Source organism: Actinacidiphila oryziradicis (assembly GCF_005047355.1).
Taxonomy (GTDB): domain Bacteria; phylum Actinomycetota; class Actinomycetes; order Streptomycetales; family Streptomycetaceae; genus Actinacidiphila; species Actinacidiphila oryziradicis.
This window is the reverse complement of sequence record NZ_SUMC01000007.1, coordinates 1-115343: the sequence shown is the minus strand read 5'-3', so window position 1 is coordinate 115343 and position 115343 is coordinate 1. Positions and strand designations below refer to the sequence as shown.

Annotated in this window: 87 protein-coding genes, 2 pseudogenes and 2 riboswitches (1 of these 91 running past the window's edge); of the genes and pseudogenes, 25 read left to right on the top strand and 64 right to left on the bottom strand. The window is 69.9% G+C overall.

What is annotated here, in order from left to right; genetic code table 11:
* The 4 genes from cimA to FCI23_RS09975 all read right to left on the bottom strand — a co-directional run.
* A protein-coding gene (gene cimA / locus FCI23_RS09990; protein WP_136723127.1) for a citramalate synthase crosses the window boundary here: on the bottom strand, nucleotides 1–1235 show its 5' portion. 364 nt of this gene lie to the left of the window's left edge; only the first 1235 of its 1599 coding nucleotides appear in the window; the start codon lies at nucleotides 1233–1235; its stop codon lies off the left edge, out of view.
* A 225-nt stretch (nucleotides 1236–1460) separates the two neighbouring features.
* On the bottom strand, nucleotides 1461–1742 hold the full coding sequence (locus tag FCI23_RS09985; protein WP_136723126.1) for a phospholipase D-like domain-containing protein: 282 nt from the start codon (nucleotides 1740–1742) through the stop codon (nucleotides 1461–1463).
* A 535-nt stretch (nucleotides 1743–2277) separates the two neighbouring features.
* On the bottom strand, nucleotides 2278–3378 hold the full coding sequence (locus tag FCI23_RS09980; protein ID WP_136723125.1) for a branched-chain amino acid aminotransferase: 1101 nt from the start codon (nucleotides 3376–3378) through the stop codon (nucleotides 2278–2280).
* A 290-nt stretch (nucleotides 3379–3668) separates the two neighbouring features.
* Nucleotides 3669–4718 carry a 3-isopropylmalate dehydrogenase gene (locus FCI23_RS09975; RefSeq protein ID WP_136723124.1) on the bottom strand — a complete coding sequence of 350 codons (1050 nt, stop codon included), beginning with the start codon at nucleotides 4716–4718 and terminating at the stop codon, nucleotides 3669–3671.
* A gap of 129 nt (nucleotides 4719–4847) precedes the next feature.
* Between FCI23_RS09975 and FCI23_RS09970 the strand changes: the two genes are divergently transcribed.
* Nucleotides 4848–6452, top strand: coding sequence for a purple acid phosphatase family protein (locus FCI23_RS09970; RefSeq protein ID WP_136723123.1), 1605 nt, complete (start codon nucleotides 4848–4850; stop codon nucleotides 6450–6452).
* A 479-nt stretch (nucleotides 6453–6931) separates the two neighbouring features.
* Here FCI23_RS09970 and pruA read toward each other — a convergent pair whose 3' ends face one another.
* On the bottom strand, nucleotides 6932–8560 hold the full coding sequence (gene pruA, locus FCI23_RS09965) for an L-glutamate gamma-semialdehyde dehydrogenase (RefSeq protein ID WP_136723122.1): 1629 nt from the start codon (nucleotides 8558–8560) through the stop codon (nucleotides 6932–6934).
* Nucleotides 8561–8615: 55 nt separating this feature from the next.
* Nucleotides 8616–9545 carry a proline dehydrogenase family protein gene (locus tag FCI23_RS09960; protein ID WP_136723121.1) on the bottom strand — a complete coding sequence of 310 codons (930 nt, stop codon included), beginning with the start codon at nucleotides 9543–9545 and terminating at the stop codon, nucleotides 8616–8618.
* A gap of 139 nt (nucleotides 9546–9684) precedes the next feature.
* Between FCI23_RS09960 and FCI23_RS09955 the strand changes: the two genes are divergently transcribed.
* Entirely contained in the window at nucleotides 9685–10815 is a 1131-nt protein-coding gene (locus FCI23_RS09955; protein ID WP_136723120.1) for a PucR family transcriptional regulator, read from the top strand.
* Nucleotides 10816–10889: 74 nt separating this feature from the next.
* Here the strand turns inward: FCI23_RS09955 and serA are convergent, their stop codons facing one another.
* The 6 genes from serA to FCI23_RS09925 all read right to left on the bottom strand — a co-directional run bounded on the left by serA (nucleotide 10890) and on the right by FCI23_RS09925 (nucleotide 20710).
* Entirely contained in the window at nucleotides 10890–12479 is a 1590-nt protein-coding gene (gene serA / locus FCI23_RS09950; protein ID WP_136723119.1) for a phosphoglycerate dehydrogenase, read from the bottom strand.
* Nucleotides 12480–12758: 279 nt separating this feature from the next.
* Nucleotides 12759–13757 carry a ketol-acid reductoisomerase gene (ilvC, locus tag FCI23_RS09945; RefSeq protein ID WP_136723118.1) on the bottom strand — a complete coding sequence of 333 codons (999 nt, stop codon included), beginning with the start codon at nucleotides 13755–13757 and terminating at the stop codon, nucleotides 12759–12761.
* Between the two features lie 75 nt (nucleotides 13758–13832).
* On the bottom strand, nucleotides 13833–14360 hold the full coding sequence (gene ilvN, locus FCI23_RS09940) for an acetolactate synthase small subunit (protein WP_136723117.1): 528 nt from the start codon (nucleotides 14358–14360) through the stop codon (nucleotides 13833–13835).
* Between the two features lie 32 nt (nucleotides 14361–14392).
* On the bottom strand, nucleotides 14393–16273 hold the full coding sequence (locus tag FCI23_RS09935; RefSeq protein WP_136723116.1) for an acetolactate synthase large subunit: 1881 nt from the start codon (nucleotides 16271–16273) through the stop codon (nucleotides 14393–14395).
* Between the two features lie 224 nt (nucleotides 16274–16497).
* Nucleotides 16498–19437 (bottom strand): putative bifunctional diguanylate cyclase/phosphodiesterase, encoded by a 2940-nt coding sequence (locus FCI23_RS09930; RefSeq protein ID WP_136723115.1) that lies wholly within the window; start codon nucleotides 19435–19437, stop codon nucleotides 16498–16500.
* Between the two features lie 319 nt (nucleotides 19438–19756).
* A complete protein-coding gene (locus tag FCI23_RS09925; protein WP_136723114.1) occupies nucleotides 19757–20710 on the bottom strand; it encodes a 2-hydroxyacid dehydrogenase in 954 nt (317 codons plus the stop codon).
* 86 nt (nucleotides 20711–20796) lie between these two features.
* Here FCI23_RS09925 and FCI23_RS09920 point away from each other — a divergent pair, with 86 nt between their 5' ends.
* Together FCI23_RS09920 and FCI23_RS09915 are read left to right on the top strand one after the other, a co-directional pair.
* Nucleotides 20797–21789 carry an aldo/keto reductase gene (locus FCI23_RS09920; RefSeq protein ID WP_136723113.1) on the top strand — a complete coding sequence of 331 codons (993 nt, stop codon included), beginning with the start codon at nucleotides 20797–20799 and terminating at the stop codon, nucleotides 21787–21789.
* 106 nt (nucleotides 21790–21895) lie between these two features.
* The gene (locus FCI23_RS09915) at nucleotides 21896–23074 is read left to right on the top strand and encodes a PQQ-dependent sugar dehydrogenase (protein ID WP_136723112.1); all 1179 of its coding nucleotides are present in this window, start codon (nucleotides 21896–21898) and stop codon (nucleotides 23072–23074) included.
* Nucleotides 23075–23199: 125 nt separating this feature from the next.
* Here FCI23_RS09915 and FCI23_RS63650 read toward each other — a convergent pair.
* From FCI23_RS63650 to FCI23_RS09845, 14 genes and pseudogenes are all read right to left on the bottom strand, one after another.
* A pseudogene (locus FCI23_RS63650) lies at nucleotides 23200–23325 on the bottom strand (hypothetical protein); the annotation flags it as partial.
* 806 nt (nucleotides 23326–24131) lie between these two features.
* The gene (locus FCI23_RS09905) at nucleotides 24132–24683 is read right to left on the bottom strand and encodes a hypothetical protein (RefSeq protein ID WP_136723111.1); all 552 of its coding nucleotides are present in this window, start codon (nucleotides 24681–24683) and stop codon (nucleotides 24132–24134) included.
* A gap of 150 nt (nucleotides 24684–24833) precedes the next feature.
* Nucleotides 24834–27071, bottom strand: coding sequence for an MMPL family transporter (locus FCI23_RS09900; protein WP_136723110.1), 2238 nt, complete (start codon nucleotides 27069–27071; stop codon nucleotides 24834–24836).
* A 210-nt stretch (nucleotides 27072–27281) separates the two neighbouring features.
* Nucleotides 27282–28790: an Asp-tRNA(Asn)/Glu-tRNA(Gln) amidotransferase subunit GatB gene (gatB, locus tag FCI23_RS09895; RefSeq protein ID WP_136723109.1), complete on the bottom strand. Its 1509-nt coding sequence runs from the start codon at nucleotides 28788–28790 to the stop codon at nucleotides 27282–27284.
* Between the two features lie 21 nt (nucleotides 28791–28811).
* Nucleotides 28812–29054 (bottom strand): hypothetical protein, encoded by a 243-nt coding sequence (locus FCI23_RS09890; RefSeq protein WP_136723108.1) that lies wholly within the window; start codon nucleotides 29052–29054, stop codon nucleotides 28812–28814.
* Complete coding sequence (gene gatA / locus FCI23_RS09885) at nucleotides 29051–30544, bottom strand: Asp-tRNA(Asn)/Glu-tRNA(Gln) amidotransferase subunit GatA (RefSeq protein ID WP_136723107.1); 1494 nt, start codon at nucleotides 30542–30544, stop codon at nucleotides 29051–29053. The genes FCI23_RS09890 and gatA overlap by 4 nt, the downstream gene beginning before the upstream one ends.
* Before the next feature lie 5 nt (nucleotides 30545–30549).
* Nucleotides 30550–30846, bottom strand: a complete 297-nt coding sequence (gatC, locus tag FCI23_RS09880; protein ID WP_136723106.1) for an Asp-tRNA(Asn)/Glu-tRNA(Gln) amidotransferase subunit GatC — start codon at nucleotides 30844–30846, stop codon at nucleotides 30550–30552.
* A gap of 220 nt (nucleotides 30847–31066) precedes the next feature.
* Complete coding sequence (locus tag FCI23_RS09875) at nucleotides 31067–33205, bottom strand: putative bifunctional diguanylate cyclase/phosphodiesterase (RefSeq protein ID WP_136723105.1); 2139 nt, start codon at nucleotides 33203–33205, stop codon at nucleotides 31067–31069.
* Between the two features lie 196 nt (nucleotides 33206–33401).
* Entirely contained in the window at nucleotides 33402–35606 is a 2205-nt protein-coding gene (gene ligA / locus FCI23_RS09870) for an NAD-dependent DNA ligase LigA (protein ID WP_407645942.1), read from the bottom strand.
* A gap of 17 nt (nucleotides 35607–35623) precedes the next feature.
* Nucleotides 35624–36634 carry a methionine synthase gene (locus FCI23_RS09865; RefSeq protein ID WP_136723104.1) on the bottom strand — a complete coding sequence of 337 codons (1011 nt, stop codon included), beginning with the start codon at nucleotides 36632–36634 and terminating at the stop codon, nucleotides 35624–35626.
* Entirely contained in the window at nucleotides 36631–37332 is a 702-nt protein-coding gene (locus FCI23_RS09860; RefSeq protein WP_136723103.1) for an SDR family oxidoreductase, read from the bottom strand. Before FCI23_RS09860 ends, FCI23_RS09865 begins: the two co-directional genes overlap by 4 nt.
* A 15-nt stretch (nucleotides 37333–37347) precedes the next feature.
* Complete coding sequence (locus tag FCI23_RS09855; RefSeq protein ID WP_136723102.1) at nucleotides 37348–37887, bottom strand: LOG family protein; 540 nt, start codon at nucleotides 37885–37887, stop codon at nucleotides 37348–37350.
* 74 nt (nucleotides 37888–37961) lie between these two features.
* Nucleotides 37962–39104 (bottom strand): tRNA 2-thiouridine(34) synthase MnmA, encoded by a 1143-nt coding sequence (gene mnmA, locus FCI23_RS09850; protein ID WP_136723101.1) that lies wholly within the window; start codon nucleotides 39102–39104, stop codon nucleotides 37962–37964.
* 190 nt (nucleotides 39105–39294) lie between these two features.
* Nucleotides 39295–40464, bottom strand: coding sequence for a cysteine desulfurase family protein (locus tag FCI23_RS09845; protein ID WP_136723100.1), 1170 nt, complete (start codon nucleotides 40462–40464; stop codon nucleotides 39295–39297).
* Nucleotides 40465–40651: 187 nt separating this feature from the next.
* Between FCI23_RS09845 and FCI23_RS09840 the strand changes: the two genes are divergently transcribed.
* On the top strand, nucleotides 40652–41875 hold the full coding sequence (locus FCI23_RS09840; protein ID WP_169316747.1) for an alpha/beta hydrolase: 1224 nt from the start codon (nucleotides 40652–40654) through the stop codon (nucleotides 41873–41875).
* Between the two features lie 145 nt (nucleotides 41876–42020).
* Here the strand turns inward: FCI23_RS09840 and FCI23_RS09835 are convergent, their stop codons facing one another.
* The 5 genes from FCI23_RS09835 to FCI23_RS09815 all read right to left on the bottom strand — a co-directional run bounded on the left by FCI23_RS09835 (nucleotide 42021) and on the right by FCI23_RS09815 (nucleotide 48227).
* Entirely contained in the window at nucleotides 42021–43088 is a 1068-nt protein-coding gene (locus tag FCI23_RS09835; RefSeq protein WP_136723271.1) for an ABC transporter ATP-binding protein, read from the bottom strand.
* Between the two features lie 64 nt (nucleotides 43089–43152).
* Nucleotides 43153–44220, bottom strand: coding sequence for an ABC transporter ATP-binding protein (locus FCI23_RS09830; RefSeq protein WP_136723270.1), 1068 nt, complete (start codon nucleotides 44218–44220; stop codon nucleotides 43153–43155).
* A gap of 32 nt (nucleotides 44221–44252) precedes the next feature.
* The gene (locus FCI23_RS09825) at nucleotides 44253–45263 is read right to left on the bottom strand and encodes an ABC transporter permease (RefSeq protein WP_136723098.1); all 1011 of its coding nucleotides are present in this window, start codon (nucleotides 45261–45263) and stop codon (nucleotides 44253–44255) included.
* A gap of 99 nt (nucleotides 45264–45362) precedes the next feature.
* The gene (locus FCI23_RS09820; protein ID WP_246143611.1) at nucleotides 45363–47120 is read right to left on the bottom strand and encodes an ABC transporter substrate-binding protein; all 1758 of its coding nucleotides are present in this window, start codon (nucleotides 47118–47120) and stop codon (nucleotides 45363–45365) included.
* 108 nt (nucleotides 47121–47228) lie between these two features.
* Nucleotides 47229–48227 carry an ABC transporter permease gene (locus tag FCI23_RS09815; RefSeq protein WP_136723096.1) on the bottom strand — a complete coding sequence of 333 codons (999 nt, stop codon included), beginning with the start codon at nucleotides 48225–48227 and terminating at the stop codon, nucleotides 47229–47231.
* A gap of 568 nt (nucleotides 48228–48795) precedes the next feature.
* Between FCI23_RS09815 and FCI23_RS09810 the strand changes: the two genes are divergently transcribed.
* Nucleotides 48796–50310, top strand: a complete 1515-nt coding sequence (locus FCI23_RS09810; RefSeq protein WP_136723095.1) for a DUF885 family protein — start codon at nucleotides 48796–48798, stop codon at nucleotides 50308–50310.
* A gap of 111 nt (nucleotides 50311–50421) precedes the next feature.
* Here FCI23_RS09810 and FCI23_RS09805 read toward each other — a convergent pair whose 3' ends face one another.
* Both FCI23_RS09805 and FCI23_RS09800 read right to left on the bottom strand, forming a co-directional pair.
* Complete coding sequence (locus tag FCI23_RS09805) at nucleotides 50422–51228, bottom strand: enhanced serine sensitivity protein SseB C-terminal domain-containing protein (protein WP_246143610.1); 807 nt, start codon at nucleotides 51226–51228, stop codon at nucleotides 50422–50424.
* 78 nt (nucleotides 51229–51306) lie between these two features.
* Nucleotides 51307–52074, bottom strand: a complete 768-nt coding sequence (locus FCI23_RS09800; protein WP_136723094.1) for an enhanced serine sensitivity protein SseB — start codon at nucleotides 52072–52074, stop codon at nucleotides 51307–51309.
* 185 nt (nucleotides 52075–52259) lie between these two features.
* On the opposite strand from FCI23_RS09800, the gene FCI23_RS09795 reads away from it, so the two are divergent.
* On the top strand, nucleotides 52260–53099 hold the full coding sequence (locus tag FCI23_RS09795) for a hypothetical protein (protein ID WP_136723093.1): 840 nt from the start codon (nucleotides 52260–52262) through the stop codon (nucleotides 53097–53099).
* A gap of 11 nt (nucleotides 53100–53110) precedes the next feature.
* Here the strand turns inward: FCI23_RS09795 and FCI23_RS09790 are convergent, their stop codons facing one another.
* On the bottom strand, nucleotides 53111–53386 hold the full coding sequence (locus tag FCI23_RS09790; protein WP_211265265.1) for a hypothetical protein: 276 nt from the start codon (nucleotides 53384–53386) through the stop codon (nucleotides 53111–53113).
* 318 nt (nucleotides 53387–53704) lie between these two features.
* Nucleotides 53705–53798, top strand: a riboswitch (glycine riboswitch).
* A riboswitch (glycine riboswitch) is annotated at nucleotides 53799–53912 on the top strand.
* Between the two features lie 34 nt (nucleotides 53913–53946).
* Between FCI23_RS09790 and gcvT the strand changes: the two genes are divergently transcribed.
* The 4 genes from gcvT to FCI23_RS09770 all read left to right on the top strand — a co-directional run bounded on the left by gcvT (nucleotide 53947) and on the right by FCI23_RS09770 (nucleotide 58498).
* On the top strand, nucleotides 53947–55080 hold the full coding sequence (gcvT, locus tag FCI23_RS09785) for a glycine cleavage system aminomethyltransferase GcvT (RefSeq protein ID WP_265737735.1): 1134 nt from the start codon (nucleotides 53947–53949) through the stop codon (nucleotides 55078–55080).
* Nucleotides 55081–55128: 48 nt separating this feature from the next.
* The gene (gene gcvH / locus FCI23_RS09780) at nucleotides 55129–55506 is read left to right on the top strand and encodes a glycine cleavage system protein GcvH (protein WP_136723091.1); all 378 of its coding nucleotides are present in this window, start codon (nucleotides 55129–55131) and stop codon (nucleotides 55504–55506) included.
* Between the two features lie 46 nt (nucleotides 55507–55552).
* Nucleotides 55553–56827 (top strand): serine hydroxymethyltransferase, encoded by a 1275-nt coding sequence (locus tag FCI23_RS09775; protein ID WP_136723090.1) that lies wholly within the window; start codon nucleotides 55553–55555, stop codon nucleotides 56825–56827.
* Between the two features lie 303 nt (nucleotides 56828–57130).
* Nucleotides 57131–58498, top strand: coding sequence for an L-serine ammonia-lyase (locus tag FCI23_RS09770; RefSeq protein ID WP_136723089.1), 1368 nt, complete (start codon nucleotides 57131–57133; stop codon nucleotides 58496–58498).
* Between the two features lie 16 nt (nucleotides 58499–58514).
* On the opposite strand, the gene FCI23_RS09765 is transcribed toward FCI23_RS09770, so the two are convergent.
* The gene (locus FCI23_RS09765; protein ID WP_136723088.1) at nucleotides 58515–59468 is read right to left on the bottom strand and encodes a GDP-L-fucose synthase family protein; all 954 of its coding nucleotides are present in this window, start codon (nucleotides 59466–59468) and stop codon (nucleotides 58515–58517) included.
* Between the two features lie 352 nt (nucleotides 59469–59820).
* A complete protein-coding gene (locus tag FCI23_RS09760) occupies nucleotides 59821–61371 on the bottom strand; it encodes a polysaccharide biosynthesis tyrosine autokinase (RefSeq protein ID WP_246143609.1) in 1551 nt (516 codons plus the stop codon).
* A 112-nt stretch (nucleotides 61372–61483) separates the two neighbouring features.
* Between FCI23_RS09760 and gmd the strand changes: the two genes are divergently transcribed.
* From gmd to FCI23_RS09745, 3 genes are all read left to right on the top strand, one after another.
* Complete coding sequence (gmd, locus tag FCI23_RS09755) at nucleotides 61484–62515, top strand: GDP-mannose 4,6-dehydratase (RefSeq protein ID WP_136723086.1); 1032 nt, start codon at nucleotides 61484–61486, stop codon at nucleotides 62513–62515.
* Nucleotides 62516–62538: 23 nt separating this feature from the next.
* Complete coding sequence (locus FCI23_RS09750) at nucleotides 62539–63438, top strand: glycosyltransferase family 2 protein (protein ID WP_246143603.1); 900 nt, start codon at nucleotides 62539–62541, stop codon at nucleotides 63436–63438.
* Between the two features lie 100 nt (nucleotides 63439–63538).
* Nucleotides 63539–64900, top strand: a complete 1362-nt coding sequence (locus FCI23_RS09745; protein WP_136723085.1) for an O-antigen ligase family protein — start codon at nucleotides 63539–63541, stop codon at nucleotides 64898–64900.
* 54 nt (nucleotides 64901–64954) lie between these two features.
* Here FCI23_RS09745 and FCI23_RS09740 read toward each other — a convergent pair whose 3' ends face one another.
* From FCI23_RS09740 to FCI23_RS09695, 10 genes are all read right to left on the bottom strand, one after another.
* Nucleotides 64955–66409 carry an oligosaccharide flippase family protein gene (locus tag FCI23_RS09740; protein ID WP_169316745.1) on the bottom strand — a complete coding sequence of 485 codons (1455 nt, stop codon included), beginning with the start codon at nucleotides 66407–66409 and terminating at the stop codon, nucleotides 64955–64957.
* A gap of 2 nt (nucleotides 66410–66411) precedes the next feature.
* A complete protein-coding gene (locus FCI23_RS09735) occupies nucleotides 66412–67452 on the bottom strand; it encodes a glycosyltransferase family protein (RefSeq protein ID WP_136723083.1) in 1041 nt (346 codons plus the stop codon).
* A 122-nt stretch (nucleotides 67453–67574) separates the two neighbouring features.
* The gene (locus tag FCI23_RS09730) at nucleotides 67575–68771 is read right to left on the bottom strand and encodes a glycosyltransferase (RefSeq protein ID WP_136723082.1); all 1197 of its coding nucleotides are present in this window, start codon (nucleotides 68769–68771) and stop codon (nucleotides 67575–67577) included.
* Nucleotides 68772–68924: 153 nt separating this feature from the next.
* Nucleotides 68925–70070 carry a glycosyltransferase family 4 protein gene (locus FCI23_RS09725; protein WP_246143602.1) on the bottom strand — a complete coding sequence of 382 codons (1146 nt, stop codon included), beginning with the start codon at nucleotides 70068–70070 and terminating at the stop codon, nucleotides 68925–68927.
* Nucleotides 70067–71296, bottom strand: a complete 1230-nt coding sequence (locus FCI23_RS09720; protein WP_246143599.1) for a glycosyltransferase family 4 protein — start codon at nucleotides 71294–71296, stop codon at nucleotides 70067–70069. The genes FCI23_RS09725 and FCI23_RS09720 overlap by 4 nt, the downstream gene beginning before the upstream one ends.
* A 683-nt stretch (nucleotides 71297–71979) precedes the next feature.
* The gene (locus FCI23_RS09715; RefSeq protein WP_136723080.1) at nucleotides 71980–72645 is read right to left on the bottom strand and encodes an SAM-dependent methyltransferase; all 666 of its coding nucleotides are present in this window, start codon (nucleotides 72643–72645) and stop codon (nucleotides 71980–71982) included.
* 583 nt (nucleotides 72646–73228) lie between these two features.
* A complete protein-coding gene (locus FCI23_RS09710) occupies nucleotides 73229–73903 on the bottom strand; it encodes an FkbM family methyltransferase (protein ID WP_136723079.1) in 675 nt (224 codons plus the stop codon).
* Nucleotides 73904–73981: 78 nt separating this feature from the next.
* Nucleotides 73982–75292 carry a nucleotide sugar dehydrogenase gene (locus tag FCI23_RS09705; protein ID WP_136723078.1) on the bottom strand — a complete coding sequence of 437 codons (1311 nt, stop codon included), beginning with the start codon at nucleotides 75290–75292 and terminating at the stop codon, nucleotides 73982–73984.
* Nucleotides 75289–76173 (bottom strand): WecB/TagA/CpsF family glycosyltransferase, encoded by an 885-nt coding sequence (locus tag FCI23_RS09700; protein ID WP_246143597.1) that lies wholly within the window; start codon nucleotides 76171–76173, stop codon nucleotides 75289–75291. The genes FCI23_RS09705 and FCI23_RS09700 overlap by 4 nt, the downstream gene beginning before the upstream one ends.
* Nucleotides 76170–77180, bottom strand: a complete 1011-nt coding sequence (locus tag FCI23_RS09695) for a UDP-glucuronic acid decarboxylase family protein (RefSeq protein WP_169316744.1) — start codon at nucleotides 77178–77180, stop codon at nucleotides 76170–76172. The genes FCI23_RS09700 and FCI23_RS09695 overlap by 4 nt, the downstream gene beginning before the upstream one ends.
* A gap of 210 nt (nucleotides 77181–77390) precedes the next feature.
* Here FCI23_RS09695 and FCI23_RS09690 point away from each other — a divergent pair.
* The 3 genes and pseudogenes from FCI23_RS09690 to FCI23_RS09680 form a co-directional block, all read left to right on the top strand.
* Nucleotides 77391–77987, top strand: a pseudogene (locus FCI23_RS09690) (sugar transferase); the annotation flags it as partial.
* A 156-nt stretch (nucleotides 77988–78143) separates the two neighbouring features.
* Nucleotides 78144–78803: a hypothetical protein gene (locus FCI23_RS58190; protein ID WP_211265264.1), complete on the top strand. Its 660-nt coding sequence runs from the start codon at nucleotides 78144–78146 to the stop codon at nucleotides 78801–78803.
* A 19-nt stretch (nucleotides 78804–78822) separates the two neighbouring features.
* A complete protein-coding gene (locus tag FCI23_RS09680; RefSeq protein WP_136723076.1) occupies nucleotides 78823–80652 on the top strand; it encodes a DUF4012 domain-containing protein in 1830 nt (609 codons plus the stop codon).
* A 16-nt stretch (nucleotides 80653–80668) separates the two neighbouring features.
* Here the strand turns inward: FCI23_RS09680 and FCI23_RS09675 are convergent, their stop codons facing one another.
* The gene (locus FCI23_RS09675) at nucleotides 80669–81265 is read right to left on the bottom strand and encodes an arsenate reductase/protein-tyrosine-phosphatase family protein (RefSeq protein ID WP_136723075.1); all 597 of its coding nucleotides are present in this window, start codon (nucleotides 81263–81265) and stop codon (nucleotides 80669–80671) included.
* Nucleotides 81266–81758: 493 nt separating this feature from the next.
* Between FCI23_RS09675 and FCI23_RS09670 the strand changes: the two genes are divergently transcribed.
* Nucleotides 81759–82130 carry a hypothetical protein gene (locus FCI23_RS09670; protein WP_136723074.1) on the top strand — a complete coding sequence of 124 codons (372 nt, stop codon included), beginning with the start codon at nucleotides 81759–81761 and terminating at the stop codon, nucleotides 82128–82130.
* An 11-nt stretch (nucleotides 82131–82141) separates the two neighbouring features.
* Here FCI23_RS09670 and FCI23_RS09665 read toward each other — a convergent pair whose 3' ends face one another.
* A complete protein-coding gene (locus tag FCI23_RS09665) occupies nucleotides 82142–82615 on the bottom strand; it encodes a peptidase inhibitor family I36 protein (protein WP_169316743.1) in 474 nt (157 codons plus the stop codon).
* Nucleotides 82616–82787: 172 nt separating this feature from the next.
* Between FCI23_RS09665 and FCI23_RS09660 the strand changes: the two genes are divergently transcribed.
* On the top strand, nucleotides 82788–83705 hold the full coding sequence (locus FCI23_RS09660; RefSeq protein ID WP_136723072.1) for a helix-turn-helix domain-containing protein: 918 nt from the start codon (nucleotides 82788–82790) through the stop codon (nucleotides 83703–83705).
* A gap of 106 nt (nucleotides 83706–83811) precedes the next feature.
* Here FCI23_RS09660 and FCI23_RS09655 read toward each other — a convergent pair whose 3' ends face one another.
* Nucleotides 83812–84492: a TetR/AcrR family transcriptional regulator gene (locus FCI23_RS09655; protein ID WP_136723071.1), complete on the bottom strand. Its 681-nt coding sequence runs from the start codon at nucleotides 84490–84492 to the stop codon at nucleotides 83812–83814.
* Nucleotides 84493–84795: 303 nt separating this feature from the next.
* Between FCI23_RS09655 and FCI23_RS09650 the strand changes: the two genes are divergently transcribed.
* Nucleotides 84796–85191 carry a DUF2267 domain-containing protein gene (locus tag FCI23_RS09650; RefSeq protein WP_136723070.1) on the top strand — a complete coding sequence of 132 codons (396 nt, stop codon included), beginning with the start codon at nucleotides 84796–84798 and terminating at the stop codon, nucleotides 85189–85191.
* A 10-nt stretch (nucleotides 85192–85201) separates the two neighbouring features.
* Here the strand turns inward: FCI23_RS09650 and FCI23_RS09645 are convergent, their stop codons facing one another.
* The 11 genes from FCI23_RS09645 to FCI23_RS58185 all read right to left on the bottom strand — a co-directional run bounded on the left by FCI23_RS09645 (nucleotide 85202) and on the right by FCI23_RS58185 (nucleotide 96326).
* Nucleotides 85202–85483 (bottom strand): MerR family transcriptional regulator, encoded by a 282-nt coding sequence (locus FCI23_RS09645; RefSeq protein ID WP_136723264.1) that lies wholly within the window; start codon nucleotides 85481–85483, stop codon nucleotides 85202–85204.
* Between the two features lie 482 nt (nucleotides 85484–85965).
* Nucleotides 85966–87348 (bottom strand): serine/threonine-protein kinase, encoded by a 1383-nt coding sequence (locus tag FCI23_RS09640; protein WP_136723069.1) that lies wholly within the window; start codon nucleotides 87346–87348, stop codon nucleotides 85966–85968.
* A gap of 70 nt (nucleotides 87349–87418) precedes the next feature.
* Nucleotides 87419–87988: a carboxylesterase/lipase family protein gene (locus FCI23_RS09635; protein WP_169316740.1), complete on the bottom strand. Its 570-nt coding sequence runs from the start codon at nucleotides 87986–87988 to the stop codon at nucleotides 87419–87421.
* Nucleotides 87989–88063: 75 nt separating this feature from the next.
* Entirely contained in the window at nucleotides 88064–89506 is a 1443-nt protein-coding gene (locus tag FCI23_RS09625; RefSeq protein WP_246143595.1) for an NADase-type glycan-binding domain-containing protein, read from the bottom strand.
* Entirely contained in the window at nucleotides 89503–90060 is a 558-nt protein-coding gene (locus FCI23_RS09620; RefSeq protein WP_136723066.1) for a phage tail protein, read from the bottom strand. The genes FCI23_RS09625 and FCI23_RS09620 overlap by 4 nt, the downstream gene beginning before the upstream one ends.
* Complete coding sequence (locus tag FCI23_RS09615; RefSeq protein WP_136723065.1) at nucleotides 90057–92015, bottom strand: putative baseplate assembly protein; 1959 nt, start codon at nucleotides 92013–92015, stop codon at nucleotides 90057–90059. The genes FCI23_RS09620 and FCI23_RS09615 overlap by 4 nt, the downstream gene beginning before the upstream one ends.
* Complete coding sequence (locus FCI23_RS09610) at nucleotides 92015–92452, bottom strand: GPW/gp25 family protein (protein WP_136723064.1); 438 nt, start codon at nucleotides 92450–92452, stop codon at nucleotides 92015–92017. Before FCI23_RS09610 ends, FCI23_RS09615 begins: the two co-directional genes overlap by 1 nt.
* Nucleotides 92452–94362, bottom strand: coding sequence for a VgrG-related protein (locus tag FCI23_RS09605; RefSeq protein ID WP_136723063.1), 1911 nt, complete (start codon nucleotides 94360–94362; stop codon nucleotides 92452–92454). The genes FCI23_RS09610 and FCI23_RS09605 overlap by 1 nt, the downstream gene beginning before the upstream one ends.
* Entirely contained in the window at nucleotides 94362–95081 is a 720-nt protein-coding gene (locus FCI23_RS09600; protein ID WP_136723062.1) for a CIS tube protein, read from the bottom strand. Before FCI23_RS09600 ends, FCI23_RS09605 begins: the two co-directional genes overlap by 1 nt.
* Nucleotides 95082–95093: 12 nt before the next feature.
* Nucleotides 95094–95528 carry a phage tail protein gene (locus FCI23_RS09595; RefSeq protein WP_136723061.1) on the bottom strand — a complete coding sequence of 145 codons (435 nt, stop codon included), beginning with the start codon at nucleotides 95526–95528 and terminating at the stop codon, nucleotides 95094–95096.
* A 93-nt stretch (nucleotides 95529–95621) separates the two neighbouring features.
* Nucleotides 95622–96326, bottom strand: a complete 705-nt coding sequence (locus FCI23_RS58185) for a hypothetical protein (protein ID WP_136723060.1) — start codon at nucleotides 96324–96326, stop codon at nucleotides 95622–95624.
* Between the two features lie 205 nt (nucleotides 96327–96531).
* Between FCI23_RS58185 and FCI23_RS09585 the strand changes: the two genes are divergently transcribed.
* Nucleotides 96532–98022, top strand: coding sequence for a hypothetical protein (locus FCI23_RS09585; RefSeq protein WP_136723059.1), 1491 nt, complete (start codon nucleotides 96532–96534; stop codon nucleotides 98020–98022).
* A gap of 1085 nt (nucleotides 98023–99107) precedes the next feature.
* Here the strand turns inward: FCI23_RS09585 and FCI23_RS56275 are convergent.
* The 4 genes from FCI23_RS56275 to FCI23_RS09570 all read right to left on the bottom strand — a co-directional run bounded on the left by FCI23_RS56275 (nucleotide 99108) and on the right by FCI23_RS09570 (nucleotide 101883).
* A complete protein-coding gene (locus FCI23_RS56275) occupies nucleotides 99108–99266 on the bottom strand; it encodes a DUF6760 family protein (protein WP_169316742.1) in 159 nt (52 codons plus the stop codon).
* Entirely contained in the window at nucleotides 99263–99748 is a 486-nt protein-coding gene (locus FCI23_RS09580; protein ID WP_136723058.1) for a hypothetical protein, read from the bottom strand. The genes FCI23_RS56275 and FCI23_RS09580 overlap by 4 nt, the downstream gene beginning before the upstream one ends.
* On the bottom strand, nucleotides 99748–100191 hold the full coding sequence (locus FCI23_RS09575) for a phage tail protein (protein WP_136723057.1): 444 nt from the start codon (nucleotides 100189–100191) through the stop codon (nucleotides 99748–99750). The genes FCI23_RS09580 and FCI23_RS09575 overlap by 1 nt, the downstream gene beginning before the upstream one ends.
* Nucleotides 100192–100266: 75 nt before the next feature.
* Nucleotides 100267–101883 (bottom strand): phage tail sheath family protein, encoded by a 1617-nt coding sequence (locus FCI23_RS09570; RefSeq protein WP_136723056.1) that lies wholly within the window; start codon nucleotides 101881–101883, stop codon nucleotides 100267–100269.
* 444 nt (nucleotides 101884–102327) lie between these two features.
* Here FCI23_RS09570 and FCI23_RS09565 point away from each other — a divergent pair, with 444 nt between their 5' ends.
* The 4 genes from FCI23_RS09565 to FCI23_RS09550 form a co-directional block, all read left to right on the top strand.
* The gene (locus tag FCI23_RS09565) at nucleotides 102328–107466 is read left to right on the top strand and encodes a hypothetical protein (protein ID WP_136723055.1); all 5139 of its coding nucleotides are present in this window, start codon (nucleotides 102328–102330) and stop codon (nucleotides 107464–107466) included.
* A 240-nt stretch (nucleotides 107467–107706) separates the two neighbouring features.
* On the top strand, nucleotides 107707–113160 hold the full coding sequence (locus FCI23_RS09560; protein WP_136723054.1) for a hypothetical protein: 5454 nt from the start codon (nucleotides 107707–107709) through the stop codon (nucleotides 113158–113160).
* A 172-nt stretch (nucleotides 113161–113332) separates the two neighbouring features.
* A complete protein-coding gene (locus tag FCI23_RS09555; RefSeq protein ID WP_169316741.1) occupies nucleotides 113333–114790 on the top strand; it encodes an eCIS core domain-containing protein in 1458 nt (485 codons plus the stop codon).
* A gap of 158 nt (nucleotides 114791–114948) precedes the next feature.
* On the top strand, nucleotides 114949–115343 hold a 395-nt coding region (locus tag FCI23_RS09550), incomplete at its 3' end, for a COG1470 family protein (protein WP_456318827.1).

Below are 115343 nucleotides of genomic sequence, written 5' to 3'. Positions count from 1 at the left end.
TCGACGATGGCGCGCCAGGACTCGACCCTGAAGTAGCGGCGGGGCCTGCCCTCCAGCTCCTCGCGGAGGAGGAGTTCGAAGGAGGCGTCGGCGGCCTCGTAGGTGTAGCCCCGGAGTTCGCGCTCCTTGACCCGCGCGACGACCCGGCCGATGAGCTCGCGGTCGCCGCCGAGGTCGACGCCGAGCTCCTTGCCCTTGAGCTCGATGGAGGCACGGCCGGCCATGTCGGAGACGAGCATCCGCATGGTGTTGCCGACCTGCTCGGGATCGATGTGCTGGTAGAGGTCGGGGTCGACCTTGATCGCGGAGGCGTGGAGGCCGGCCTTGTGGGCGAAGGCGGAGACGCCGACGTAGGGCTGGTGGGTGGAGGGGGTGAGGTTGACGACCTCGGCGATGGCGTGCGAGATACGGGTCATCTCGGCGAGGGAGCCGGGCGGGAGCACCTTCTTGCCGTACTTGAGCTCCAGGGCGGCGACGACGGGGAAGAGGTTGGAGTTGCCGACCCGCTCGCCGTAGCCGTTGGCGGTGCACTGGACGTGGGTGGCGCCCGCGTCGACGGCGGCGAGGGTGTTGGCGACGGCGCAGCCGGTGTCGTCCTGCGTATGGATGCCGAGCCGGGCGCCGGTGTCGGCGAGGACAAGGCCGACGACGGCCTGGACCTGGGCGGGAAGCATGCCGCCGTTAGTGTCGCAGAGGACGACGACGTCGGCGCCGGCTTCATGCGCGGCGCGGACCACCTGCTTGGCGTAATCCGGATTGGCACGGTAGCCGTCGAAGAAGTGCTCGCAGTCGACAAAGACGCGGCGGCCCTGGGAGCGCAGGTAGGAGACGGTGTCCCGGACCATCTCCAGGTTCTCCTCCAGGGTGGTGCGCAGAGCGAGCTCGACATGGCGGTCGTGCGACTTGGCGACGAGGGTGATGACCGGCGCTCCGGAGTCCAGCAGCGCCTTGACCTGCGGGTCGTTGGCGGCTTTGGCGCCGGCCCGGCGGGTGGCGCCGAAGGCGACCAGTTGGGCGTGCCTGAGGTCCAGCTCGGTGGCGGCGCGGGCGAAGAACTCGGTGTCGCGGGGGTTGGCGCCCGGCCAGCCGCCCTCGATGAAGCCCACGCCGAAGTCGTCCAGGTGCCTGGCGATCGTCAGCTTGTCGGCGACGGTGAGGTTGATTCCCTCGCGCTGCGCGCCGTCGCGCAGGGTGGTGTCGAAGACATGGAAGCTGTCATCCAGTTCGGCGGTCATAGTGGTGATAACTCCTGATTGGGTGGGTGGGTTCCGGAATACGGAATCACGGGCTCCACTTGCCCCCATCATCCCTTGCGCTCCGCCTCCGGCATGGATGGGCCGGAAAACGAAAAAACCTCTCGCGGGTGCGAGAGGTCTGCGCGCGGGTCCGAGGCACGATGGCCGCTCAGTACGGTGTCGTACGGGGCGGTCACTGGGGACCGGCGCGCCTGCTGCCAATAATCATCGCGGCGAACGAGAGCACGGAGAAAGTCTGCCACACTTCCGCCTCCCTGCGGCCAGGGTCTCACGATGCGGGCGCTCGACCAGTTCGTAGACGGTGAGGTCCAGGCTGGACGTCGCCGAGTTGATCAGGTTGTAGATGGGGGTGATGCCCTGGTCGGGCTGGACGATGACGTTGTGCGACGCCGCGCCGGCGGGGACGGCGGTGGCGACGGCGGTGCCGGTGAGCGCGAGCGCGGCGGTGGCCGCGGTGGCTATTCGGCGGGCGATCGAGTGGTGCACGGTGCCTCCTGGTGTGGGGGTGAAGCACAGGGCGTTTCTGACGCCACACCAGAAGTAACAGGATGTTCATGACAAGAACATGTCCGGCCGCCAACAAGCGGGTTACGCGCGTAGAATTTGGCCTCCACTTTACGGACCCCTCAGCGGGCCATGGCCTCTGCCCTACGCCGGCTATACGATCCGCACACCGAACAACCGGCCCGCACACAGGCCACCTGTGCCGTCGCCGCGACAGCCGGCCGGAGCGCCGCAGGGTCCCCCTGGCCTCGGGAAAAGGGAAGGGGGACCCTGAGCAGGCCTTAGAGCCTGTCGGGTGACCTCTGATCGGGCGGCCACGCCCTGGCACGCACGCTTCCCGCGTTGCCGAAATGCCCTAGTAGCTCCTCCCCCAAGCTCTCGGCTTCGCTCGAGCAGGGGGGACCCCATCGAGGACATCCCGGCGCCTTGGAATCGCACGCACCAGACCGCGTCCGCTCTCCGATCGAAGATCACCCGACAGGTTCCTAGAGGCCGCGCGAATAGGTGGGGCGGCCTCTTAGCCCAGCTGGTGCATCCAGCCGTGCGTATCGGCGGCGCGGCCGGTCTGAATGTCGAGGAGTGCCCTGCGGAGCTTCATCGTGACCTCGCCCGGCTGCCCGTCGGCGACGGTCCAGTCCGCGCGGGTGGACTTCACGGAACCGACCGGGGTGATCGCGGCGGCGGTACCGCAGGCGAAGACCTCGGTGAGGGTGCCGTCTGCGTTGGCCTGCTTCCAGTCGTCGACGGAGATACGGCCCTCGGAGACCTCGTAGCCGAGGTCGGCCGCGATCTTGAGGAGGGAAGCGCGGGTGATGCCGGGAAGGAGCGAGCCGGACAGCTCGGGGGTGACGATCCGCCGCTTCCCGTCCTTCTGGCCGTACACGAAGTACAGGTTCATGCCGCCCATCTCCTCGATCCAGCGGCGCTCGATCGCGTCGAGCCAGACCACCTGGTCGCAGCCCTGCTCGGCGGCCTGCGCCTGGGCGACGAGCGAGGCGGCGTAGTTGCCGCCGGCTTTGGCGGCGCCGGTGCCGCCGGGCGCGGCGCGGACGTACTCCTCCGAGAGCCACACCGAGACGGGCTTGACGCCACCCGGGAAGTAGGCGCCGGCCGGGGAGGCGATGACGATGAAGAGGTACTCGTTGGCGGGCCGGACGCCGAGCCCGACCTCGGTGGCGAACATGAAGGGGCGCAGGTAGAGCGACTGCTCGCCCGCGCTGGGCACCCAGGCGCGGTCCTGGGTGACCAGGGCGTCGATGGCGGCGACAAAGGTCTCGACCGGGAGCTCGGGCATGGCCAGGCGGCGGGCGGAGGACTGGAAGCGCTCGGCGTTGGCCGTCGGCCGGAAGGTGGCGATGGTGCCGTCGGGCTGCCGGTAGGCCTTCATGCCCTCGAAGATCGTCTGGGCGTAGTGCAGCGTCATGTTCGCCGGGTCGATGGAGAGCGGCGCGTAAGGCACGAGCTGGGCGTCGTGCCAGCCGCGGCCTTCGGTCCACCGGATCGTCACCATATGGTCGGTGAAGTAGCGCCCGAAGCCGGGGTCGGCGAGGATCGCCTCCCGTTCGGCGTCGGAGAGCGGGTGCGAGGAGGGCTTGAGCTCGATCGCGGGCGTCGTCATGTCTGTGTGTCCTTCACCGTGAGTCATGGCGGGCCGCGCTTCGCCTCACGGCGGTGCTAGGACGTCCGAGCTTCCCCTCGCGACGCGGCTCCGCGTCCGATTATCTCCGAAAGGAGCGTGCGGACGGAATCCATGCCTCTGTGCGAATGGGGGCAGCGCGACCCAGGGTCTATGTACATGTCAGCCGAGAGGGATGTCGCTGACCGGCCGGGTCGGCTGGTGTGATGTGGCTGTGCGGCGGCCCCCCGCCCCGGTGGGGACGGAGGGCCGGCAAGCTTTGCTCCCGGCGGTCAGCCGGATACTCGGGCCGCGAGCGCGTCGCCGATTCCGGCGGTGCCGCGATGGCCGACGGCAGCGGCTCCGCGCCCGGCGAGGTCCACGGAAACCGCGGCCTCGATGCGAGCGGCCTCGTCGGTGTAGCCGAGGTGCCGCAGAAGCAGGGCGACGGAGAGCACGGTGGCGGTCGGGTCGGCCTTGCCCTGGCCGGCGATGTCCGGCGCTGAGCCGTGGACCGGCTCGAACATCGACGGGAAGTCGCCCGAGGGGTTGATGTTGCCGGAGGCCGCGAGACCGATGCCGCCGGTGACGGCGGCGGCGAGGTCGGTGAGGATGTCGCCGAAGAGGTTGTCGGTGACGATCACATCGAAGCGCTCGGGCTGGGTGACGAAGAAGATCGTCGCCGCGTCCACATGCAGATAGTCGGTGCTGACCTCGGGGAACTCCTCCCCGACCTTGTCGAAGACGTTCTTCCACAGGTGACCGGCGTACACCAGCACATTGTTCTTGTGGACCAGCGTGAGCTTCTTGCGCGGCCGGGCCTGGGCGCGGGCATAGGCGTCGCGCACCACACGCTCGATGCCGAAGGCGGTGTTGAGGCTGACCTCGGTGGCCACTTCGTGCGGGGTGCCGGTACGGAGGGAGCCGCCGTTGCCGACGTACGGGCCCTCGGTGCCCTCACGGACGACAATGAAGTCGATCTCCGGCTCGCCGGCCAGCGGGCTCTTCACCCCCGGGAAGAGCTTCGACGGCCGCAGGTTCACGTGGTGGTCGAAGGCGAAGCGCAGCTTCAGCAGCAGCCCCCGCTCCAGGACACCGGACGGGACGGACGGGTCGCCCACCGCGCCGAGTAGGATCGCGTCGTGCTCCTTGAGCCGCGCCAGCTCGGCGTCGGTGAGGGTCTCACCGGTCTCGTGCCAGCGCTTGGCGCCGAGTTCGTAGCTCTTCGTCTCCAGCTTCACATCCTGTGGAAGCACGGCAGCGAGGACCTTGAGGCCCTCGGCCACAACTTCCGGGCCGATACCGTCGCCGGGGATCACTGCGAGTGAGATGCTGCGAGACATGGCGAGCACCCTACTCGCTGTCCCATGCAATGACATGTGATGTCCGCATGACGGACACTTGGGCCTCCGGTCGCGTGGCGTTCACCCGGTGTATGGCAGCGGGTTGACCCCGAATGGAAGGTTTCGGCCATGGACACACCTCGGACGGGTATCGACAGCCGGTTGGCTGACCGGATGAGCATGGCCGAGCAGCACGAGTATCTGCGGAGCAAGCTCTCGCGTCGCCGTGTCATACGGGGCGGTGCCGCGGTCGCCGGAGCGGCCACGGGCACCGGGCTGCTGGGCAGCTCCGCCTACGCCGAAGGGACGACCCAGGCCGTGCCGGCCCAGTCCCCCGCCCTCCTCACCTCGTCGGCCACCGCGCATGTGGACGGGTCCCTGGTGGCCCCGTTCGGCCGGCATCTCGCTTTCGGCGCCGACCCGCAGACCCAGATCCGGGTCTCCTGGCAGGTGCCGCTCGCCGTGAACAAGCCGTTCATCCGCGTCGGCGTCAAGCCGTGGGACCTCAGCCGGAAGATCGAGGCCGAGGTGCGTCCGCTGCACACCGCGGCCCTCACCTCCGCCCTCCGGGCCGTGGACCAGTACTACCTGCATGCCGCGCTGGACGGGCTGCACCCCGGCACCACCTATTACTACGGGGTCGGTCACCAGGGCTTCGACCCGGCCACGGCGGCGGCCTTCGCCACCATCGGCTCGTTCACCACCGCCCCCGCCCACAGCGACAAGTTCGTCTTCACCGCCTTCGGCGACCAGGGCGTCAGCTACCACGCGCTGGCCAACGACAGCCTCATCCTCGCCCAGAACCCGTCGTTCCATCTGCACGCCGGTGACATCTGCTACGCCGACCCGGCCGGCTCGGGCCAGTCGACCGACACCTACGACGCCCGCACCTGGGACCAGTTCCTCGCCCAGACCGAGTCCGTCGCCTCCCGCGTGCCCTGGATGGTCGCCGTCGGCAACCACGACATGGAGGCCTGGTACTCCCCCAATGGCTACGGCGGCCAGGACGCCCGCTGGACCCTGCCGGGGAACGGGCCGGACGCCGCGAAGCTTCCGGGGACGTACTCGTTCACGTACGGCAATGTCGGCGTGATAGCGCTGGACGCCAACGATGTCTCGTACGAGATCCCCGCGAACATCGGCATCAGCGGCGGCACCCAGACCACCTGGCTCGACAAGCGGCTCGGCGAGCTGCGCAACAAGGCCGGGATCGATTTCATCGTGGTCTTCTTCCACCACTGTGCCTTCTCCACCACCAACCAGCATGCCTCCGAGGGCGGAGTGCGGGAGGCGTGGGTGCCGCTCTTCGAGAAGCACAACGTCGACCTGGTCATCAACGGCCACAACCACGTCTACGAGCGCACCGACGCGCTCAAGGGCGGCGCGGTCTCGAAGAAGGCCCCGATCGGCACCACTGTGCACTCCGAGCGCGACGGCATCGTCTATGTCACGGCGGGCGGCGCGGGCAGGAGCCTCTACAGCTTCCCGGTGCCGGACAGCTACGAGGGACATGTCGCGGACCTCGACAGCGTGGACACCTACCACTGGACCAAGGGTGCGGTGAAAGCCACCGAGACGGTGGAGTGGTCCCGGGTCCGCTACACGGGCTATTCGTTCCTCGCCGTGGAAGTGGAGCCGGCCAGGCCCGGGCAAACGGCGAAGCTGACGGTCTCCGCGCTGGCCGAGACCGGCGAGCGCATCGACCACTTCGTGGTGGCGCGCACGGCGAAGTAACGGCGGCGGCTCCGTCCTCACTCGCCCGTCCGGCGAGTGAGGACATAGCCGGCCGGGCAGGCCCTGGGGGCGGCTTAGCGTGCCTCGTGGCCGGTGCTGCCGCCATTGTCACGGCGGTCCAGCGCGCGCTGGAGTGCTTCGGCAGCGTTCTTGCGGGCGGTCTCGTCCATGGTGAACAGCTCCAAAGGGATCAGGAGACGGTGAATTCGCCATAGAACGGGGCGGGGACCCGGCTCGGCAGGGGGTGACCTGCGACGGCTCGGCCGGTTCACATCCGCCGATCGCTGGTGGAGCGAGACGTTCGGCTTCTACAAAAGTAAGTCAGTCCCGCCGTTCTGTCTGCACAATTACTCGGGCTTCCTACTATCTGAGACGGACAGCCCCTGCGACTGCCCCCACTCCGGCCGCCGCATGCCGCGCGGATTGTTCCAATCGCCGGGCGGGCTCGACCGAGACCGCCCGGCGATTGAGGACGACCGTCAGCCCATGTGGGGGTACCGGTAATCGGTCGGCGGAACGAGGGTCTCCTTGATGGCGCGGGTGGAGGTCCAGCGCAGCAGGTTCTGCGGAGCGCCGGCCTTGTCGTTGGTGCCGGAGGCGCGGGCGCCACCGAAAGGCTGCTGGCCGACGACGGCACCGGTCGACTTGTCGTTGATGTAGAAGTTGCCGGCGGCGAACCGCAGCTTCTCCATGGTGCCGGCGACGGCGGCGCGATCACGGGCGATGACGGAACCGGTCAGGGCGTACCCGGACACCGACTCCAGCTGGGCGAGCACCTCGTCGTACGCGGCGTCCTCGTAGACATGGACACCCAGGACCGGGCCGAAGTACTCGGTGCGGAAGATCTCGTTCCCGGGATCGGTGGAGACAAGGACGGTCGGGCGGACGAAGTAGCCGACGCTGTCGTCGTACGTACCACCGGCGACGACCTCGATCGTCGGGTCGGCCTTGGCCCGGTCGATGGCGGCCTTGTTCTTGGCGAAGGCACGCTCGTCGATGACAGCACCGATGAAGTTGGACAGGTCGGTGACATCGCCCATGGTGAGGCCGTCCACCTCGGCCGCGAACTCCTCCTTGAAACCGTTCTCCCAGATGGAGCGGGGGATGTAGGCGCGGGAGGTGGCCGAACACTTCTGGCCCTGGTACTCGAAGGCCCCTCGGGTGAGAGCGGTCCTCAGCACGGCCGGGTCGGCGGACGGGTGGGCGACGACGAAGTCCTTGCCACCGGTCTCGCCGACGATGCGCGGGTAGCTCTTGTACGACTCGATGTTGGCGCCGACGGTCTTCCACAGGTGCTGGAAGGTCTTCGTCGAGCCGGTGAAGTGGATGCCCGCGAGGTCCGGGTGCGTCAGCGCCACCTCGGAAACCGCGATGCCGTCGCCCGTCACCAGGTTGATGACGCCCTTGGGCAGCCCGGCTTCCTCCAGGAGGGCCATCAGCAGCACGGCGGCATGGGTCTGGGTCGGGGACGGCTTCCAGACCACGACATTGCCCATCAGCGCGGGCGCGGTCGGCAGATTGCCCGCGATCGCGGTGAAGTTGAAGGGGGTGATCGCGTAGACGAAACCTTCCAGCGGACGGTGGTCGGCACGATTCCAGACACCCGGCGACGAGATCGGCTGCTCGGCCAGGATCTGCCGGGCGAAGTGCACATTGAAGCGCCAGAAGTCGATCAGCTCGCACGGCGCGTCGACCTCGGCCTGTTGCGCGGTCTTGGACTGCCCGAGCATGGTGGAGGCGGCGATCGTCTCCCGCCACGGGCCGGCCAGCAGCTCGGCGGCCCGGAGGATGATCGCCGCGCGGTCGTCGAAGGACAGCGCCCGCCAGGCCGGGGCGGCGGCCAGCGCCGCGTCGACGGCGTCCTGCGCGTCCTGGTGCGTGGCGTTGCCGTAGGTGCCGAGGACGGCGCCGTGATTGTGCGGCTGTACAACGTCGAAGCGCTCACCGCCGCCGAGCCGCTTCTCCCCGCCGATGGTCATCGGCAGCTCGACCGGGTTCCCGGCCAGCTCCTTCAGCTTCGACTCCAGGCGGGCCCGCTCCGGGCTCCCCGGGGCGTAGGAGTGGACCGGCTCGTTCACCGGGGCGGGGACCTGGGTCACAGCGTCCATCGGGGCATCTCCTTCTGGGATTTCGGCGATCGAGCGAGCGGGAAGCGGGAAGGGGTCAGCGGTTCGGAAGGAAGGACCGCAGGAAGAAGGTGAGGTTCGCGGGGCGCTCCGCGAGGCGGCGCATGAAGTACCCGTACCAGTCTGCGCCGTAAGGGATGTAAATGCGTACACGCTCACCGGTCGCGGCAAGGCGGCGCTGCTCGGCGGTGCGGATACCGAAGAGCATCTGGTATTCGTACGATCCCTGCTTGCGGTCGTGACGCGCCGCCAGCTCCTGCGCGATCGCGATCAGCCGCGGGTCGTGCGAGCCGACCATCGGATAGCCGTCGCCGGCCATCAGGATCTTCAAACAGCGCACATATGCGCGGTCCACTTCGCGCTTCTCCTGGTGCGCGACAGAAGCGGGCTCCTTGTACGCGCCTTTTACCAGGCGCACGCGCGAGCCGGCTGCCGCCAGGGCGCGGGCGTCCTCTTCGGTACGGAAGAGGTAGGACTGCAGGACGGCGCCCGTGCCGGGGTGCCGCTCACGGAGCTCGGCGAGGACCGCCAGGGTGGAGTCGACCGTGGTGTGGTCCTCCATGTCCAGGGTGACCGTCGTGCCGATCTCGGTGGCCAGCTCCGCCACCCGGCGGACATTCTCCAGTGCGATCTCATGACCGCTGCCGGGCAGCGCCTGCCCGAACGCCGAGAGCTTGACGGACACCTCGGCCTTCGGACCGAGGCCCTCGAGCATGAGCGCCTCCAGGAGACGCAGGTACGCGTCCCGGGTCGCGGTCGCCGTCGCCCGGTCGGTGACATCCTCACCCAGGTGGTCGAGGGTCACTGTCAGGCCGGAGGCGGTCAGCGCCCGGACGCTGTTCATGGCGGGGGCCAGCCCGTCGCCCGCGACGAAGCGGTCCACCACGGGGCGCGTCACCGGCGCGGCGGCGACAATACGGCGCATACGGTCGCTGCGCGAGGCGGCGAGCAACACGGGACCGAGCACGGTGGCTCCTCATCAGGAACGGAACTTGCGGCAACACCGCGAATTTATGGTTCCCCTACCCCGTGGACCATCGACAGCTGTCACGCATCCCGGACGGATCCCTCATACAGATGTATGAGACGCATGGGAAGCTGATGGGGTGCGCGGTGAATACGATGCTTACCAGGAACTGCTCGACGAGGTGTCGGCTCTCCTCGGCGCGCCGGCGACCCTTGAGGACCGCGACTTCCGGCTCATCGCCTTCGGGGCCCACGACAGCGACGACTCCGTGACCGATCCCGTCCGTACGCGGTCGATCCTCACCCGGCGCTCCACCGCTGAGGTCCGGGCCTGGTTCGAACGGTTCGGCATCGCCCGGGCCACCGGCCCGGTCCGGATCCCGGCCGCGCCGGACGCGGGGGTCCTGTTGACCCGGCTCTGCCTTCCGGTACGCCACCGGGGCATCGTCCACGGCTACGTATGGCTGCTCGACAGCGCCGAGCACACCCCGCCGCAGCTCAACGCGGCCATGGAGGTCGCCGCCCGCATCGGCGCGGCCCTGGCCGCCGAGGCCGAGGCCGAGGCTGCCCCGAGCCGGGCCCTGGCCGCGCTGCTGACCGGCGAGCGCTCCGACCTCCCGCCGGAAGTGCTCGACCTCGCCGGCCCGCACACACTGGTCTGCGTGACCCCATGGGCGGCGGCTCAGCCCGGCGCCCGCACCGTCCCCGGCGCGGCGGCGCTCTGCGTCCTGCCTGCTGCGGCTGCAGTGCCCCACGCGCCTAGCGCGCCCCGCGCCATCGCGCTGGCAGCGCTCATCCGGCTCCGGTCGGCCACCGTACTCTCCCCTGCCCGGACCGCCGCCGCCCGTCTCCTGGAGGCGGTCCGGGCGGACGGCGCCACCGCCGGCATCAGCGCACCCCGCATTGGCCCCACCGAGCTGCCCGACGCCTGGCGCGAGGCCTCCGGCGCCGCCCGCGCCGCCCACGCCCAGCCCCGGCTCGGCCCCGTCGCCCAGTGGCCGTCCATCGGCCCGTACCGGCTGCTCACCGCGCTCCCGGCCGAGGCCGACCCCGCCGTAGGGCCCCTGCTGGCCCACCCCGACCTGGCCCGCACCGCCGAGGTGTACCTCGACCACGCCGGCCAGGCGGGCCGGACGGCGGCGGCGCTGGGGATCCACCGCCAGACGCTCTACTACCGGCTCACCCGGGTCGAGCAGCTCACCGGTCTCGACCTCGGCGAAGGCGAGGACCGGCTGCTGCTGCACATGGCTCTCAAGGCCGCGCGCCTGTGACCCGGTATCCGGTAATGCGTGCAGGCCCCCGGGAGGACATCCCCCGGGGGCCTGCACGTCAAGAGGACTGCCGCTCAGGCCTCGAGGTTGACCTGGCGGGCGGAGGTCGCCCCGATCTCCTCGGCGATCTCGGTGAGGACATTGGCCGGGATGGCGGAGTCGACGGTGAGGACGACCAGCGCCTCGCCGCCGGCGGCCGCGCGGGCGACCTGCATGCCGGCGATGTTCACACCGGCCTCGCCGAGGATGCGGCCGATCGTGCCGACGACACCGGGGCGGTCGGTGTAGCGCAGGAAGGCCATGTGGTTGGCGAGTACGAGGTCCACATCGTCCTCGCCGACGGCGACGACCTTCTGGATGTGCTTCGGACCGGCGAGGGTGCCGGAGACCGAGACCTCCTGGCCGTCGGAGAGGGTGCCGCGGACGGTGACGAGGTTGCGGTGGTCCGGGGACTCGGAGCTGGTGGTGAGGCGGACCTCGACGCCACGCTCCTGTGCGAAGAGCGGAGCGTTGACATAAGAGACGGTCTCGTCGACGACGTCCTCGAAGACGCCCTTGAGAGCGGAGAGTTCCAGCACCTTGACGTCGTGCTGGGTGATCTCGCCGCGCACCTCGACATCGAGGCGGGCCGCTACCTCGCCGGCCAGAGCCGTGAAGATCCGGCCGAGCTTCTCGGCGAGCGGAAGACCCGGCTTGACGTCCTCGGCGATGACGCCGCCCTGGACGTTCACCGCGTCCGGGACCAGCTCGCCCGCGAGCGCGAGGCGGACGGACTTGGCGACGGCGATGCCGGCCTTCTCCTGGGCCTCGTCGGTGGATGCGCCCAGGTGCGGGGTGGCGACCACATTGTCGAACTGGAACAGCGGCGAGTCGGTGCACGGTTCCTTCGCGTACACATCCAGGCCGGCGCCGGAGACCCGGCCCTCCTTGAGGGCGCTCGCCAGGGCTTCCTCATCGACGATGCCGCCACGGGCGGCGTTGACGATGCGGACGGTCGGCTTGACCTTGTGCAGTGCTTCCTCGCCGATCAGGCCGATCGTCTCGGGGGTCTTGGGGAGGTGGACGGTGATGAAGTCCGCGACCTCGAGGAGTTCGTCCAGGGAGAGCAGCTTGACGCCCATCTGCGCGGCGCGCGCCGGCTGCACATAGGGGTCGTACGCGACGATCTTCATCCCGAACGCCGACATGCGCTGCGCGACCAGCACCCCGATCCGGCCGAGGCCGACCACGCCGAGGGTCTTCTCGCTCAGCTCGACGCCGGTGTACTTGTTCCGCTTCCACTCACCCTGCTTCAGCGCGGCGTTGGCCGGCGCGATGTTCCGGGCGACAGAGATCAGCAGACCGCAGGCGAGCTCGGCGGCGGTGACGATGTTCGAGGTCGGGGCGTTGACGACCATCACGCCCGCCTTGGTGGCGGCCGACACATCGACATTGTCCAGGCCGACGCCGGCGCGGGCGACGACCTTCAGCTTGTGGGCGGCGGCGATGGCCTCGGCGTCGACCTTCGTGGCGCTGCGCACCAGGATGGCGTCGACATCCGTGATCGCGGACAGCAGCTCGGCTCGATCGGCGCCATTGGCGTGCCGGATCTCGAAATCCGGTCCGAGTGCGTCCACCGTGGCGGGCGACAGCTCTTCAGCGATGAGTACGACGGGCTTGCTCACGTGAGGTCCTCACTAGTCCCTGGCTTTCGGCCGCGTCCCGACGGCCGAAAGCGGTGGAGAGGGATGGCAATGTCGCGTGGAAGCTGCACGACGCTGTGAGCCTGACGCGCTTGTTAAGGCAGTGTATCGGCGAGGGGGCCTGCGACCGGCGTCTTGGCCGAAAGGATCACTCGCACGGGCATCGGGCCGCGGCCAGGATCACGGGCCGGACCGGACAGGAGGCGGCCCGGAGGCCGGGGCAGTGCCCCGGCCTCCGGGCCCCGAACGGCGCCAGAGGCCTTACGCCTCTTCGTCGACCCAGCTCATGAGCTTGCGCAGCTTACGGCCGGTGGTCTCCAGCAGATGCTCGCTGTCGGCCTTCTTGTACTCGTTGTACTTCGGCAGACCGGCGTTGTACTCGGCGATCCAGTTGTTGGCGAAGGTGCCGTCCTGGATCTCCGCGAGGATCTTCTTCATCTCGGCCTTGGTGCCGTCGTTGATGATGCGCGGGCCGCTGATGTAGTCGCCCCACTCGGCGGTCTCGGAGATCGACCAGCGCATCTTCTCCAGGCCGCCCTCGTACATGAGGTCGACAATGAGCTTGAGCTCGTGGAGGCACTCGAAGTACGCGATCTCCGGCTGGTAGCCGGCCTCGGTCAGCGTCTCGAAGCCCGCCTTGACCAGGGCCGCGGTGCCGCCGCAGAGGACCGCCTGCTCGCCGAAGAGGTCGGTCTCGGTCTCCTCGGTGAAGGTCGTCTTGATGACGCCGGCCTTGGTGCCGCCGATGCCCTTGGCGTACGACAGCGCCAGGGCGAAGCCGCTACCGCTGGCGTCCTGCTCGACGGCCACGATGCAGGGGACGCCGCGGCCCTCTTCGTACTGGCGGCGCACCAGGTGGCCCGGGCCCTTGGGGGCGACCATGCAGACGTCGACCTCAGCCGGGGGCTTGATGAAGCCGTACCGGATGTTGAGGCCATGGCCGAAGAAGATCGCGTCGCCGGCCTTCAGATTGTCCTTGATGGACTCCTCGTAGACGCGGGCCTGGATCGGGTCCGGGACCAGGATCATGATGACGTCGGCCTCGGCCGCGGCCTCGGCCGGGGTGACGACGCGCAGGCCCTGCTCCTCGGCCTTGGCCCTGGACTTGGAGCCCTCGTGCAGACCGACGCGGACATCTACGCCCGAATCGCGCAGGGAGAGCGCGTGGGCATGGCCCTGGCTTCCGTAGCCGATGACCGCGACCTTGCGGCCCTGGATGATGGACAGGTCGGCATCGTCGTCATAGAACAGCTCGGCCACTGGGGTCTCTCCTTGCTTTCTGGCGTGTTGCCCACACATTACGTCGGGCGGGCGAAGGCGCGTTTTACGGTCTCGCTATGCGGATCGGTCGAGGGCGCGCAGCGAGCGGTCGGTGATGGAGCGGGCGCCGCGTCCGACGGCGATGGTGCCGGACTGCACCAGCTCCTTGATGCCGAACGGCTCCAGCATCTTGAGCATGGCGTCCAGCTTGTCGGCGCCGCCGGTGGCCTCGATGGTGACGGCTTCCGGGGAGACGTCGACGGTCTTGGCGCGGAAGAGCTGGACGATCTCGACGATCTGGGAGCGGGACTCGTTGTCGGCCCGGACCTTCACCAGAACGAGTTCGCGCTGGACGGCGGAGGACGGATCCAGTTCGACGATCTTCAGGACGTTGACCAGCTTGTTGAGCTGTTTGGTGACCTGTTCCAGCGGGAGTTCCTCGATCACATTGACCACGATGGTGATGCGTGAGATCTCGGGGTGCTCGGTGGTGCCGACGGCGAGGGAGTCGATGTTGAAGCCGCGGCGGGAGAACAGGGCGGTGATCCGGGCAAGGACACCGGGCTTGTTCTCGACGAGGACGGAGAGGGTGTGCTTGGACATGTCGGGCGTCTTTCCTCTGCTCGGTCGTCGGCTCAGTCGTCGACCGCGTCGCCGAAGTCCGGGCGGACGTCGCGGGCGGCCATGATCTCGTCATTGGAAGTGCCTGCGGCGACCATCGGCCACACCATGGCGTCCTCGTGAACGATGAAGTCCACGACGACCGGGCGGTCGTTGATGGCGTTGGCCTGGGCGATGACCGCGTCCAGGTCGGCGGGGTCATCGCAGCGCAGTCCGACGCAGCCCATGGCCTCGGCGAGCTTGACGAAGTCCGGGATGCGGGTGCCGGCGCTCGGGGTCTTGCTGGCGCCCGTGTGGGAGCCGCTGCCGGCATTGGTGTCGCCGGAGTGCAGCACGGTGTTGGAGTAGCGCTCGTTGTAGAAGAGCGACTGCCACTGGCGGACCATGCCGAGGGCGCCGTTGTTGATGATGGCGACCTTGATCGGGATGTTGTTGAGGGCGCAGGTGACCAGTTCCTGGTTGGTCATCTGGAAGCAGCCGTCACCGTCGATCGCCCAGACGGTCGCTTCGGGCCGGCCGGTCTTGGCACCCATCGCGGCGGGGACGGCATAGCCCATGGTGCCGGCGCCGCCGGAGTTGAACCAGGTGCCGGGCTTCTCGTACTTGATGAACTGGCTGGCCCACATCTGGTGCTGGCCGACGCCGGCCGCGAAGAGGGTGCCCTCCGGGGCGAGCTGTCCGATCCGCTCGATGACCTGCTGCGGGGAGAGGCTGCCGTCGGCGGGCAGGTCGTAGCCGAGCGGGTAGGTGTCGCGCCAGCTGTCGATCGACTTCCACCAGTCGCTGTAGTCGCCGCGGTGGCCGGTCTCGTGCTCGGCCTGGACGGCGACGATCAGGTCGGCGAGCACCTCGCGGGCGTCACCGACGATCGGCACATCGGCGGTGCGGTTCTTGGAGATCTCGGCCGGGTCGATATCGGCGTGCACGATCTTCGCGTGCGGGGCGAACGTGTCGAGGCGGCCGGTGACGCGGTCGTCGAAGCGGGCGCCGAGCGCGACGATCAGGTCGGCCTTCTGCAGGACGGTGACCGCGGAGACCGAGCCGTGCATGCCGGGCATGCCGACATGCTGGGGGTGGCTGTCGGGGAAGGAGCCGAGCGCCATCAGGGTGGTGGTCACGGGCGCGCCGGTGAGCTCGGCGAGGATCCGCAGCTCGGCGGTGGCGCGGGCTTTCATGACACCGCCGCCGACATACAGCACCGGGCGTTTTGCCTCGTTAAGGAGACGGGCGGCCTCGCGGATCTGCTTGGCGTGCGGTTTGGTGACCGGGCGGTAGCCCGGGAGGTCGGTCTGCGGGGGCCAGGAGAAGGTGGTCTGGTTCTGCAGGGCGTCCTTGGCGATGTCGACCAGGACCGGGCCGGGGCGTCCGGTGGATGCCACATGAAACGCCTCGGCGATGGTCCTGGGGATGTCGTCCGCGCTAGTGACCAGGAAGTTGTGCTTGGTGATCGGCATGGTGATGCCGCAGATGTCCGCCTCCTGGAAGGCGTCGGTACCGATCGCCTTGGAGGCGACCTGGCCGGTAATCGCCACGATCGGGACGGAGTCCATGTGGGCGTCGGCGATCGGGGTGACCAGGTTGGTGGCGCCGGGGCCGGAGGTGGCCATACAGACGCCCACCTTGCCGGTGGCCTGGGCGTACCCCTCAGCGGCGTGGCCCGCGCCCTGCTCGTGGCGGACGAGGATGTGGCGCACCTTGGTGGAGTCCATGAGGGGGTCGTACGCCGGCAGGATCGCACCGCCCGGGATGCCGAATACCGTGTCGGCGCCGACAGCCTCGAGAGAGCGGACGAGGGACTGTGCTCCCGTGACTCGCTCGGGTGCGGGGGCGGGCTGCGGCGCTGCGCCACGGGCCCGCGGCTGCGGGTGGTGGGCCCCGGTGGCCTGCTCGGTCATCTGCGTTCTCTTCTCTCGAAGAATGAGGGTGGTCTGGCTGTGGTCTGGGGCCTTGGCTAGGGGCCCGGGCAACAAAAAACCCCTCGTGCCCTGAGGCAAGCGAGGGGAGCGCGCCGGTGCGTTCCACGAGGCGGATAAGAGGCCTCGGGTCAGCCGACGCGCTTTCCAAGTACGAGAATTCGGGTGCGCATGGCACTGACCTTCCTCCTGGGGCTGGGGAAGTGTCAAGCGGGTGGGACGGGAGTCTCACTATTTGAGCGTAGCTCCGGTTGCTTACGGCCGCGGCGCAGAGGGAGAGGCACGCCGGTCAGAGCGGTGGGCTCCGCGGGAACAGGGTAGCCGCCCCGGCTGAGCGAGGAGCGCAGCCGGTGCTCATCGAGCGGGCCGGAAAAGGCCATTCCCTGACCATATGTGCAGCCCAGCTCGCGCAGGGCGAGGACCTGCTCGGGGCGGTCGACTCCGTCGGCGGCGGAGTGGATTCCGAGGTCCCCCGCGATCCTCAGCAGCCCGCCGGTGATCTTGCGCAGCCGGGCGGACTCGACGACGCCGTCGGTGAAGGTGCGGTCGAGCTTGAGTACGTCCACGGGGAGCCGGCGCAGCGCCGTCATGGAGGCGTAGCCGGCGCCGAAGCCGTCCAGACCAATGCGTACGCCGAGGCGGCGCAGGGTGGTGAGCCGGCGCTCCAGCTCGTCCAGGGAGATCCGCGGGTCGTTGTCGGTCAGCTCCAGGAGGAGGCTGCCCGGGGGGAGCTCATGGCGGGCCAGCAGCGCCTCGATGTCCTTGGTGGGGAGTTCGCGGTGCACCAGGCGGCGGGCGGAGAGCCGTACGGCGGCGGGGATCGTACAGCCCGCGGCGTGGCGCAGAGCGGCCTGAGAGACGGCTTCGTCGAGGATCCAGCGGCTGAGTTCGGCGGTGCGGCCGTCGGGCTGTTGAGGTCCATCGGGCTTCAGGAAACCGCCGGGCTTCTGAGAACCTTCACCTTCGGCGACCCGCAGGAACTCGGCGGGGGTGAAGAGGATGCCCTGCGCGGAGCGCCAGCGGGCCTGGGACTCGACGGCGGCGATCTCGCCGGTGGCCAGGTCGACGACGGGCTGGTGGAGCAGGGCGAACTCGCCGTCGTGCAGCGCGGTACGTAGCCGGCTGACCAGCTCGGAGCGGCGTACCGCATTTTTGTGATCCGCCTGCATCTGCGGGGCGTAGGTCTCGACCCGGCCCTTGCCGGCCTGCTTGGCGCGGTACATCGCCAGGTCGGCGTTGCGCAGCAGCTCCCCGGGGGTGACCTCGGGCTCGGCGTACGCGATGCCGATGCTGGCGGCAACGCGCAGCTCGGTGCCGTCCACCCGGTACGGCTCGGAGAGGGTGGCGCGGAGCCGGTCGGCGACCTCGCGGATCTGGTACTCACGCAGGGCGCGGTCGCCGGAGGCGCCACAGATGAGGGCGGCGAATTCGTCGCCGCCCAGTCGCGCCGCGGTGTCACCCGCCCGCACTGAAGCCTGGAGCCGGCGGGCGGCATGCACGAGGAGCTCGTCCCCGGCCTGGTGGCCGACGGTGTCGTTGACCGACTTGAAGCCGTCGAGATCGATGTAGAGCACCGCGGCGTTGCCCGCCTCGCCGTCGCCCGCCCGTCGTCCGGCGAGGGCCTGGCCGACCCGTTCGGTGAACAGGGCGCGGTTGGGGAGGTCGGTGAGCGGGTCGTGCGAGGCGTTGTACTGGAGCTGGGCCTGGAGGCGTACGCGCTCGGTGACGTCGCGGCTGTTGAAGATCAGCCCGCCCTGGTAGCGGTTGACGGTGGACTCCACGTGCAGCCAGCTGCCCGTACCGGACCTGATCCGGCACTCGATGCGGGTGGCCGGCTCTTCGGCCGGGTTGGCCGCGAGGAACCGACGGATTTCGTGCAGCACCCGGCCGAGGTCTTCGGGGTGGATGTGCGAGGCGAACTCAGTACCGACCATGTCCTCCGGGTCGCGACCGTAGACGCCCTGGGAGGCCGGGCTGACATAGCGCAGGATTCCGGTGGGCGCGGCGATCATGATGACATCGCTGGAGCCCTGCACCAGGGAGCGGAAGTGATTCTCCTTCTGGGCCAGCTCCTGGGTGAGGGAGATGTTGTCGAGCAGCATGATGCCCTGGCGCACTACGAGCGCGAGGACCACGGTGCAGCCGGTGAGCAGCACCGCCCGGTCGATCTTCCGGCCGTCAATCACGTTGTACAGGATCCCCAGGACGCATACTGCCGCGGACAGGTACGGGGTGAGAGCGGCCAGCGAGCCGGTGACCCGGCGGCTGGTGCGGTCTCTGAGGTACGGCTGTTCGCGTTCACCGACCCAGGGGGCATACGCGAGGAGCATGCTCCCGGCGAACCAGCCGGCGTCAAGGATCTGGCCGGACCTGTAGTGCTCGCGCAGCAGTGGCGAGGTGAACAGCGCGTCGCACAGCACTGTGAGGGCGAGCGCGGCAATCGCGGTGTTCACAGCCGCGCGGTTGGCCGACGACCGCCGGAAGTGCAGTGCCAGCACCATGCTGACCAGGATGATGTCCAGCAGTGGGTACGCGAGCGACAGCGCGACCCGTGCGGTGCTGCGGCCCTCCCACTGGGCGGTGTGGGCGAGTGCGATGGACCAGCTCAGGGTGAGCAGCGAGCCGCCGATCAACCAGGCGTCCAGGCCGAGGCAGATCCAGCCGGCCCGGGTGACCGGCCGCTTGGCGAGCACCAGCAGCCCCACGATGGCGGGCGGGGCGAAGAGCAGGAAGCAGAAGTCGGCGAGAGAGGTGCGGGGTACGGCCTCTTGCAGCACGACCTCGTACCAGCCCCAGACACCGTTGCCAAGGGCAACCATGGCCGACGACATGGCGAAGAGTATCCAGGCGGGACGATTGCGGCCGGAGACGGTGCGTGCGTAGAGCAGGCCGGAGACGGCGGCGGTGAGCGCGGCGAGGGAGAGTCCGAAGTCACCCATCACACGGGCGACTTCGGCCGATCCCCAGCCCAGCGCGGCACCGATGGCATAGCCACCGCACAGCCCCGCGACGGCGAGCTGTGGCAGTAGACCGGCCCGGCCGCCCTGGACCGGCGGCCGGGTGAGCGCCGCCCCCGGTGAGATCACCGCGGGATCCAGTGCTGCGACAGCGGTCCGCTGAGGATCGCCTTCGGGTGGTTTCTCCATTGGCCGTACACGCCCGTCGCCCCCCATCAAGTCCTGAAACGCCCTGCGCGCGCCCGCGGCTCCCTTGAACCGCCCGCGTCTTGCCCCCTGTCGGGACGATACACCAACTCCGTCACTCAGGGACATAGTTCCCACACACAGCGTGACTACTGGGTATGATGCCACCACTCACCGCAGTCACCCGGTGTCAATGGGCATGCGCCGGGTCAGGCAGCAGCGCCGTGTACACCGCAGCGTCTGCCCCAGGGCGGTGCGGGCATGCGAAGTTCATGTCGTGACTGCGTTCAGGTCGTGACAACGCCGAGGCTCTGGCGACGTGTTATGTCGTGGCGACGACGTTCTCCAGCTCTTCCCCAGTGGCGAAACGCCCGAGTTGCGCACGGATCAGCCGCTTGGCGCGCGGCAGGAACGCCGAGGTGCTACCGCCCACATGGGGGCTGATGAGGACGCCCCGGGCATGCCACAGCGGGTGGCCGGGCGGCAGCGGTTCCGGATCGGTGACATCCAGTGCCGCCAGCAGCCGGCCGGACTCCGCTTCGGCAAGCAGCGCCTTTGTGTCGACGACCGCGCCACGCGCGACGTTCACCAGCAGCGCGCCATCCTTCATCCGGGACAGGAAGTCGGCCCCGACCATCCCCCTGGTCGCCTCGGTGAGCGGCGTCGAGAGGATCACCACATCGGCGGCCGGGAGAAGTTCCCGCACCTCCGACAGAGCGTGCACCTCTCCGCGCGGGGTGCTGCGGGCGGTGCGGGCCACCCTTACGACGTCGCACTCGAAGGGCGTCAGCCGGTCCTCGATGGCGGCGCCGATCGACCCGTAACCGATGACGAGCACCGTCTTGTCGGCGAGCGCCGGATAGAAACCGCCGTGCCACTGCTCGGCGTCCTGGCCCCGTACAAAGCGCGGAATGCCGCGCAGCGAGGCGAGAACGAGCGTCAGGGTGAGCTCGGCGGTGCTCGCCTCGTGCACCCCGCGCGCATTGCACAGCCGCACACCGGACGGCAGCTGCGGCAAGTACGGGAGGACGTTGTCCACTCCCGCGCTGAGGGTCTGCACGACGCGCAGCCGCGCCATGTCCGGCAGCGGGCGTCCGACGTCCTGCGCGCTCCGCATGTAAGGGACGACATAGAACTCGGCGAGGGCGGGGTCGGCCGGGAAGTCCGGCTCGCCGTCCCAATAGACGTAGTCCAGACCCTCGGGGAGTCCTGTGATCTCCCCCGGGGGGATCGACAGCCAGACCTGGGGGCGGTGGTTCCGGGTGATGTCAGCCATGGTCAGGAGGCTATGGCACAGTGGGGCGGCGCAGTACGGCACCGCCGTTTCGGTCCGGAAGCCCGGTGCGAAGGAGGTCAGGCCAGGTGGAGCGCAGGACAATCGGCGCAGCAGCTCTCGAAGTGGGTGCCATGGGCCTGGGATGCATGCCGATGAGCTGGGCGTACACCGCCTCGCAACAGGAGGGTGACGGCTCGCTGCGCGCTGTCCACTCGGCGCTCGACCAGGGCACCTCGCTGCTCGACACCGCCGACATGTATGGACCGTTCACCAACGAGCTGCTGCTCGGGAGGGTGCTCAAGAAACGGCGCCACGACGTCTTCATATCCACCAAGGTCGGGCTGCTCGTCGGCGATCAGCACATCGTCGCCAACGGCCGCCCCGGGTATATCAAGCGGGCCTGCGACGCCTCGCTGCGGCGGCTGCAGACCGGGGTCATCGACCTCTACCAGCTGCACTGCGCCGACCCCGAGGTACCCGTCGAGGAGACCTGGGGTGCCATGGCCGAGCTGGTCGCCGCCGGCAAGGTCCGGGCCCTCGGGTTCAGCGCCATCGGGGCCCGCGCGGGGCGCCGGACCGGCGCCCGTATGCACGACGAAACGCTTCTTCAGCTGCGGCGCGTGCAGCAGGTCTTCCCCGTCAGTTGTGTCCAGGCCGAACTGTCGGTGTGGTCGCCCGACGCCCTGGACGCCCTCCTCCCCTGGTGCGCCGCGCGCGGCATCGGCTTCATGGCCGCCATGCCGCTGGGGAACGGCTTCCTTACGGGGACGCTGACTCCGGGGCAGGGCTTCGAGCCCGACGACGTCCGGGCCCGGCACCCCCGTTTCACCGCCGACATGATGGCCGCCAACCAGCCGGTCGTCGCCGGGCTGCGCCGCGTCGCCGGACGCCTGGGCGCCACACCGGCTCAGGTCGCCCTCGCCTGGGTGCTGGCCCAGGGGTCGCATGTCGTTCCGGTGCCGGGGGCCAAGAAGGAGCGTTGGGTGGTGGAGAACGCGGGCGCCGTGCGGCTGCGGCTGGCGGCGGCGGACCTGGCGGAGATCGCCGCGCTGCCCCCGGCGAGGGGCTCGTGGGACTGATTGCCGCTCCAGGCCGGCGAGGCGTCCAGGGGCGGGTGAGTGGCCGCCGGGCGGCACCTTGGCCGAGGGGCCGGTCATCGGATCGTCGGTGTGGTCTGCTTGGCGCATGGGTTCTCCGCGTGCCGCGACCGTGATCGCCATGACCGCCGCCGCTGGGCTGCTCCTGGCGGGGTGCTCTTCCGGGGACGGCACGTCGCTGTCGTGGCCGTCCGCCTCGGGCACGGCTTCAGGGCCGGCGGGCTCGGCCGCGCCGTCGTCCTCGGCGACCGCCAAGGAGTCCCCGGCACCGGCCAAGGGCACTGCCACGGTGAGCGGGACGGTGGCGACGGGGCTCGACACGCCGTGGGGCGTCGGGTTGCTGCCGGGCGGGGACCTGCTGGTGGCGTCGCGTGACAGCGGGCGGATCACCCGGGTCGCGGCCGGGACGGGGAAGAAGACGGTGCTGGGCGCGGTGCCAGGGGTCTCCTCGGGCGGGGAGGGCGGCCTGCTGGGCCTGGCGCTGTCCCCGGAGCTCGCGACGGATCACCTGGTGTACGCGTACTTCACCACGGAGTCCGACAACCGGATCGTCCGTATGCTCTACGACCCGGCCAAGCCCGCAGGCGAGCAGTTGGGCGCTCCCGACACGATCCTGCGAGGCATCCCGCACGGGTCGATCCACAACGGGGGCCGGATCGCCTTCGGCCCTGACGGCATGTTGTACGCGGGCACGGGCGAGAGCGGCGAGCGCGGCCTCGCGCAGGACACCAGGTCCCTCGGCGGCAAGATCCTCCGTATGACGCCGGACGGCGAACCGGCGCAGGGCAATCCCTTCCCCGGCTCGCTCGTCTACTCGTACGGCCACCGCAACGTCCAGGGCCTCGCCTGGGACGCACAGGGCCGCCTGTGGGCGGCGGAGTTCGGCCAGGACACCTGGGACGAGCTCAATCTCGTCCAGCCGGGCAAGAACTACGGCTGGCCCGTGGTCGAGGGGATGGGCCACCGCTCGGGGTATGTCGACCCGGTGGCGCAGTGGCACACCGACGATGCCTCCCCCAGCGGCATCGCCTATGCCGCGGGTTCCATCTGGATGGCCTCGCTGAAGGGGGCCAGGCTCTGGCGGATCCCCTTGGACGGGACGAAGGCGGCGGCCGCACCGCAGCCGTTCCTCACCAGCGCATACGGCCGGCTGCGGACCGTGGTCACCGACGAGGACGGCACTCTGCTGCTGACGACCAGCAACACCGACGGCAGGGGCAAACCACGCAAGGGCGACGACCGGATCCTGCGCCTGAAGGTCAGCTGACCAAGCGGAGCCGGTGGGCGAGGGCGGCGGCCTCGCCCCGGCTGGCGACGCCGAGCTTGGCGAGGATGGAGGATGTTGGAGACGTGCACACTCGCCGTCTTGGGCGATATGAAGAGCTCCTCGGTGATCCGGCGGTTGGTGTAGCCGACGGCGACGCGGCCCAGGACTTCGTGTTCGCGGGCGGTGAGAGCGAACGGCTCCGCCGGGACGGCCGGGACGGCCGGAATATCGTCGGCGGGCTGATGGGCCACCGCGCCCGCGCGCGCTGCACGAGATGGACCACGGCCGCGCGCAGCGGCCCCGCACCGAGGCGGTCCGCGGTCGCGCACGCCTGGGCAAGAAGCCCCGCGGCCTCACCGCGCGTCCCGCCCGGCCCCGCGCCGGAGGCGAGCAGGGCCTCCGGCCAGCGGTGGCGGGCGTGTGCGAGCTCGTAGGGGCTGTCTGACACCCCGACACCGGATCCCGCCGCCCGAGCCGCAGCCGCGGTCATCCGGCGGTGTGCGGCCGCATGCTGCGCAGCACCCTGGCGACGCCGCCGTTCCGTTCCGTCGCCTGCCCCCGGTCCTGGCCAAGGCCGCCGGGCAGGGCATCGCGATCGTCGCGGCAGACCCTGCCTACACCAGCCGCTGGGGTGCGCAGCACTGGCTCACGCCGATGCGCGCCACCCACCCCCAGACCACCGGTCACGACTGCGCGAGCATCGTGACCGGACGGAGCGCCCAAGGGCATTCGGCCCGGCGTCGGACGCCACCGCCCCCGCACCACCAGAGCGATGGTGCGGGGCATCGGAGCGCCCAGGCCCGGCCGGATATCCCTGGGCGCGAGGAAACCCGCCCACCCCGGACCGGACCACCCGCACGACGGGTGCCGCCACCAGGCACGCGAACGCGGACAACCAGCGCACCCAACACCGTTCGGGACGCGCGCACCGAGCCAGGACTCACTCCTGCTCAGTGCTGAGGAACGGTCCGCCACATCGGACAAATTCCCGAGCTGCATGGGGCGTTGGGCCTTAGGCCGGATGTGCGGGGCCTTAGGCCGTGCCCGGCCCAGCTCCTCAGCCTGTCGTCGTGGTGGACGTCGACGTCGTGGTCACCACCGGAAGGTGCGTGAACACGTCGAAATACATCACCCCGGCGATCAGCAGCCCGAGCACACCCAGGGCCAGTGCGCCCCATGCCACGGCCTTCGCCCAGGGCGCTCTCGGTCGCAGCAGCAGCGTCACGGCCGCGACGATGATCGCGGCGAGCGCGAACGTACCGTTGAAGAGGGCGACCGTGTGCCACGGCGTGCCATAGATGTCGGCTATCTGCTTCGCCGACGAGCCGGACTGCGAGGCGATCTGGCCGATCAGCTGCTCGCGGTCGGACATCAGGGTGCCGATCCATGTCCCCGTGAGGGACGAGAGCCCGAGCGCTGCGGCCACGACTGCGGCGGCGCCGGTGAGCGTCGTCCTGGTGGTGGCGGTGGCCTTGGCCTCGGCGGCCGGCTCGTCGATGGGCTCGTCTTCGACGTCTTCCCCGAGCTCGTTGTCGAGCTCGTCGTCGGGCTCCTCGGTGAGGTCCTCGGTGATGTCCTCGGCCGGTGCGTCGGCCTTGATGGTGTCCATGGCGAGCCACCGTAGGTGCCGAATCTGAGAGCTGTCTGAGCGGGGCGTGTCGGCGCCCGCGGACCGGTGACCGGGCGCCAGGGCGCGTCCGGCCGGTGACTGGCGGTGCAGGCGTCGTCCGGCGCGGTGTATCCCTGACCGCGCGGCCTCTTATGGGGCCGTGCCGGAGGAATTGACGGTCGGCGGGGGGACGGGCGGTCCGGTCCCGTCGCCGAGCGGACCGTTGGCGGGGGCGGTGCGGTGGCCGGGCGGACTGCCCTCGATGGAAAGCCGGGGCAGCCGCCGGTCGAGCCACGCCGGCAACCACCAGTTCCAGGGGCCGAGCAAATGCATCAGCGCCGGCACCAGCAGCGTACGGAGCACGAATGCGTCGAGCGCTACGGCGGCGGCCAGGCCGATGCCGAACATGGCGATGGTCCGGTCGCCGCTGAGCACGAACGCGAGGAAGACGGAAATCATGATGACGGCGGCCGAGTTGATCACGCGGCTTGTCTCGGCGAGCCCGACCCGTACCGCTCGCCGGTTGTCGCGGGTTTCTTGCCATTCCTCGTACATGCGGCTCACGAGGAACACCTGGTAGTCCATGGAAAGCCCGAAGAGAACGGACACCATGATCACCGGCAGGAAGGGCTCGATCGGCCCGGCGCTGCCGAGCCCCAGGAATTCGCTCCCCCAGCCCCACTGGAAGACCGCGACAACGATTCCGAAGGAGGCCGCGACGGCGGCGGCGTTCATCACCGCCGCCTTGATCGGGATGCCGATGCTGCGGAAGGCAACCAACAGCAGGGCGCACCCCAGCGCGACGACCGAGCCCACGAAGAGCGGCAGTTTGCCGACGATGACCGACGCGAAGTCGCCGTAGCCGGCGGTCACGCCGCCGACGTAGACCCGCAGGGAGGTGCCGGCCTCCGCTGACGGAATCACATCATCACGGAGACGCGAGACAAGGGCGTTGGTGGCCTGGTCCTGCGGAGAGCTGGCCGGCACGACCGTGAGCACCTCGACGGAGGCGTTGCGGGCTGGTTCTACGCTCACGGCCACGACGCCAGCCGTGTTCTTGAGGGTGTCGGAGAGCTTGTCCAACGCGACGCGATCGGCCGCGTTATCGGTCTCGGCAACCAGTTGGAGCGGCCCGTTGAAGCCGGGGCCGAAGCCGTGGGAGAGCAGGTCGTAGGCCTGCCGGGTGGTGGTGGTCGCCGGATCGTTGCCTTGGTCGGAGGAGCCGAGGTTGAGCCCGAGGACCGGCAGCGCCAGGACGAGCATCACGGTGCCCGCGACCGCGCCGAGGATCTTCGGGTGCCGTTCGACGAACGCGGACCAACGGTGGGCGAGGCCGGTCGGGAGCGCGGGCCGGGGGCCGTCTTCGGCCAGTCGTCGCCTTTCGCGGCGGCTGAGCGCGCGGGGGCCGATCACACCGAGCAGGGCGGGAAGCAGGGTCACGGAGGCGGCCACGGTGACGATCACCGTAAGGGACGCGGCGACGGCGACGCCGTTGAGAAAGCTCAGCCGGAGGACAAGCATGCCGAGCAGTGCTACGCAGACGGTGCCGCCGGCGAAAACCACGGCCCGTCCGGTGGTGGCGACGGCGCGCTCGGCGGCCTCGCGGACCTGCAGGCCCGCTTTTAGGCCGCGGCGGTGCCTGGTGACGATGAAGAGGGCGTAGTCGATGCCGACGCCGAGTCCGATCAGCATGCCGAGCATGGGGGCGAAGTCGGCGACCGTCATCAGGTGCCCGAGCAGCACGATGCCCATATACGCGGTGCCCACGCCCACCAGCGCGGTGGCGATGGGCAGGAACATCGCGAAGAGCGAGCCGAAGGCGAGCAGCAGCACGACGGCGGCGACAGCGACGCCTATGAGTTCGCTCAGGTGCGCGCTTGTGCCTTCGGTGAGCGCGATCGCACTGCCGCCGAGCGCGACCTGGACGTTGCTGTCGGCGGCTGCCTTCGCGGTGCCGACGACTTGTCGGACCTCGCCCGCGCCCAACTTTTCCACGGGCTTGTCGAAGGTGACGGTTGCGTACGCGGTGTGGCCGTCGCCGCTGATCCGCGCGGCCCCCTCGGCGTCGTAGGGGCTGGCGACGGACGCTACGCCCGGCAGCTCGGCGACCTTGGCCAGCGTCGCCCCGAGCCGGTGCTCGACCGCGCCCGCACGGACGGTACCGGCGGTGGTGTGCCAGACGATGGCGTCGCTGTCACCGGTCTCGCCGGGGAATGCCTTGGCCACCAGGGCGGCGGCCTTGCTGGACTCGGTGCCGGACACCTCGTAGTTGTTGGAGTACGCCGATCCCATGACGGTGGCGGCGGCGGTGAGGCCGGCCAAGACAGCGAGCCACAGCGCGATGACGAGGAGGCGGCGGCGGAGACACCACCGGGCAAGTGCGGCCATACCCTGCCCTTCCCTGGGTTAAGTGGATCTTTCAGGGAAGAGCCCTCAAAGAACACATCCGGTACGCCAAGCACTCTTGCAGCCGCCGGAGATCCTTAGGGCCGTTCGTGGCGATGGTCACAGGTCCATAACGGAATTCTTATGTGGGGCATACGGGAAGGGGCGGCCGCTGTTTAGGCAGCGGCCGCCCCTTGACCTGGCTGAAGGCCCTTATCCTTGCGCGGCAAGCCGCTCAAGGATCAGCTCGCGCACGCGCTTCGCATCGGCCTGGCCGCGCGTCGTTTTCATGACGGCACCGATCAGCGCACCGGCAGCCGCCAGATTGCCGCCGCGGACCTTGTCGGCGATGGCGGCGTTGGCCGCGATGGCCTCGTCGACGGCCGAGCCGAGCGCACCCTCGTCGGATACGACCTTCAGACCGCGCTTCTCGACGACGGTGTCCGGGTCGCCGTCCCCGTCGAGCACGCCCTCGATGACCTGGCGGGCCAGCTTGTCGTTGAGCGAGCCCTCGGCGACGAGCGCCGCGACCCGTGCGACCTGGGCCGGGGTGATCGGGAGGGCGGCGAGCTCGATTCCGTCCTCGTTGGAGCGGCGGGCCAGCTCGCCCATCCACCACTTACGGGCGGACGCGGCGTCGGCGCCCGCCGCGATGGTAGCGAGGATCAGCTCGATGGCGCCCGCGTTGAGCACCGACTGCATCTCGTGGTCGGACAGGCCCCAATCCGCCTGGATCCGCTTGCGCTGCACACTCGGCAGCTCGGGCAGCCCGGCCCGCAGTTCCTCGACCCACTCTCGGGAGGGCGCCACCGGCACCAGGTCGGGCTCGGGGAAGTAGCGGTAGTCCTCGGCCTCCTCCTTGATGCGGCCGGCGGCGGTGGAGCCGTCCTCCTCGTGGAAGTGCCGGGTCTCCTGCACGATCGTGCCACCCGATGTCAACACCGCCGCATGGCGCTGGATCTCATAACGGGCGGCCCGCTCGACACTCCGCAGCGAGTTCACGTTCTTGGTCTCGGAACGGGTGCCGAACTTCTCCCGGCCGTGCGGCCGCAGCGACAAGTTGACGTCGCAGCGCATCTGGCCCATCTCCATACGGGCCTCCGACACGCCGAGCGCCTTGATGAGCTCGCGCAGCTCGGCGACATACGCCTTGGCCACCTCAGGGGCCCTTGCGCCCGCCCCCACGATCGGCTTGGTGACGATCTCGATCAGCGGGATGCCGGCCCGGTTGTAGTCGAGCAGCGAGTGCGACGCGCCATGGATACGGCCGGTCGCGCCGCCCACATGGGTGGACTTGCCGGTGTCCTCCTCCATATGGGCACGCTCGATCTCGACGCGGAAAACCTCGCCGCCCTCGAGCTGAACGTCCAGATAGCCGTTGAAGGCGATCGGCTCGTCGTACTGCGAGGTCTGGAAGTTCTTCGGCATGTCCGGGTAGAAGTAGTTCTTCCGGGCGAAGCGGCACCACTCGGCGATCTCGCAGTTCAGCGCGAGGCCGATCTTGATCGCCGACTCAACCCCGATCTCGTTGACCACCGGCAGCGAGCCGGGCAGGCCGAGGCAGGTCGGGCAGGTCTGGCTGTTCGGCTCGGCACCCAGCGTCGTCGAACAGCCGCAGAACATCTTCGTCCTGGTGCCCAGTTCGACATGCACCTCCAGGCCCATCACCGGGTCGAACGCCTCGAGGGCGTCCTCGTACGACAGCAGGTCCGTCACGGTCATGGTCATCCCCTCTCAGTCCGCTCAGTCCGCCAGGACATCAGGGGCATCGTTGAACCGGCGCAGCTCGCGCACCAGCAGGGCCACCCCGGTGGCAATGGCGGCGGCGCTGAGCACCGCGTCGAGCAGGAGCAGCGGGTCGCTGTCGCTCCTGCCCCTCTGCACCTGCTTGGCGACGCCGACCGCGCCGAAGAGCGTGGTGGCGATGGACAGGTAGGTGCCGGGCTTGCTCTTCCTGAAGCCCTTGGCCTTCTTGATCGTGCTCACAGAGTCGGAACCTCCTCCAGCAGCGGGTGGCCCCAGCGTGCGATGAAGCCGGCCTCGACGGCGGCACCGACACGGTAGAGGCGGTCGTCGGCCATCGCCGGAGCGATGATCTGCAGGCCCACCGGCAGCCCGTCCTCGGGCGCCAGGCCGCACGGCACGGACATGGCCGAGTTGCCCGCCAGGTTGGCCGGGATTGTGCACAGGTCGGCGAGGTACATCGCCATCGGGTCGTCCGCCCGCTCCCCGATGGGGAAGGCGGTGGTCGGTGTGGTCGGCGAGATGATGACGTCCACCTGGCCGAAGGACCGCTCGAAGTCCCGGGTGATGAGGGTGCGGACCTTCTGGGCGCTGCCGTAGTACGCGTCGTAGTAGCCGGAGCTGAGCGCGTACGTGCCGAGCATGATCCGGCGCTTCACCTCGGGGCCGAAGCCGGCCTCGCGGGTCAGCGCGGTGACCTCCTCGGCGCTACGGGTGCCGTTGTCGCCGACCCGCAGGCCGTAGCGCAGGCCGTCGAACCGCGCGAGGTTCGACGAGCACTCGGACGGCGCGATCAGGTAGTACGCGGCCAGCGCCAGGTCGAACGACGGACAGGACAGCTCGACGATCTCCGCGCCCAGCTCACGCAGCAGCTCCACCGCCTCGTTGAAGCGCTGGACGACACCGGCCTGGTAGCCCTCGCCGCCGAATTCCTTGACGACTCCGACCCGCAGTCCCTTGACGTTTCCGTTCCGCGCCGCCTCGACGACCGGCGGGACCGGTGCGTTGATCGACGTCGAGTCCAGCGGGTCGTAGCCGGCGATCGTCTGGTGCAGCAGCGCCGCGTCCAGCACGGTGCGGGCGCAGGGACCGCCCTGGTCCAGTGATGACGAGAACGCCACCATGCCGTACCGGGAGACCCCGCCGTACGTCGGCTTCACACCGACCGTGCCGGTCACGGCGGCCGGCTGGCGGATCGAGCCGCCGGTGTCCGTGCCGATCGCCAGCGGCGCCTGGAAGGCGGCCAGCGCGGCCGCGGAGCCGCCGCCGGAGCCGCCGGGGATGCGGGTGAGGTCCCACGGATTGCCGGTGGGGCCGTAGGCACTGTTCTCGGTCGAGGACCCCATGGCGAACTCGTCCATGTTGGTCTTGCCGAGGATGACGACACCGGCCTCCTTGAGGCGGGTCGTCACCGTCGCGTCGTACGGGGGAATCCACCCCTCGAGGATCTTCGAGCCGACGGTCGTCGGGATCCCCTTGGTGGTGAAGATGTCCTTCAGCGCGAGCGGCACGCCGGCCAGCGGGCCGAGCTTCTCGCCCGCGGCGCGCTTGGCGTCGACGGTCTTGGCCGCTGCCAGCGCGCCCTCCGTGTCGACATGCAGGAAGGCGTGCACCTTCTCGTCGACCGCACCGATACGGTCCAGGTGCGCCTGGGTGACTTCCACCGCGGACGCCTCGCCGGACGCGATCGCTGCTGCGGTCCCGGCCGCGGTGAGCTTTGTCAGATCGGTCATGATGATCAGTCCTCCCCCAGGATCTGCGGCACCTTGAAGCGCTGCTGCTCCTGTGCGGGCGCGCTGGAGAGCGCTTGCTCCGGGGTCAGTGACGGCCGGACCTGGTCCGGACGCATGACGTTGGTCAGCGGCAGCGGATGGGAGGTCGGCGGTACGTCCTCGCCGGCCACCTCGGAGACGCGGGCGACCGCGCCGATGATGGCGTCCAGCTGTTCGGCGAAGTGGTCAAGCTCTTCGTCCTTCAGCTCTAGACGCGACAGCCGGCCGAGGTGGGCGACCTCCTCGCGCGTGATGCCAGGCATGCAGCGATCCTCTGGGGGTGAGTTTGGCGTATTTCATGGGTACGGCTTCGCGCCCAATCCTATGGGCGCGGCCACCTCTGGAGCTAAACGGTTTGCTCGGCGCCCTTTCCGGGGCCGGGCGCGGCGGCGGACGGCACCGCGAGCAGCACCGTCCGTCGGCGAAGCACCCGCACGGGTGGCCGGGCGCCGGGCGGGAAGATCCTGGCCGGGGGGCCGGTGGTCAGGTGACCGCTTCGGCATCGGCTTCGGCGGCCGCTTCGGCATCCGTGGCCGTGTCGGACGGGGCCGGTGCGTCGGCGCCGGGACGGCGCCAGCCGGATTCGTGGCGGAGGCGGAGCCAGGCGGTGGTTTCGGCGGGGGGCATGGCGGCGGCGACAAGCCAGCCTTGTATGGCATCACAGCCGAGATCGCGGAGGCGTTCCCAGGTCTCGTCGTCCTCGACGCCCTCCGCGACGACGAGGAGCCCGAGGGAGTGGGCCAGGTCGACGGTGCAGCGGACGATCTCGGCGTCCTCGTTGTCGACGACGAGGCGGGCGACGAAAGACCGGTCGATCTTGAGCTCGCTGACCGGCAGCCGCCGCAGATGCACCAGCGAGGAGTACCCGGTCCCGAAGTCGTCGAGCGACATCTTCACGCCGTGCCCGGTCAGCCCGGCGAGGGTGTCGGCGGCGCGCTGGGGGTCCTCCAGCATCACATGCTCGGTTATTTCGAGTTGCAGCGCCGCCGGCGGGACGCCGTGCCGGGCGAGGCGGGCGGCGACGGCGCCGGCGAAACCGGGAGAGTGGACGTCGCGCGGCGAGACGTTGACGGCGACCGGCACTTTAAGCCCCATGGCGCGCCAGCGCGCGATCTGGGCGAGGGCGGTCTCCAGGACGTACTCCGTGAGCTGCGGCATGAGGCCCGAGGTCTCGGCTATCGCGATGAATTCCTCGGGGCTGACCCGCCCCCGCTCGGGGTGTTCCCACCTCACCAGGGCTTCAAGGCCGGCGACCGTGCCGTCGAAGCGGACCTTGGGCTGGTAGTGCAGCTCGACATCACCGGCGTCCAGAGCGCGTCGCAGGTCGCCCAGGAGCCCCAGCCGGTCGGGGGTGTTGCCGTCACGCGTGGCCTCATAGACCTCGACGCCACTGCGGTCGCGTTTGGCCTGGTACATCGCGACATCCGCACGTCGTAGCAGCCCTTCGGCATCGAGGGCGTGGTCGGGGAAGACGGCGACCCCGGCGCTGGCTTCGAGTACGAGCGTCAGCCCGTCGAGGTTCAGCGGCGAGCCGAGCGCGGCGACCAGGGAGCGGGCTATGCGCTGGGCGCGGGTGGGCGAGTCGCAGGTGGGGAGCAGTACGGCGAACTCATCGCCGCCGAGCCGGGCGGCCTCGGCGCCGCGCGGGAGGGCGAGCCGGAGGCGGTCGGCTATCTGGAGCAGCAGCCGGTCGCCGGCCATGTGGCCGAGGGTGTCATTGACGGAGCGGAATTTGTCGAGGTCGATCAGGACCAGGGCCACGCGCTCGCCGCTGCGCTGGGCGGCATCGAGGGCGGACCAGACGCGTTCCAGGAGCCATTGACGGTTCGGCAGCCCGGTGAGGGGATCGCGGAGCTGTTCCTCGGCGCGGGCGCGGGCGATCCATAAGGTGGAGTCGAGGGCTATGAGGGGTACGGCGAAGAGCGGCAGCAGGATCGGCAGCTGTGCGGCGACGACGACGATCAGCGGCGAGATGCCGAGCAGGGCGACGCCGACCATGCCCTGGCGGACCAGCGCGGTACGGGCGACGGTCCGCAGGCCGCCACCGCGCGGGACGATGGTGTACCACAGGAGGGTGCGGGTCGCCGCGAGATAGGCGAATGCGGCTGCTACGACCGCCGGGAACGCCAGCATTCCCCAGGAGTCGGGTTCCCAGGAGTGCTTGACGGAGGGATGGATGGCGAAGGCGCCCAGGGCCAGCAGGGCCGCGCCGATCCCGAGTATGTCCACGGCGCCGTGCAGCAGCGCCTGCCGCCATCGGTGGCGCCGAGCGCAGCCGACGAGCACGACGACGGCGAGGCTCACCAGGACGGCGGGCACCCAGCCGTAGAGCAACAGCATCGCCAGGGTGACGGCGGCGCCGGACCCGGTGCCGCCCCACCATCGGTCGCGGCCCATGGCGACGAGGTGACCGACGATGATGCCGGTGAGTACGGCGAAGGCCCAGCCGACCGTCCGGCCGGGGAAGAGCGCATCGCCGTCCCCCAGCGCCCTGATGATGCCCACCACTAGGGCGGCCGCCGCACCGCCCAAGATCGCGCTGCGCAGCGCTGCGGCGGGCAGCACCGGCGCGGCAGGCGAGCGCGGCTGCTGCGTCGGTCCGGCGCTGTCCGTCGGTTCCATTGCTAGTCCCTCTCACAGCCGCGTGTGCCATGCGGATCCCACGCGCCGTGAGAACGGCGGGCGCGCTCCTCAACAGTAGGCCGCGTAAGGCTTTTACGGGCACCGATCGGCAGCTCTTGCCCGAATGGATCCTGTGCATCCGGATCCTTCTGATATCGGCTGAACGGGTGATGACCGTGCGTCACTCCGCCGAGCGTCACTCTGCCGGATTGACTGCGGCCTCCCGCGCGGCGTCGGGGCCCTGCGCGAGCAGCACCGAGAAACCGTCCTCGTCGAGGATCGGCACCTTGAGTTGCACCGCCTTGTCGTACTTGGAGCCGGGGTTGTCACCGACCACCACGAAGTCGGTCTTCTTCGACACGGAGCCGGTGACCTTCGCTCCACGGCTGCCCAGCGCCTCTTTAGCGCCATCTCTGGTGTGGGTCGCGAGGGTACCCGTGACGACGACAACCAGCCCCTGGAGTGGTCGGGGGCCTTCGTCGGAGCCCTCCTCGGTGAACTTCACCCCGGCGGCCCGCCACTTCTCGATGATTCCGAGGTGCCAGTCGACGGCGAACCACTGCTTCACCGACGCCGCGATGGTGCCCCCGACGCCCTCCACGGCGGCCAGTTCCTCCTCGCTCGCCTCCCTGATCCGGTCCAGGTCCCGGAACTCCCTGGCCAGCGCCTCGGCTGCGACCGGCCCAACATGCCGGATCGACAGCCCGGTGATGATCCGGGCCAGCGGGCGCGTCTTGGCGGACTCCAGCTGCTCGAAGAGCTTGATCGTGTTCGCCTTGGGCTCGGCGGGCAGGGCACGCCGGTCCTCGCCCCGGCCCACCGTCTTCGGCTGGCCGTAGAAGTAGGGGGTCAGAATGCGTTCCCCCTCCTTGGCGTCCTTCCGGGTGTCCCGGCGCCACATGCGGATGTCGCGCAGATCCTCGATCTTCAGGTCGAACAGGTCCGCTTCGGTGGTGAGCGCGACCGGGCCCTCGTCGGGCTGGACCAACGCCCTGACCGTCTCCTCGCCGAGCGCCTCGATGTCGAGGCTCTTGCGCCCCGCCAGGTAGAAAACCCGCTCCCGCAGCTGCGCCGGGCAGGAGCGTGCGTTGGGGCAGCGGAGGTCGATATCGCCCTCCTTCATCGGCTGGAGAGCCGTGCCGCACGCCGGGCACTGCGCCGGCATCACGAACTCACGCTCGGTGCCGTCCCGCAGGTCGACGACGGGGCCGAGGATCTCCGGGATGACATCACCGGCCTTGCGCAGCACCACGGTGTCGCCGATCAGCACGCCCTTGGCCTTGACCACGTCCTGGTTGTGGAGGGTGGCGAACTCCACCTCCGATCCGGCGACGGTCACGGGCTCCACCACCGCGTACGGAGTCACCCGCCCCGTCCGACCGACGCCGACCCTGATGTCGACCAGCTTGGTGTTGACCTCCTCCGGCGCGTACTTCCAGGCGATGGCCCAGCGAGGGGCGCGGGCGGTGGAGCCGAGCCGCCCTTGGAGCGGGATCTCGTCGACCTTCGCCACGACGCCGTCGATCTCGTGCTCGACATCATGGCGGTGCTCGCCGTAGTAGGCGATGAACTCCTTCACCGCGGCGAGGGAATCCACCACTTTGTTGTGCTTGGCGGTGGGCAGCCCCCATTCGCGCAGCAGTTCATAGGCGTGCGACTGGCAGTCGATGTCGAAGCCTTCGCGGGCGCCGATGCCGTGTACCACCATGTGCAGCGGCCGGGTCGCGGTGATCCGCGGGTCTTTCTGGCGGAGGCTGCCCGCGGCGGCGTTGCGCGGATTGGCGAACGGCTTCTCGCCCGCCCCGACCAGTCGTTCGTTCAGCTCCAGGAACTTCTCCATCGGGAAGTAGACCTCGCCGCGCACCTCCACCAGGTCCGGGATCCGGTCTCCGGCGAGCCGTTGCGGAATCTCGGCGATGGTCCGCACATTCGGCGTGATGTCCTCGCCGGTGCGGCCGTCGCCGCGCGTGGCGGCGCGGGTGAGACGGCCGCGCTCATAGGTGAGATTGACGGCGAGGCCGTCCACTTTCAACTCGCACAGGAAGTGGTACGGGCTGGTCTCATTGCCGGGGGCGCCCAGCTCGGCCGCGACCCGCTCGGCCCAGGCGTCCAGCTCCTCCTCGTCGAAGGCGTTGTCGAGGGAGAGCAGTCGCTCGCGGTGCTCGACGGAGGTGAATTCGGTTTCGTACTGCCTGGCGACCTTCTGGGTCGGCGAGTCGGGGGTGCGGAGCCCCGGGTGCTCCTCCTCCAGCGCCTCCAGTCGCCGCAGCAGCTGGTCGAACTCGGTGTCGCTGACGACCGGCGCGTCCTTGACGTAGTACCGGAAGCGGTGCTCCTCGACCTGCTCGGCGAGCCGGGCGTGCTCTTCACGCGCCTCTGCAGGGATCTCCACGTCGGTCACGGCGGTCCGGTCCTTCCTCACTCAGGGTTGTCTACGAGCGATCGCGCCGCCTTCGCACAATGTACGAGTGCGGCGCGGGCATAGGCCGGTGAGGCCCCCGCCAGACCGCAGGTCGGCGTGACCGCCACGGACGTACCCAACGCCCCCGGTGCCAGCCCCAGCCTGTGCCACAGCGCCCGAACACCACTGACGCTACCGGCAGGGTCTGACAATCCGGCCTCCGTGCCCGGCACGACACCGGCGAACAGCGCAGTCCCGGCCTCCGCCGCCTCACCGAAGGACTCCCAGTCACCCTCCGTCAGCAGGGAGAAATCGAACGACACCCCCGCGACCCCGGCCCGCCGCAGCAGCCCGAACGGCACCTCCGGCGCGCACGAATGCACGATGGCCGGGGCGTCCGCCGCCGCGATGATGTCCCTGATCCCGGCTTCGACCACCTGCCGGTCCACCGCCCGGTACGTCCGGTAGCCGCTCGCTGTCCGCACCTCCCCGCGCAGCACCGTCGTCAGCGACGGCTCGTCCAGCTGAAGCACCACCTGCGCGCCCGGCACCCTGCGCCGTACCTCCGCCACATGCAGTCGCAGCCCCTCGCCCAGCGACTCCGCCAGATCGCGGTAGGCTCCCCGGTCCGACAGCGCCAGCTCGCCATTCCTCAGCTCCACCGCTGCCGCCAGCGTCCACGGCCCCACCGCCTGCACCTTCAGCGGTCCCCCGAACCCCTGCGTGAACTCCTCCATCGCGTCCAGGTCCTCGCCCAGCCACGCCCTCGCCCGCCGGGTGTCCCGTCCCGGCCGGTCCCCGAACCGCCACCCGCTCGGCTCCAGCCGCGCGTACAGCTCCACGAGCATCCCGAGCGTCCGCCCGATCATGTCCGCGCCGGGCCCGCGTGCGGGCAACTCGGGCAGGAACGGCATGATCTCCAGGGCCCCGGTCGCGGTGCGGGCGGCTTCGCGGGCGGCTTCGCCCGGCATGGACCCGATCCCGGTCGCCGTGCCCTCGGGCAGCGTGAACTTGGTGTCCGTACTCATACCGAGGCCCCCGGCCGCATCGTCAGGTCGTTGATTTCCGCGTCACGCGGCAGGTCGATCGCGGTGAGGATCGTCGTCGCCACCGACCCAGGGTCGATCCAGCGCCCCGGTTCGTACTCCTTGCCCTCCTGCTGGTGCACCTTCACCTGCATGGGGGTCGCCGTACGCGCCGGGTAGACGGATGTCACCCGGACACCGTTGCCATGCTCCTCATGGCGCAGGGAATCCGCCAGCGCTTTCAGCCCGTGCTTGCTCGCCGCGTAGGCGCTCCACTCCGCGTGGGCGTTCAGTCCCGCCCCCGAGTTCACGAAAACGACATCCGCCCGCGACATCCGCAACTGCGGAAGGAAGAGCCGCGTCAGCTCTGCGGGCGCAACCAGATTCACGGCCAGCGTGCGGTTCCAGACCCTCGGGGTCAGCTCGCCGACACGCCCGAGATCCACGATCCCCGCCACATGGAGCAGTGAATCGACCCGGTCCGGGAGTGTCTGCTGGTCCAGAGCCCACGACAGCCGCTCCGGCTCCGCGAGGTCGCCCACGAGCGTACGGGCTCCGGGAAAACGCGCGGCCAGCTCCTTCGCCCGGCCCGCGTTACGGGCGAACAGCCACAGCTCGTCCCCCCGGTCGAAAAGGCGCTCGGCAACAGCGGCGCCGATGCCGGAGCCGGCCCCGGTGATCACATGCGTAGACGTAGCCATGGGCCCATGCTCGCATCACTGCAGGCCGGTGAATTCCTCCATGTATGCCAGCGCCGACAACCCGTCCTCCGCGAACAGGACCAGCTCGGTGAGCGGCACTGGCAGGAACCCCTCGTCCTCCATCCGCCGGAACTGCTCCTTGAGACCGTCGTAGAAGCCCGCCGTGTTCAGCACCACCACTGGCTTGGCATGCAGCCTGTGCTTCTTCAGCTCCAGAATCTCCGTCGCCTCGTCCAGCGTCCCGGTGCCGCCCACCATGACCACGATCGCGTCCGCGCGGGCGAGCAGCTCCGCCTTACGGGCGGCGAGGTCGGTGGTGATCACCATCTCGTCGGCGTTCTCACGGGCCTTGGCGGCCAGGAACTCCACGGACACGCCGATGAGCCGCCCTCCATGCGCCTGCACTCCGTCGGCCATCAGCTTCATCAGGCCGACGTCGGAGCCGCCCCACACCAGGGTGTGGCCGCCCTTGCCCATCAGCTCGGCGAATTCGGCAGCGGGAGCGGTGTAGCGCTCGTCCAGGTCCGCGGCGGAGCAGAAGACACAGATGTTCACAAGAGCCGATTCTCCAGTCCCGGTGGCGCCCCAGGCCCACCGCTTCGAATTCGCGACCCGCAGCCCCAAGTCGGTCAACCCTGGCTGACGGCCGCCTCGCGGCGCTCGGTCGTGGCGATCGTCGCCGAGCCGACGACCCGGGTGCCGTCGTAGAGCACGACCGCCTGGCCCGGGGCGATGCCGCGCACCGGGCCGGCGTCGAAGCGGACGCGGAGCTCGTCGCCGACCAGCTCGGCGGTGACGGGACCGTCGGCGCCGTGGGCGCGGAGCTGGGCGGTGTAGGTGCCGGGGCCGGAGGGCGGGGTGCCGCACCAGCGGGGCTTGATGGCGGTGAGGGAGGTGACGTCGAGGGCGTCGAGGGGACCGACGGTGACGGTGTTGTTGACCGGGGAGATGTCCAGGACGTAGCGGGGCTTGCCGTCGGCGGCGGGGTTGCCGAGGCGGAGGCCCTTGCGCTGGCCGACGGTGAAGCCGTAGGCGCCGGAGTGGGTGCCGAGCTTGGTGCCGTCCTCGTCGAGGATGTCGCCCTCGGCGGGGCCGCCGAGACGGGAGGCGAGGAAGCCCTGGGTGTCACCGTCGGCGATGAAGCAGATGTCGTGGCTGTCGGGCTTCTTGGCGACGGCGAGACCACGGCGCTCGGCCTCGGCGCGGATCTCGTCCTTGGTGGTGAGGGTGTCGCCGAGGGGGAACATGGCGTGGGCGAGCTGGCGCTCGTCGAGGACGCCGAGGACGTAGGACTGGTCCTTGGCCTCGTCGGAGGCGCGGTGCAGCTCCCGGGTGCCGTCGTCGCTCGTGACGACGGTCGCGTAGTGGCCGGTGCAGACGGCGTCGAAGCCGAGCGCGAGCGCCTTGTCGAGGAGCGCGGCGAACTTGATCTTCTCGTTGCAGCGCAGGCAAGGGTTGGGCGTGCGGCCCGCCGAGTACTCGGCGACGAAATCGTCGACGACCTCCTCGCGGAAGCGGTCGGCGAGATCCCAGACGTAGAAGGGGATACCGATGACGTCGGCGGCGCGGCGGGCGTCGCGGGAATCCTCCAGGGTGCAGCAGCCGCGGGCTCCTGTCCGGAAGGACTGGGGGTTGGCGGAAAGCGCCAGGTGGACGCCGGTCACATCGTGACCGGCCTCGGCGGCGCGGGCCGCCGCTACGGCGGAGTCGACGCCACCGGACATGGCGGCCAGGACGCGGAGGCGACGGCCGTCGCCGGGAAAGTCAGTCATAACCCCTCCAGAGTACGGGCTCGCCCGTGGCGGGCTTCTCCCGGCCGCCGTCGGTGGCTGACGGTCCGCCGTGTGCCCGGGCCAAGGCCACTTGTCGGTGGTTGCCCGCCATCGGCGGGTGCGCAGACTCCCGCCTGCGGCGGGCTGCGCCCAGCCCTGCCCCTGGACGGGCGCCGGCCGTCAGGCCGCGCTACATCAGCCCCGCGCTGCGGGCCCGCTCGACTGCCGGGCCGATCACCTTGGCCAGCTGGTCGACGTCGGCCTGGGTGGAGGTGTGGCCGAGGGAAAAGCGCAGGGAGCCGCGGGCGAGATCGGGGTCGGAGCCCATGGCGAGAAGGACGTGGCTGGGCTGGGGGACGCCGGCGGTGCACGCGGAGCCGGTGGAGCACTCGATGCCCTGGGCATCGAGGAGGAGAAGGAGGGAGTCGCCTTCACAGCCGGGGAAGGAGAAGTGGGCGTTGGCGGGGAGGCGGCCGGCGGGGGTGGGGTCGCCGTTGAGGATCGCGGTGGGGACGGCGGCCCGGACCTGGGCGACGAGGTCGTCGCGGAGAGCGCCGGCGGTGCGGGCGAAGTCTGCGTGCCGCTGGGCGGCGAGGGTGCCGGCGACGGCGAAGGCGGCGACGGCAGGGGCGTCCAGAGTGCCGGAGCGGACGTTCCGTTCCTGGCCACCGCCGTGGAGGAGCGGTACGGGGGCCTGCTCGCGGCGCAGCACGAGGGCGCCGACGCCGTAGGGGCCGCCGACTTTGTGCCCGGTGACGGTCATGGCGTCGAGCCCGGAGGCGGCGAAGTCGACGTCGGCCTGGCCGAAGGCCTGGACGGCGTCGGAGTGCAGGGGGACGCCGGACTCGGCGGCGACGGCGGCGAGTTCGCGGACCGGCATTATAGTGCCGACCTCGTTGTTGGCCCACATGACGGTGGCGAGAGCGACATCGTCCGGCTCACGGGCGATGGCGTCGCGGAGTGATCCGGGGTGGACGCGCCCGTAGGAATCGACCGGCAGCCACTCCACCCGGGCGCCCTCGTGCTCGGCGAGCCAGTGGACGGCGTCCAGGACGGCGTGGTGCTCGACGGGGCTGACGAGCACCCTCGTACGGCGCGGGTCGGCGGCGCGGCGGGACCAGTAAAGACCCTTGACGGCGAGATTGTCGGACTCTGTGCCGCCTCCGGTGAAGACGATCTCGCTGGGACGGGCGCCCAGCGCGGCCGCGAGGGATTCGCGGGACTCCTCCACGATGCGCCGGGCCCGCCGGCCCGCCGCGTGGAGGGAGGAGGCGTTGCCCGTGAGGGCAAGCTGGGCGGTCATCGCCTCCAGCGCCTCTGGGAGCATCGGAGTGGTCGCGGCGTGGTCGAGGTAGGCCATGGTCCCCTGATTCTACGGATTAAAGCTTGAGCATTAACCAACGAGGACTCGCATCGCCGGGCGAGGCCGGTGTCTGTTGGACGGAGTGGCTGAACAAATCGGTGGACACGCGGTAATTCTGCCCGATTCTGAGCGGGCTCCCCTGCGCACGTGTACGACGGTGGGGATGAAGCCTGGAGCAGCACACATGATCACGGATGACCGTGCCGTGAACCCGCGGGCCACCCGCACGGCGCGGGCCCGGCGGCCCCGGCGGGGGCGGGGTCTGGTCGCTGCCGCGGCGACAGTGCTCACCGCCTTGACCGCCATCGTGGCGCTGGGCGCCTGGCTGCCGGGACTGCCCGTACTGGGTCTGGCGGGCACATTCGTGATGGGCCAGTACCAGGTGTACATCGCGCTGGGCGCCCTTGTGGCCACGGCGCTCACGGCGGTCGCCTGGCGGCTCGGCCCGCGCCGCACGGGCCGCGCGCTCACCGTGCTGGCCGCCCTCGCGGCGGCGGGTTCGCTGGTCGTGGTGGGCGAGTGCCTGGTTCTCGCCCACCGGCTGGGCGCGCCGATCTCCTGGGCCCAGGTGCTGGCCCAGCTCGAACAACCCGGGGTCCGGCCCGATGCCACCGTCCGCTACGCCCGGGTGGCCGGCCACAACCTGCTCATGGACATCTATCTGCCCGCCGTAAGCTCGCCCGCCGCTCGCCCGGCGGTGGTGTGGGCCCATGGGGGCGGTTTCACCTCCGGCGACCGCGCCGATCGCAAAGGCACCGCACGCTGGCTGGCCGAACGGGGCTATCCGGTCTTCTCCGTGGAATACCGCATGCCCCGCGACACCGGTACCCCGACCTGGGACGAGGAGCCCCAGGACCTCGCCTGCGCCTTGGAGTGGGTGCGCTCACATGCCGCCGACTACCACATCACCCCCGGCGGCATCGCTCTGGCCGGGGAGTCCGCGGGCGCGGCCCTCGCGCTCACCGTCGCGTATCGCCTCTCCGCGCACACCATGACCTCCAGCTGCGGCGCGGCTCCCGCCCCGCCGGCCGCGGTCATCGGCTTCTACCCCGTGGCCGACCTCGCCAGCGCCTGGAACCGCGATGTGCTCTTCAACCGCCGGACCGCCCGGCAGTCCCTCGGCGGCAGTCCTGCCCAGTACCCCGACCGATACCGGGCCGTCTCCCCGATCGACCAGGTCCGGCGCGGGCTGATGCCCACCCTGCTGTTCGTCGGCTCCGACGACCACATCGTCGGCACCGACCGGGTCCGCGCGCTGCACGACCGCCTTGACGCGGCTGATGTCAACAACCGCCTGGTCGTCCTGCCCCACAGCGACCACGACTTCGACCAGGCATACGGCAGTATCGGCGCCCAGATCAGCCGTCACGTCGCCCTTGGCTTCCTCCGCCGGGTGCACGGCTCTTAGCGGGCGCGCAACAGACGGAGGCGGCGGCAGTGGCGAGTGCCAGGAACCGGGTCGCCGAACGGGTCGGACGGGAGAGTGGCACGAGACTTCCCTACGCGTGAGCAGTCCCACGCCGACGACTCCGCACTCTCCCGTCCTGTCGTGCTCAGGATTTTTCGGCGACTGACTGGTTCGCACCGTTACTGTCGGAAACGTTCTCCGGGTGGTGGCAAGCCACCTGATGCCCTGTCGCCAGCGCCACCAGCGGCGGCTCGGTGACCTTGCACACTTCGGTCGCCTTCCAGCAGCGCGTATGGAACCGGCATCCCGATGGCGGGTTGATCGGCGACGGCACGTCGCCGGTCAGCAGGATCCGCTCGCGCCGGCCGCGGCGTTTCGGGTCCGGCACCGGCACGGCCGACAGCAGAGCGTTGGTGTAGGGGTGCATCGGCTTGGTGTAGAGCGACTCGCGGTCCGCGATCTCCACGATCTTGCCGAGGTACATCACCGCGATCCGGTCCGAGACATGCCGGATGACCGACAGGTCATGCGCGATGATCACATACGTCAGGCCCAGCTCGCTCTGCAGGTCGTCCAGCAGGTTGACCACCTGGGCCTGGATCGACACGTCCAGCGCGGAGACCGGCTCGTCCGCGACGACCAGCTTCGGCTTGAGCGCGAGCGCCCGGGCTATGCCGATGCGCTGGCGCTGGCCGCCGGAGAACTCGTGCGGATAGCGGTTGTAGTGCTCGGGGTTGAGGCCGACCAGCGCCAGGAGGTCCTGGACCTCCCTCTTCACACCGTTCTCCGTCTGCACCTTCTGCAGCCGGAACGGGGCGCCGACGATCGTGCCGATCGTGTGCCGCGGGTTCAGCGAGGAGTACGGATCCTGGAAGATCATCTGTACGTCGCGCCGCATCGGCCGCATCGCCCCGGTGCTGAGGTGGGTTATGTCCCGTCCCTCGAACTCGATCTTCCCGCCGGTCGGCTCGAGCAGCCGGGTGACCAGCCGGCCCATGGTGGACTTGCCGCAGCCGGACTCACCCACCACGCCGAGCGTCTCGCCGGGCAGCACCTCGAAGTCGATGCCGTCGACCGCCTTGACCGCGCCGACCTGGCGGCGGAGCAGGCCCTTGGCGATCGGGAAGTGCTTCACCAGACCGCTGACTTTCAGCAGCGGTTCCGCGTCCGGCGCGACCGGTTCCGCGGTCGACTGCTCCGGCATGGTGGTCATCTCTCCGCCTCGTGTCTCTTTCATGAGGTCTTCCCGGCCATGAAGCCGGCGCGCTCGGCCGCGATCACAGCTTGGGCGCAATCTCTTCGGTCCAGATCCGTTCCCGGTCCGCCTCGCCCAGGTGGCAGGCCGCGAAGTGCCCGCTGCCGACCTCACGCAGTTCCGGGACGACCGACTGGCTGGATCCGCCGGTCAGCTCGGCGTAGGGGCAGCGCGGGTGGAACGCGCAGCCGGAGGGCACGTTGATCAGGCTGGGCGGCGAACCCTTGACGGGGATGAGCCGGTCGGTCCGCTCACGGTCCATACGTGGCATCGAGCCCAGCAGGCCCCAGGTGTAGGGGTGCTGGGGCTCGGTGAAGACCTTCTCGGCCGAACCCCGTTCGATGCAACGGCCCGCATACATCACCAGCAGGTCGTCGGCGAGTTCGGCCACCACGCCCAGGTCGTGGGTGATCATGATGACCGCCGAGCCGAACTCCTTCTGCAGGTCCCGGATCAGATCCAGGATCTGCGCCTGTACGGTCACGTCGAGAGCGGTGGTCGGCTCGTCGGCGATCAGCAGCTCGGGGTTGTTGACCAGCGACATCGCGATCATGGCGCGTTGCCGCATACCGCCGGAGAACTGGTGCGGGTAGTCGGCGAACCGCTTGGCCGGCTCCGGGATGCCCACCCGGTCCAGCATTTCGACCGCGCGGTTGTGAGCGTCCTTCTTGCTCACCTTGTGGTGCACCCGGTAGGCCTCGACGATCTGCGCGCCCACCGTGTAGTAGGGGTGCATCGCCGAAAGCGGGTCCTGGAAGATCATCGCCATCTTCCGGCCGCGCAGCCGCCGTACGTGGTCGGGGTCGGCGCCGATCAGCTCCTCGCCGTCCAGCCAGATCTCGCCGGACACCTTCGCCCGTGCGGAGCGGTGCAGACCCATGATCCCGAGCGAGGTGACGGACTTGCCGGAGCCGGATTCGCCGACAATGCCGAGGGTGCGGCCCCGCCGGAGCTCAAAGCTGAGCCCGTCGACGGACTTGACCAGGCCGTCGTCCGTATCGAAGGAGATCTTCAGGTCGCGTACCGCGAGAAAGGCCTCCTCCGCGTCGGGCCCGGTGGTGGGCACAGGTTCGGCGGCCGGGGCGGACACCGCCGCACCCTCGGGTGTGTTCTCAGCCGTGCTCACGAGTACCTCACCCTGGGGTCGATGGCGGCGTACAGGAGGTCCACCAGGAGATTGCAGATCACGATGAAGAAAGCCGCGATCATGGTGACGCCGAGCACCTTCGGCAGGTCGTTGTCCTGGATCGCCTGCACGGCATAGTTGCCGACGCCGTGCAGCGAGAAGACCTGCTCGGTGATGAGAGCGCCACCGAGCAGCAGGCCGAAGTCCATGCCGAAGATAGTGACGATCGGCGTGAGCGCGGCGCGCAGTCCGTGCTTGGCGACAACGGCGCGCTCCGTGAGGCCCTTGGCCCGGGCCGTCCGGATGTAGTCCTCGCTCATGGTCTCCAGCATCCCAGCCCGGGTGAGCCGGGCGTAGAGCGCGGAGTAGAGGAAGGCCAGGGAGAGCCAGGGCAGGACCAGGTTCCACGCCCACTGGGCCGGGTTCTGGGTGAACGGAATGTACTGAAGGTTCGGCCAGATCGGCCATCGGTAGCTGAACAGGGCCAGCGAGATCAGGCCGGTGAAAAAGATCGGGAGGGAGACGCCGGCCAGGGCCACGCCCATGGCGAGGCGGTCGAAGACCGAGCCCGGCTTGAGGGCCGAGAGCACGCCCGTGGCGACACCGGTGATCAGCCAGATCACGGCAGCACCGATGGCCAAGGATATGGTCACCGGCACCCTGGAGGTGATGTCCGGCCAGACCTCGACATGGTCCTTGAAGGAGTAGCCGAAGCACGGGACATGGCAGACGGAGGCGTCCGGCCCGAACTTGTAGGTCGCCCCGGCTACCAGCCCCTTGATGAAGTGCCAGTACTGCGTGTAGATCGGCAGGTCGAAGCCCAGGTTCTTCTTCACGGCCGCGACCGCGTCGGGGCTCGGGTTACGGCCCACATACTGCATGGCGAGCTGGGTGGTGCTCTCCCCCGCGATACGCGGCACGAGGAAGAAGATCGCGAAGGTGACCGCGCTGACGACCAGCAGCAGCACCACCGCGGCGAGCAGCCGCCGGATGATGTACGCAACCACAGTTCTGCGGCCCCGGTGTCCGCCGGCCCGGAGTTCTTCCGGGACCGGCGGACACTGATGCCTTCACCTGCCTTCCAGGGATTTCGGCAGTCGCCGTTCTTACTTGGTGGAGCCGACGAGCAGGTAGTCGTACATGCCGTACGCCGGGGTGACCATCACATTGGTGGCGTTGTCAGGGCGGTACAGCAGGTCCTTGCGGTAGACCAGCGGCACGATGACCGCGTCCGACATGACCTGCTTGTCGATGGTGCCCCACGCCGCGAGACGGGAAGCGCTGTCGGTGTTCGAGATCGCGGCGGACAGCGCCGAGTTGACCTTGGGATCGTTGAGCTCGGAGAGGTTGGAGTTACCGGACGCCTTGATCGCGCCGCCGTCGACGATCTGCTGCAGGAAGCCGTAGCCAGTCGGCCAGTCGGCGGCCCACGCCATCATCATCAGGCCCAGCTTGTGCTGGTGCACGAAGTCGGTGGAGCCGGCGTTGTCCGAGAAGTACTTGCCGGACGGGTACTGCTGGATCGCCACGGTGATGCCGACCTTCTTCAGCGCCGCCTGGATGGCCGTCGCGGCGGCGATCTCCGCCGGACGGTCGGAACGGGCGGAGATGTTGGTGCTGAAGCCATTGGGCTGGCCGCACTTGGCCAGTTCCGCCTTCGCCTGGGTCACGTTGCCGGCGTTGCCCGTGGACGGGTACAGGTCGGCGTAGTTCGTGTATCCGGCGACGCTGGGCGGCAGGACAGTGTGCGCGATGTCACCGCGGACCGGGCCGCCGATCGCGGTCTGGACCGAGGTCTTGTCGATCGCGTATTCGACGGCCTTGCGGCAGTCGATGTTGTTGAACGGGGCGACCTTGGTGTTGATCGCGGTGTAGGCCAGCGCACCGGAGATCGCGTCGTCCGCGTTCTTGTGCAGGCTCGGCTTGGTCAGCAACTGCGGCTGGGTGGCCGGGGCGACGCCCGCGCCGGCGATGTCCAGCGTGGTGTTACCCGCGATCAGGTTGTTGTCGATCGTCGTCTGCGAGACCTTGAAGTTGACGATGATCTTGTCCGCGTACTGCTTGCGGATCGGGTCGGTGCTACTGCTCCAGTAGGGGTTCTTCACCAGGACGGCCTGCTTGCCGTCCTGGTACGACTGGAACTTGTACGGCCCGCTGCTGACCATGTTCTTGACGTAGTCCGCGCCCTTGTCCTTGGCCTGCGGGACCGGCATGGTCTGCGAGAAGCTCGTCAGGTAGTCGAAGTCCGCGAACGCCTGCTTCAGGTGGAAGACGATAGTGCTGTCGTTCGGCGTCTCGATGGACTTCAGGCCGGTGGCGGACTTGTCCTTGTACGGGCCCTTGTAGGTGTCACCGCCGACAAGCAGCGCCTTGAAGTACGTGGGGCCGTTGGAGAGGGCCTCCGGAGCAAAGTTGCTTCGCTCGATGGCGTACTTGACGTCCTTGGAGGTGATGGTGGTGCCGTCGCTGAACTTCACGCCCTTGCGGAGGGTATAGGTCCAGGTCTTGCCGTCGGCGCTGGGCTTACCGAGCGACGCCGCAAGGTCCGGTACGAGGGTCAGGCCGTCCTTGCCCGGTGCCGGCTTGAAGGTGGTCAGCGACCGGCCGTAGAGGCGGGAGAAGTCCTGCACGAAGGCGTAGTACGTGTTGCCTGGGTCCAGTGAGTCCGGAACGTCGGAGTCCTCATAGGTCACCGTTCCGCCCGTCTTGGACGAGGCGTTCACAACCGAGGTGTTCGCCGCGTTGTAACTCGCGTTGCTCTTCGAGCTGCCGCCGCCCCCCTTGGAGCTGGAGCTGCTGCAGCCGGAGATGCCGACGCTGAGCGCCACGGCCGTGGCCGCCGCAGTCAGGACTGTCGCTCTCATACGCTTCATCTGGAGGTAACGCCCCCTCATTCATTCGGGTTGTTGTGCCGCGGGCACAGGTCAAAAACCGCGGTCCGTGAACAGCCGGAAACTTCGACGCCGGCGTGCTTACTTGCTGCGTGGGTCAAGGGCGTCTCGGAGCCCGTCGCCCAGCAGGTTGAAGGCCAGGACCGTGACGAAGATCGCGAGACCGGGCACGATCATGAACTCAGGGTCGATCTGGTAGAAGGACACCGCCGTATTGAGCATGCCGCCCCACGATGCCTGCGGCGGCTGGATGCCGACGCCGAGGAAGCTGAGGCCCGCCTCAAAGAGGATGTTGGTGGGGATCAGCAGCGTCGAGTACACGATGATCGGCGCGTACAGATTGGGCAGCAGTTCCTTGAACAGGACGTACGGGCCGCGCGCGCCCAGACTCCGGGCCGCGTCCACGAACTCCCGCTCGCGCAGGGACAGCGCCTGGCCACGGATGATTCGTCCCATATACGGCCAGTTGAAGAAGCCGATCACGAAGATCAGGACTGCGATGTGCAGCGGCAGGCCGTGCAGGCCGAAGGCGCCGCCCTGCAGCGACGCCGCGATCGAGATGGCGAAGAGCAGCAGCGGGAAGGCCAGGAAGGTGTCCATCAGCCTGCTGATCACCGTGTCCACCCAGCCACCGTAGTAGCCCGCGATGACACCGAGGACGGTGCCCATCACGTTCGACAGCAGGGTGGCCCCGGTCGCTACGACTAGCGAGACCCAGGACCCCTCGATGATCCGGGCGAGGATGTCACGGCCGAACTGCGGCTCCACACCCAGCGGATGGCTCCAGCTCATGCCGCCGAAACTGCCCTTGGGCGCGAGGAGATTGGGGTCCACCAGACCCTGGTTAAACGCGTTCGGATCAAGACCGAAGACCGCCTCTATCGGCTTGGCCAGCACGGCCAGCAGGATGAGGAGCAGCACAACGATGCCGCCTGCTACGGCGACCTTGTCGCGCTTGAAGCGCAACCAGGCGATCTGGCCAAGGGACCGGCCCTCGATCTGGCTCTTCTTCAGCCCGCTGAGGACGGCCTCCGGCTGCGCTTCGGCAGCCGATGAGGTCGTCTCGATCGGTGCGGTCATGGTGTTGCTGACCCCTCTCGCCAGTGGGTAACCGGCGCACGCCCCGCCGCTGTAGCGGCTCACTCACATCAATCGTAACTATTGGTACAGGTGGTGCGGGACCGGTGAGCCGGACGACCACGTCCTACCTGCGGGCGGAGAGCCCTTGAAGCGTGAGTCTCTATTGACCCTGCGAGCGCACACCAGTACCCCCGGACAAAGGTTGCGCAACTGTGATCTGGTGAATCACCGTCCGTTATTTCCGCTGCGTTACGCGCGTTGACAAGGCCCAGGCGAACACGCCCAGCGGGCCCCGGCTCAGCCCTGCGCGACGCACATCCGGGACACTGTCCGTGATGTCCTCACGCCACCGGTGGACGGTGGCCGAGAGAACCAGCTCCTCCGGCACGCTCCTGGCACCTTGCCATCACTACGGGTAAATCCGGCCCAAAACGCTGTACCGGAAGTTCCAAATCACACTGTGGGTAACCAAAGCGGACTGCGACGACGGACAGATCGGCGTGACCGGTACGCTGAAGGGCAGCGCCGTGCCTCTTCTTTTCCGCGCCTCGTCGCCTACCGTCGGACCATGAACGATCGGCTGCGCGCGGTGTGCGACCTCATGGTCCCCGTGGTCCGGGAAATGGCCGGACTGCATGAATACGACGGTCAGGCACAGGACCTCTCGCCGGACGGAGTCCGCCGGGGGCTGGCCGCGGTGGCCCACGCCCGGCGAGGCGGCCCGGCGCTGCCGGACGCCCACGACGAGTCCCACCTGTCCGTGTTCGAGGACACCCTCAAAGTCCAGTACGGTGAGCTGGAGCTGCACCGCCGCGATCCCTATCTGCACCTGTCGAACCTCGAACTGACCGCGTACGACCGCGAGTATGCCCCGCGCGAGCAGCGCGCCGAGGCCCGCCGCCGTCATCTGGAGCAGTGGCCGGACGCCGTGGACGCCGCGATCGCCTCCCTCGACCAGGTCAGCGCGCCCGTCGCCGGTGCCCTGCTCGGTGCCGTACGGGGGCTCGCCGCGGATCTCCGCCCGGACCGCGAACCCGCCGCCGGACCGGCCCTCGCCGCGCACGGACGGCTCGTCGCCCACATCGCCCGCGCCGCCGAGACCGGCGACCCGGACCCGCGGCTCGGCGGTGAGGCGCTGGCCGCCCTCATGGGCAGCCAGGAAGGCATCCGCGCCGACCTCTCCGACCTCGCCGACGAGGCCGGACGCGAACGCGACCGGCTCACCGCCCTGCTCACCGAATCCTGCCGGGCGCTCGACCCCTCAAGGGACCTTGACGAGCTCATTCCCGAGCTCCTCGCCGACCACCCCGACGCCGACGGCGTCATCCCCGAGGCGGCCCGCCTCACTGAGGAAGTCATCGAATTCACCCGCGCCAAAGGCCTCGTGCCGTACTTGGACGGTGACTGCCTCGTCGGTCCTGCCCCGCCGTCCCGCCGCTGGTCCATGGCCATGATGACCTGGGCCGCCCCCCAGGAGCCGGACGCCGCCTCCTGGTACCACGTCACCCCGCCCGAGCCGGACTGGCCGGCCGACGAACGCGAGGAGTGGCTCTCCGTCTTCAGCCGCACCAGCCTCCCCGCCATCACCGTCCACGAGGTCGCGCCCGGGCACTTCGCCCACGGGCGGGCGTTGCGGCACGCCCGCGGGCGGGTGCGGCGGGTGCTGCACTCCCTGTCATTCTGCGAAGGCTGGGCCCACTACGTCGAAGAGGTCTGCCTGGAGGAGGGTTTCCGCGCCCGCGACCCCCGCTTCGCGATCGGGGTGGCGCTGGAGGCGCTGGTCCGCGTGACCCGGCTGTCCTGCGCCATCGGCCTCCATACGGGCGCTCTGACGCTGGACGACGCCACCCACCTCTTCATGCGGGACGCCCACCTCGCCCACGCCAGTGCCGCCTCCGAGGCCCGCCGTGGCACCTTCGACGCCGCCTACGGCCGCTACACCTGGGGCAAGCTCGAAATCATGCGCCTCCGCGACCGCGCCCGCCACGCCTGGGGCGCCGACTTCACTCTGCAGCGCTTCCACGCCTCCTTGCTCGCGCTGGGCAGCCCGCCGCTGGGCCTCATCGGCTCCGCCCTGCGGTGACCCGGCCCGGCTGAGCCCGGCGGCAAACCGGCCACAACCCTGGTCCTTCTGCGGGGGCTTACGCGGCTGCGCCCCAACGGCCACCCCGGCGGCCCCCGCCCCCCCGCCCGGTCAGCGCCGGCGGGCGGGCGGCCCCCAGCCCCAGGCGCCGGCACCGGGAGCGGGGGCGGGAGCCGGAACGGGGGAAGCGGCGGCAGCATGGGCGTCGCGGTCGTAGAAGGGGAGCGCGTGGACGCGCATCCACATGGCGACGGGGTCGTATTCGTCGGCCATGGCGACCGTGGAAACGGGAAGGCCGGCCGGCAGCGCCGCGACGGACTGCTGCATCATGGCGCGCACGGATTCGACGGCCCCCGGCGAGGCGTCGTACATGTCGAGCCCGATCGCGAGGTACGGCTCGCCAAGAGCCGGCTGGACCCAGGCGCGCCGGAGGGCGCGAACGGCAGGCGTGCGGTGGGCGTGTTGGGACAGAAGCGCGTAGTACTGCGGAAGCGGCACCGCGGGATCGCTGAGCGCGAGCGGCCCGGCGGGGAGGCGGTCGAGGCCGGCCGCGATCCGGCGGAGGTCGAGCCAGGGGATGCCCACGCCGCCGCCGGGGGCATGCGGGTTGAGCCACAGGCCCCAGCGGTCGGGGAAGAGGGAGGCGGCGATCTCCAGCCCGGAGATGAGCTCATGGGCGCGCGACCAGCCGGAGGCGGCGAGTTCCTGGGGGGAGGTGACGCAGGGGGCGTAGCCGTAGCCGCCGACTTCCATGTTGCCGTACTGGGCTTCGGGGGAGCCTGCCGCCCCGAGCCAGAGCAGCATCCAGACCTGGCCGTCGGCGAGGGCCCGCAAGAGGTTCTCGTAGGCGTCGAATCTCCCGGGCGCCACTTGCCGGAGCGCCTGCTCCAGCCCGCCCCCTGCCGCGCCCGCGCTCACGTGGACCCGCCCCTTCTCTTGTTCGAACCCCTGCTTGGGGTCATCAAACCAGGTTCCAGCCCTTCAGTCCCGTGCGAGTCAGTCCCTTACGTAGAAGGGTCGCACCCGCTCCAGCATCCAGTCACCGACCGGGTCCTGTGCGATGTCGAGCAGGACGAGATTGACCGCCCATGGCAGCGGTACGGCGCCGAGCGCGCGGCCGAGCGCGGTCATCGCCTCGGTGCGGTCCTCCTCCTGCCAGCGGTCCAACTCGACGCCGACGAAGAGCACCGCCGGTGCGCCCTCGGTGCTGGCGAGGGCGCGGCGGGCGCTCAGCACGACCGGGGTGATCGCGAATTCCCCGGCGGCCGTGGCGAGGAATTCGATCGGCTCCTCGTCCGGCGGGGGCTCCCAGAGCCGGACCCTGGCGCCCATCGAGCCGCTGTCGGGGCTGGCCCGGCAGAGTTCGAGGACGGCGGCGGGCGGCAGCGGGATGCCGACCGCACCACCGGGATTGATGACTATGCCGATCTGCGGCGGCAGGCCGCGGGCGAATTCGCGGACCGGGGCGACGGTGAAGGACATGCCGTTGGCCGCCCGTAGGAACTGCTGCTCGGAGCTGAAGACCGGGACGTAGACCGTACCGTCGAGCTCGATGGTCGGCAGGTCCAGGTCACGGCTCTCCGGGGTGCCGCCCTGCGGCAGCGGAACCCAGACGTGGGAGCGGGCGAGCACTTCCATGACCCGGGCGGTGGCGCCGGGGTCGCCCATGGCTGCGGACAGCACCTCTTCGAGCTCGTTGACCGGCCAGCCGCCGTAGCCCTGCTGGGCGAGCCCGTCCGGTATGCGCTGACCCGGAATCTCCATGTCCACCCACCCGCTGATCTGCCCGCTACCTGTGGGGAAAGCCTATCCCGGCGACGGGACCGGGTGTGGGCGGGACATCCGGAGACGGACACGGTGAGCGACTGTCAAGTTGCGATGAGTCACACCCTCTTCAAAGGTGGGTCAGGAAGGTCATCATCCGACAACCTTTCTGGAGAAATACGGAAATGCGCATCAACAAGATTGCCGCCACGGCCATCGCCACCTCACTCTCCGCCTCGCTCGCCCTCGGCGTCGCAGGCCCAGCGTTCGCCGCCGTTCACTCCCCGAACCGGGCAGCGGCCGTTGCGGCCTTCGCACCGGACGCCGCGAACACCCAGCTCGACGCGGTCGCCAAGCTGGGCGACACGCTGTCCCTGGCGGCGAAGCTGGCCAAGGACACCCAGGCCAAGTCCCCGAACGTGGACTCTCTCAAGGACCAGCAGACCCGTCTGCAGGCGAAGGCCAACGAGCTGATCGCCGCGCTCAGGACCACGGCTGGGGCCCAGCCGCCTGCCGAAGCTCCCGCCAAGACCCCGGCCGACAACCCCGCCAAGACCCCGGCCGACAACCCCGTCGAAGCACCGGCCAACCCCCCTGTCGTGGCGCCGATCGACACCCCTGCCCAGTCCCCGGCCAACGCCCCCGTTCAGAACCCCGCGAAGCCCCAGGCCGCGGTACCGGTCGAGAACCCGGCCGAAGCCCCTGCCAAGAACCCGGCCGAGGTGTCCGTCGAGACCCCGAGCCTGGTCCTGACCCCGTCCGACGCCGGCACCCCGCCCCTGGTACTGGCTCCGGCCCAGAGCCAGGTCTCGGACCCGCTGGCGGACATCCAGGCTCAGGTGAACAAACTGATCGCGGACGTCAATGACCTCGTCACGGCCGTTACGGCGGTTGACGGCGCGAAGATCTCGGCGGCCATCAGCAACATCACCGCCGACCTGCAGGCGCTGCTCGCCTCGGTGCCGAAGCTCCTGAGCAGCGAGATGGCGATGCCGCTTCCCGCTCAGGCCCAGCCGGCCCAGTAGTCCCTGCCTTATCACACACCGTTGCGGCCCGGCCGCTCACCCATCGAAGGCGATGGCGTCGAGCGCCCGGGCCGCTCGGCGGTCCAGCAGCACCGCCGATACGCGGCCGCCGAGCAGGCCGCCCGACTCCGCCGCGCCTGCCTGGCCGGCCAGTTACGTACGTGACGCAGGGTGCCGCGGTCGTGCACGACGACGCTCGCACCCGAGCGCACCGCCTGCCGCAGCCCCGCGTAGTGCGTGATCCGCACCAGTGGCCGGTACGCGGCGTACGGCAGCAGCCCTGCCATCCGGCGCTCCCGGCGCAGCCAGCTCTTCCCTCCCCCCGGTGGCCCCGAGACAACCAGGATGTCGCCCGGCGGGTAACACAGCGTCCGCACCCGGGCCGTGCCCTCCCGCTGGCTCGGCCTTCGGCCGTCGCGTGCGCGCTGCGCGGGTGCACGTGATCGTCCCTCCCCTGTCGGCCCCTCGCAGACCTTAAAGAAATCGTAAATCGCAGGCATTGATTTCTTCAGGAGCGCTACGTGATCGGAACGCGTACGGGACGAGTTCGGGACAGGGCGCACAGCCCGTGCAATGATGGGCGCCTCAATCTCATACAGGCCGTTCGAGGCCGCGCGGGAGAGCCCCTGTCCCCGTACAGGGCGCCGAAGGAGCAAGTCCTCCCTTGAATCTCTCAGGCACAGTTACCGCGCGGGCGAGGCACATCTGAAAAGCGGGCAGCCCCGACGCGGGGGCTGCCCCACCCACGGTGCAAGCCGGATCCCCGTCGGGATCACGGCGAACCTCTCAGGTACCGATGACAGATGGGGAGGATGCCTCCGCCACGCCTGAAATGGGAGTCCGACCCGTGAGCAACCCGAGTACCGCACGCCATACCGCACTCGACGCGCTGCACCGCGCCCTCGGCGCGACCATGACCGATTTCGCCGGCTGGGACATGCCGCTGCGCTACGGCAGCGAGCGCGACGAGCACAACGCCGTACGGAACGGGGCCGGGCTCTTCGACCTCTCCCACATGGGCGAGATCACCGTCACCGGCCCGCAGGCGCCCGAGGCCCTGGACTACGCGCTGGTCGGGCACCTTTCGGCGCTCGCCGTCGGCCGGGCCCGCTACACCATGATCTGTACCCCGGACGGCGGAATCCTGGACGACCTGATCGTCTACCGGCTCGACGACTCTGTTTTCATGATCGTCGCGAACGCCTCCAACGCCCAAGTGGTCCTGGACGCCGTCACCGAGAGGGTCCGGACGCAGGGCTTCGACGCCGCCGTGCGCGACGACCGCGACGCGTACGCGCTGATCGCCGTCCAGGGACCGGAGTCCCCCGGCATCCTCGCCTCCCTCACCGACGCGGACCTCGACGGGCTCAAGTACTACGCCGGTCTCCCGGGCACCGTCGCCGGCGCGCCGGCCCTCATCGCCCGTACGGGCTATACCGGCGAAGACGGTTTCGAGCTCTTCGTCGCCCCCGGACACGCCGAGCCGCTCTGGCAGGCGCTCACCGCCGCGGGCGCCGGCGCCGGGCTCGTCCCCTGCGGGCTGAGCTGCCGCGACACGCTGCGCCTGGAGGCCGGCATGCCGCTGTACGGGCATGAACTGACCGCCTCCACCACTCCCTACGACGCCGGGCTCGGCCGGGTCGTGAGGCTCGGCAAGCCCGGTGACTTCGTCGGCCGCGAGGCGCTGGCCGCAGCCGCCGAGCGGGCGGCGGCCAGCCCTCCGCGCAAGCTGGTCGGCCTGGTCGCCGAGGGCCGCCGGGTCCCCCGTGCGGGCTACCCAGTGATCGCCGAGGCGGACGGCACCGTGATCGGCGAGGTCACCTCCGGGGCCCCGTCCCCGACCCTCGGCAGGCCGATCGCCATGGCCTATGTCGACGCCGCGCAGGCCGAGCCCGGTACGGCGGGCGTCGCGGTGGACATCCGCGGCAGCCATGAGCCGTACGCGGTAGTGGCCCTCCCCTTCTACCAGCGCAAGCGCTGACGCCGACCCCCTTCGTGACCGCCCCCTCACATCCGGGAGAATTCCGCCATGAGCAACCCCCAGCAGCTGCGCTACAGCAAGGAGCACGAGTGGCTCTCCGCCGCTGAAGACGGAGTGTCCACCGTGGGCATCACCTCGCACGCCGCCGACGCCCTCGGTGACGTCGTCTTCGTCCAGCTCCCGGAGGTCGGCTCCACCGTCACCGCGGGCGAGGCCTGCGGAGAGCTGGAGTCGACCAAGTCGGTCAGCGACCTGTACGCGCCGGTCTCCGGCGAGGTCACCGAGATCAACCAGGACGTCGTGGACGACCCGGCGCTGGTGAACTCCGCCCCGTTCGAGGGCGGCTGGCTCTTCAAGGTGAAGATCAGCGGGGAGCCGGAGGAACTGCTCTCCGCCGACGATTACGCCTCCTTCACCGGCAACTGACCGCCCACCCGTCGCCCCAGCGCCCTTTCTTATTTCGGACGGACCCATGTCGCTCCTGAACAGCTCCCTGCACGAGCTCGACCCCGACGTCGCCGCCGCCGTCGACGCCGAGCTCCACCGCCAGCAGTCCACCCTCGAAATGATCGCCTCCGAGAACTTCGCGCCGGTCGCCGTGCTCGAAGCCCAGGGATCGGTGCTCACCAACAAGTACGCCGAGGGCTACCCCGGCCGCCGTTACTACGGCGGCTGCGAGCATGTCGACGTCATCGAGCAGCTCGCCATCGACCGCGTGAAGGCACTGTTCGGCGCCGAGCACGCCAACGTACAGCCGCACTCCGGCGCGCAGGCCAACGCCGCCGCGATGTTCGCGCTGCTCTCCCCCGGCGACACCATCCTGGGCCTGAGTCTCGCCCACGGCGGGCATCTCACCCACGGTATGAAGATCAACTTCTCCGGCAAGCTCTACAACGTCGTCCCCTACCATGTCGACGCCGACAGCGGTCTGGTCGACATGGAGGAGGTCGAGCGCCTCGCCCGGGAGCACCGGCCCAAGATGATCGTCGCCGGCTGGTCCGCCTACCCGCGCCAGCTGGACTTCCCGGCCTTCCGGCGGATCGCCGACGAGGTCGGCGCCTACCTCATGGTCGACATGGCGCACTTCGCGGGCCTGGTCGCGGCCGGGCTGCACCCCTCCCCCGTGCCGTACGCGGACGTGGTCACCACTACCACCCACAAGACCCTCGGCGGCCCGCGCGGCGGCGTCATCCTGTCCAGGGCCGAACTCGCCAAGAAGATCAACTCCGCGGTCTTCCCCGGCCAGCAGGGCGGCCCGCTGGAGCATGTCATCGCGGCGAAGGCGGTGGCCTTCAAGGTCGCGGCCACCGAGGACTTCAAGGACCGCCAGCTACGCACCCTGGAAGGCGCGAAGATCCTCGCCGAGCGCCTGGGCCGGCCCGATCTCGCCGAGGCCGGCGTCTCGGTGCTCTCCGGCGGCACCGACGTCCACCTGGTCCTCGTCGATCTCCGCGACAGCGAACTCGACGGGCAGCAGGCCGAGGACCGCCTCCACGAGGTCGGCATCACGGTCAACCGCAACGCCGTCCCCAACGACCCCCGTCCCCCGATGGTCACCTCCGGCCTCCGCATCGGCACCCCGGCCCTGGCCACCCGCGGCTTCCGGACCGAGGACTTCCACGAGGTCGCCGACATCATCGCCGAGACCCTCACCCCCGGCTTCGACGCGGACCGGGCCAAGGCGCTCGGCGCCCGGGTCTCCGCGCTCGCGGCCAAGCACCCGCTGTACCCGGACCTGAAGAAGTAACGCTGCCCGGGCTCCGGGGACGCCGAGTCCCGGCGCCCCCGGAGCCCCGGACGGCCCAGCGGGGCGCGACGCCAAAGCACCGCCCGACGCCCCCGGACCGACCGACCGATCGACCGATCGGCCAACATCAACCCGCGCCCGCGCCCGCGCCATCAAGCCCGTCCGGCGCTCAGCCGAACCAACCCCACCACCGCGTGCCGGCAACGGCTCGTCACCGGCCACCAGAGGCGGTGACCTCGCGGTCAAACAACAGCGGACGGACGGGCGAGCGGGAACACCCCCGAACCCCGCAGGAGGCGCACCGTGGCCATCTCGGTCTTCGACCTGTTCTCGATCGGCATCGGCCCGTCGAGCTCCCACACCGTCGGCCCGATGCGGGCCGCCCGTATGTTCGCCCGCCGGCTCAAGAACGAGGGCGCCCTCGCTCACACCTCGTCCGTCCGCGCCGAGCTCTTCGGCTCCCTCGGCGCCACCGGCCACGGCCACGGCACCCCCAAAGCCGTCCTCCTGGGCCTCGCCGGCAACTCCCCGCGCACCGTCGACGTCGAGACCGCCGACGACCAGGTCGCCCGCATCCGCTCCACCGGCCGTCTCAGCCTCCTGGGCGAGCACGAGATCCAATTCTCCGCCGACACCGATCTGATCCTGCACCGGCGCCGCTCCCTGCCGTACCACGCCAACGGCATGACCCTCTTCGCCTACGACTCCGCCGGCGTCCCGCTGCTCGAAAAGACCTACTACTCCGTCGGCGGCGGCTTCGTCGTCGACGACGATGCCGTCGGAGAGGACCGCATCAAGCTCGACGACACCGTCCTGCGCCACCCCTTCCGCACCGGCGACGAACTCCTGCGTCTCTCCCGCGACACCGGGCTGTCCATATCCGCCCTTATGCTCGAGAACGAAAAGGCCTGGCGCACCGAAGCCGAGATCCGCGACGGCCTCCTCGAAATCTGGTCCGTCATGCAGGACTGCGTCTCCCGCGGCCTCGCCCGCGAAGGCATCCTCCCCGGCGGTCTCAAAGTCCGCCGCCGCGCCGCCAACACCGCCCGCCAGCTCCGCGCCGAAGGCGACGCCCTGCCCCGCGCGATGGAGTGGGTCACCCTCTACGCCATGGCCGTCAACGAGGAGAACGCCGCCGGCGGCCGTGTCGTCACCGCCCCCACCAACGGCGCCGCCGGCATCATCCCCGCCGTCCTCCACTACTTCATGAACTTCATCCCCGGCGCCGACGAGGACGGTATCGTCCGCTTCCTCCTCGCCGCCGGCGCAATCGGCATGCTCTTCAAGGAGAACGCATCCATCTCCGGCGCCGAAGTGGGCTGCCAGGGCGAAGTCGGCTCCGCCTGTTCCATGGCCGCCGGCGCCCTCGCCGAAGTGCTCGGCGGATCCCCCGAGAAGGTCGAGAACGCCGCCGAGATCGGCATGGAGCACAATCTCGGTCTCACCTGCGACCCCGTCGGCGGGCTGGTCCAGATCCCCTGCATCGAGCGCAATGGCATGGCCGCCGTCAAGGCCATCACCGCCGCCAGGATGGCCATGCGCGGCGACGGCCGCCACCATGTGTCTCTCGACAAGGTCATCAAGACCATGAAGGAGACCGGCGCCGACATGAAGGTCAAGTACAAGGAGACCTCGCGGGGCGGCCTCGCGGTCAACGTCATCGAATGCTGAGCCCGGCGACAAGTGATCATTTCGGGGCCGGTCGTGCCTGCCAGTCCGCGTAGACGGCGGCGATCCCCTCGCGCAGTGCGACGGCCGGCTTCCAGCCGAGCGCGGTGAGGCGGGAGATGTCCAGAAGCTTTCTCGGCGTGCCGTCGGGCCTGGATGTGTCCCAGGCGATGCGGCCGCCGTATCCGACGACGGCCCGTACTGTCTCGGCAAGCTCACGGATCGTCAAGTCTTCACCGCAGCCGACGTTGACCGGTGCGTCGCCGTCGTAGTTCCGCAGTAGCAGCACACAGGCCGCGGCGAGGTCGTCGACGTGCAGGAATTCGCGGCGCGGGGTACCCGAGCCCCACAGGGTCACCTCGGCCGCTCCGTCGTGCTTCGCCTCGTGGAAGCGGCGGATCAGGGCGGGCAGGACGTGCGAGGTCTGGAGGTCGAAGTTGTCACCCGGTCCGTAGAGATTGGTCGGCATCGCGGAGATGTACGAGGCGCCGTACTGCCGCCGGTAGGACTGGATCTGGACGATGCCGGCGATCTTGGCGAGCGCGTACGCTTCGTTGGTCGGCTCCAGCGGGCCGGTGAGCAGCGCTTCCTCGCGGATCGGCTGGGCGGCGAGCTTCGGGTAGATGCAGGACGACCCGAGGAAGAGCAGCCGGCCGACTCCGGCGGCGTACGAACCCGCGATCACGCTCAGCTGGATGCGCAGATTGTCCTCGATGAACGGCACAGGGAAGGTGCTGTTGGCCATGATGCCGCCGACCTTCGCGGCGGCCAGCACCACCGCGTCCGGGCGGACGTCCGCCAGGAATCTCCCGGTCCGCGCGGCGTCGCGCAGATCGAGTTCGCCGCGGCCACGGGTGATCACCTCATGACCGTCGGCGGTGAGCCTGCGGGTGACCGCCGACCCGACCAGACCGCTGTGGCCCGCCACGAAAATGCGGGCGCGGGGCGGCAGCCAGACCTGCTCATCCGTCATGGCAGGACTTGCGCCGTCCTCGAGTCGCCCTTGCAGATCCAACATCACACTCGTTTCCTCAAACCGGTCCGCGGATTTAGCGGATTTAGAGGCCGCGCAAATAGGTGGGGCGGCGTCGCGTGCCGAGCTGTGCCATCAGCCAACTCCGTCGGCGGGGGCGTCTGGAAGTGTTGCCGTCGGTGTCGGTCGACGACTCTCCCCCAGCCTTCGGCCGGGAGGGCCCCCAGGAGGTGCCCCCACCTCCGCCTTGCCAGACTTGCCCCTCGCCCCGCTCCTTCCTCCACCCCACCTATTCGCGCGGCCTCTTACTGAGGTCGGACCTACGGCAGCTGGAGGGACAGTCACTCATGGGTTACCAGCCGGACCGCCGGGGCTCGTCGCTCCCGACGGTTTCCACTCCCGCCGGCTGCATCTGTGACGCACTGTGACCGGCCGCGGGTTCGTCCGGCGTCAACCGCCCCTCATTGCGCAGCAGCCGAAGGAATCCACCGGTCGTATGGCGCTGCGGCCGGTAGGTGTACGCATAGCTGTAAGCCTGTTCGTCGCCCTTCTGCGAAGCCATATTGAAGATCGTGCCCAGTACGGGAGTACCACCACGCCGAAGGGTGTCCAGAGCGGCGGTAACCTGGGTACGGCTGGTGCGGGCAGCGCGCACCACCAACACGTAACCGTCCACAACGGGGGCCATCGCCGAGGTATCCGCGACAGGGAGCACCGGGGACGTGTCGATCAGGACGTGGTCGAACTCCTCCGAAAGAGTGGCCAGCACGGAGCTGAACTGCTCACTGCCCAGTAGTTCAGCCGGATTGGGCGGCACCGCCCCACTGGTCAGCACGGTGAACGTGCCGGTGGATTGCAGCACCTGCCGCACGTCTGCCTGGCCGATCAAACAGGACGTCAGCCCGGCATCTCCGACGAGGCCGAGAGCCCGGGCCACGTTGGGGCGGCGCAGGTCGGTCTCAACCAGGCACACCTTGGCACCTGCCTCCGCCATCGCGGCGGCCAGGTTGACCGTGACACTGGTCTTGCCCTCTCCGGGCAGGGCACTGGTCACCGCGATCACCTTGGGCGCCCGGTCAACGTCCACGAACCGAAGGTTGGTACGCAGCTGCCGGAAACCTTCGGCTCGCAGGCCATGCGTGTCATGCCGCGCGGCCACCAGATGCCGGGCATTGCGCGGGTCGTGCACGATGCTGCCGAGAACCGGAGGCCCGCCGACCTTGGTCATCAAGGCGCTCAGAGCCTGGTTGGTGCGTACCGAGGTGTCCAGCGACTCGCGCAGGACCGCACAACCCGCCCCGAGGGCCAGCCCGGACAGCAGACCGAGCGCGAGATTCACGACAGGGCGGGGGGAGGACGGTGCGGTGGGCGTGGAGGCGCGCTCGGTGACACTCAGTCTCACCGGGGAGTCCTCCGCGGCGACCGGCCGCTCCAGCTCACTGACCATGTCGGCGAAGCAGCCGGCGACGGTGTTGCTGAGCAGCGCCGCCCGGTCCGGATTGGTGTCGGTGACAGTGATCCGGAGCAGCACCGTGTCGGGCTGCGCGGAGGCGGAGATTTTGCTCGCCAGTTGGGCCGACGTCATGTCGAGTTTCAGCGTCGCGATGACGGTCCGGGTCACAAAAGGACTGGCAGCCATCTTCGCGTAGGACTGGACCCGCGCTTGGGTGAAGACGTTCCCCTGGTTCAGCTGGGCGGTGTCGGCCCCGTTCTGCATGGAGACAAAGAGCGTGGTGCTGGCCCGGTACTCGGGCGTGGCGGCGTAGGTGGCCAGTACGCCGAGCCCCGTGCCCAGCAGGGTCAGCGCGGCGATGATCCGCCAGCGGCGAGAGAGGAGCCGTAGGTAGTCGCGCAGATCCAAGATGTCCGTCCCCGGTCGGAGCCAGTGGGTATGGATCCACACCTTATGATCCAAAACGAATAAACGCGACATATAGTCGTAATACTCATCTTTGGTCCACCGGGTCCGTAGCCTGACGGAGCCCCACCTGACAACTCATCAGCAGGGAGTGCGTGTGACAGTCAAGACGGCGCTCATCACCGGCATCACCGGCCAGGACGGTTCCTACCTCGCGGAGCTACTGCTGCAGAAGGGCTACCAGGTGCACGGGATTGTCCGCCGCGCCTCCACCTTCAATACGCACCGCATCGAGCACCTCTACCGTGACCCGCACGACCCCGGAGCATGTCTGTTCCTCCACTACGGCGACCTCACGGACGGCACCCGGATCGCCGGCCTGCTGGAGCAGGTACGGCCCGATGAGGTCTATCACCTCGCCGCCCAGTCACACGTCCGGGTCTCCTTCGACGAGCCGGAATTCACCGGCAACACCACCGGGCTGAGCACCACCCGTTTGCTTGAGGCCATCCGGGCGATCAACCTGCCCTGCCGCTTCTATCAGGCCTCCAGCTCCGAGATGTTCGGCGCGACACCGCCGCCCCAGCACGAGGGCACCGCCTTCCACCCTCGCTCGCCCTACGGGGTGGCCAAGGTTTACGCCTACTGGGTCACCCGGAACTACCGGGAGGCATACGGCATCTACGCCGTCAACGGCATCCTGTTCAACCACGAGTCACCTCGCCGCGGACCCACCTTCGTCACCCGGAAGGTGGCCATGGCCGCCGCCCGCATCAAAGCCGGCCTGCAGGACGAGCTCTACCTCGGCAACCTCGACGCCCGCCGCGACTGGGGCTACGCCCCGGAGTACGTCGAGGCAATGTGGCGCATGCTGCAGCAGGACGAGCCGGACGACTTCGTCATCGCCACCGGCACCAGCTACAGCGTGCGCGACTTCGTCGAGGAGTGCTTCGCCCACACGGGCCTCGACTGGCGCGACCACGTCCGCTTCGATGACCGCTACCTGCGCCCGACCGAGGTCGACGACCTGGTCGGCGACGCGTCCAAGGCGGAACGGGTACTGGGCTGGCGGCCGACGGTGCGCGCGCCGGAGCTGGCCAGGCTGATGGTCGACGCCGAGCTCAACGCAATCCTGCAGGCCCCAGGGCCCGACGAGCCGTCGGTTGAACCCGCTCTGGTCATGCGGTGAGCCGGCCGACCCCGGAGCCCGCCGTGAGGACGCCGGCCCGGACCGAGGCGGCGGTGCGGAACATCGCCGTCCTGATGACCTGCCACAACCGCAGGAACCAGACCATCGCGGCTCTCTCATCGCTGCACGCCCAGACCGGGCTTCCGGACGGCACCACCTTCACCGTCCATCTCGTCGATGCCGGCAGCAGCGACGGTACCGCTGCGGCGGTACGATCCGCCTTCCCGGACGTCGATGTGATCAGCGCGGGACAGGATGTCTTCTGGGGTACCGGCACCGTCATCGCCGCAGCGAAGGCAGACCCGGACGCCCACGTGCTGTGGCTCAACGACGACGTCCTTCTCGATCCCCAGGCCCTCTGCGTCCTGCTGTGTACCGCCACCCCCGTGGAGCAACCGGTCGTCGTCGCCGGTGCCATGCGTTCCAGCGACGGCACCTGCACCACGTACAGCGGCTTCCGGTTGGTTCACACACGCCTTCGTGCACCGGGCCTGGAACCGCTCGAACCGGACCCCTGCCAGCCGCAGACGTGCGACACCTTCAACGGAAACGTGGTTCTGGTCACCGCCGCCGCGAGGCACATCCTGGGAGAAATCGACCAAGTGTTCCCGCATCGCATGGGCGACAGCGACTACGGGCTTCGAGCCCGTCAGGCCGGTGTTCCCGTATTCCTGGCCCCCGGTCACCTCGGCGTCTGCGACAACCACCCACCGCATGCCCGCGGTTCCTCCAGAGAGGTCGGCATCGGACCGTATACCGCACTGCGCCGCCGGGCATCGGTACGCGAACAGCCGCCGGGCCCGTGGTGGCGCTACTGCCGCCGCCATCTGGGTCCCTGGGCCCCGCTCTTCTTCTGCTCCCCATATGTGACGGCCGTGCTGCGCTCCGCCGTGCGTCGTGCCCACGGCCGACGCTCCGGCTGACCTCGTCGGCGGTCCCGGCGTACGTCGCCCAATTTCGGCGCTTTCCCCTCGACACCTGGACGGATTCACGGTGCGACCCCTTCCTGTCAGCCCAGACACCTTGCTGTTACTGCTCGTCGGATTGACACTCGCAGGCAACCTGCTGTGGGTTATGGCCCGGCACAGCACGATCGGTGTCGGATTGCTGCTGGGCGTCCAGGTCTGGACGGTGGCGGCTGGGGGCCAGCTACCCGCCATGAGCCTCGGCGTCAGTATCTATCCCGCCGATGCCCTGGCCATCTGCGCGTTCTGTATCGGAGTCGCACGCCTGCTGCGCCACGGTCTACCGGCCCGGGCCGGAATGCTGCCTCTACTGATCCTGATTGCCCTTGCCGGGTGGTCCGCTGCGCGCGGTATCGCCACATTTGGCCTGCAGGCGGTCGGAAACGACGGTCGGGGCGCCTTCTGGTGTGTTCTCGCCGCTGCCTTGTACGTCGCCACTACGCCCCTGAGCGCTGCCCTGGACCGAGCCGTAACCAGAACCTGGTTGGCGTCCGTCGCCGCTTACGCCGTGTTGTGCCTGGTCGGCTGGGCATCCATCGGCCTGCATCCGGTCACTGCTCATGTCACCGTTGGCGGCGTGGAGGTGGACCCACGGCCGGTCCCCGCGGCCGCCGCCCTTGTTCTGGTCCAAGGTGCTGCCCTGCTGATGTGCCCACTCGGGGCTGACCGAACGGCCACTGCCCTGCGACGCCGCGGCAAGCTCCTCGGGGCTGCGGTGCTTCTGGCTTTCATCATCCTGCTGCAGCAGCGCAGCGTCTGGATGGCAGGTGGAGCCATGGCCGTTACCTGGTGGGCGCTACGTCCAGTCAGGGCCGGACAACGCATCACCTCCGCGGTCGCAGGAGCCACTGCGCTGTCCATGACAGCGCTTGCGTTCGCAGTCGGCGCCTTCGGCAGGATCGGGGGCGTACTCAGTGACTCGGCGGCGGAGACCCAGGGGGATCACAGCACGTTCGCCTGGCGGGTGCTCGGATGGCAGGATCTGCTGAACGAGCCACGCTCGCTGGTGCAGTGGCTGACCGGGGGCCCCTTCGGATCCGGATACGACCGCTACATCAAGGGCGCACTCGTCGCCGTTTCCCCGCACGACTACTACCTGCACGTCGTGTTGCGTCTGGGCCTGATCGGTCTCATGGTGCTGGTGGTGCTGTATGTCCTGATCTGGCGCCAACTCATCCGCAGTGGATACGCCGTCCTGGCTCTGCGTTTGATGATCGTGGGCCAACTGGTGTTCTTCGTGTCCTTCGCCGCCTCCATGGAACAAGGAGTGCTGCTCGGCTTCTGCCTGTGGCGCGCCCGCAGAGGCGTACTCAGCGCGACGACTGTGACCGAGCCGACGGACCGGACGAGCCCGATCACCTCTCGTTCCGACGTCCCGTCCTACGCTGACGCTCTTCCTCCCGACGCCATGCGACAATGATCAGAACCCGCCTGGTCGGTACCCACCGCGGTCCGGATGCCAGATGCCAGACAACTATCGGTTCAGTCCAACGGCGACGGCTGCCGCGTACAGGGGCAGCCGTCGCCGCAAGAGCGCGCAGCCAACAACGACTGGCAGCATCGCCGCGAGGCTGCACATCACAGCAGCCGTTCGAGACCGGCCGTCGGCACCCAGAGCGGCCGTCCCACCGAGTGCCGCGCCGACGGCGGCATGGATCAGATGCATACGCAAGGCGACACCCACGCGCAGCAGGCCGCTGCGATGCCAGCGCATCAGCTGAGACAGATGTCCCACAGCCTGCCCGGCCGCTGCCGCCCCGGCCAGCACGACGATGCTGTGCAACGCAGCGGCCGCGACAACGCCGGCCGCAGTGGCGGTCATGACAGCGAGTTGCGTCCCGATCAAAGCACGCGGCGCGCCGCGCACCTGGTCGATGGAACCACCGAAAGAGCACAGCAGAGCCATGGCCGCGCCTAGCGCGAGCATGGGCACCAGCGCTGCGGCCGCCCCCCAGCCCGGCCCGAGCAACAGGCTGAGCGCGGCGGGCCCGAACCCGGCCATCGCGCCGAAGCCGATGAAAGCTGTGGCCGAAGCCATGCAAAGCGTGTGCTCCACCGAGCGGCCCAGAGGAATGCCCAGTCCTTGCCGTTCCGCGAGTGCCGGGGTGGCTGCCCAGACCAGCCCTTGGGCCAGGAACGTGAGGGGCAACCCGGTGAGGAGAGCAGCACGGGAGTAGGACCCGGTGGTACCGGGCCCGAACAACCGGCCCGCGACCCACATCGGAACACTGTTGGTGACGAACTGAACCAGGCTGTAACCGGCGAGGAACCCAGATGGCGCCAGAAGGTCCCGTGCCCCTACTGGTGGTCCACTGGAAAGCGCACACCGGTGAAGCCACAACGTGGCGACGGTAAGTGACGCGACTGCGGAGGCGGGCTGGGCAGCGGCCAGCCCAAGCGGGTTCCACCCGCAGGCCAGAAGCAACACGCTCACGGCGAAGCCCGTCGACTGGCCTGCTACCTCGGCGGTTACGGCGGCACGGGCCCGGCCGGCACGGCGCAGCACGGCGATTGTGACAGTGACGACGGGCTGGAACAGGAATTGGTACCCCAGCAGACGCATGAACGGAATGAGCTCGGGCATCCGCCACAACGCCCCGCAGATCGGCGCCACTGTTTCGATGAGAGCGAATCCGATGACGCCGGAGACCACACTCAGATGCCTGGCCGCGCGCACGGTCTGGAGGGTGAGCCGCTCGGCTCGGAGAAGGTGGGCGGACAGTCCGGCGTTGGCGAAGAATCCGACGAGTTGGACCATCGTCAGCGCGATGGCGTAGGAGCCGAAGGAACTGAGAGCCACCGTACGTCCGGTGTAAGCCGTGTAGGCGAGTTGGAGCGGCACGGCCACCGTGGCGCCGACGTAGTTCCAGCCCAGACTGGCGATGACCGAGCGGGCTGCGTGGGGCTGCGCACGATCCCGATCGGCCACATTCATACGGCGGCCTGCAGGCGGGGGGTGAGTTCGGATACCGCAAGCCAGGGGTCCTTGGGAGGCGTGGGCAGTGCTGACAATTCACCACCCAGCATGTATTGCAGAGCGTGGAGGTCAGTGAGCCGATCCCTCACCCAGCGATGGGCGCGCAAGCCAGCGGCGTGCAGTTCCCGGGGATCTCCGAGGAGAAGCTCACGAACCCGGTCCACTGCCTCCGCGGGGCTGTCCACCAGGTGCAGTCCACTGTCCCGGTCGGGGAGCCAGGCGGCTTCAGGGGGTCGGGAGGAAACATGCACTCTGCCCGCATACATACTGATCGGAAGACGGTCGGAGAAGTAGCCCGTGTAGCGACGGTAGTGGTCCCACCCGACGCTGATCCGTGCGTTGCGCAACGCGGCGGGCTGTCGGTTGTACGCGACTGGCCCCTGGGCCGCCGGGCCACGCCAGCCGTGTCCGTACAGTGCCACGCGGCAATTCGGGAGCGAGCAAAGCCGACGTGTGAGGCGGTGCCGTTCCCCGGCTCCGTCCACGCGTTCCAGGATTCCGAACCGGACGTAGCAGCTGCCGATCAGGGCGACATCGAGCGTGGCCTGCCCCGGTTCGGGCACGGATTCCCCGTCTGCGTCCATTAGGTGACTGGGCAGCACGTTCGGCACATAGCGTACGGCGGCTCTGGCGTAGCGACCCAATAAGGCGGCCTGCTCACCAATTGCGACGCTGAAGACATGGTCGGCATGGCTGAGCCAAGCGGCGGAACTCGCGTTCAACTGCTTGCGGCCGCCCCAGGCATCGCCCTCCCAGTAGACGACCGGAGGTGAACCGATGTCACCCAGGAGTGCGCCGACCACCTCGGCCGTCCAGGGGAACCCATGCGGGGACTGGACAAAAACCAGATCCGGGGCAACTTTCCGAGCCGTCCGTCGCATGATGTGCAGTGCAGTCTCACGGTCGGTTTCCCGCAGCAAGGCCTGTGCCGCGACCGGCACATGGACAAGCAAGCCGTCGGCTGCAAGGCGGGCGAAAGCACGGGCGAACTCCATATTCGGACCGCAGGTAGCCTGATTACTGAGGTGCAGCACGACGGGGGCGTCGATGGCGAATCACCCTTTCATGGGTGGTCTGCATTGTTGCGAAGCAGCACATGAGGTCACTGGGGATCTGTTCAGGAGCGGCGAGGAGGCCCCCACGTGCGCCGGTAGATGTCGACGTACTGTGCCACGCCGCGCCCCATGCCGAACCGGTTCCGGACCGCGTCAACGTCCCGCGGAACGCCATCACGGTGCCTTCCCGCGGACAAGCGTGCGGCCTGGCCGATCGCCTTGGCGAAGCCCCCCGGAGTGATGTCGATCAGCGTCACGGCCGAGTTGTCCTCCGCTAGGTCCCGGAGCCCCGGAGCGTCCGTCAGAACTGCCGGGAGTCCTGTAGCGAGCGCTTCTACTGCGGCGATACTCAGGCCCTCGTACACGGACGGCATGACAAACACATCCGCGGCGTGCAACGCGGCCAATGGGTGAGTCTGTCCCAGGAAGCGCACCCGATCAGCGACGCCCAGCCGTTCGGAGAGCCGGCGCTCGTCCCGCGCCGCCACCTCCTCGCCGACGTGCACGTACTTCAGGTGCGGGGGGCAGTCCGGGTGCACCATTGCCTCCAGTACCGCTTCGTGGCGTTTGACCGGGGAGCAGTTACCCACACTGACGGCCACGAGGTCTCTATCGTCCAGCCCCAGCTCCGTCCGTGCCACTGCACGTTGTTGCAGTGTCGGCGGCACGAACATCTCGTCATACCAATTCTCAACAACTTCCGCCGGGTTGCCGAAGGTGCCACGTTCATTGTCCGCGACGCTGGGACCGACGCAGACATGGACCACACCGGCCGACCTGAGCACTCCACGTTGCACTGCACGCTGCACTCGCAGAAGGCCACGGAATCCGAACGCATTGTGTACGGTACGAACGACTGTGGCTCCGGTGCTGAGCGCGGCCAAACCGAGCCAGAAACTCCCCCGTTCGGCGTGCAGGTGGACCACGTCGTACCTGCCGGCTGCCACGCGGCGCCGGAATCGAGCGGGGAGGCGCCAGAGCGGATCATCCAATTCATGGGCGACGCGATAGCCGGCCACGCGCAATCTGTCCGCGAAGGTGCCGACGGTCGGGGCCACTGCAAGAAGGTGTGCTTCAACGCCGTGCTTCTTCCATTCCGTGGCAGCGCTGTGCAGCATCAATTCGGCGCCGGAGGCCCGCAGTTCGTTGAGCACGTGCAGGACACGCACGGAGCCCTGGGCAAGCCCCTGATCCATCGATGCCTCCTGGGTGTAGCGCGGCTGGTGCCACGTATAGGGCCGGACCAGAACGGCTGCCACTGCGGCGATCCGGCTACGGGGAACCCCTGTGACACAATTCAGACATAATGCGCACGCTAGCAGCGGTTTTCCTGTGGATGTCTCATATCTGCCCGCGTGTTGAAGTGACCTCGCCCGAGCGGAATGTGCGGCAACACCCGATTGCCGGGTAGCTCAGTTCCCTGTGCCGATCAACCGCAGCAGTCCGCCGGTGAAACGGGCGCTCATGACCTCCCCCGAGTAGTGGCGTGCGTCCTCGCGGGCCGCCCGACGGAGCGCCGAGAGCCGGCCGGGGTCGGCGAGCAGGGAGACCACCTCATCTGCAAATTCGGCTTCCCCACCGGGGACGATGAGTGCATTGCGGTCGTGTTGGAGGTAGTCGAACTCGGGGCCATGCGCCGCGCAGGGGGTGGTGATCATGGGAGTGGACAGTGCCAGGGAGTCCACTGCTGCCAGCCCCACCGCACCGGGCATGAGCAGCACGTCGCCCGCGGCGCCCAGCAGAGCCTTGCCTTCCGCGTCGGTAACCGGCCCGAGGCGGATCACTGGCGAGCCGGGCCGGGCGGCTGCCTGCTCGACGAGTCCGCGATGCGCGCCGTCCCCGGCCACGAGCAGCCGAAATCCGGGCAGCCTGCGGGCCGTCAGCTCGGCTGCCGCGATCAGGAAGGGAATCCGTTTCGGCGCATCCAAGCCGCCGAGGAAGAGGGCGGTACGGCCGGCGGTGAGACCGTAGCGGGCACGGAAGGCCAGCACCTGCCCCGGCGTGATCCGGGCGAGGGCGGCGGCGATCGAGGCGGTGTCAACGGAATTGCGCACGACCGTGACGCGCTCGGCGGGCAGCCCGCCGCGAACGACATGCCGGGCCCCGGCGTCGGTGTATGCGAAGAACCAGTCGGCGCGGCGCGTGAGCGCGTCCTTCAAAGCGCGTTCCGCCGCCGTCGGGCGGTCACCGTAGGTGCGACCGTGACCCCAGAGGCAGACGGCCGGACCGCCGCGCAGCCGGGCACTGGCCAGCAGCGGGTACGCCTCCAGATTGTGAAGCGCCTGCTCCAACACCACGGCGTCGCAGTGGTGGGCGAGGTCACCCAACCGCCGCCACAGCATGGTGCGGCCGCCCAGACGGAACGCGTGCTGTGGCAGGGGCACGGCCCCCGGAAGTGCTCCAATGTCACCGCGGCGGGCCTGGGAGCCGGTCGGGCGGCCATGCGCGACGGTGAGCAGAACGCCGTGGTCGTGCAGGTCGCCGGCGAGTCGCTGGAAGAACGGCACCCGGTACTGCGGGATGTACGGCTGCACGATGAGAACTCGACGTGGAGTCACCGCGTCTCCTGGCCTCTCAGCTGAGTGCTGTCCTGACCGGTACCCGAGCCCTGGCGGGCAGCGATCACGGCGGCGTAGACGTCTTCGATGCGCGCGGTCCACTGCTGCTCCGTGTAGTGCCGCTCGAAGACGTTCCGGCAGTGGCGACGCAGCCCAGGGAAGCGCTCGGCCGCATCGGACAGCGCCGCGTCCAAAGGGTCGTCCCAACCGATAACCGTGCCCGTGCCGTGCAGGCGCACCGCGTTGGCGACGGCTGAGCCGGCGAACGCCAGTACCGGGAGCCCGGCGGCCAGTGCCTCGGGGTAAATGAGGGGAGCGCCCTCCAGCCAGCGGCTGGGGAAGACCAGTGCGTGCCAGGACGGCAGACGTCGGCGCAGTTCTGTGTGGTCCAGGGTGCCCAGGAAACGGACCGCCTGAGGGGCGGCCCGGCGGCAGTCCTCAAGCAGCGGCCCGTCGCCCACTACATCCAGTGGCTGGTCGGCCGGCCAGAGGCGCAGCAGCTCCAACAGGCCCTTCTCCGGGGACAGCCGCCCAGCGAAGACCCACCTGGCGTCGCGTTCGAGCCCGGTACCGGCAGGCTGCTGTGGTGCCGTGGCGAGGTCGGTGGTGAAGTTGGGGATGAGGACGAGCTTGTGCCGCGCGATCCCCGTTCGCAGATACATCTGACGGCTCGTATCGGACAGCACTACGACTCGGTCCGCACGGTCGAGCAACGGATTGGCCCCGGCCCCGCGACGGCCGGCCCAGGCCAGCGGCGCAGTGGCCATCCGTGAACCCCGGTAGCAGCCGTGACGCAGCCCGGCCCAGCGGTCGCCGTCCGGGCAGCGGGTGCAGGCTGCCCCCTCCCGATAGAGCGTCCCGGCGGCGCACAGCGGCCGGTAGTTGTGCACGGTCACGACGACCGCACCGGACCAGTGCGACAGCCAGGTACGCCCGAAGTTGGGGAAGAGGTTGTGCACGTGAACGACGTCCGGGCGCAGTCTCCGCAATTCGGCAAGGGGGGATCGGCCGCGGCCGGACGTCACGGTGACGGCAGCCCGCAGCGGGTACAGGGGCGCGCGGCCGAGTTCGTCAGTGCGCGCTGCCACAAGGCGCGGGCTGTGTCCTGCCCTGCCCAGAGCCTGCATCTGGGCTTCCACCGCCTGGTTCTCCCCACTGGGGCTGCCCGAGCCGTAGAAACTGTGCACTACTGCGACCCGCAGGCCGCCTACACGCGCTTCACGCACCTGCATCGCAATAACCTCCAGCCCCGGCTCAAGACCTCGTTGGTTCCCAGCTGGCCACCCAGATGGATCGCCACCACGTTTTTTGCCGAACCGCAGCACTCGACCGGATTCTCCCCAGGCTCTCCCGTTCGCCGGCGACCTGACAGGTAGTGGTGAAGTACTGGCGAGGAGGAACCGAGCGCCGTTACTGTGTATATCAGATGAAATAAGGCATCCTGCGGCGTTATGTGGCTCTGCGCCCCGATCGGGTGCATATTCCCTCGTTCGGCGGCAACCAGGGCCGGAGGGAGAACCACGCGGGCTCAACACGCCCAGCTCCGCGCCGCCCTCACGGCTCGCGTGCTCGTCACCTTCGATGACCGTGCCGCAACGTCCTCACCTTCGTGCTACCGCTGCTTTCCCCAACCAGCGTCTTCATCACCGCCCAGTGACGAGCCGCCTGAGAAGTCTCAGGTAAGAAATCGCGCGAATCGGCGACCTGAGGAGCGGGACGATGGCCGATTCCGGCAAGGTGGAGGATGAAACCAGCCCGGTGCTGACCGACGACAACGCGGCCGGGCGCTAGTCATCGTCGCTATGCGAGGCTGGCCGCCAAATTGTGCGCCCCAAGCAGTTCCACGTCCTCGCTTGGACAGCCACGCGACCAAGAGTCCGTGGGACGCGGTCGGCCGCGACCACGGCGATCAGCCCTTCAGACCCTGACACACCGCCACGAGTGACTTCGGCAGCCCGGCGATCCGCTCGCGCCAGATCTCGGAATCGGGGAAATACTGGCGCATCTCGGTCGCACTCAGCAGTTCGACCCAGGCCACGTCATCGACGGCGGAGGCGAAACTGGCCGACCGGATATTTCCGAAGGGCCAGTGGCGCGAAACCTCGGCGCGAGCCCGCACCGGTAGGAACTGGAAACCGGGAAATACCCAATGCGGTTCGATCGGAAAATACCGGTTCGGTGTCTGGATCCAGTGCCGTCCGGACATGCGGTGTACTGTCTCCGCGAGACGCAGTCGATTAGCATGACCCCCAACATGCTCGAACAAAGAATTCGAGTAGACCAGGTCGAACCGCTCAGCGCGCAGCCGCACTGGTGGGGCGCAGGCGTCCCCGACCAGAGGAGTCACGCCCGGCTCGTCAGCCGACAGGATCCGAGAGTCGAGGTTGACCGTGACCACCTCAACCGGTCTGACGGGCGCAAGCCGCCAGGACTCGGGTACTCCGCCGAGGTCGAGCACCCGCATTTCACCAAGTGCAGGAAATCGCTTCTGCAACTCCGCCCAGCGCCTGGCACGAGCGCGATGAGCCAGCGATCCGGGCTGGCCGGGATCGCTGATCCTGTTCTTGATCGACATTCCCGCGAGGCTAGCCAACCATCCACAGGAAAATGACCGCCTGCGACTGCCGGCTGCAGAGATCCCACTCGTTCGGCGGAGCACCGGCCGGTTGCCCCAGGCACGGCGACCGTGGGCTGGCGTTCGACGATTCACTCGGACACGAAGGGTCGTGCCAGTGGCCTTGCTCAGATCGTTGGCCAGGAAATTGACTTCTGCCCTGGTGCATTTCCGAGCGGGGTTGGCACGCAGGACTTCGGGGCATCGTCGCCTTCTCCACCTGGAGCCTCAACGGCACCAACGCCGGCGACTCCCGGAGATCGCCGATCCCCCGTTTGTAGGCCACTCCGACGAGCACGACCGAGGCGCCGTTGACCGGTTTCCGCGCGGTGTCGAGCATTCTCCACGGTACGCGAGGCCACGTACGCGGGCACGTGGTCGTTGACGTCCGTCGCGAGCTCACCGACCGGAAGGAGAGGTCAATCTGCCACACTCGCCGCGTGCGGATTCCCCCGTTCAGCGGCAGCCAGGTACCCGATGGAGAGCCACCACAGTGGGCGCGCCGCGGCCTCCTCCCATTCCGATGGCCGAGGAGCGGCCAGGTTCAACCGTGCGTCAAGGTGTAGTTCCGTCCTTCGGTCCGCCGGACCGTGTACCCGGCGTCCTCCAGGCGGCGCAGCCGGCGCAGAAGGGTCCGGGGGCTCTCCGGCGCGTCAAACTCCACGCACAGGATCCGGGGGCGGACCCCCCAGGCCAGCATCTGGTCCAGCACCGGCCCCTCCGCACCTTCGATGTCCATCTTCAGGAGGTCGATCCGGTCGTGCCCCAGCGTTGCCATAAGTGTGGTCAGCGTGCGGCACTGAGCGTCGAAGCCGGGGCCGATGCCGCGTACTTCCGTCACGGAGTGTGAGACATGTGCGGAGTCGGCGGGTGGATGGAAGTGCACGGTGGTGTCCTCCTTCCAGAGCCCAAACGGGAGGAAGTTCCACCGCGGCTCGGCGATCCGTTCCGCGAACGCGATCGACCGCGGTGTGGGGTCCATCGCCCAGACCTTGCAGCCGAACCGCTCGATCAGGGCCAGATCGAACGTGACATCCTCGCCGACGCCGGCCGCGTAGACGACAGCGTCCTGAGAGAGGAGGCCGGTGGGGATCCACCATCCGCCGTAGTGGCTGCCCAGCCGTTCCATGTCGCCCCGTGGGACGACGCGGGTGATCCGTGGCACGACTACCTTGGTGGTCTTCAGCGTGATCCGCCGGGCGAGACCTGCCATGTGCATCTGCGACACCTCATCTCAATTCGCTTTGGGTACGTCGGGTCGTCGTGCGGGATGCCCGATGGACACCCGGCAGGCTTTCTAGAGCCCCTCGACGCTGGGTGCCCGTCCGCTCAGCGCCCCGCGCGTGTCGAGCACCAGGGGGGCGTTGCGGACCAGCCCGTCCAGGTCGAGGCATGAGTGGTCTGTGTGCAGGACGGCCAGGTCCACGCCGAAGAGGCCGTCCCGGCCGAGTGACTTGACCTCGGGCAGGGCGATGCCGTCGACCACGAACTCGGACACCAGGGGGTCGTGCCAGGACAATTCCGCGCCGGATCGCATGAGCCGCCGGGCCAGGGAGAACGCGGGCGACTCCCGGAGATCGCCGATCCCCCGTTTGTAGGCCACCCCGACGAGCACGACGGATGCGCCGTTGACCGGTTTCCGGACCGCGTTGAGCATCTCGGCGGTCCGCGAGGCAACGTATGAGGGCATGCGGTCGTTGATCTCCGTCGCGAGCTCGACGAACCGGAAGGAGAGGCCGAGCTGGCGCACTCGCCAGGAGAAGTACGCCGGGTCGATGGGAATGCAGTGGCCCCCGACCCCGGGGCCGGGGTAGAAGGGCATGAACCCGAAGGGTTTCGTGGCCGCGGCGCCGATCGCCTCGTGCAGGTCGATGCCGAGTTCGCGGCAGAAGACGGCCATCTCGTTGGCGAGTGCGATGTTGACGTGCCGGAAGGTGTTCTCCAGCAGTTTGGCCGTCTCGGCCTCTCTGGGTGAGGAGACGGGGACCACGCGGTCGACCAGCCTGCGGTAGAAGGTGGTCCCCGCTGCCGTGCATTTCTTGGTGACTCCGCCGACGATCTTGGGCGTGTTGCCCAGTCCGAATTCCGGGTTGCCCGGGTCGATCCGTTCCGGGGAGAACACGAGGTGGTAGTCCCGGCCGGCCACCAGGGACGAGATCTGTTCGATCTGGTCGGCCACCAGCCCTTCGGTGGTGCCCGGGTAGGTCGTCGACTCCAGGCTCACCAGGTCGCCGGGGCTCAGGGACCGCGCGACGAACCCGACGGCGGTGGTCACCATGGACAGGTCGGGCAGCTTGTCCAGCAGCGGCGTCGGTACGCAGATCACGTACGTCGTGGCCGCAGCCAGGTCGTCGGGGTTGCTGGTGAACGAGAGCCGCCCAGTCGCCAGGGCACGGCCGAGGGATTCGTCGGTGACCGTGTCGACCGGGCTCCGGCACATCTCCAGGACCGCGATCCGGCTGGCGTCCACGTCGAATCCGACGACCTCGACACCGGCTTCCACTGCTGCGAGGACCACGGGCAGGCCCACGTAGCCCAGGCCGAGTACGGCAGCCCGGACTCGTTCGGGGACTGCCGGCTTTCTTGGCCGCTGCGCTCGGGACGTCATGAGGCGTTCTCCCCGGCGAGAGCAGCCGCGGGGGTAGCGGACAGGGGCGACCCGCTCTGCCACGCCGTGGTCCCCATCGACTGCCGGGCCACGCCCCACACGAACCGCGCGTTGCCGAACAGGTACCTGCGCCACAGGCGGCGGGGTTCGCAGCCGAGACGGAAGGTCCATTCGAGGCCGCCGCGCTGCATCCACGCGGGCGCCTGCGGTTTGTGCCCGGCGACGAAATCGAAGGCGGCGCCGACGGCGGCGCATACAACCGGGAGGGACGATGCGAGTTCTGCCGCGTGGAGGTCCTGTTTGGGGGTGCCGAGGCCCACCCAGACGATGTCGGCGCCGGAGGCGAGTATGTCCTGCTGCTGGTCGTGCAGCTCGCGGGGGCTCAGGGGGCGGAAGGGCGGGGAGCAGGCGCCGGCGATACGGGCAAGGGGGAAGCGGCGGCGCAGTTCGCGCTGCAGTGCGTCCAGCACCTCGGGGGTGGAGCCGAGCAGGTAATGCCGCAGTCCGGCGTCCTGTCCGAGGGCGAATACGTCCAGGAAGAGATCGGGGCCGTACACCCGGGTGGTGGGCAGTGGCGTGTTCCGGTGCAGCAGCTGGTTGGCCCAGACCACGGGTTGGCCGTCAGGGAGGTTCAGTGCGGCGCCGCGCAGGATGCCATGGAGTTCCGGGTCGCGGTCGGCGAGGGAGAGTGTGTGGGCGTTGCACAGGTGTACGTCGCTGCCGCGGGCGGGAGCGGCCGGGCGGGCATCGCGGTGTTGCCGGGCCAGCTGGATGACCTGGCGGGCAGCACTCTCGCGGGTGTGGGCGGCAATGGGTACGCCCAGACAACCGACGACGGGAACCTCCCGGTGGCCGGACGCGATGCCTGCCAGGATCGTCACGACTGCACTCCCACGGTGAGTGCGTCGGCAGGGCCGGAGGCGGAGGGCACGGTACCGTGCCCGACCGAGGCTTCCTGGTTCAGCCGGCTGCTCAGGCTGACAATGGTCTCGCGCAGTCCCCGTTCGACCGTGGTCTTCGGTTCCCAGCCGAGCAGTTCGCGGGCCATGGTGATGTCAGGGCGGCGTTTCTCCGGGTCGTCCTGCGGTCGGGGCACCAGCTGGATCTCGGAGGACGAGCCGGTGAGCTCGATGATCCATCCGGCGAGGTGGAGCATGGAGACCTCGTGCGGGGTACCCAGATTGACCGGGCCGCCGTGCTCGCCGGCCATCATTTGGACGAGTCCACCGACCATGTCGTCGACGTAGCACAGGGACCGGGTCTGGGTGCCGTCGCCAGTGACCGTGAGGGGCTTTCCCTCCAGCGCCTGGCGGACGAAGGTAGGGATGGCCCGGCCGTCGTCGGGGCGCATGCGGGGACCGAAGGTGTTGAAGATTCTGACGACCTTCGCGTCCACGTCGCGGCTCCTGCGGTACGCCATGGTCAGCGCCTCACCGAATCGCTTGGCCTCGTCATAGACGGAGCGCGGTCCCACCGGGTTGACGTTGCCCCAGTAGTCCTCGGTCTGCGGGTGGATTTGCGGGTCGCCGTACGACTCGGAGGTTGAGGTCAGCAGGAACCGGGCGTTTTTCGAAGCCGCCAGGTCCAGGGCGTTCCAGGTGCCGGCCGACCCGGCCCGCAGGGTCTCCAGGGGCAGCCTCAGATAGTCCGTGGGCGAAGCAGGCGAGGCCAGGTGGAATACGGCGTCCACCGGGCCGTCCACCTCAAGGCCCTGACAGACGTCCCGGTAGCTGAACCGGAATCGCGGGTGCTGCATCAAATGTTCGATGTTGTGCAGACCGGACGTCAGGAAGTTGTCCACACAGACCACATCACCGCCCTCGGCGAGCAATCGCTCGCACAGATGGGAGCCAATGAACCCGGCCCCGCCGGTCACTACTGCACGCATGACAGTCCTCTCGCCGCCGGGCCGGACGTCCCACCCCTATGGGCCAACCCGAAGTGTCAATGAAGGAACCCAAACTGACGCCATGTTTATATTCATATGTCCGGAATGCGCGAGGCCGCAGCGTCGAATGGCTGAAGCCGACCCGCCGTCAGAGCGGTTTATCCCCCGCTCGGCGTTAAGCAGTAGGGAGAGGTCAGGATGCTCGGATCAGGCGCCGAAGCGGTCAAGCGGGCCTTCGATGTCATGGGGGCCGCGGTCCTGATCGTGCTGCTGGCCCCGGTCCTGATCGCCGCGGCTGTCGCCGTCGCGCTCGACAGCCGCGGCCCCGTACTCTTCCGGCAGCGCAGGACGGGGCGGCACGGCAGGGAATTCCACGTTCTTAAGCTGCGCACCATGCGGGTCGGTTCCGAGCGGCAGCGCCAGGCCCTGGCCGGCAGTAACGAGACCGGCGGGCACCTGTTCAAGATCCGCCAAGACCCGCGTATCACCAGTACGGGCCGCTGGCTGCGCCGCTTCTCACTGGACGAGCTGCCACAGCTGTTCAATGTGCTGATGGGCCACATGTCGCTGGTCGGCCCGCGTCCGCTGCCGCTGGAGGACTCGGCGTTCACCGGGGACGCGCGCCACAGGCTGCTGGTCCGACCCGGCCTCACCGGGCTCTGGCAGATCAGCGGCCGGTCCGACCTCAGCTGGGACGAAACCCTGCGTCTGGACCTGACGTACGTCGACACGCGGTCGCTCCGATTGGACCTGCTCATCCTCGCCCGGACCCCGGCGGCGGTATTGCGGGGGAACGGGGCCTACTAGGGCCTGTCCGGTGCTTTTCGCTCGCCCATCCGAAGGGTCCTGCCGTCGGAACCGTTATCCGGAGCCCGCGAGGCCGTATCTATCCCTGCGTCTCACACGCCTGCCCAGCTGCGCCGGCAGCCGGACACGAGTCTCAGTTGAAGGAGCCGGAAGACGATGCCAATACCTTCGATTCGGCGCATCGCGTTGGCAGCCTCCGCCGCCGTTCTACTCGCCGTTCCCGCAACGGTGGTCTCGGCGCCGGCCGCCAGTGCCGCCCCCTATCCGCCGGGGACCGGTCCAATGGTCCTCAGCTCCACCACGTCGTTCGCGGGTGGCCCGCTGAGTTTCGTCGGTACCAGTTTCGCCCCGGGCGAACCGCTCGCCGCGCGGCTCACGGTTCCAGTACGCACCGGAGCCGGCCAGGCCGACCCGACGCTGCTGGGCGTCGTCCACGCCGACCCGTCCGGTGTGGCGAGGGGCACCGTAACCATCCCCCGGAACACACGGACCGGTATCTACAGCTTCTCCTTGACCGGCTCGAACTCAGGACTGTATCTGTCCGCCTACATCACCGTCACTGGGCTGCCCGGCGGTCCCGGCGATCCCGGCCATCCCGGTGGTCCCGGCCATCCCGGCCATCCCGCTGATCCCGGCCATCCCGGCCGCGGGAGGGCAGATTCAGCCGCGGTCGACATCGACACGGCGCCTGTGGCCAACCAGGTCACGCAGCCGGAAAACGGTCCGGGCCGCACCCTGGCCGCGGCCGGCGCGGTCGCCGCCCTGGGCGCGTTCGGCGGTGGCGCGTACCTCATGCGCCGGCGCCGGCGCGCATGACGAGGGGGCAGCACCGCTGATGCCCCCTCGTGAAAGGTTCCACGATCAAGCCGGCAGCGGCTTCCGGGCCCGGCGACGCCTTAGTCGCCGGGCCCGGCCGTTGCTGTGGGGCGCTGTGGGCCTGGTGCTCGCCGGAGCCGCATGGATCGTCCTCACCGGTGTGCTGGCCCGTAACGAGCTGCTGGCCACGCAACGCAGCCTGGCCACGCTGCAAAACCTCAAGGCAACGAGAGCGCCCACAGCCGGGGCGCAGGGCCTCGGCTCCCTGGCGCCCGAAGTGCGCTCCGCCGCCGCCCACGCCGCTCGGGCCCACCGCTACACCACCGGCCCGGCATGGTATCTGGCGGCGCAAGTCCCCGTTCTGGGCGACCCTGTGCGTACCGTGCGCGGGGCGGCATGGGCCACCAACCGTGTCACAGCGGACGTTCTTCCCCCGCTGGTACGCCTCGCGGCCGACCTCACCGCCGATGCGCGGGCGGCCGGCAGCCCCATCGACCTCGCCGCGCTGCGCCGCGCGGCTCCCTCCCTGGAACGCGCCGCGCACGTGGCATCCGACACGCGTACGCGGTCGGCCGGGCTGCCGCCCCACACCTGGCTGCCGACCGCGGACGAGGCCCGTACGCGGCTCAAGGGTCAGCTCGATCGGCTCGCGCCGGCCACGGCCGACGCCGCCACGGCGGCCCGCGTGCTTCCCGCCATGATGGGCGCGGAGGGCGAACGGCGGTATCTGGTGATCTTCCAGAACACGGCCGAGGCCCGGGGCACCGGGGGGCTGCCCGGCGCGTTCGCCGTCCTGACGGCTTCCCAGGGGAAGCTGAGTTTCGGGGACTTCGGCAACGACACACTGATGGCCAACGCCCACGCCACAGTGGATTTCGGCAAGGAGTACACCGCCGAATACTCACTCAACGCGCCCACCACCACCTGGGTCAATGCCAACCTCAGTCCGCACTTCCCCTACGCCGCGCAGATCTGGGCGAACGCCTGGTCGCATCACAGTGGTAAAAAGGCCGACGGGGTCATCGCCCTCGACCCGGGCGCGATGGCCGGACTGCTCGCGGTCACCGGTCCGGCGCGACTGGCCGACGGCACCATCGTGTCGGCCGGGAACGTGGTGGATCTGACCGAACGCACCAGCTACGCGGCTTTCGCGGACACCATGGAGCGCAAGGGTTTCTTCCTCGACGTAGCCAGTGCCACTGCCGCGAAGCTGCTCCCCGCCGCCGACGGCCGGCGGGTGCCTGCCTTGCTGTCCGCTCTGCGCACAGAGCTGAACGACGGTCGGGTCACGATGTGGAGCGCTCATCCGCCCGAGCAACGGGAACTCCAGCGGCACCACTTCGCGGGCGACCTGCCGGACGGCCCGGCACCGTTCGCCGGACTGGTCGTCAACAACGCAGCCGGATCAAAACTCGACTACTACCTCGACCGGAAGCTGGACTGGGAGCCGCAGCAGTGCAGCCGGTACGGGCGAGAGATCACGGTGACGGCCACGCTCACCAACCGGGCCCCGGCTTCCGGGCTCCCCACGTACGTCACCCAGAGGGTGGACAGACCGCCGTACGCTACCAGGCCGGGGGACAACCGGCTGCTGGTCTCCTACTTCGCGAGCACGGGAGCGGTCTTCACCAGGGCTACGTTGGACGGCCGGACCGCGCTGCTGAACAGCGCCACGGAGCGCGGGCATCCCGTTTTCACACTGGACATGGAGCTGCCCGCGCAATCGGCCCGCACGCTCAAGCTGTACCTGGTCGAGCCTCCTGCCACGCCGGCGCCGGTCGTGCTGCGCCAGCCGCTGGTGCGGCCTTTGCAGTCCACCGTGCGGCCGTACCCCCGGTGCAGCCGTTGACAGCCGCTGGTACAGGTCAGCCCAGTAAGGCCACGGCGATCCGCTCAACCGACTCCGCGATCCGCCCCGCGCACGACCGCGCCACCCGCTCGGGTGCGCCGTACGGGTCGGCCAGGTCGTCGTCCTCACCGCGGCCCTCAGCCCCCCTGCGGGCCCCGGCGCCGCGGACCAGCTCGGCGGCCCGGTCCGCAGGCTCGGCCACCCCGTCGGCGTCTTCGGCTCGCAGCAGTCTGGCGAACTCACGCAAGGTGAACGTCCGCCGCAGCGCCCAGGCGGGTGACAGCCGCACCGCCGCATCGCGGTGCTCCGTCGCAGCGCCCAGCACGAGGTCGGCGTTTTCCACCAGCTCCGCGGTCAGCCGCCGAGCCATGGCACCGCAGGGGTCCCCGCCCAGCCCGGCAAGGAGAGCCGCGGCCACCGGGTCCATGGGGGTTCCCGCCCTGGCGGCTGTGCCGGCGCTGCTCACTTGGAACATCTCCCGGGACGAGCCCAATCGGGCCGTCAGCAGACGCTCAGCCAGCGGCGAGCGGTGCAGATTGCCTGTGCACACCATGAGCACCCGGAAGGGCAGCCGCCAGTGTCCGCGGGCCGACGGGGCGGAGACGTCCAGCATGGCAAAAGTATCGCGGCGAAGGCCGCGCCCGTCCGTCCGCCGCGCCGGGCCCATCGCTGCAAGGTAACTATCCCTTGCGGCGTGGCTGTCCTCGACCCTCGGGGCGGCTGGCGACGCAGCGGAACTTCCTCCACTACAGGACCTGGAACGAACCGAGCTGGAAACGCGCTCTCGTCGCGGCAGGCGTGCTCAAAGTCGCGTCGGGGCAGCCGCGAATCAAGAAACTGACCTTGAAACCGCTCGTGGAGGGCCTGATCAAGTCAAGGCTCTGGATGACATGAAGGTCAACGATCATCTCCGCCCTGCACGAAGCCCTCGAACGAACTCAGGCCGGTGCTGATGAGCTGGGCCGCGCGGTGGACGTCGGCGGTCACCGCCTCCTGAACCTGTGCGGGTGTGCGGGTGCCGTCCGGATCCCGGCCCGCCGGGCCGGGACTTCGGCGGCCACGGCGATGAGCCGGGGGTTCGCGCGCTCATGGCCCTGGCCAGGTCCATGAGCGCCTTCAGCCCGGAGGTCTTCCGCGCGATCGTGCACCGGCTGTGCCGGAACATGACAGCCGCCCTGCTGTCGGCGGTCCCGGTTCTGGTGCTCGCGTACAGCGGGCATCCGCGGGCCTTCTACCTGACGTTGACGGGATTGGCCCTGTTCATCGTCGCTCTGCTCGTCACCGTCATGGTCGAAGTTCCCATCGTCAAGCAGTTCGAGACATGGACGGTGTCAACGCTGCCGGCCAACTGGCATCAGCTCCACGACCGCTGGGGGCTGACTGCCTCAAGGGCGAAGCCTGGAGCGCTCCGCGAGACGGTTACGTGCTTGCGCGGCGCCCGCCCTCTGTCGCGCAACAGGGCGGGTGCCGCTTCATGACCGGGTGGGGGTCAGCAGTGGTGCCAGCGCACGGAGTCGATGTGACGACGGAGGAAGTGCGGCCTCAGGTGCCGAACGCCCGTGCCGTGGCGCAGGGTCAGCGGGCGTCCGCGGTAGTGGGTGTGGGAGTAGGTGGTGACGCTGCGGCACCGGGAGTTGTTGTAAAGCGACTTCACGTGCTGGAAGGTGTACGCGTGGCGCAGGTTGGAATGCGAATGGGCGACCCAGGCCAGGTGGCCGGTGTACTTGGCGCCGGTGAACGCGCACAGCGCTCCGGCGGGGCACCCGAGCGGCCCGTGCTTCCTGGCGTGGTGGTGGTGCCGCACCGCGAAACGTGTCGTGCCGGCGTGCCGGTGGTACGTCGCATGGTGGGCGGCGGCGTGGTGCCCCGGGGGCGGAGCCGCGGCGGTCGCGCTGCTCCCGGAAAGCCCGACAACGGCGGCGACCGCTGCGGCGAAGACGGCCAGGCGTTTGAAAATCGACATGGTGTCCCATGCTCCTTTCGGTTCTAGGGGGTGATCCCTCCGGAGTTGAGCTTTGCCACGCCGACACATCGGGGTACATATCACGACGTTTCAGGGAAAGAAGTGGGACGTCCCAGCTCGCACCGTGCGGGGATGTCCCACAGGATCGGCAGATTAGGTACAGGGATGGGATATGAGCCGTTGGCAGCCGCTGTCCGAATCGCTGCACCCCGATGTTCGCCTCTTGGTGGAGCAGCTGCGGCGCTTGAAGTTGCGCACCGGGCTTAGCTTGGTCGAGCTGGCCGAGAGCACTCCGTACAGCAAGTCCGCATGGCACCGCTATCTCAGCGGCGACAAGTTCCCACCGCGGCAGGCCGTCGAGGCGCTCGGAGTGCTCGCGGGTGCGGACGCCGCCCGGCTCATGGGGTTGTGGGGCCTGGCGCAGCGGGCTTGGACCGCCCCCACCGACGGCCTTCCGCAGCCCACGGCCCCGCCGGCCCCGGAGCCCTCGGAGCCCTCGGAGCCCTCGGTGACTTCGGTGACCTCGGTGACCTCGCGGCGGTGGCACGCACGACGCAACGCTTTGGTCGCCGTGATCGGGGCGGCTCTGCTTGCCCTGCCGGCCACGGTCTTCGCGATCTGGGCGGACGACAATGCGTCATCGCGGAGGAGATCCGCGGGCTCGGCCGCCGGGCACCACCAACCCCCGCCACGACCGGCCGACTCCACCGCCTCCGCGATCTGCCGGGGGCTGAGCTGCCAGGGGCAGTACCCCAATCACTTTGACTGCGAACAGGATGCGCGCACAGAAGACACGATTCACGTGGCGGGACGGTCCCTCCAGCTGCGGTTCAGTGCGTCCTGTGGAACGGCGTGGGCGGAAGTATCGCCGTACTCGAGCGATGTCCGGGAGATGTCCATCAGCGAGTCGGGCGACGACCAGTTGACCGCCCTGCCCGACAGCCGGTCCGATGGCAGCAGCCCCATGCTGGCGGTCCAAGGGCCGCAGGCCGCCGAGGCGTGCGCCATTGTCAGCGACGTACTCGCCTGCGCGGGAGGCGAGACAACCCCCGCGGACACGGGCGGCCCGGCGGACAACCACGGCCGGTAGCGGGCGGCTTGGCGCGCCCACGCTTCTGTCACTGCAACAGCCCCGGTCATCCTTCTCACCGGCCCGGCCTTCCGCGCCGCGCGAGCGCGAGCGATTTCTCCTCGGCTCAGCGAGCCGCAGTCGCCGCGCTCCGGGCCGGGCGACGCTTGTCGTCGGGACGCGACCGGTGGCCCACACTGGCCAGGGCGATGGCGACGTAGCGCTCCGCGACCTGCTGGGCGTCCAGCGGGCCGTCCGGGCGGTACCACTGGGCCACCGCCTGGCACATCACCAGCACCGCACGGCCGGCGTCCGTCGGGTAGGGAGTGGTGAAGTCGCCCGCCTCGACGCCTTCGAGCACGGTGCGCCGCATCAGTGCCTCCAGCTCGTCGCGGGCGGCAACAAACCGCTCCCGGTTGGCAGGCTCCAGGCTGCGGAGCTCGGTGTCCAGGATGGCGAGCGAGGCCCGGTGGGTCATGAACAGCACCACGCACTCGACCAGCGCGGAGAAGCGGTCCACCGGATCGTGTCCGGCCTCCGCGACAGCGGTGCGGCACCGGCCGAGCGCCGAGCCCATCGAGCCCATCAGCAGTTCGACAAGGATCGCCTGCTTGTTCTCGTAGTGGTAGTACAGCGCCGGCACGGTGACACCCACCCGGCGGGCCAGGTCGCGTACGGACGTAGCGTGATAGCCCCGCTCCGCGATGAGGTCCAGCGCACAGGCGAGGATCGGCGGCAGCGCCAACGGCCCGTACTCGCGCCAGTCGGTGTGCCCGTCCTCACGCAGGTCAGCGACCGCGTCCGCCATAACCCGCCGCCCTCCGGTCCGATGCATTGAGCTACCGTTCGCTAACTTTACCGTGCCGGTGGATCCCAGTCGCCCGGCGCTCCGGTCGATATGGCGATCCGCGCCGGCCGTTCCGCAACACGCCCAACCTGAGTGGAGACTTGTCAAGTTTGCTGCTGGGAGTTATATAAGTCAGTGGTGGCAACAACCCCAGGCAGCTCCGCAGCTGAACCATCCGCTTGCAGGGCGGGGTCCTGGCCCGGCGCCCCCGGCCCGCGACCGGAGCACTGCCCGGAAGCGGCACAGACCCGAAAGGGGTCCGGCATGGTGATGAGATGGGACGCGTTCCTGGCAGCGGTCCAGGAACGGGGCGAATACTCCTCGCCGGAGGAAGCCGAGCGGGCGGGTCGCGTCGTGCTCGGACTCCTGGGCGCGCACATAGTGGGTTCTGAGAGAGCGGAGCTGGCCGCACGGCTTCCCGAGACGTACGCGCTGGTACTTCTCAACCCGCTCCCGGCACCAGAGCCGCTCTCCCCCGAACGGTTCGTGCGGGCGACAGCGGCATGGATCGAAGGAGCCACCGAAGAGACCGCGAAATGGGACGTCAGCGCGGTGCTCAGTGTCGTGGCCGACGCTGCCGACGAGGAACTGATGGGCCGCGTTCTCCTCCAGCTTCCCCCGGGCTACGATCTGCTGTTCGGCCGCCCCCAGCCGCTCTGAGCGCCAGGCGTCAGGCGTCAGTCCTGGGGCGGGGCTTGGTGGCGGGGCGGCGCAGTTCTGCGTTGATGCGCTTGGCCTCTTCGAGCTGGTCTTCGAGGATGACGATGCGGCACGCGGCGTCCACCGGGGTGCCCCCGTCGACCAGCTCGCGGGCCCGCGCGGCTATTCGCAGCTGGTAGCGGGAGTAGCGGCGGTGGCCGCCCTCCGAGCGCAGGGGAGTGATCAGGCGGGCCTCGCCGATGGCCCGCAGGAAGGCAGGCGTGGTGCCGAGCATTTCGGCGGCGCGGCCCATGGTGTAGGCGGGGTAGTCGTCATCATCAAGACGGTCCTTGGGGCTGGGATTGGTTTCTGCGGTCACTTGCACCTCGTTGTAGAACGCGTCGAGGGGCTCTGGTGTCGTACGACACCAGAGCCCCGAGGAATCAGCACCATCAGCCGGCCTACTGCGCCGGCTCTCTGCGTCCGCACAACCGCCTGGGGGATGGGCGGAAGTGCGGGGATCGCGTATGTATGACCGGGGACCACCTCCCATTTCGGGGGCCTGCGGTACCCGGGCGGGCTCTCTCCCGCCCGGGCGGTCCTGATGGCGTCTGCCTCCTTGATCCTTGTCGTCAGCCTTGTTACTGCTGGGACTGCGGGACTGCGCGGTGATTCGTCTCTGCCGCGCCTCACTCGCTGTCCTGGCTACAAGCAAAACACTAACCCCGGCAAACAGAGATGTCTACCGTGGCCGCGATAGATTTCCACCCGGCCGGACCGTCATCGCTTCACGCCTCACGATGAAGGGGTGACCCGTACCTGGACGGTGACGGTGCCCGCGTTGTCCGCCAGACAGCCGTCGCCGTCGTTGATGCGCAGCGCCAGCCGCCCGGCAGCGGCGGCGGTGTAGGCCCACTGGTGCTGCTGGAGGCTGTGGTTCGAGCCCGGCTTCTCGTACGAGAACCGGGCCAGCAAGGCGGCGAACGGCACATCGGGATTCACCTTGCAGCCCCCCGCGATGGCCGTCACGGCTGCGTCCTGCGGGCTGCTGAACCCTTCGGGGCCGGAGCGGGGCCGCTTGCTGTCCACCGTCCAGGTGCCGGAGAGGTAGCGCACGCTGACCCGGTCGCCCTTGTGAATGGGCAGGTCGACCAGTCGCCAGGTCGTCAGCGCCGAGACCGTCACCTTTCGGGACCGGACCGGCGTACGGGCCGACAGGAACCCGACGGTGACGGAGCCCGCCAGCAGCACGGCGGCCGTCGGCACCGCCCAGCGCAGCCAGCGCCGGCGTCGTGGGCGGGGCGGGGAGGTGGGGAGGATCTGGGCCGTGAGGGTTCTGGTGTAGGCCGGCGAGGCCGGGACGGCCATCGGCCGCAGGACGGCGGCCGCGTCGGACGAGGAGGGGCGGTCCGCCGGGTTCTTGCTCAGCAGACTCTCGACGAGCGGACGCAGCGGGCCCAGCCGGTCCGGGATCTGCGGGTGCTCGTACGCCACGGCGTGCAGCACCGCAGCGGGTGCCGGGCGGGCGAACGGGGACTGGCCGGAGCCGAGCACGCACAAGGTGGCGCCCAGCGAGAAAAGGTCACTGGGCGGTCCGGCCGGCTCGGAGTGCAGCCGTTCAGGAGCCATGTAGTCGACGGAACCGAGCAGTGCGCCGGTGGAGGTCAGCTGCTCACCGTCGGACAGGGCGGCGATGCCGAAGTCGGTGAGTACGACACTGCCGTCCGGGCGCATCAGTATGTTGGCGGGCTTCACGTCCCGGTGCAGCGCACCGGCGGCGTGCACCGCCGCAAGGGCGCCGAGGAGCTGCAGGCCGATCTCGGCGGTGCGGGGCACGGGCAGGGGGCCGGCGGTGGCGAGGTGGGCGGCGAGGGAAGGGCCGTCCACGAGTTCCATCACGATCCAGAGCCGGTCCTCGTACTGGACCAGGTCGTGTACGCCGACCACGTTGGGGTGGGAGACGCGGGCGATCGCGCGGGCCTCCCGCATCGCCCGGCGCTGCCGTCTGGCGGGCTCCTCGCCCCCACCGCCATCCCCCAGGTTCAGCTCCTTGACCGCAACCGCGCGTTCGAGCAACTGGTCCGTGGCATGCCAGACGGTACCCATACCGCCCCTGCCGAGTGGTCGCTGGAGCAGGTATCGCTCGGCGATCAGCCGCTGTCTGTCACTAGGGATCACGCGGTTAACATACCGGCCCACCTGCTCGAACGATCCAACATCTCGACGCCCCAGAGCAGTTGGGAGAGCCTCATCGGCGCAATGGCACGGAAGCCGGCAGACAGTTTCGCACCCGCGGCGGTACGGCGGCGACCAGGGCCTGTCCGGCCGCTGCAGGCCGCTGGCGCGGCGTAGCCCGGTACATCCAGGTGGGCGCGCCGGTCGTCCGGCGGTGGTTTCTCGCCCAGTGCCACACCGGGTGGACGAAGCGGCTCTCTCCGGTGAACCGGCGGCCCGAGCGCCGGGCCTGGCCGTCGTCACCGGCCGGGTAGAGGCCGTCGAAGCCGGGTCCGGCGGACAGCTCGCGTGACGCGGCGGGGATGGCGTAGACCGAGCCCTCGTCGAGGTTGGTGCCGGCCAGCAGCGGGACGGGGTGCTGCCGGCCGGTGTCGAATACGTCGTCGGTGGCCTCGGTCAGCACCCGCCCGTCGGTGACCGGGCCGAAGTGGCCCTTCAGTACCAGCTCAATGCCACAGACCCGGCGCAGCCCGGCGATGTCACGGCCGCCGAACTCCCCCGCCCAGCGCGACCCCTGCTTCAGCGCGGGCCGTGCGGGCCGGGGAAGCCAATGCCCGGCCCCTGCGGCCGGAGCAGGGTGCAACCACCATCGCCGCCACACCCTGCTCGGAGGCCAACCCCCGATCACCCGCGCCAACAACCCTGCGAGTCAATACACCTAGCCGTTGGAACGGCCGAAGAACTCGATCTCGGCGATGGCCACCTGCTTGTTGCCGGCGGCGCCGTAGGCCGAGCGGATGATGAAGCGTACGGAGCTGACGGTGCCGACGCGGAATGCGCGGCGCTGGCCTCCGCTGCTTCGGTCGAGGGTGATGAAGCGGGTGGTGATGCGGCCGTCGGCACCGGTGATGCGGGCTTCGATGAGGTGGGGGAGGGCGGATTGGGAGAGGTCGCTGGCGCGGGTGGAGACGCCGGGGGTGATGATCAGGTCGAGGAGACGAGTGGGCTGCTGGAAGCTGGCCTCCAGCCATTCGCCGTCGCCGGACTGCGCGACGCCGGGGCCCCACCAGGTGTTGTTGAGTTCGTCGAAGGCGAGCGCGGCGCCATGGCCGGAGTAGGAATGGGAGGCGCGCCAGGAGTCGGGGGCGACGGAGGCCCGTTTGGTGAAGTGGTCCTGGACGGCTTGGGTGGCGTTGCCGATCTGGAAGGCGCCGGTGATGAGAAGGCCGAGGGCGGCGGCGCCGGCTGCCCAGCTCAGGATGCGGCCGAGGCCCCGGCGCAGACGGGGGCGCTCACCGGCCCACGGCACGGGCCGGTTGAAGAAGCGCAGCCGGCGCCACCAGGGGCGGCGGGCCGGGTCCTCGGGGCGACCGGTCAGGGTCATGGCACAGCGGCGGCAGAAATGGCGGTCGGGCCGGTTGCCGGTGGCGCACCAGGGGCAGGGGGTGCCGCCCTCGTCGGGCACCGCGGCGGGGCCCTGGACGAGGGGGCGGGCGGCGATGGGCCGGCCGGGCAGGACGGGGGCTACGGAGGGAGCCTCCGGCGTACGGCGTTCCGGGTCGGCGACGGGGATGAGCAGGGCCCGGGCCCGGTCGTTGGCGGCGCCGCGGAGCGGCGTCGTGTCCGCGTCCGGGTCCGGGTCCTGGTCCGCCGGTGCTGGTGCCTGGGCGGCGGAGGTGGGGGTGGAGGTGAAGGCGGCGGCGTAGGCGGGGGCGGCATCCTCGTCGGCCGGGGCCGGGACCGGCGGGGCGGGGACCGGCGGGGCCGGGGCGGGCTCCGGGCCACGGGCCCGGTTCGGGGCACGGGACGCCTCGGTCCTGGCAGTCGTATCGGGCCTGGCGTAGGCGGTGCTGCCCGTGTCGGCCTCGGCCTCGGCACCGGTGGTCCCGGCGGCGTCCCCGAGCTTGGCGGTCCTGGCGGTCCTGGCGGTCTCCGAGACCTTGTCGGTCTCCTCGGACCGGTCGGCTCGGGAGCGGCGAGTGACGCCGCTGCTGCCTGTACCGCTCGGGGTCCAGCGGAGGACGGCGCCGCAGCCTTCGCAGAAGGACTGCCCTGGGGTGGGGGGCGTACCGCACTCGGCGCAGATCTCGTCCGGCGCCCGGCCCTCGACGGACTCGGTGCCGGGGTCGGCGTTGGGGGGCTGCGAGGCCTGAGGGCTCATCTGCCGGGGGTCCTTTCGGCTGCGGTCACCTGGACCGTGTAGGGCATGTGGGCGGGGCGGGCGGCCGCCACCAGGCTCTCCAGCCGGTGCTGGTCGGCGGGGGACGGGTCGGGCAGCGTCACACTGACGTGCAGTCGCGGGCGGCGCTCGCCGGGGACGGGGCCCAGCGGCCGGGCGTTCCAGGCGGCGCCGCCGCTCTCGGTGATCTCCGGCTCGACACCGAAGGCCAGCCGGATCGCCTCGGCGAGACCTTGGCGGGTGCCGCGGATGCGGTGCAGGCGCGCGGCGGCGGCGACGGCGGCGCGGAGCAGGGGCACGCCGTCCACTCCGTCGGTTTCGGCGCCGACCCAGTCGCCGAGCCAGCGGGTGAAGTCGGCGGGGGCCAGCGACGGGGTGAAGTAGGTCTCCAGGCAGTCGAGCACGTTGTGGATCGGGGCGAGCACCTCGTCGAGCCCGGCGACGAAGCGCTGGGCGAGGTCGTCGTCGGCGAAGACGGCGGGCAGCATCATGCCGATGGGGGCGGACGAGCCCAGGCCGTCGATCGAGCCCCTCATGAGGCGTCCCCGACGACGCGGACCCGGTGGTCGAAGGAGAAGACCAGGGACGGCGGTTCGAGGTCGATGCGCTCGGTCGGGTCGCCGCGCTTGCCGGTCAGCGGGTCGGCCGGGTGGAGTAGCACCTCGTCGACGAGCTCCACGCCGGGCACCCGCTGGAGGACGGCGAAGATCTCGCCCGCCTGCACCGGGCGCCCGAAGGGCCAGCCCTTGCCGAGGGCTCCGCCGGTCAGCGGGTCCAGGTGCCGGTAGAGGGCGTCGTGGGCCTGCCTCCGGACCCGGTCGGTGTCGGTGCCCCGGAAGGCGTGCACGGTCGCGACGACGGTGATGCCCTGGTAGTAGGGCGGCCCCACGGCCAGCCGGGTGCCGATCAGCCGCCGGTCGTCGAGGTACCGGGTGATCCGGTCCAGCAGGGCGTCGCCCGGGACGAGTTGCTCGAAGCGCAGCCGCCCGCCGGGGTCGGGCACGGCCTGCGGGACGACCAGGACCCGTACGGCGTGGGCGCCGTACTCCTCCTCGTCGCCGGCCAGGCAGGTGATGCGGGCGGTCTCGGGGGCGGCGCGCCGGGCGAGCTCCTCGTAGTCGCGCAGGGTCACGGCGCGGTCCTGGGCGCGCAGCGTGATGGGGGCGCGGGCCTTCGCCTCGGCGACGGTCTCGCCGTCGACGCCGCCCCTGGCGGCCTCGCGGTTGGTGACCTCGGAGACGTACGGGACGGAGTTGCGCAGCACCTGAACGGCGCCGCGCGCGATATTGCCCGCCCGTCCGCCGCCGATGCGGTACTGGCGGGCGCGGATGACGGCGCCCTTGGGCGGGACGGCCCCGTACTGGCGCAGGGTGCCGTCGGGTTCGCGTACGGAGGGGCCGAAGGCGATCTCCCCGGTGGCCGCGTCGAGGGTGAGGTGGCGGTCGTCCGGGCCGGAGGCGGCGAAGTGCGGGACGACGTCCCAGTCGGTCCAGCCGTCGTCCTCGACGACCTGGAGGTGCAGCGGCGGTACGTCGCCGACCACGGGGGCGCCTGCGAGCCGCAGCCGCTGGCCGGGGAGCCCGGTGGACTCCCCCAGGGCCTCGTCGCGAACCGTCTCGGCGTGGATGGCGCCGGTGGTGCCGCCGATGGTGAACGCCTCGGCTGACCGGATGGTGGGCGAGGTGGTGTAGAAGGGCTGGTCGGGCAGCGGGTCGGTGACCCGGCAGCGCAGCCAGCCCGCTTCGCGGCGTCCGGTGCGGGACAGGGTGTGACCGCCGGGGATGTGCAGCACGACCTCGCCGGGGCGGTTGAGGCCGCCGGTGCCGTCCCGGTCGACCTCGCAGACGGTCCAGCCGTCCTCGGTCCACGCCTCCCAGACCAGCGGCGGCTGGCGGGGGTCCACGCCGACGCCGTCGACCCGGCTGTCGATGGTGAGCGCCACCGCGCAGTGCGGCACGGCGGCACTGAGCCCCAGCAGCACGCAGTCCCCGGGCGCCGGCGACTCGGAGAAGCAGAGCAGGTCCTTGCCCTCGGCGAGGTCCGAGGTCCGGTCGACGATCGCCTTCCCGCTCTGCTGGACGACGAGGTACGACAACTCGCAGGACACGACGTTGAGTTCCCGCTCGGTGGCGAAGACCACCGCCTCCTCGCTCTCCGTGCGGGAGGTGGCGACCTCGGTGCCGACCGGCAGCCGGACGGCCTCGTCCAGCGGCGCTGACAGCCAGAAGGTGATGTCGGTGCGCGCGGCGGAGGGCGGGAAGAGGGTGATCCCGATGAGGTCGAGGAAGGCGAGGTGGTTCTTCTCGGGCACCCGGTTGAGCCGGTACACGACCTGGTCGGCCATGTGGGCGACCGTCTCGACGAGAGTGACGCCGGGGTCGGACACGTTGTGGTCGGTCCACTCCGGAGCGCGCTGCTGGATGTAGCGCTTGGCGTCGTCGACGAACTGCTGGAAGCGGCGGTCGTCGAGATTGGGGGAGGGCAGTGCCATCAGCGGTCGCTTTCGGTGGCCGGTCCGGGGTCCGAGGACGGCTCGTCGTGGGAGGGGATTACGTAGAACGGGAAGACCAGGCTGCGCGGGTTGTTGGTGCCGCGGATGGAGTAGCGGACGTCGATGTAGAGCACACCCTGTGCGTCGCCGGCGGTCACCGCGACGTCCTCCACCTCGATGCGCGGCTCCCAGCGGTCCAGGCTGACGTACACCTCGTGCTGGATACGGCCCGCGGTGGCCTCGTTGATGGGGGCGAAGACCATGTCGTGGATGGCGCAGCCGAATTCGGGGCGCATCGGCCGCTCGCCCGGCGCGGTGGCCAGCACGAGCCGCATGGCCTCCTCGACCTCCCGTTCCCCGCTGACCATGGCGATGCCGCCGGTGGGGCCGATGCGCATCGGGAACGCCCATCCGGTGCCGACGAATTGCTCTGCCATCAGATCACCGGCACCGCGTTGGCGGTGATGAGGCCACCGGCCATCGCGATGTTGGGGGCGCTCATGAGGATGTTCGCCTCCGAGGTGAGGATGAGGGAGCCAGTGCCGTTGACGGTCGCGGCGGCCAGCGCGCCGATTTCGAGGATCCCCTCCGTGTTCAGGGTCAGCATGCTCACCGCGTTGACGCTGAACGGGCCGAGCGACCTGGCGCTGATGGTGCTCGCCTCCATGTTCAGGATCCCGCCGCTTTTGAGCGACAGGTTTCCGCCCGCCTTCAGCGACAGGTCCATCCCCGCCTCGACGGACACCGACCGGGTGCCCTTGATGGTGACAGCGCCCTTGCTGTCGATGGTGATCTCGGTGCGGGTGCGGTCCAGGTTGATGGTGAGCGCGTCGTTGCCGGTGCTGAGCCGTACGCCGCGCTTGGTCCCGGTGCGCTGGTCGAGCAGGTCCAGGCGGTTGCCGCTGCGGTCGGACAGGGTGCGCCGGACGATCTTGCCGGTGGTGGGGTCGACGGGCTTGACGTCGACGGGGTCGGGCTTGTCCTTGCCGTTGTAGAGGCCACCGATGACGAACGGGTGGTCCAGGGCACCCCGGTCGAACGCCACCAGCACCTCGTCATCGACTTCCGGGGTGATCAGCCCGCCGCCGTTCACCCCGCCGAACTGCACGCTACGGGTCCAGTCGCTGACATAAGTGCCGTCCAGCCAGGGGAACATCAGCTTGACCCGGCCCTGGCGCAGCGGGTCCTTGGTGTCGGTGACCAGGGCGTTGGCGACACTCGGCAGCCGGGGCATGGTGCTGGCGCCGCCCGAGGCGAGGCCGTACAGGGAGCGCCACTGGCGTCCGCTGACGGTCAGATAGGTCGCGTAGAACTCGCGGTCCCCGAAGGTGTGGCGCGCGCCGGTCACAGTGTACTTGCCCTCGAAGGGAACGCCCACGTCGGCGAGGGCGACGGGGACGCCGGGCCGCAGCTTGGGGTTGCCGCGGACGGTCACCTCCAGTTCGGCGAACGCGGCGGTGACGTCGTCGGCGAGGGCGGAGGCGGCGTTCTTCACCTCGCCCTGCTTGTCGTAGGGAGTGTCGGTCTCGACGAGTGTGGCGGGCCCGAATTTGACGATGGACGTGGCGGGCGTAATGCCGATCCTGATGCCGGGGTTGCCGATCGCGGTCGACCGGCCGACCAGGGGCTTCTTGGTCGTCACGTCCCAGCCGCGCGCCTCGACCTTGCCCACCTGGTCGGCGGAGGTGACCGAGACCCGGCAGCGCACAATGTCGTGGCCCGCCTCCAGGACAAGATCGCTGTTGTCGCCCGGAGTACTCACCGCGGGCGCGCCGGACGCCGGGTCGGGCTTGACGAACTGGAACTCGCCCCGGGAGCTCACGGACATGACCATCTCGTTCTCGTCCGCGAGCCGGGCCAGGAAGTCCCAGTCGTTGACATTGGCCTGGGTGATGAACTCATAGACGGTCTTGGTCGCGTCGATGGTGCCGACCGGGACCTTGTCCTGACCCGCCAGCTTGCGCGCGATGTCGGAGGCGGTCATGTTGCGGTACGCGACCACCCGGCGCTGCCGCAGCATCCGGTGGCCGAGGTCGTAACCGCGTATGACGGTGAAGGTGCCGGTGGCGTCGTAGTCGGTCTCAAGGGCGGTGATCTCGCCGGTGAGCAGCGGGGACTGCGCGCCCTGGCCGTCGGAGACCGCGGCCAGCTCCACCTTCGCGCCGATATCGGCGTTGGTCAGGCTGAGTACCAGTTTTTTCTGGTCGCGGAAGGTGAGCTGGAACGAGCCGGGCACGCCGGCACCGAAGTCGACCCAGCCCGCCACGAGCAGCGGAGCAACGTTTTTGTCCAGCGTTTTTCCGGCGATCTTGACGCTGAAGACGTTGGAGTAGCCGATCTTGGTCATCAGTAGCCAACCTCTTCAGCGGCGGGGAGCATGAGTTCGGTGCCGGTCTGCAGCTGGGCCGGGTCGTCGATGCCATTGGCCTCGGCGATGGTGCGCCAGGCGGTGGCGTCCCCGTACTCGCGCCAGGCGAGGAACTGCAGCGAGTCGCCCGCGACGACCCGGTGCACCCGCTGGGCGGTGAGCGCGCCGGAGGTGGGGTTCTGGCCGAGGGTCTTGCTCGGGATCTCGTGCAGGTGCACTGAGCAGCGGGCACGGATCGGCATGCCGGTAGTGCCGAACATAAGGTACTGCGCCTCAACGGCGCTGACGTAGGCGGTGAAGCGGGCGGTGGCGAAGCCCCCCCACTGGAAGACCACCCAGGGGGTCGAGGGCTGCTTCGCCGCGATGCTGGCAGCGGTCGTCTCGCAGCAGGAGAAGAGTGCCTCGACGTTCTTGAGTACGTCGTTGCTGTCCGGGTCCTCCGAGCGGTCCAGGAAGATCTCCACCGTCATCTCGCGGGGCTCCGGGCCCATGAACTCCGGAACCGCGCCGTCGCGCACGGCGGCGGTCGGGGTGGTCTTCCACTGGGCGCGGCGGCTCAGCGCCAGCTCGGTCGGGTTGTAGTCGAAGTGGAAGCTCTTGATCAGCCCACCCGGCGTGGTGCTGTAGCCCATCGGCGGCTGATGAATGGCGAGCGTGGCCCGCACCAGGCTCTTGCCCGCTCCGCTTATGCTTCCCATGCCTGCCATCTGCTACCCCGCATCCGTGAAGCCGTGGTGGGTGATCTCCAGGGTTTCGGTGGCCACGGCAGGGCTCTCCGGGTTCAGCGAGGGACCCTTCCAGCTCACCGGCAGCACGTCGATCAGCCCCCAGCTGGCGACGAGTGAGCCGTCCGCGCGCAACGCGGCGATCTGCGCGGTGGGGCGGGTGACCCCGGTGGTGATGGAGCTGATCCAGGCCGCGACCTTGGAGGTGTCGGGGGTGAGGGGACGGGTCAGCGTGATGTTGGAGAACGTCACCCGGGAGGGCAGCTGCCATACAAAGCCGTTGTTGCCGCCCTCCTGATGCTGGTGGATCTCCACCGAGGAGGAGAGACCTTCGCAGGAGTTGAAGTACCCCAGGTCCTCACCGTCGATGGTCAGGTTGAAGAAGATGCTGGAACCGGGGTCCAGGGCGTCCTGGGGCATCGGATGCGGCCTTCCTGCGGGGGGTCGAGACAGATGGTGCGGGGCGGCCTGTCGGCCGCGCTGGGCGGGGGTGCGGGTCAGCGCTTCGGCGGGTCAGCGGCGAGGGTCACGCAGCCTGCCGATCCGCTCGCGGTCGTGCCGTAGCTCAGTCCGCAGCAGTCTGGTCAGCGGGCCGATCAGCCGGTGGGTCAGCTCGTCGATCTGTCCGTCTTTCAGCTCGCGGGCGTCGAACTGGGCGGTGATGCCGTGGCCGGTGTTGTTGGGGGGGCGCTGGGCGCTGTACGCGGGCGGGCTGTCGAAGTTGTGCTCGCTGTACGCGGGCGGCTGTGTGCCTCCACCCCCGCCTCCGCCGTCCTTTCCGCCGTCCTTTCCGCCGCCGTTTCCGGCGCTGGTGCGACTGTGGACCACGGCTGGCGTCACCTGCGGCTCCGCGAGACGGGCCGGCGACACGAACGCACGCATCCGGTTCATCAGGGAGGGAGTAGCGGGCGTCCGCTGCACCGGCAGCGCCATGGGCGGCGCGGGTGCGGCCACCGCGAGCGGCACCGGAAGGTCACGCCCCTGCGCGCGCGGTTCGCGCGGCACCGAGGGGATGCCAGGAGCTGGGACCGACGACCGCTGCACGGCCGGGAAGGCTTGCGCCACACCGCTGAACCGTAGGCCGTCGGTGCTGCGTTGGACCGGGGCATCGCCCTGCGGAGCGGTGGAGTCCGGGCCGACCCCGGCGCCATGCATGAGGGCGGGGCGGGCGGCGGCCCCGGCAGCCGCGCCGAGCACGGTGGGACCCGACGCGGGCACGGTTCCAGCCGTACGGTGTTGCACCACGGGGCCGCCGCTTCCGGGGCCCGGCACCGTCTGCGGGCCGCGAGGGGCAGCCGCCAAGCGCTGTACGGAGATGCCGGCCGGCGCCGGTGCCTGATGTGCCGGTGCCTGATGTGCCGGTGCCTGATGTGCCGGTGCCTGATGTGCCGGTGCCTGATGTGCCGGTGCCGGCGCGCGGACGGTGGCCGCCGTCGCGGCATGGGCCGGGTGCCCCTCCGCCGGGGCGGACGCGGTATCGCGCAGCGGCACCGCCTTCGAGGTGCTCAGCCGCTGTACGGCTGCGGAACCGGCCGACGCGGGCAGGGACAGGGCTCGCACCATCGGCGCCATTGATCGTGCCGGGGCCAACGGGCGTACGGCCGCCGGTACGCGACGAGCGGCGGGCGACGCGGCAACCGCCCCTGCCGCGCCGGAAGCCGCCCCACCACTCGACGGCACGGCCGAACCCACAGCCCCGGAAGTCCCGCCCACGGACGCGGACCGCTGCACCGACGGCACGGCGGCGACCGACGAACGGCCCCCGGACCCATCCGCAGAGGCGTTGGGGGCGGAGGAGGAGGACAGTCGCTGCACCGGCACCGCGTCCGTCGGGCTGCCCGTCCCAGAACCGGCGGATGTCGCCAGCCCGGACGAAACCACGCCCCCAGCAGCCCCGCCCACCGGCGCCGAGCCGACGGACGACGACCGCTGCACCGATACCGGCGACCCCGGCCCGGAAACCGGCACCGGGCGCGACGAACCCACAGCCGGAACCCCCGCAGCGCCAGAAGCCGAGACCGACCGCTGCACCGACGGCACGGCGGCGACCGCCGAACGGCCCCCGGACCCGCCCTCACCCGAACCCGCAGCCACTACAGGCCGCGCCGAACCCACCAGCGGAGCTCCGGACGCACGGGACACCGCGCCCGTATCCGTACCGCCGACCACCGCCGGCCCGGAGGCGTCACCAACCGACGACCGCTGCACCGACGGCACGCCCGTGTCCGTACCGGCGGCCACCACCGGCCGCGCCGAACCCGCCGGCGGAGCACCGGACACCCCGGACTCGCCAGGACCCGAGGCCGGCCGGTGCACCAGCGGGGCAACTGCCGCACCGCCCGACAGGCCACCTGTGTCCCTACCGCCAACGGCCGACGACCGCTGCGCCGACGGCACGGCAACCGCCGGACCACCAGCCGCCAACGGCCGCGCCGAACCCACCAACGGAGCGCCGGGCGCCCCGGACGCATCCGTACCGCCGGCCGCCACCGCCCCGGGGGCAACGGCAGCCGAAGCCGACCGCTGCACTGGCGGCAAACCAGCCCCCGGACGACCCCCGGGCCCACCCGTGCCCGAACCCGCAGCCACCGCAGGCCCCGCCGAACCCGCCGTCGGAGTGCCGGACGCACCCGGCGCCGCACCGCCGGCCACCGCCGGCTCGGGGGCGCCGACGACCGATGAGCGCTGCACCGACGGCGCTACGACCGCCGGCACCGTGACCGCCGGACCGCCGGCCAAGGCTGACCGCTGCACCGACGGCACGCCCATGTCCGTACCGGCGGCCGCCGGGGCCCGGGGTGGACGCACAGTCGCGGAAGCCCCGCTCACCGTCGGCACGCCGACCGCCGGACCGGGCGTGCCGACGGGCCGCTTGACCCCGGGGGGTGTCGGGACGTCAGGGCTCGCCTGGTGAGCCGGAACCGGACGGACAGGCGTCGAGGCGCCCGTCGTCGACCTCTGTACGGCGGTCGCGCTTCCGTCGGGAGCAGGGCGGAGCGGCTTTGCGGTAAGCGGGGTCGTGCCCGGGGGTGGGGCGGACAACGGGGCACCGAGCAGCGGACGGCGGCGCGGTGCCGAGGAGCCGGCCGGGGCCACCGGAGCCGAAGGCGGTGCCGGCACCGATGATGAGCCGGTGGAATGCCCGGCGCCTCTGCTGGGCGCGCCCAGCCCCGACGCCCGGCGCTGAACGCGAGCCGCGCTCGCCGGGGCCGGGGCCACGGGCAGGGAGGAAGAAGAGGACGACGATGACGAAGAAGCAGCAGCAGGCAGCCCGCCGGGCCCGGGCCCGGGCGACGTGGGCGGGGCCAGGGCCGGGGCGGGCGACGGCGTACCGCGACCCGGGGCAGCGGTGCGTACCGGGTCCGACTCCCGTGCGGGAGGCTCACCCGCCCGCGAGGTCGTGCCGGGCCCCGGTGCCACGGCCGGAAGGACCCGCCGCTGGACCGAGGGCGGGGCGGGCGCCCTGGTCAGCGGGACGGGACGGGCGGACCGGGACCGTACCGGCGCGATCTGCGGGCCGGTCGCGCGGGCGGCCGACACCACCCGCTGCACCGAGGGACCTGCCGCGTCGTCGGCCTCCGCCACGGCGACCGGCAGGGACAGCGCGGGCTCCCCGAGCCGTCCGGACGGACCGGTGGCCCCCGCCGAGGCGGGCGTCAGTGCGTCGCGGATCAGGCCGGTCGGGGCGCCGTCGAGGACGGCGTGCGACAGCGACCCCGTAAAGGAGGGGTTCTGCCAGGACGCCAGCGAACTCGCGAAGTCGGCGGATGCGACGGCGTGCTGCGACGGCTCCGCGGTAGCGCGCTGGATCGGCGGCAGACCGGACCAGCCGCGCCGCCCACCGCGGCCGGAGGCAGCGGCGGAAACGGAAACGGTGTCCGGAGCGGTCCCGCTCGCGGATATCGTGCCGTCCGGGTCCGTGCCCGTAGCAGTACCCGTAGCACCCGCGCTCGTGCGTCCCCGCAGTCGGTCGAGGATTCCCATGGCCGTGCGTCCCCCCTACCGCTCCGCCGTGGCGCGGGTCACGAGCGTGGCGATCTGCTCGGCGTACCGGCGACGGTCGCGGTGTTCGAGGTCCAGGATGTCCTCCAGGCCCCAATGGAAGTGGTAGGCGATGTACGCGATCTCCTCGTGGACACGGTCGGTCGCGTACGTCACGATTCCCCCAGGCGGCTCCCGCCGAGCTCGACCTCGAACGGTTGCTCACAGTGTGGACAGGTCACCCCGGCGCGGGTGTGGCCCTCGGCGTTGACCTGACGGTAGAAGTCCTGCAGGAAGGCGAGGTCGGAGGCGAACATGTTCTCCACCACGCCGTCGTGCATGTGCGCCACCGTGCCCAGCCGGGTGATCACCCGGCCGAGCAGCACCACCGACAGATACGCCGGATTCTCCTGCACCCGTACGTCCCGCAGCGGGATCAGCTCGTCCCGGGCGGTCGCCAGGCGCATCACCCCGTCACGGTGCACGGTGCCGGATTCGTCCACGTACCCGCGGGGCAGCTCGAACGCGAACTCGGTGCGCAACTGCTGCCGTACGGGCGCCGGTTCCGCCGCCGGGACTGCCCCGGCCGAGGATCCCGCCGGGGCCGCCACCTCCGCGAAGGCGGAGGCGGCGGATTGGGTAGCCGTTCCCCGGCGCATTACTCCATGATCATTTCTTCGTAGGTGATAGTCACGGTCTCGGTGAGCGCGGCGGCCTCGCCGGCCTTCACCGTGCTGGCCGAGACCTTGCTGCACCAGGCGTTGCGCAGGTGGTACCGCTTCACCGGGTTGTTCATGTAGTCCATCACCAGGATGCTGGCGTTCTTGCGGGCCGAGCCCATGTCGCCCTGTACCGAGGAGTTGATCCAGTCGTTGAAGGCGCTGGACTGGGTCATGCCACGGACGACAGTGGCCTCCCCGGCCTTCTTCACGCCGGGCAGCTTCTTGGTGACCGGCTGGCCGTTGGCCGAGACCTGCTGGAATTCGATGACGTCCTGGGTCATGTCCAGGCCGTTGACCTCCTGCAGGTACTCGACCATGACGCCGTCGATCTGCAGGCCGAAATTATGTGAGGTGAGGGCATCACCGGGCTGGAGACTCATGTGAGCTGTTCTCTCTGCTCGTGCTGGCTGTTACTCGCAAGCGGCCGTGGGGCCGGCTGATCCTTCGGGTGCCGGCTACTCGTCCAACTCGCCGCCACCGCTGGAGAACTGGGCCAGCCGGAAGATCACGAATTCGGCCGGCTTGACCGGGGAGACACCGATCTCGCAGATCACCCGTCCGAGGTCCACCGACTCCGGCGGGTTGGTCTCGGCGTCGCACTTCACGTAGTAGGCGTCCTCCGGCGTACCGCCGAACAGGGCACCGTTGCGCCACTCGGTCACCAGGAAGGCGGAGATGTTCCGCCTGATCCGGGCCCACAGCGCCTGGTCGTTGGGCTCGAAGACCACCCACTGGGTGCCGGTCAGGATCGACTCTTCGAGGTAGTTGAAGTACCGGCGGACGTTGAGGTAGCGCCAGGCCGGGTCGGAGGAGAGGGTGCGGGCACCCCAGACCCGGATGCCCCGGCCGGGGAAGGCGCGGATGCAGTTGATGCCGAGCGGGTTGAGCAGGTCCTGCTCACCGCGGGTGATCTGCATCTCCAGGTCCACGGCGCCGCGTACGACCTCGTTGGCGGGCGCCTTGTGCACGCCGCGCTCGAAGTCGTTGCGGGCCCAGATGCCGGAGACATGGCCGCTGGGCGGGATCATCCGGGTCTGACCGCTGGCCGGATCGAATACCTTGATCCACGGGTAGTACAGCGCCGCGTACTTGGAGTCGTAGCCGGCGGTGTCCTGGCGCCAGACCCGGACCTGCCGGGCGTTGAGGCCGGGCGGCGGGTCGATGATGGCCAGCCGGTCGCCCATCAGCTCACAGTGCGCGATCAGGCCGAGCTGGACCGCCTTGACGGACTCCAGGTCGATGGCACCGCGCTGGTAGGCGGCCATCAGGTCGGGGACGGCGACCATCGAGATCTCGTCCACCGCCTCAAGCCCGCCGAAGCCGGTGCGGTCGGCGGAGTCGCCCAGGTACTCGCCGATGCCGACCTGGTCACCGTCCTCCTGCGAGGGAACCGCGGGCGCCGCTGCCGTAGTCGGCACTTCGAGCGCGACCGACTGGTTCTCCGGCCGGGCCAGCTGCCCGGCGGGGGCAGCCTCCGACACGGTGATCAGCTTGGAGCGTTCCTTGACCTGCGTGACAACGTAGTTGCGGTTGCCCTTCTTCGCGGTCACATCGAAGGTCTCGGCGGTCTTCTCGCCGTCCTTGACGACCAGCCGGAAGCGGTCGGCGGGGCCTTCGCCCTCGGCGTCCGCGACCTCGACGCTGATCGTGCCGCCGCTCTCGCCGGGCGCGAGGGCCGCCACCTTGAACGTGCCGAGTTGCTTCGCCTCCCCGGGCGGCAGCGCGGCCGGGGCGGCGCTGTTGCCGCCCGCCACAGCGGCCCGGCCCTGCGTCCCCTCCCCCGGGACGCCGCCCGACACCCCGCCGTGCACGCCGCCGACGCGGACCACGTACGCGGCGGAGCCGCCGTTGTTGAAGAAGCCGTAAACGGAGTGCGCCAGGAAGTACCCGTCGGTGAACTCACCGAAGGATGCGACGTACTGCGACCAGTTGGTCACCAGCGTCGGCTCGTTCAACGGGCCGGTCGGGGCGAGGCCGACGAAGGCGGCCACCGAGGTTCCAACTCCCTCGATGGGACGCGAGCCGCTGGCCACCTCCTCCACGTATACGCCCGGCGACAGGTACGACGGCATGCTCTGCTCTCCTCGGGGTACGAGACAAGACCAGGCCTACCTTTCCGGGCCGCTTCCGATTCGGAAACGTCCTCCAGTGCCTGCCCGGGGGCATTGCCGGTGCCCCTGGGGGTGCCCCAAGGGGCAGCTCTGCGCGCCCGATCGGCGACGGCGACCGCCAAGTGTCGTCCGGATGGCTGGAAGATTATCGGCTCATGCCATGTTTTCGGCTGTCCGAACTGTCCCCCTTTCTGGCCGGTGGAGTGTCCTACGCTCCTGGCAGGCGGGCATTCCGGCTGGTCAAAGCACCTTCCGCCCGCCGATTCCGGCCGGCTTGAGGACGCCTTTTCTGTGGCCGGCCCCGCTCAGCCCGGCGGCCGATCGAGTACGGAACAACGACGCCGCGACCACGCCGCGCCAGCGGCATCAGGCTCTAGGGCTGCCTCGTGGCAGGGATGGCTCATTGTGCGTACACAGCGGCAGGAACCCGGTGAGAGCAGCAAAAGCGGAGCAGCCGGCAAAGCGAAGGCAACAGACTTACTGGCCCGCAGCGGCCTCCCTGCCGGACCCGCGCGGAATCCGCAGACGCTACTGGGCCTGCAGCAGAGCGCGGGGAACGCGGCCGCGACCCGCGCGCTGCGTCAACCGGCCGCCCCTGGCGCCTCCCGCGTCCGGCGGGCACCCGGCCCCACCCCCCTCGCCGCCGTCGAAGAAGCCGACGAGAGCCGGTTGGAGCTGCCGCCGTACCTGCTGAACCTGCAGGCCGCCGGGGTGTCCACCGCCTACGACCTGACCGGGCACAAGCTGGTGTACACCAGCCTGAGCAGGACCACCGGGCAGTCCGGCGGCACCGTGGCCGAGATCCGGGACGAGTTGGCCGGGCGGCCGGAGACGTTCTACGGACGGGGCCGCTCCTTCGCCGTGCAGAGCCCCAGAGGCTCGTTCGACGTCACGGTCAGCATCGCCCCGGACACGACCGACCGGCCGGAGACCTTTCCGGCGGTGCCCGGCGCGGTGGAGAAGGCCGGCGATGGCAAGATCAAGATGGACGCCCAGCACAACTCGTCGGGCGCGGTGAGCCACACTCTCAGCGCTTCCTCGCAGTACGGCGCCAGCCTCTCCGGCATGGCCCTGGCGCCGACTCCCGCACCCGCCGTGTGGGCCGGTGCGGCGTTCGCGGCGGGCTTCTCCATGGGCTCCTCCGCCGAGTCCCGTACGACGAAGACCATGTCCGAGCCACGGGTGCTGCGCAGCGAGGGAGGGACGGTCGAGGCGCACCGCAAGGTGCGGTACCACGTGCGGATCGAACGGCACAGCGCGGCCACCCAGCCCGAGCCCTTCCACTGCACGGGCTCGCTCACCATGCGCGTACCGCGCGAGCACCTGGTGCCCGTCACCACCACCCACGCGCCCTCCGCCACGCAGACACTGACCCCGCAGACCGCGCGCGAGGTACGGCTGGCCGACTCCATGGCGCCGCTCGCGGTGACCGGCACCGGTGCCACCCACGCGGGCGGCGGCGGCCTGTACGACACGGTCGGGTCCGTGCTGCACCCTTCCCTCACCGCCCCCGGCTCCGCCGGACGCGCCCGGCTCTACGAGGCCACCTCCACGACCAGCATCCTGGAGGATCTGCCCCGGCTGCTGAGCGGCTGGGTCGCCGGTGAAGACCTGGCAGGCAAGGGCGGCAAGGAGCAGGGCGCCTACCGCATGCGCGCCGACATCCTCTCGATGACGCCCGCCTGGAGCCTCGGCAAGACCCAGCTGCGTACTCACCAGCAGGCCCAGCACGGTGCGGCCAACTCCGCCGGCAAGAGCGCCGGCGTGTCGGGCGGCGTGGGGCCGGGAATGGGCCTGGGCGCTCCCGGGGTCGGCCCCAGCGCGCGAGCAGGGCTGCTGCCCAGGCTCGAGATCAGCGAAGGGCGGTACACCGTGGCCGATCAGACGGTGAACACCCGCCAGGGTGCCGAGGTCAGAGGGGAGAAGGTGCTCTACCGCAGCCGGATACGGATCACGGTCGAGGGAACCGGTCCCACCTCCCCCAGGACGCGGCTGCACCCCGAAGCGGCCGAGGCGCATCACACGATCGAAGCCCTCATCACCATGCGGGCCGATGAGGCCAAGTCTCTCGGTGTCGCCCTGCCCGACGGCGTCACGGCGGGCGAGCTGTTCAGCAAGCCGAACGCGAAAAACGCGGACGGCACGGAGAAGACGGATGCGGACGGCAACCCGGAGACGGTCGAACGTCATCTTCCGTTCGGGGCGATGGGTTCCAGCGTGGCACTCGGCCGGCTGAACGCCCGGCCGCTGATCGCCGCTGTGGAGCGGCTGTTCGCCGAGAACCCCCGGCTCGCCGGTTATCTGCCGGCGGATTTCCTCCCGCCGCAGGGCGCGGCCGCGCGGGCCGCCAAGGTCGGTCCGGAGGGGGCCGAGAACCAGCGGCGCAACTACCGGGAGCTGGTCACGGTGCTGTCGGAGACCAACCTGCGGGCCAACAAGGACCAGTTGCTTTCCAGCGGGATACGGGTCCGGCTGCGGCGCAAGAGCACCTGGCACGCTCACGACGTACAGATCCGGGTCGGCGGCAAGCTCGGCTCGATCCGCTATGCCGGCGACACCTCCGACTGGCTGGTGCGCAGCTCTTCCGGTGTCAGCAGCGCTCTGCAGAGCGGTGGTTCCAGCTCCCGGGGGGCCTCCGTCCGGGCCTTCGTCCAGGCCCAGGTCATCCCGGGGGCGATGTCTCTCGGGTACATGGGAGAAATCGGCGCGAAGAGTTCCCGGCGCAACCAGGCCGGACCGACGACCCGCACCGATTCGCTGAACAACGGTGGCACCCAGGCCAGTGCCTTCGGCTCCACCCTGACGTTCGACGTCAACGTGACCATGACTACGCGGGCGCGGACCGCCAAGCGGGCCCTGACGCCCGGCAGCCCCGGACAGGACAGTCCCGAGGTCGAGGACATCGCGTCGTCGGCCGGCGCCGATGAGCACAACCCACTGAAGCTCGACGGCCAAGATGTGCGGCTCACCACGTCGACCGCGTTGACCATGAATACCGAGCAGAAGAAAGGCCTGGACGGCCGACGGCGGCCGGTCCGCCGTCTGCCGGCTCCGGTCGAGACCGCCGGTATCGGTGATGTGACCGCCGGGGCCTGGTCGCCGGGCGGCACGGCGGTCCGGGACTGGGTGTTCGTGGAGACCGTCGGCGACGGCGGGCCGGTCCGGGATCTCGCCTTCCGGCTGCTGGCCCAGGCCGCCGGCCGAGGCCACGTGACCCGGCAGGACCACGCGCTCGAGGCGGACGGCCTCGCCCCCCGGCTGGCGATCGAGGACCGCTTCAGCCCGCAGGCCGTCACCGCGGCGCTGCGTCAGGCCACCGCCTCCGGCTGGGTGGTGAAGAACCTGCGGTATCCCCGGCGGCTCGCCGAGCTGACCGGTGCGGTCGGCACCCGGTTCGCCCTCACCCGGCCGGTGATCGTGCACGACTACGAGGGCGAGGGACCGGGCACGGAGAACCTCGTCCTCGGCGGACACCAGGCCACCGGCCAGCGTGGGACGGGCAGGAGCAGGGGAACGCGCAAAACCGCCGGAGCGTTGGAGAACGGCGCCGGCTGGCGGATGACCGAGGGCCTGTCGGACAGCCGGTCCAGCAGCACCTCCAACACCCGGGCGACCACGCTGAGCGGCACGGTGGAGCGCAACGCCCACACCCCGCGCAAGCGCCCGCTCACCCTGGTGCAGTGCGATCTGGCGGTGCGGATGGCCGCCGAGGTCAAGGTCGGGACCGGCACCCACATCGCGGCGGCCGAGCAGACAGTGCCGGGCGCCGTCGCCGTGTGGCTCACCCAGGAACAGCTCGAAGCCGCGGGGCTGCGCAAGAAGCCCGAGCCCGCCCCCGACAAGGGCAAGGGCAAGGGCAAGGCGACGGCCGAACAGCCGGAGGCCGCCGACGGGCCGGAGCGGGCCGACAGCGCGAGCGCCGCGGGCGCGGCCCCCAAGCTCCTGAGAAAGGAGCTGCCACTGGGGTTCGGAATGATCGAGGACCTGCCCGACTTCGTACCGTTGCTCGGCAGACTCCGCCAGGGCATCGGGGACAAGAACCTCGCCAAGGAACTGCTGCCGCAGCAGCAGCTGTCCGACCCGAATGACAATGTGCAGCGGCTGCTACGGGTGCTGGACCGGGACGGGGCCACCGCTCTGCTGGCCGGCGCCATGGACGGCGGAGTGCCGGTGGAGCTGTTCCGCGGCCGCAAATCCCCCTACTGGGCGGTGTTCCACGTGGAGCGGACCGGTGACGGCACCTATGTGGAGGATGCCAAGGACGGCCGGGACATGGAGTACATCACCTCGGCCGTCACACAGACCGCGAACGCCCAGGAGAAGGGTGCGGGGCAGTCGGTCGGCCTGCAGGTGACAGGTTCCGGCAGGCCCTCGGTCACCGACCCGGGCAACGTGATCTCGACCGCGGGCGGGACCGGCGGAGTGGGGATGGGGCAGAGCTCTTCCACCAAACGGACCACGGTCGGGCGCGATCAGATCGGCGTCAAGACCATGGCGGAGGCCAGTGCCGCATCGGTCAGGATGAGGGTTCCGATCAAGGCCAGACTGGAACTGCACTCGCCCTCCGGCACGGTGACCCCGGTCGAGATCGACAATCTGCACCTGGTCCACCGCATCCTGGAGCACGACCGGAGGGCCGGGGAAAGGCTGCAGCCGGTGCGTGCGCACCGTAACCCCGGGCAGCTCATGCAGCGGGACGTCGGGGACGCCACCGCGGCCAGGCTGAAGAAGTGGCGTGATACCGGGGCACAGCTGCCGATGGAGGCGCAGGTCAATGGCTTCCGGGGCGCGGCGGAGCTGCGGGGGGCGATCGCCGCGACCATGGCCGCTGCCAACGCGAGCAAGAAGTTCCACAAGACGGGCACTGCCGCCGCCTACGCCCAGCGGGAGGCGGTGTCCACCGAGTGGCTCATCGCGGCGCTGCCGCTGCTGGTGTCCGCCGGGGCCGAGCTGCCGGCCAACCACGCCTCGGGAGTGGAGGGACAGGACCTGCGCTGCTCGCTGCACGCCCGGCTGCGCGGTGGCCGCGTGCTGGACATGGGTGACGCGATGACCTTCGAGGCGGTGGGCCAGAGCGCCCTGGACGGGTCCCGGCCGACGGCCATCGACAACCAACAGGCGGCGGAGCACAAGAACTCGCTGCGGGCGAACGGCGGTCTCGGGCGGTTGGACGCCGGTCCGTACCGGAACGAGGCGGTGGGCACCGCCGAATTCACCGGTGGGGCCACCGACACCGGTGCCAACGCGTCCGGCTCGATGCCGCTGCACAAGTCCAAGTTCGATTCGGTGCTGGCGCAATTCACCGTGGAGTTCCGGATTGTCGCGCGGGTGAGCCATCGCCACACCCAGTCCATACGGTCCGCGGCCGGTTCCACCAGCATGCGGGACTTCGTCCTCACCACCCCGGTGGTCATCCGGCTGCCCGCACCCGCGGTGCGGCAGATGCTCGCGGACCCCGGAAGCCCGGCGCGCCTCACGGACCCGTACAAGCTCTTCGCGCCGCCCGCCGAAGGGGCCGGCGCGGGGACCGGGACAAGCGGCTGAACCAGCCCGTATCCGAGCGCTTCGAGCGCGGCGCCCGAGCGGCGCACACAGACATAGGGCCACCGGCAGCAGCACTTGAGCCGGTGGCCATCTCCGGTTCACCCTGTGCACGACGGGATGTCATGCGCTACGCTCCCCCGGCAAGTGGGCCCTACACCCACCCAGGTGCCCCGCACGCGCCGAACCCGATGGTCCGACGACGTTGAACGACGAGGTCGCCGCCTCGTGGCAGGGGTGGTCATGGTGCGCACACCGCGGCAGGAATCCGGCGAGAGCAGTAAGGCAGCCGGGGACGGTCCGGCCCTCGGCCGCCTCCGGGCCGAACGCACCGTGGACAAGGACGGCAGCGCCCCGGCCGCCGCGTCCTTGGCGGCCACGAGCGCGACCGCGCTGAACCCGCAGGCACTGCTGGCCCTGCAACGAAGCGCGGGGAACGCCGCCGCGACCCGCGCGATGCGCCGGGGGCCGTCCGCCGGCCGCGCTGTCGGACCGGGCCCAGCCCCGGTCCAGCGTGCTCCCGGCTCCGCGCTCGACACCGTCTTCGAGGAGGCGGACCGGACAGCGGACCAGGCCGCGGACCCCGATGCGATCGAGCAGATCGACGCCTACGGGAACCCCATTCGTGCCTCCCGGCCCGGTGGGGCGGGCCGGACCGGCCGCCGTGCCCGCCCGGCGGCCCCGCCGGGGCGGCCGCGGCGGGGGCCATCTGCTACGGAAGCGGGTGTCGGCCCCCCGCCGCACGTCCCGTTGGGGCTGCCTCCGTACCTGCGGGAGCTGCGATCGGCCGGGCTGTCCACCGTGTCCAAGCTGACCAAGCACGAGTTCGTGTACAACCGGCTGTGCGAGAGGATCGGACGGTCCGACGGCACGGTGGCCGAGATCCGCGACGAGTTGGCCGGGCGGCCGGAGACCTTCTACGGCGGGGGACGCGCCTTCGCCGTACAGGGTCCGAACGGCTGGTACGACGTCACGGTCTCCATCGGCCGGGGCCGTGGCGACACGCCCATGAGCTTCCCCGGCGCGGGCGCGCCGGAGACCGCCGCGATGGCGCCCGCGGCCGCCGCGGTCGCCGAGGGCGCCAAAACCAAGGTGGACCACCTGCGCAGCTCCGCGGGTTCGGTGACCCACGACTCCAGCAGTTCCCGGGGGTTCGGCGCCAGCGCCTCCGGCACCTTTCTGGCTCCAACACCCGCACCTGCGGTGTGGGCCGGCGTGACGCTCGCGGCCGGCGGCGGCATCCACTCCTCCACCGACACCCACACGACGAAAACCACGGCCGAACCACGTGTGCTCCGCAGCGCCGGTGGAACGGTCGAGGTGCCGCGCAAGGTGCGGTACAACGTGCGGGTCAAGCACCACGGCACAGCCGGGGCAGCGGAGGCCTTCAGCGGCTCCGGCACGCTCACCATGCGCGTCCCGCACGAGCACTTGGTGCCCGCCACCGCCGCCCGCACGCCCGACCACGGGGAGAAACTGCACCCACAGGTAGCGCGTGAGGTGCGGCTGGCCACCTCCATGGCCCCGCTCGCGGTGGAGGACACCGGTGCCCCCCACGCGGGCGGCCAGGGCCTGTTCGACACGGTCGGGTCCGTGCTGCACCCCTCGCTGACCTCGCCCGGATCCGCCGGGCGGGCCCGGCTGTACGAAGCCACCTCCACCGCGACCGTGCTGGAGGACCTGCCCCGCCTGCTGGCGGGCTGGGTGAGCAGCGAGGATCTCGGCAGCAAGGACGGCAGTGCCCAGGGCGCCTACCGGATGCGCGCCGAGATCGTCTCCATGACGCCCGCCTGGGGCATCGGAGGCACCCAGCTGCGCACCCACCAGCAGACCCAGGACGGGAGGGGCAACACTTCCCAGAAGGGCTTCGGCGGATCGTTCGGTGCGGGACCGGCACTGGGCCTGGGCGCTCCCGTCCCTGTCGCGCGATTGACGCAGATGACCCAGGTGGATGCCCGGCGGACGCGTTTCTCCTCGTCCGACCAGACCGTGTCCACCCGCCAGGGTGCCGAGATCAGGGGCGAAAAGGTGCTCTACCGCAGCCAGGTGCGGCTCACGGTCCAGGGCACCGGCCCGTCCTCCCCCGGGATGCGGCTGCGCCCCGGCAAACGCACCGCGCGGCATCCGCTCGACGTCTGGATCACCATGCGGGCCCAGGAGGCCGAGTCCCTCGGTCTCCCCCTGCCCGACGGCGTCACCGCAGGCAAGTTGTACAGCAAGACCGAGAAGAACGCGGACGGCACAGAGAAGCTGAACGAGGACGGTACCCCGAAGGAGCTGGACCGCCATCTGCCGTTCGGGGCGATGGGTTCGAGCGTGGCGCTCAACCACCTCGACGCTGCCCCGCTGATCGAAAGGGTGGAAAAGCTGTTCGCCGAGAACCCCCGGCTGGCCGGCTACCTGCCCTCGGAGTTCGGTCCCGCCCGGTCCGCCGCAAGCGACGCGACGGCCCCGGCTGCGGCCAAAGTCACCCCGGAGGAGGCCGAAGTCCAGCGGCGCAACTACCGGGAACTGGTCACGGTGCTGTCGGAGACCAACCTGCGGGCCAACAAGGACCAGCTGCTCTCCAGCGGCATACGGGTCCGGATGCGCCGCAAGACCACCTGGCAGGCCCACGACGTACAGATCCGGGTCAAAGGCACGATCGGCCGGATCCAGTATCTCGGCGACGCCGGCGACTGGCTGGTGCGCAGCAGTTCCGGGGTCTCCAGCAGCGGGCAGAGCGGCCGCTCCAGCTCCCGGGGGATCGGCGTCCGGGCCGCCGCCCAGATCACCATCATCCCGAAGACGCTGGCCACCGGTTTCGCGGTGGAGGGCCATCGGCGGGGCTCACGGCGCAACCAGGCCGGACCGACGGCCCGCACCGATTCACTGAACAGCGGTGACCCCAAGACGAGTTCGTTCGGCACCACATTGAATTTCGCTGTCAATGTCACCATGACCACCCGGGAGCGGACCGCCAAACGGGCCCTGACCCCCGGCAGCTTCGGGCGGGACGAAGCCGAGGCGGAGCAGATCGCTTCGACGGACGACCGTGCCAAGAACAACCCGCTACGGTTCGACCCCACGGACGTGACGCTGACCAGCCCGGCCGCGCTCACCGTGGACCGCGACACGAAGGAGAAGCTGGACGCCCGGCCACGGTCGGAAGTCCGCCGCACGCCGACATCCCTCCCTGCCGCCGGTATCGGGGAACTGACCAGCCAGGTCCGGTTGCCGGGCGTGAGGACCGCCATCCGGGAGTGGGATTTCGTGGAGACCGTCGGCGACGGTCAGCCGATCCGGGACCTGGCCTTCAAGGTGCTGAGCGAGGCTGCCGGCCGCAACCGGACGTCGAAGAAGGACAGCGCGTTCGAGGCAGAGGGGCTCGCGCCACGGCTGGCCATCGAGCAGCACCTCAGCCCGCAGGCCATTACGGCGGCGCTGCGCCAGGGTGTCACCTCCAGCTGGGTGGTCACGAACCTGCGCTATCCCCGGCGGCTCGCCGCGCTGACCGGTGCGGTCGGCACCCGTTTCGCCCTCACCGCTCCACACGTCATGCCCGGAACGACCGGGGCCGGGATGGAGAACATGGCCCTGGGCGGTCACCAGGTCGCCGGCCAGCGCGGTAAGGCCAAGACCAAGTCTGCGAGCGTCAATGGCGCGGGGACGGAGCACGGCCCCCATTGGTCGCTGGGCGAGTCCGTGGCGCCCCACCGTGCCCGGACCACCACCACCACCGAGACGGCCGTGCTGAGCGGCACGGTCGAGCGCAACGCCGTCGCCCCGCGCGACAAGCCCCTTTTCCTCGTCCAGTGCAACCTGGTGGTGGGGATGGTGGCCGAGGTCAAGGTCAACGCCCGCGGTCCGTACGTCGCGTCGGCTCTGCAGACCCTGCCGGGCGCCGTCAGCGTCTGGCTCACCGAGGAACAGCTCAAGGCAGCCGGCTTGAAGGATCCCGATGCCGCCCCGGAATTGTCGGAAAAGGCCAAGAGCAAGCAGCCGGCGACCGCAGCCGCCGATGCGGCGGGGCCCTCGCACGACAGGCGGACCACCGACGGACCTGAGACGGCCGGAGGTTCGGCGGCCGGAGCGGCACGGCCCCTACCCCTGACCCTGGCCCAGGGGCTGCCCCTGGGGGTCGGGCTGATCGAGGACCTGCCCAACTTCGTACCCCTGCTCGGAAAGCTGCGCGACAAGATACGGAACAAGGACAAGAGCCTCGCCAAGGAACTCCTCCCGCAACAGCAGCTGTCCGACCCGAACGACAATGTGCAACGGCTGCTGCGGGTACTGGACCGGGACGGCGCCACCGGCCTGCTCGCCGGAGCCATGGACGGCGGCGTACCGGTCGAGCTGTTCCGCGGCCGCAAGACCCCCTACTGGGCGGTGTTCCACGTCGATCGCACCGGCCCGGGCACCGTGATGGGCCCGACCAGCGGCCGGGAGATGGAATACGCCACAGTGGCCGTCGCACAGAGCACGACCGCTCGGGCGGAAAGCGACGCAAGCGGGATCGACACGTCGATGACGGCCACCGGCCAGCCCAACGACAGCGCGATCGGGAGCGCCGGCGGGACCGCCGGGGTGGGGGTCGGAAAGAGCGCTTCAACGAAGCAGGCCGTCGCCGAACGTGGCCAGATCGGCCTCAGGACCATCGTGGACGGCTCCGCTCCGGCGGTCAAAGTCAACGTTCCGATCGAGGCCTCACTGAAGCTTTACTCGGCGGACGGCGAGGTGGCCTCGGTCAAGCTCGGCGGAACGGACCAGCACCTGGTCTACCGGGCCCTGGACAAGGACCTCAGGGCTCTGAGGCAGTTGCGGCCGGTGCAGGACAAACGGGCGCCCGGCCAGAACCTGTGGAGTCCCGTCGCCGGTGCCGCCCCGGAGAAGCTGAAGACGTGGCGTGAGACCGGGGCACAATTGCCGATGTCGGCACAGGTCAACGGGTTCCAGGGCGCGCCGGAGCTGCAGGCGGCGATCCGCCGGACCGTGACGGACGCCCAGGCGAGCGAAAAGTTCCACAGCAAGGGCAACGCCGCCGCCTACGCCCAGCGCGAGGCGGTGTCCACCGAGTGGCTCATCGCGGCACTGCCGCTGCTGGTGTCAGCCGGAGCCGAACTGCCTGCCAACCACGCCTCGGGGCTGGAGGGACAGGACCTCAGATGCTCCCTGCACGCCCGGCTCTTCGACGGTCACGTGCTGGAAGCCCTGGACGACAAGGGTGATCGCCTCGAGGGCGACGAGATGACCTTCGAGACCCTCGCCCAAAGCACCCTGGACGCACCCCGGGCGGCCGCCAGGGGCCACCAGCAGTCGGCGAGCCACGGCACCTCGGTGTCGCCCGGCGGCGGCGAGGGGCCGGTGCGGGCCGACTACTCCGGGATGAACAATGTGGTGGGAACGGGCAACCTCGCCGGTAGTGCCACCAGTAGCGCGGACAACGGTTCCGGCACGGTGCCCTTGCAGAAGCCCAGGGACAAGTCGGTACTCGTCCAGTTCACGCTGGAGTTCCGGATCGTGGCCCGTGTGCACCATCGCCACACGCAGCGCGTCCGGTCCGCGAGCGGCTCCACCAGCGTGCGGGACTATGTGCTCCCCTCGCCGGTGGTCATCCGGATGCCCGAGCGTGCGGTGCAGGAGATGCTGAAGGGACCCCGGAACGGGGGACTTGGGCGGCACAGGCCCTCCGCAGAAGCACCTTGGGCACCCGCCTGACCGCGAAGTGTCCCCCTGCGGGTGCCCTTACGGTCCTTGTCCCGCACCGATTCGCGCACGTAATCTTGAAGGATCCTCCGTTGAAAGGGTGGTCATGCACGCGCAGGAGCAGCCGAAAGAAGCCGGTGCGACCGGACGTCCACGGCAGCCTGCCACGCAACCGGCGTCCGGCGTGAACCTGCCGCCCACCGCAGGCATGACCCCCGCCGGGATCCTGTCCCTGCAACGCAGCGTGGGCAACGCCGCGGTGGCCCGCATGGTGGAGGAGGAGCGCCATGAGCACGGCGCGGGCTGCGGGCATGAGCAGTCGCCGGTTCAGCGTCGGTCCGCCGCACAGGCACCGCCGGTTCAGCGTCGGTCCGCGGCACACGAAGTGCTGAGCTCCGCGGGCGAGGACCTGGACTCGGCGATGAGGACGGAGATGGAGGGCCGGTTCGGCAGGAAACTGCCACCCGCCCGGGTCCATCGGGGCCCCCTCGCAGAGCAGGCGGCGGAGGAATTGGGAGCGAAGGCCTTCACCTCCCAGGGCCATATGGTCTTCGGTCGCGGCGCTTGGAACAAGCCCACCATCGCCCACGAGATGAGACATCTCGAACACCAAGCGGCAGGCCCGGTCCCGGGAACCGACAACGGCAACGGATTCAGCGTCTCCCATAAATCGGATGATTTCGAGAAGGATGCCGAGGCGAGCTCGGTCCAGGCGATGCGCGCACCCGTGTCCCCGGATCCGGTCGCTCCGACCGAGGGTGAGACCGTCGGGGCCGCCAGAGGCGGCAACGTGAGCCCGGTGCAGCGCATGCCGACCGCTGCCGACACGGCCCGGTCGAAGCAGGCAGGAGTGCTGGCTGGTGAACCCGTGGTCCAGCGCGCGGCCTCGACGTTCAATTCCGAGGTCCCCGTACAGCGTATGTTCAACAAGCTCAAGGGCAAGGTCACCGGCCATGCTGCCCAGCCCGCCGGCCCTCCGCAGGTACAGATCGACGTCGCGGGCCAGCAGATCGCGATGACCTGGGAGGGCGGCTTCTACCGGTTCACCACTCCGGACGGTGGCACCGCCTTCATTCATGACCAGGCCGTGCGGAACGGAGTCCTCAGAGCCGGGCTCGCCGACATGGTGATGCGGTACCTCAACGGCGGCATCGTGCTGTACCGGGGCATTCCGCGCTGGCACTCAACCTGGCACGAGGTGACCGGCCGGGGCGTCATCAGTCCTCTCGGCACCGGCCACTTCCCCTCGTTCGACACCCGCCAGACGTCGTTCATCCCGTTCGCCCCGACGGAAATTGTGGCGCGGTCCGCTGCCGTGTCGACCTCCGGCATGGGCGAAGCGGACCGGGCGCAGTTCGTCAACGGCTACAGCCGCACCCAGGGCAACGCCGATGTAGGCCTGCTGGCCATGACGTTCGCCGGACCGACCCAGGACGTCGGCTTCTTCAACGAGACCGAGATCCAAATGCGCGGGCCGGTGCACGCGTCGCACATCGAGCGGCTCGCGATGGACATGAACACCATGGAAGCGCTCACCGGCACCGCCGAGGGCACGGACCAACTGCGCTCGAACCGCCCGGCCACCCCCTCCCAGGCCGAGAAGGACGACTACACGACCACCTTCGGCAGCCTCATCCCGTAAGCCGTCTCCCCCGAGCGGCGTGAGGCGTACTCGGGCGATCCCGAAGAGTCCTCGTTGTGCGGCTGCGTCCTGGGTGCAGCCGCGTTCTGCCCATTCGGGCAGTGACCTTGCCCCGTTGCCTCCTTATGTGATGCCAACTCCTCGCGTAGCGTTGGCTGGTGAGCCTTTGGACCTCCCTCGAGCCCGCCTCCGCCACCGTGGACCCGGGCAGCACCACCACCGTACGGCTGCGGCTGCGCAACACCGGTGACGTCGTCGACGAGTACCGCTTCACGCCGGTCGGCGACATCGCGCCCTACATCACCGTAGAACCGCCGACCATCCGGCTGTACCCGGGCACCACCGGCACCGTGCAGCTCACCTTCGCACCGCCGCGCACCCCCGACGCCACCGCCGGACCCAACCCGTACGCCGTCCAGATCGTGCCGACCGAGCACCCCGAGGCCACCACCGTCCCCGAGGGCAACCTCACCATCACCCCCTTCACCGAAATACGGGCCGAACTCGTCCCGCACACCGTCAAAGGACGCTTCCGGGGCCGACCCAAACTCGC

Bases quoted from the DNA above. Each gene is read 5' to 3' on its own strand.
- FCI23_RS09980 (WP_136723125.1), bottom strand. From the start codon at position 3,378: ATGACGACGCCCGCGATCGAGCTCAAGCCCTCCTCGCACCCGCTCTCC.
- FCI23_RS09975 (WP_136723124.1), bottom strand. From the start codon at position 4,718: ATGTCTCGCAGCATCTCACTCGCAGTGATCCCCGGCGACGGTATCGGC.
- FCI23_RS09970 (WP_136723123.1), top strand. From the start codon at position 4,848: ATGGACACACCTCGGACGGGTATCGACAGCCGGTTGGCTGACCGGATG.
- pruA (WP_136723122.1), bottom strand. From the start codon at position 8,560: ATGGACGCTGTGACCCAGGTCCCCGCCCCGGTGAACGAGCCGGTCCAC.
- ilvN (WP_136723117.1), bottom strand. From the start codon at position 14,360: ATGTCCAAGCACACCCTCTCCGTCCTCGTCGAGAACAAGCCCGGTGTC.
- FCI23_RS09935 (WP_136723116.1), bottom strand. From the start codon at position 16,273: ATGACCGAGCAGGCCACCGGGGCCCACCACCCGCAGCCGCGGGCCCGT.
- FCI23_RS09930 (WP_136723115.1), bottom strand. From the start codon at position 19,437: ATGGAGAAACCACCCGAAGGCGATCCTCAGCGGACCGCTGTCGCAGCA.
- FCI23_RS09925 (WP_136723114.1), bottom strand. From the start codon at position 20,710: ATGGCTGACATCACCCGGAACCACCGCCCCCAGGTCTGGCTGTCGATC.
- FCI23_RS09915 (WP_136723112.1), top strand. From the start codon at position 21,896: ATGGGTTCTCCGCGTGCCGCGACCGTGATCGCCATGACCGCCGCCGCT.
- FCI23_RS09905 (WP_136723111.1), bottom strand. From the start codon at position 24,683: ATGGACACCATCAAGGCCGACGCACCGGCCGAGGACATCACCGAGGAC.
- FCI23_RS09900 (WP_136723110.1), bottom strand. From the start codon at position 27,071: ATGGCCGCACTTGCCCGGTGGTGTCTCCGCCGCCGCCTCCTCGTCATC.
- gatB (WP_136723109.1), bottom strand. From the start codon at position 28,790: ATGACCGTGACGGACCTGCTGTCGTACGAGGACGCCCTCGAGGCGTTC.
- gatA (WP_136723107.1), bottom strand. From the start codon at position 30,544: ATGACCGATCTGACAAAGCTCACCGCGGCCGGGACCGCAGCAGCGATC.
- gatC (WP_136723106.1), bottom strand. From the start codon at position 30,846: ATGCCTGGCATCACGCGCGAGGAGGTCGCCCACCTCGGCCGGCTGTCG.
- FCI23_RS09875 (WP_136723105.1), bottom strand. From the start codon at position 33,205: ATGGAACCGACGGACAGCGCCGGACCGACGCAGCAGCCGCGCTCGCCT.
- FCI23_RS09865 (WP_136723104.1), bottom strand. From the start codon at position 36,634: ATGAGTACGGACACCAAGTTCACGCTGCCCGAGGGCACGGCGACCGGG.
- FCI23_RS09860 (WP_136723103.1), bottom strand. From the start codon at position 37,332: ATGGCTACGTCTACGCATGTGATCACCGGGGCCGGCTCCGGCATCGGC.
- mnmA (WP_136723101.1), bottom strand. From the start codon at position 39,104: ATGACTGACTTTCCCGGCGACGGCCGTCGCCTCCGCGTCCTGGCCGCC.
- FCI23_RS09845 (WP_136723100.1), bottom strand. From the start codon at position 40,464: ATGGCCTACCTCGACCACGCCGCGACCACTCCGATGCTCCCAGAGGCG.
- FCI23_RS09840 (WP_169316747.1), top strand. From the start codon at position 40,652: ATGATCACGGATGACCGTGCCGTGAACCCGCGGGCCACCCGCACGGCG.
- FCI23_RS09835 (WP_136723271.1), bottom strand. From the start codon at position 43,088: ATGACCACCATGCCGGAGCAGTCGACCGCGGAACCGGTCGCGCCGGAC.
- FCI23_RS09820 (WP_246143611.1), bottom strand. From the start codon at position 47,120: ATGAGAGCGACAGTCCTGACTGCGGCGGCCACGGCCGTGGCGCTCAGC.
- FCI23_RS09815 (WP_136723096.1), bottom strand. From the start codon at position 48,227: ATGACCGCACCGATCGAGACGACCTCATCGGCTGCCGAAGCGCAGCCG.
- FCI23_RS09810 (WP_136723095.1), top strand. From the start codon at position 48,796: ATGAACGATCGGCTGCGCGCGGTGTGCGACCTCATGGTCCCCGTGGTC.
- FCI23_RS09800 (WP_136723094.1), bottom strand. From the start codon at position 52,074: ATGGAGATTCCGGGTCAGCGCATACCGGACGGGCTCGCCCAGCAGGGC.
- FCI23_RS09795 (WP_136723093.1), top strand. From the start codon at position 52,260: ATGCGCATCAACAAGATTGCCGCCACGGCCATCGCCACCTCACTCTCC.
- FCI23_RS09790 (WP_211265265.1), bottom strand. From the start codon at position 53,386: ATGGCAGGGCTGCTGCCGTACGCCGCGTACCGGCCACTGGTGCGGATC.
- gcvH (WP_136723091.1), top strand. From the start codon at position 55,129: ATGAGCAACCCCCAGCAGCTGCGCTACAGCAAGGAGCACGAGTGGCTC.
- FCI23_RS09775 (WP_136723090.1), top strand. From the start codon at position 55,553: ATGTCGCTCCTGAACAGCTCCCTGCACGAGCTCGACCCCGACGTCGCC.
- FCI23_RS09765 (WP_136723088.1), bottom strand. From the start codon at position 59,468: ATGACGGATGAGCAGGTCTGGCTGCCGCCCCGCGCCCGCATTTTCGTG.
- FCI23_RS09735 (WP_136723083.1), bottom strand. From the start codon at position 67,452: ATGGAGTTCGCCCGTGCTTTCGCCCGCCTTGCAGCCGACGGCTTGCTT.
- FCI23_RS09715 (WP_136723080.1), bottom strand. From the start codon at position 72,645: ATGTCGATCAAGAACAGGATCAGCGATCCCGGCCAGCCCGGATCGCTG.
- FCI23_RS09710 (WP_136723079.1), bottom strand. From the start codon at position 73,903: ATGCACATGGCAGGTCTCGCCCGGCGGATCACGCTGAAGACCACCAAG.
- FCI23_RS09705 (WP_136723078.1), bottom strand. From the start codon at position 75,292: ATGACGTCCCGAGCGCAGCGGCCAAGAAAGCCGGCAGTCCCCGAACGA.
- FCI23_RS09695 (WP_169316744.1), bottom strand. From the start codon at position 77,180: ATGCGTGCAGTAGTGACCGGCGGGGCCGGGTTCATTGGCTCCCATCTG.
- FCI23_RS58190 (WP_211265264.1), top strand. From the start codon at position 78,144: ATGCCAATACCTTCGATTCGGCGCATCGCGTTGGCAGCCTCCGCCGCC.
- FCI23_RS09680 (WP_136723076.1), top strand. From the start codon at position 78,823: ATGCCCCCTCGTGAAAGGTTCCACGATCAAGCCGGCAGCGGCTTCCGG.
- FCI23_RS09675 (WP_136723075.1), bottom strand. From the start codon at position 81,265: ATGCTGGACGTCTCCGCCCCGTCGGCCCGCGGACACTGGCGGCTGCCC.
- FCI23_RS09670 (WP_136723074.1), top strand. From the start codon at position 81,759: ATGAGCGCCTTCAGCCCGGAGGTCTTCCGCGCGATCGTGCACCGGCTG.
- FCI23_RS09665 (WP_169316743.1), bottom strand. From the start codon at position 82,615: ATGTCGATTTTCAAACGCCTGGCCGTCTTCGCCGCAGCGGTCGCCGCC.
- FCI23_RS09660 (WP_136723072.1), top strand. From the start codon at position 82,788: ATGAGCCGTTGGCAGCCGCTGTCCGAATCGCTGCACCCCGATGTTCGC.
- FCI23_RS09655 (WP_136723071.1), bottom strand. From the start codon at position 84,492: ATGGCGGACGCGGTCGCTGACCTGCGTGAGGACGGGCACACCGACTGG.
- FCI23_RS09650 (WP_136723070.1), top strand. From the start codon at position 84,796: ATGGTGATGAGATGGGACGCGTTCCTGGCAGCGGTCCAGGAACGGGGC.
- FCI23_RS09645 (WP_136723264.1), bottom strand. From the start codon at position 85,483: ATGGGCCGCGCCGCCGAAATGCTCGGCACCACGCCTGCCTTCCTGCGG.
- FCI23_RS09625 (WP_246143595.1), bottom strand. From the start codon at position 89,506: ATGAGCCCTCAGGCCTCGCAGCCCCCCAACGCCGACCCCGGCACCGAG.
- FCI23_RS09620 (WP_136723066.1), bottom strand. From the start codon at position 90,060: ATGAGGGGCTCGATCGACGGCCTGGGCTCGTCCGCCCCCATCGGCATG.
- FCI23_RS09615 (WP_136723065.1), bottom strand. From the start codon at position 92,015: ATGGCACTGCCCTCCCCCAATCTCGACGACCGCCGCTTCCAGCAGTTC.
- FCI23_RS09610 (WP_136723064.1), bottom strand. From the start codon at position 92,452: ATGGCAGAGCAATTCGTCGGCACCGGATGGGCGTTCCCGATGCGCATC.
- FCI23_RS09605 (WP_136723063.1), bottom strand. From the start codon at position 94,362: ATGACCAAGATCGGCTACTCCAACGTCTTCAGCGTCAAGATCGCCGGA.
- FCI23_RS09600 (WP_136723062.1), bottom strand. From the start codon at position 95,081: ATGGGAAGCATAAGCGGAGCGGGCAAGAGCCTGGTGCGGGCCACGCTC.
- FCI23_RS09595 (WP_136723061.1), bottom strand. From the start codon at position 95,528: ATGCCCCAGGACGCCCTGGACCCCGGTTCCAGCATCTTCTTCAACCTG.
- FCI23_RS09580 (WP_136723058.1), bottom strand. From the start codon at position 99,748: ATGCGCCGGGGAACGGCTACCCAATCCGCCGCCTCCGCCTTCGCGGAG.
- FCI23_RS09575 (WP_136723057.1), bottom strand. From the start codon at position 100,191: ATGAGTCTCCAGCCCGGTGATGCCCTCACCTCACATAATTTCGGCCTG.
- FCI23_RS09570 (WP_136723056.1), bottom strand. From the start codon at position 101,883: ATGCCGTCGTACCTGTCGCCGGGCGTATACGTGGAGGAGGTGGCCAGC.
- FCI23_RS09560 (WP_136723054.1), top strand. From the start codon at position 107,707: ATGGTGCGCACACCGCGGCAGGAATCCGGCGAGAGCAGTAAGGCAGCC.